Origin of the sequence: Streptomyces iranensis, from assembly GCF_017874715.1 — a bacterium.
Lineage (GTDB): Bacteria > Actinomycetota > Actinomycetes > Streptomycetales > Streptomycetaceae > Streptomyces > Streptomyces iranensis.
In genome coordinates this window covers 1-114,817 of record NZ_JAGGLR010000021.1, presented here as the reverse complement: position 1 = coordinate 114,817, position 114,817 = coordinate 1, and the positions used below count along the sequence as shown (strand labels likewise).

Genomic DNA, 114,817 nt, shown 5'->3' with positions numbered 1-114,817 from the left:
GAGCTGACGACAGGGCGGCGCGTTGTCGGTGACACCAAGTCCGAAGCGGGGAAGCGGTTCATCGTCCTGCCCGGCTTCCTACGGAAGGACCTGGAGCGCCATCTGAAGTGGTTCGCCGAGAAGGAGCCCAACGGGTTGCTGTTCGTTGGGGAGAAGGGGGCGCCGTTCCGTCGGTCTTCCTTCGGGCGGAAATGGCGACGGGCGCGGGCGAAAGTCGGACTTCCCGACGACTTCCGTTTCTACGATCTTCGTCACACCGGGCACACGCTCTCGACCCAATCCGGGGCGACGCTCAAAGACACCATGGTCCGTGCCGGCCAGTCCTCCGAGCGGGCCGCGCTGATCTACCAGCACTCCAACCTCGACCGTCAGAAGGAGGTCGCCGCCGCCCTGGACGCTCGCGTACGGGCACACCGTGAGACGGCCCAGCAAGCCGACGGGCCATCGGGCACGCAACGGGCACGGGAGGCATAAAGAGGTCTAGACAACAAACAAGGCCCAGGTCGCTGACCTGGGCCTTCGCTATGGAGCGGGTGACGGGAATCGAACCCGCGCTCTGAGCTTGGGAATCACCGACGCTTTTCGGGACTGTCGTGCGGATGACCAGGGGAAACGTGACCAGCAGGGCGTGTGGGGGTGGACTTGATCGCCCCGTTAATGACCGCTGCTGACTGCTGCGAAGGGCATGGATAGGGCACGAGGCCAGCGAATGCGCAGGAGGTTCTTCACTTCCGTCATTCAGCGGGCTGCATGCCCGCAAGGCCCACCGCTCCCAGGCTGACCTTGCATTCGCAAACCCGAGCGCCAGGGGCGAACCTGCCGGTCATACCTCTACCGTGACGAGCCGGTCGGCGGTGCCTCCGCACCACTCGACCAGGAAGAGGGTCGCGTCGTCGGTGGTGACCCCGCCCCGTTCTCGCATCAGGGCATGGGACAGGCCGCGCACCATCTCCTGCACACTTTCACCCACGCACCCCGCGCGGTCCACGAAGGCGAGCATGCGCTCCTCGCCGAACGGCTCGTCGCCGACGTGGTGCTCCTCGACGAGACCGTCGGTGAAGAAGAGGATCCGGTCGCCGCGGGACAGCTCCTGCTCGCTGACCTGCGGAATGGCCCCGCCGAAGCCGACGGGCAGGGTGCCCGGGCTCTCCAGCGCCTGGATGACGCGGTGGTCGCGGATCAGCAGCGGCGACGGGTGACCGGCGTTGACCCATTGCAGGTGGCCGGTTCCGATATCCAGGCGCATCATCTGTGACGAAGTGGTCGGGCCCGAACTGCTCGTCGATGGCCGTATCCATGAACATGTACAGCTCGGCGAGACCGACATCGGCGCGTCTGGCGTGCCGGTAGGCGCCGACGGCGACGGTGGCCAGCACGGCGGCGTCCAGCCCGTGCCCCATGGCATCGATGACGGCCATGTGCAGGATGTTGTCGTTCAGGGCGTAGCCGAAGCTGTCACCCGCGACGTCGTAGGCAGGCTCGAGGATTCCGGCCACCGCGACCTGCGGTGTGATCATGGTCAGCGGGGGCAGCAGTGACCATTGGATCTCCGCGGCCAGGGTCATCGGCTCACGGCGGCGGGCCTGGAAGAACTGATCGGTGTAGCTGTTCTTGGTGACCAGCATGTCGGCGACCAGGCCGGCGAGGCGCCGCAGCAACCGCCGGTCGTCGTCATCGACGCTGTTCAGGGTGACGGCCAGCACCCCCACCTCGTCGCTGCCGTCCAGCAGCGGCAGGAACATCCGTACGCCATCGGCCTGCGGATGTTCCACCGGCGCCGCGCTCAGAAAAGCCCTGCCGGCCTGAGAATCGTCGATCCGCTCGGGCTCCCCGACCACGAGTCTCATGCCCGGCAGGGGAGCCAATATCAGCTGGTCGTAGTCCTGGAGGAGGATCGAGACGTCCCGCCCGCCGATCCTGCCCACTTCCTCAGCGACCAGCGGCGCGATCAGCTGGGGCGGCATCTCGTGAGCCCGGTCCAGCAGTACGCCCAGCAGCCGTTCACCGAATCCCTCTGACCGGTCCACCGTGACTTTGCGGAGGCCCTCTTCACCTTCTGTCATGGCGACCTCGTTTCGTCGCACCGTCCTCACCCAGAGGTAAGCGCTTGTGCCGCTTGCCGCGCTGTGGCCGTCCCGCCCCCTCCACCCCGGCGTCGCCGCGCTTCCCTCAACGGCTCCGGCGTGGAAACACCGGAGCCGCCCTTTCGGGTCGGTTGCACGTGAGAGTGAACCGGCCCATTTGTCACCCTACGCCGGGCGCACCTTTCCGGCATAACGAACATTTCGGGTCCACTGACGGGCATCCCTTCAGACTTCGTCCGTCTGCGTGGCCTCCTGCCCGGAGGGCCGACTTGCTACCAGCCAGGACCGCGCCGGCTCTGCCGTGTGCGTGGTGTCCACGGTGAGATGGAGGCGGGTTCCGCCGTCCGCACCGGCGGGATAGCTCCGCTGTTCGGCGCCGGCGAAGCAGCGACGGAGTACCTCCGCGACCTGACGGGCGACCTCGGGGGACGCGGCGACGATACGCACCTCGGCGCGCCCTGCCGGGAGTGATTCCGGTGGCTGCATGGTGACCCCGTTCATCAGGAAGGCGCTCCGCTGGGTGTGGGGCCCCGCTGCGCGCCCACCGGACCCGGTCAGGAGAAGGCCATGCGTCGTCCGCGGCCCGTCGCGGTGTTCGGGGTGAGGAGGGGGCGACGCGTGATCAGACGGGCTTGCTGGCTGTCGGCTCTTCCGGCTCCGTCTGCCGACTCCCGGCAGGGCATCGCTGTAGTGGAATGCTGCGATTCGCTCGTTGTGCCGGCCATTGAGCAGGTGGATCAGCAGCACTCCGAGCATGATCATGCCGATGATCACGGACACCGTGATGACGGTCTCCACATCCTCACCTCCCTTGGAACTCGGGAGTCCGGTGGAGCTCAGGAGTCCGGCCGGGTTCGGCCTCCGGCCGCCATTGAGGCGGCCCACCATCGGTCTCCCACTCCTCCTCCCGGCTGAGATCCTCCCCGGCCTCACGGAAGGCGGTTTCGCTCGCCATCAGACCGCTGGCGGTGAGGAGGCCACCGACGGTGGCCGCGGCGGCCATCAGCCGGGCGGCTGCTGCCGCACTCGTCTCCGGCGGGATCACCAGGAGGTCCCAGCGGCCTGCGGCGTAGGACAGCAGGATCAACTTATGCGGGTCCTGCTCATCGGTGAACCAGCCCACGCTCACCGTTTGCCCGGTCGCCGGCACCTTGCGCGGAATCACGGGCCAGTGGGCCGGGTTCACGGAGACCCGCGTGATCCGGCCCCAGCATGCGTCCAGCACGTCCGTCAGGGTGGGCAGCTCACGGAGGAGATCGCGGGAGCGAGGCCACCACGCACCGTCCAGAAGACCCGGAACCGGGCTGGACGGCGTCAGTGACAAGCGGGCCGACGCTGACGAGGTCACACACTCATCGGTCGTCGTACGGTCGACGGTCACGGTCATGGCGCGGACCCGTCCCCGGGCATGTCTTGCGACGTCCCGGTGTTGTTGCTCGCCGAAAACAACACCCGCGTGGAAGCCGGTGTGCGAAATGCTCCCGGTGTTTTCACTGTACTCCGGGGCGTGCCCCCGGCCCGCGTGCGATCAGTCACTTCTCCAGGACCCGGGTCCGGTTTCCGCAGGGCGCGGCTGAGCCTGTGAGTGGGCTCCCGGAGTACGGTGAAACCGGCGGTCCACCGAACCCCGCAGGGGGTGAGCAGACCATGTCCGACGCCGACACCCCGCATGAAGTGAATCTTCTGCCGGACGCGATCCAGCATGCCGTGAAACCGGGAACAGCCCTGCTGCGGTTGGCGACGACACATACCCGCGAGGGCATCCTCGACGGTGCGTGGTGGCCGCGATCCCGCGACATAGGCACCGAGCTTCCCGCCCTGGTCACCGCGCTGACCGTGCACCTCGGACCCGTCGTGCGCGTCGGTCTGGACGCCGGTGCCTGGGAAGAACTGCCGACACGACTGACCATCGACGACCGCATCGTGCACATCGACTCGTTCCCGGTGGGTGACGACACCATCCTCATCACCCGAGGCGATCGAGACCTCTTCTCCCTGCTGGTGATCCCGCCGCACGCGACGCCCGACGCGGCACGCGCGGCGATGGCCCGGGCCGTCCGCGCCGACAACATCACACCGGCCAAGCAAATCCTCATCGACACCGGCACCGGCCGAGCCCGCCCGATTGCCGAGGAAGGCGCGCACACAGGCCCGGAACGCCGTAGCACGTCCTGACGACCCCCTTGCGGTGCGACCACAGCCTCAGCCTGCTGACACCCAGTAAGGCACCGACGTCACACCCCCTGATGAACGGCCGCCCGCGAACTCTGCCTGATCGCCGCCTCATGTGCCCATTGCGACTCCTTCTGGTGGCTCTGCGCCCGTCTATGCGGATCGAACGGCGTTGCCGCCCCGTTCGGCCCGCCCACTCGTGGTGGGGAAGGGCGGGCCAGGGCGAGGCGAAGCATGGTGGCACGCTCATCTGGTGAGCGCGAGTCTGGGAAGGGATCGCCAGACTCAGGGCACCTCGCCGCTGTCGATGTCGGGGCTGCTGCCGAAGAGCGGGTCACGAGGCACGGTCGACTCTGCCGAGATGCCGTTCTCGGTGCGTGCCCCGAGGATCGTGCCCTATACGCGCCCCATCAGCAGGGCACGTATAGGGCAATGTGCCGTCGACGCAGAGGGGACGGTCCGGACGACGAACCAGGCCCGGGTCTGTGACCGGTCTGTGACCTGGGTCCTTGTCGTGGAGCGGGTGAGGAGAATCGAACTCGCGCTCTGAGCTTGGGAATCCCCGGCCCACTTGGCTGGCCCTGCGGCCGTGACCTGCGGAAGTCATGGCGGACGGCCGATTTGCGCAGCCAGCCCGCCCAGTTGTCCACGGGCGGCTTTGACGGATCGGTGAGATGGAGCCATGCCTTGGAGAACGCGTGCTGCACGCCGTCCCATCCGTCATGCGCCGACCCGCCGGCGGCGAGTGTCGCGACGTGTAGCACCTTCCGTCCGTACTTGCGGTACAGCGTTTCCCATTCGTCACCGGCCGGACTCACCACGGTCCTCCCCCCTGCCAGTCCCACCGCGTGAGGGATCGGCCTCAGGTCGGGGAACGGTCAACTCCCACTCTGCCGTTGCCTTCATGCGCTGGTCCACCGATCGGTAGCGCACCGTCCCGCCCCGCGCCAGCGCGCGTGCCGACTCCGTCATCATCCGAAGACGAGCCCGCTCGCGGACCTTGTACGCCAGCGCCGCCGTCATGGTTCCCGTCGCGCCGGCCACCACGATGGCCAGCGACAGCCACATCCCGCTCAACTCCGTGCCTCTCCGCCAGTGTCCTTGCTGTCGAACTGTTAGAGCGACGAGGCGGCGAAAACGTCCAGGAGGGTGGGAACCGGGGGCAGCGGTCGGCGTCCGCTACCCAGCGGCGTCGCGCGCGTCAGCTTCGGTTGGCTGTGCGTGGGCCTGATCCAGCCGTGTTCTCATGCGGCTTCCGGCCTGTGGCTGGAGGGCCCGGGTGGTAGTTAGCTCGCGTGACTGATCTTGGGCGAGTAGGCCCAGCTCCAGCGTGCCCTAACATTTCGGGAAAGAAGTCAACGTCGATTATCCCGACAATGGGTCGGCATAATGGCATTGCCCTGGCGAGTACGATGACTTGACGGCCCATCACCTGTCGGGAGTTGATTGCCGTGGACACGTACTTCGTAGGCTCGCGTGCAAGTAACCTTGCCAAGGTTCAGGTGCGCGAATACCTTGCTCCCTTGCGTGAGCGATTCCCTGAGGTCGCCTTTACTCATCGAGTGATTCTCGAAGGGGGTGACAGGGACAGGAAGTCGCTGCTTTCGGACGTCTCGGCTGTGAGCGGTGGCAGTGCGTTCAGTAGCGAGCAGGAAGCCGCGTTGGCTCGTGGAGACGTGGATGTGGTCATCCATTCCCTGAAGGATCTTCCTACGGCGAATCCGCCGGGACTCATTCTGGTTCCCCCGCCGGGCCGGGAGGATGCGCGGGATGCCCTGTGTGGGGCCACGCTGGACGGGCTTCCCAAGGGGGCGCGGGTGGGGACGGGGGCTCCGCGGCGCATCGCCCAGCTGCTGGCGGTGCGACCTGATATTGAGGTCGTGCCGATTCGGGGTAATGTCCCGCCACGGTTGAAGAAGATCGAGACCATGGGGCTTGACGCCGTGGTTCTGGCGGTCGCGGGGCTTCGGCGTCTCGGGTTGGATGGCGCTATCGGCGAGATTCTGCCGATCGATCTGTTTCCGCCGTCGCCCGGGCAAGGGGCTCTGGGGGTTCAGGTACGCGAGGAAAACACAGCGATTCGGGAGATCCTTTCCACCTCGGGTGATCTCGCGGTGGACGCCCAAGTGCGGGCAGAGCGCGCGCTACTTGCCGAATTGCATGGCGGATGCAGCGTGCCCGTGGGTGCGTATGCCGAGGTCCGCTCGCACGGATCGCTTTCGCTTTATGCGCAGGTGACGTCGCTTGACGGGACCCATCAGATTTCCGGCTCGCTTTCCGGGCCGCTCAGCGAGCCGGAAAAGCTCGGGGAGGCCCTGGCCGGAGAGCTGATCGGCCAGGGCGCGCGTTCTATTCTTGGCGAGATACGGGCCGAGGCTGCGGTTTAGCCGCTGAGCTGCCGGGCGATGTCCAGGGCCGCGTACGTGACGCTGGCGTCGGCTCCGGCGCGCTTCAACATCGTGAAGAGTTCGATGAGCCTGCGGACGTCTCGTCGGCCGGTCTTGGCGTCGAGGGACGTGAGCGCGGTGTACTCGCCGGAGACCGAGAACGGGAAGAGCGGCGCTCGGGTGTGCTGCTTGAGGTGGGTGAGCACGTCGGCGGTGAACATGGCGGGCTCCAGCAGGAGCATGTCGGCACCGTCTTGGACGAGCTGGAGTGCGGCGTCGATGAACTGCTCGGGCTTGCCGGGGTTGATCTGGAACTCGCGGTCGACGCCTGCCTTGGGTGTGGCGCCCATGGTGCGGCGAAAGCCCTCGTAGAGGCTGCTCCAGAAGATCACGTGGGGCATGACGGAGACGCTGCCGTAGCCCTGGTCGTTCAGCGCGGTGCGGGCGCCTTGCGTGGTGCCGAGCACCATGGAGGCCGGGCCCACGATGTCGGCCCCCGCAACCGCGTGTGCGACGGCCTGCCGGGCGGTGACATCGACCGTGGCGGGGATGTCCGGGCGGCCCCGTACGTCGGTGACGTAGCAGAGCCCGGAGTCGGTGTACGAGCACAGGCACGTCTCCGTCATGACCGCGAGGTCCGGTTCAGCGTCCTTCGCGGCGCGGACGGCCCGGGCCATGAGTGCGTCGGGTACGAGCGAGATCTCGCCTGTGGCGTCCCGTCGGGCGGACTCGGCGAAGATCTTGACCGATCGGATGCCGTGTAATCGGGCCTCGCGCATCGCTGCGGGGATTTCCGGAACCGTGAGAGTCGGCATGGGCCGGTCGGCCTGCTTCTCGGTGACGAGCAGCACCATGGAAAGGTCGGCGGGGGTGAGTGCCGGACACTCCAGAAAACGACGGACGGCCGGACGACTTCGAAGTGGACTTGTGGTGCTGCTACTTCGCGCCGGTGGCGCGGTAACGCTCATCTGTCCCTCATTTCGTTGGGTGCGCGGACGCACTGGTCATCGGGTAGGTCCTCGCTGGCGCTGGCTGGGGTGACGATGGCGCGCGATCAGGTCGGACACCTCGTCGCCGTCAACCAGGGGTGCTGCCAACGCGCCTCTCCCTCGTGGTGGTTTGGTGCGGGTCCCGCCTCGTGCTGTTGACCTGCCCTTGCGAGGTCGGGGGAGCCTCCAGTTCAGACAGCGGAGACGGGACCCGAGACCCGCCCCGGCCACCAACGTGCCTTCCTCGCCGCATGGCGAGGCTTCCTGCGGCGTCGGTGGCCGGAGCGGGGGCATATGGGGTTCGTTGCCGTGGCACCGAGCGTGTTCTCGTGCGGGGGTGGGAGGTGTACGGGCCAGACGGTCAGGGAGTAGTGACCGGTGTGATCGGCAGCAGATAGCCGGAAGGGCCTACCTGCCGCGAGCTGGGCCATGGCGGTTTCTTGCTGCCCCTCGTCGTTGCACCAGGTGCGGAAGAACGCCGGCACATCAGGCAGGTCGTCGCCCACCCGTTGCATGCGGACGCTGCCGAGCCAGGACGCCTCGGGGTTGGGGTCCAGCCCCTCCGCGATGTGGAGCGCGTGTCCACGGAGGCATCGCAGGGCGAGTCGGGGGTTTCGGGCGTCATGATGACCCAGAACGACACGCACGACTTGGCCGTCCACCGGCCCTTCCCCGGCGATCTCTACCCGGTAGCGGAGCACGCCGGTTCACCTCCCTCCAGGGCAGCCATGGGGAGGAAGCGCACGGGGCGTGCGTGCCAGACGAACGCGTGAGGGCCGGCGACGAGAGGGAGCGTGAAGTCCTCGCCGCGTTCGAGTGCTGCGGCGGCGTCCCGCCACCCATCGGACAGCCAGTCCCAGAGATCCGCGAGCAGGGGTTCTCCGATGGTGGAAGCGATGACCCGCATTTGTGTGCGGGCCCAGTTGATCGCCGATGTCGGCCCGGCGGATGCGCATGCGGCCAGGCGTTCTCCGTCGGCCCCGCGCCATTCACACCAGAAGCCGGGGGTGGTCCTCATCGGTGTCGGGACGGTCATGGTGGCCCAGGTCCGGCTGCCGTCGTCGCTGGTACCCCATTCGTCGGCGAGGGTGTCGACGATGAGCATCCCGCGTCCGGTCTCCTTGTCGAAGGCGGGCCGCTTCACCCTGGGGCGGCCGGGGGTTCCGTCGTCCACGTCGACCCGTACCTCTCCCTTGAGGTGGTAAAGGGAGAAGCTGATGTCGTCCCTCTCTCCGTATCGGATGGCGTTGGTGACGAGTTCGCTGATGAGCAGCGTTGCTGTCTCGATGCAGTCGCTGACTCCCCACAGGCGCAGGTGTGCCGCGCTGATGCGCCGGAGCTGGGCGACCCGCTCAGGAGTGCGGGTGCAGGACACGACGACGCGGTCGGGCAGGTCCATGCGTCTCTCCGGAGCGTCCGTTTGCGGAGTCCTCCCCTGCTGCGGGTGAGCAGGGGGTATGCCGTCGTTGAACGCGCCCGGTAACTTCCCGCGCGACTCCCGGGGAGCGGTTGCGCTCGGCGAAGCGAGAGTGATCACACCGTCCTCCACGAGGTCCGGGGGAAGGAGAAGCTGGCATCGAGGGACGAGAAGGCGGCCCTCACCGCTCATGGTTGGAGCTTGCTCAAGCCTTGGGGGAGCGGCTTTCCCGCTCGGGCGAACGCCCCATCGGAACCGCGATCTGACGCTCGCGGTCTCGTACCGCCAGAAAGCCGCCGGCCTCCTCGACCTCGGCCGCGATCTGGTCGTACTCGTCCTGGCGCGGCGAAATCATGGAGCGGTACGCGGTGAGGATCGCGCCCGCTTCCTTGGCTTTGATGCGCTCGATGGCCTCGGCCAGACCGGTGCGCTCTTGCGGGGCGGAGAGGCCGGTGTCATCAGCGATGGTGGCCGCGACGTCCCAGCCGTACATCTCGGCGTGCTCGATGCACTCCTGATGAGGCAAAGAGGGATCCGCGTTCGCGGCGGTGCACACGTAGACGATGACCTTGAAGCGCTCGACCCCAACGGTCGCGTCGGTCAATTCACGCCTTCGCCATCGTTGTTGTGGCGTGAGGCGAGGTGACCGGGCAACAGGCGCCGTCTTGTGCGCGTTTCCAACCATGCGCCACATCGTGTCGGCGCGCTTACGCGGGGTGAACGGACGGAGCGTACGACTCTCCAAGGTCGTATGGGAGTGACTCGTACGCAGCGTACGAGTTAAACGATCAAGGGCACGCCGATGATCTCGCTGATCGACTGAACCTTCGACGCGGAAACCTTCGCCAGCCGCCGACCGATCACCCCGGGGAGCGCCTGGTGCTTGACCCACTCCGGCGCGTCGAGCCCGACCTCGATGAGGGTGTCACCAGCCTTGTCGTAGAGCTTGGCTTCGACCTGGGCGAGGGCGACGTCCAGCTTGTAGCGGTTGCGCGCCAGCTTCGGCATCGACTTGGGGAGATGGGTCTCCCTTTCGAGCTTCAACGCACGCCCGTAGTCCCCGAGCGCGACCCGGATGCCCACCGCTTCGGTGTTCGCCGCGGTCGGGCCGAAGTGGGTGCCGTAGAGCGACTTGTCGCGGCCGACGCGGTAGGCCGCCGCGTGCGCCCGTGAGAGGTATTCGTTCGCTGCCGCTTCGCCTCTGCCCTTCTCGAAGCGCGAGGCGGCGACGGCTGCGGAGATCATCAAGCGCCCGTAGGCCAGCAGCTCGGGGCCGGGCGCCTTGCTCAGCGGTGGTTCGATCCGGGAGGCGGCGCGCTCGGCAACCATCATCGCCCGCTCGACCTTCGCATCCCGGAGGTAGGCCCAAGAGAGCGTGGAGTCCAGGAGCGCCGACAGCACTGGATCGCCCGCCTCGGCACTGAGGTGATGCGCGGAGGTGAGCGCGGCGAAGGCGAGATCGCGCTGGCCGAGCAGGATCGCATTCGACGCGGCGGCCTGATAGGTGCTCGCGAGGAGGCGGCCGAGCTGTTCCCGCTCCCAGCCGGAGACCTGCTCGTAGCGGGCGCGTCCTTCCTTGAGGATCTTCGAGGTCAGGTTGCTGAACTGGCCGTTCTCGCCTTGCCAGTACGCCTCGTAGGCCAGCCCGTGGGCACGGGTCAGATCGTCCAGAGTGCTTGGTTCTCCGATGCCCTGCCAGTCGCCGAGGGCGCTCTCGTGGACGGCGTCGGCGAGCTGCCGCAGTGCCGCGCGGGCCTCCAGGCCCATGTCGTGGCGCGGTGCCTGCTGACCGAGGATGACCGCTACGTCGGTACGCAGGCCCGCCGCGAGCTTGAGCAGGTAGCCGATGGACAGCTCGCCCTTGTTCTGCTCGGCCTTCTGCACAGTGGCGACAGAGATGCCGGCCAAGTCGGCGAGCTGCGTTTGTGTAAGTTCCGCAGTCCGGCGGAGGTACTTGATGCGCTCCCCCGTCGTACGGCTGGCCCAGTCGCTCACGTTCACCCCAGCGGGTTCGGTCAGGCATGGTCGCGTATTCCGATGGTACGGCTCACGTCTGGCGGTGCGAGGGGCAAAGGGGATGGAACGATCGAGCCCGACTCGGGCGCTTGACTCGCCCCCCTGTTGGCCCGGCGTTGAGAGCCTGACGCTGTCGGGGATCCTGGAAACCGGGCCTGCGCGGCGCCACCCACCCCGCAGGCTGACTTGATCACTCTCAAGGTGATGCCCATCTTGCCCCGGACCCGGCCGGGAGCGCGACCTCAGCTCGTCAAATCTCCATGATCACTGGACAGGCCAGCTGCAGCCGCCCAGAAGAAGACTTGCCCGCACCTGGGGGACGGCATTCGCGAGCGTTCGGCGAGGACGATCAGCGCACCGCGCAGTTCCGTGCTCAGCTGGAAAAGTCGGCGGCTGTACTGCCCGCCCCTGTAGGTGTACAGCCGGAAGACCTTGACGGCGAGTTCGTCGCGGCCGTCGGCGAAGGTGTCCGGGAGCCCGGCGAGCAGCTCGAAGTCGCATTTACCGGTCGCCGCGTCAGCCACTGCACTCAGAGGCAGGAGGTCAAGCTCTGCGGCAGACGCGGAAGTGTCGACCGCGACGGCATGGGCGGCCAGGGCCGCGAAGACCTCGATCAGCCGCTCGCCTTCTGCGATGTTGATGCCCCAGGTCCCCAGGTGCTCGTGACGTCGGGCCTGGCGCCACGCCTCCTCGTCCACCACAGGCAGCAGGACGCGGCCCAGGTGCGCGCAGCGACGCCACAGCATGTCGTGATCGGAGGCCACGGCCGACCCTCCCTAGGGCGAGTGGAACACCTGGTGCCGAGGACCAGCCCGACCGCCGCAGGCCCTCCAACTTCCCACCACGCGCAGTGCACGTACAGAGCGGAAGCCAAGATCCCCGACAGCGTCAGGTACTGAGTGCGCCGGGCAACGTGCCCTGGAGGTTTCGATCAGCGGCGACGTATGCGCGTCGGCTCAGCTGGGCTGCGAAGCTGGGGCGATGCCGAGCCCTGTTCCAGCAGCTGTTGCCCTGACGGCACCTTTTGGATGCTGCTATGGGCTTGAGCCGCGAGGGCGCGAGCGCTGGGTGCCGACCGTTCGGCGAGGCGGTGGACACGCCAGACCAGAACTTGAGCCGAGGAACGGGCATCGTCGAGTGCACGCTCGTTGGCGGCTTGCTGGAGGATGCGCTCGGGGACGTGACCTGAGTGCTCGGCATCTATGAGAGCGGTGGCGAGAGCGTCCCACGCAGGATCGCTGAGGACCTGCTCCGCGTACGCGGGTACGACCCGGTGTAGCTGGCGGGCGAGCCGCTCGACCAACCGCTGAGGCGGTTTGCGCTGAGCAAGGGCGGCCAGGGGCGCTGCAGCGGCCTCTTCGTAAGCAGTGCGCAGGTGGATCAGGGCCTGGCGGGCGGCGGTGGCCTGCTGGTCGTGTTGGCGGAGCTGGTGCCAGTGGGTGGCAGCGGTGACGACCAGGAGGGCGATGTCGAGGAACATCGCAAGGCCGGTCCCGTCCCCCGTCACGGAAGTGGTGCGTAGGGCGCGGATGGCGCCGCGTAGGGCGCGGGCCTGGTCCTGTTGGGCGCGGATGCGGGAGCGGGTGGCGCGTTCGAAGGTGATGGCGGCCTGCTGGAGCTGGGGTCGGAGGTCCTTGGGGGCGAGGAGTGGCAGGGCGTCGAGGGCTTCGCCGAAGGCGGCGATGTGAGCCTGGGCGGCTGCGTCGTCGGCCTGTGCGAGGCGGGTGGGGATGCGTTCGGCGGCTGCGGTGGCTTGGTGCCAGGGGTTGGGACGGCGGTGGTTTTCCGGTGCGGTGGTTGTCGTGGGGTCGAGGTCAGTGAGGCGTTCGCGGATCTTGGGGAAGGACAGGTCGGGGGCGAGCTTGGAGCCGGAGTGCCAGATGGGCTCGCCTGCGGCGTTGGTGTCGCCGTCGAGAGCGACCTTGTAGCCGCGTATATCGCCGGACGGGAAGTACTGGATGTCCACGTGCACGCTGTCGGTGCGGGTGAGGATGTCCAGGAATTCATCGGGGCTGGTGGCGACCGAGACCGCGGTGCGGACGGTGGAGCGCAGGCGCTCGCGGGCGGTCCGCTGGTGGCCGGTGCGGTGGGCCTTCTCCTGCTCGGCACGGGTGGGGCGCTTCGCGGCGGTGCGGTCGCCACGCATGACCTGCTGGAGGCCGTAGTCCTTCTCGACGGCAGCCAGTTCTTTGTCGGCGGTGAGGTAGTCGTTCCAGTGGCGGGCGGTGCGCAGGTCGCCGCGGACCTTCGTGGCGGCGATGTGGATGTGGTCCTCCGCGTGGCGGACGGCGACCCAGCGGCAGCCGTCCGGGTCGCCTTCGGGGGCGATTCCGGTGGCGGCCACGATGCGGCGGGCGACCGCGGCCCATTCGTCGTCACTGAGGAGCCGGTCCTCTGGGGAGGCACGGACGGAGCAGTGCCATACGTGCTGCTTCGGGGCCCGGCCGAGGCGCTTGGCCTGGTGGAGGCGTAGGTCGAGGTCCTGAACGAGGCGCTTCCTGGTGGCGTTGAAGTCGTTGCTGCGGCCGGGGTCGGGGGCGAAGCCGTCCCAGGAGGCGACCAGGTGCGGGTCGGTGTGCTCGTTGGCCCGGCCGGGGCCGTAGAGGTACCTGATCAGGCCGGCGGTGTCCTTGCCGCTGCTGATCTTCGCGATCATTCAGGCCGCCTTCGCGGAGACGGCTTCGTTCATGACCGCCGCGATGTCCTGGATCGTCACGCGGACGGTGTCCAAGGTGCGCTCCGCCCGGGCCAGGACGGCGGTGTCCACAGGGTGTGGATCGCCCCCGGCGTTGAGGCGGAACGCGATCTGGTTGACGTTGTTGCCGATCGCGGCGACCTGCGCGCGCAGGGCGGAGAGCTCGTCGATCACGTCGTCGAACTGGGTGCGCTGGCCGGGGAGGTGGAAGTCGCCGTCGAGGTAGGCCATGACCAGGGCGCCGACGAGGTGGGCGGCGGCAATCTCCATCTGCTCGGCCCTGGTGGTGATCGCGTGCTTCTCGTCGACGCTGTAGCGGACATCGACACGCTCCTTGCGCTGGACGTCTTCGCGGGCACGACGGCGGGCGACACGATGCAGAGCGTCGTTGGCGCGGACGACGGGCGACTGCTCGGACACGTCAGCGGGCTGTTCCTCCTCGGGCACCCCCTGGTGCCCGAGGTCCTCCGCCACCCCCGGGGCGGAGGCATCCGCGTTGGACCGGCCCTTGGACGGTCCAACGCCATACCTTGCTGCGCTGGTGGTTGCGGTCGTGGACATCTCCTCCTGGTCGATGGTGGGTTCGTGGTGCTGGTCATGCATGCGGCGGTACTCCGTGAGGATTTCGGATGTGGGGCTGGCCGATGAGGCGAGAAGTTGGGCCGGTGTCCGTGGTGCGTGGACGATGCCCGGAGTCGATCCGCGTCCTGTCCGTCGGGCGGTCAGTGGTTCGGTCGGGTCTCAGGTTTCCGGGACGCGCTGGTGGCTTCAGGGACTGGCCCCTGAACTGTCTCGGTCTCCTGCTCCTCTGCGGTGGCGCCATTGACCTGCGAAGACTTCCGGTCAGTCGGCGCAGGCGGTACCGGTCGATCCGGTGTACTGGGGCTGCGCAGGGCGTTCATGACCTGGGTCAGCCGGTTCTGGCTGATGCGGTGACCGGCGGCGCGGATGGTCCGGCGGACGGTTTCGCGGGTGGGCTTTTCGTCCGCTGTGAACAGTGGCCGTGCGAGGTCGACCAGCTCGTTCAGGTCGGCGGTGGTCGGTCGGCCGACGCGGCGCGGGCGGCCGGTCCCGCCCTGCTCCCCGGGCTCCTCGTACTGGTGCTTGCCCTGTTCGTCGTCCTCGCTGGGAGCGGGGGAGTCGTCCGGTGTGAGCGGCGCTTGCGGTGGTCGGTTCGGCTGCCGGTGGTTGTTCGGTTGCTTCTGGGAGATGTGGCGGGCGATGAGGATGTGGAGGTGGACGGCTCCGGCGAGGGCGAGCGGGGCGAGGGTGGACAGGACGCCGACGGTGGTATCGCCGAGGTGGAGGCCGCCGGGTGGGGCTTGCTGGTTGAGGCGTATGGCGTGCAGGGCGTTGGCCCAGACGCTGGCGGTGGTCGCTGTGCCGAAGAGGGTCCATATGTAGAGGCGGGCGGAGAAGGGCGCGGCACGCAGGACGAGCAGGGCCCGGACGCCGTAGGCGATGAACCCATCGATCACGAACGGGAAGAGGTAGGTCAGGAGTCCGCGGATGTGGATGGCGGTGGCCACCTGCTGCAGGGCGTCGTAGGAGAGAGCGCATCCGGCGGCGCCGAGGGTGGTGATCGCGGCGCGGTCCCAGCGGCTCGGGCGGTCGGCGGCGGGCTGGCTGCTGCTGGCGGCGGTGGTGGTGTGGGTGGTCACCAGGCTTGTGCTCCGTGAGGTGGTTCAAGGGTGTTTCTGGAGGGGGCACGTCCGTTCACGGTGGGGGCGTACACGCGAGCCCCCTTCTAAAGGGGGGCTCGCGCGTGAACGCTCAGCGCGTGTACGGCGTGTACGGTGCCGTGATCGTCTGACCTGCGGTTTTGCCGCGAGCGTGACCGGTGTGAGCGATTTTCGCGGCTGTGCCCGCGCAAGGCTGCGTGAACGCTTCCGTGAACGGTCATCTCGCTTCGTGGCGCGGTCAGGAGACGGCGGCGATGTGGCGCGCGGAGGCGTGGTAGCGGGCCTGCTGCCCGCCGCCCGTGCCGCCTGCGATGCCCTCGGCCTTGGTGGCGAGACCGGTCCTGACCATGCTGTCCAGGGCCCGCCGTGCCTTCTCGACGGCGGCCCGGCCGGGGTTGTTCTCGCCCGTCTGGGCAGCGGCCAGGTCACGGACGCTGAGACCGCCTGGGGCGGCGCGCAGGATGGTGATCGGGTCCAGCGCGGGGTCCAGGGTGGTGGTGCCGCGTGCGTGATCGTGGATCAGGTGCAGCGGGCCGATCTCGCCGGTGGGCGTCTTGAGGTGGTGGAGGGTGACGGCGGGGTCACCGGCCTCTCCGGTGATGAACAGGACACTGCCCGCGCCGGAGGTGATCCAGGTGGAGCCGTAGACGCGGTCCAGCGCGGGGCGGGTGTCGCGTGGAGTACCGTCCTGGGCTTTGCGCTGGTGGTGCAGCTCCATGATCTCGACGCCGTTGCGGATGGCGCGCATGCGGGCGTTGTGGAAGGCGACGGCGAGGGCGTCGTCGACGAGGGTGCTGACCGCGTCCTTCAGGCTGTCGATCACGATGGTGTCGGCCTGGTGGGCGGCGGCGAGGTCGGCGAGGAGGTCGGGCTCCTTGTCGAGGGTGGCGGGCAGGGGGCCCTGCCACACGGCGAGCCGTTCGCGCAGGATCGCCGCGTCGGCCACGCTGACGCGGCGGGCCATGGCTTTGGCGATCTGCATGGGGCGGTCCATGGCCAGGTAGAGAACCCGTTTGCTGGGAGCGACCGGCATGTCCAGGACGGTGTCCTCCAGGCCCAGGCGCGCGAGGATCACCTGGTGGGCAAGAGTCGTCTTGCCGACGCCTGGTGCTCCGACGATCATCAGGCTTTCGCCGGAGGCCCAAGCGCTCTTCTCGCGCGTGCCCCACAGCGGTTCCCTGTCCGCCCCGGTTTCGCTGACGAACCGCCATCCGTCGATGAGGTAGCGCGAGAGACGTCCGCAGCCGGAGGCCAGGGCCCGTTCGCGTTCGGCTCGTATCTCCGTCTCGACGCCGGAGCGGATCTCGTCGGGGTCGGCTCCTGGTTCCAGGGAACGCTGCACGGTGCGTATGCCCTGCTCGCGCAGACGGCGCAGGCTGGCCTTGGACCGGATGATCTCCGCGTAGTAGGCGGCGCTGCCGACCGAGGGCGGGGCGCCGTAGAGCTGGTGCACGTACGCCACTCCGCCGACCCTGTTGATGTCGCCCTGGCGGCGGAGGAGATCACTCACGGCGATGGGGTCGGTCGGCTTGTCCTCGCCGCGCTGGGCGAGGATGGCTCGCCAGATCGTCTCGTGGGCGGGGCGGTAGAAGTCGCCGTCGTCCAGCATCTGCCGTATCTCGTCGACCACGGTGTCGCCGTGCATGCAGGCGCCGAGAACGGCCTGCTCAGCGTCCGTGTCGTGTGGAGGCTGCGCCGTTTCGTCGAGTGGCGGCATGGGGCCCGCCGCCTCGGGGGGTGGCGTGGCGGGATAGGCGTTTGCCATACTTGCGTGGAGCTCCTCTGCTTGCGGGCCACATGGGACGGCAATCCCGGCCTCGCAGGTCGATCGCTAGGGATGGCGGTTGAGAGGTTCGCGCTTCGGCCCCCGGCGTGGCATCGCTGGGGGCTTTCGCGTGTGCGGTGCAGGGGTCTGGCGGTCTCCTACGGTCTGGTGCGGGGCGGTGCTACCACTATGCCACACGAATTGCAGATCGCAGAAGTGTCTTGCATCTCGCAGAAGCCATGTTAAGCTTGACGTGTTCTGCAAATGGCAGGGCACTGCTACCACTGGAAGGAGGTGGGGCATCGTGGGCGACGACGCCGCGCAAGGGGTCCTGCTCAGCGGAGAGGAGAACGTCGCTGTACGGATCAGGCTCGAACGCGAAGCGCGCGGCTGGAGCACCAACGCCCTGTCCGATCGCCTCAACGAGGCCGGCTTCGAAATGAACCCGTCCGCGGTCTGGCGCATCGAGAACCGCAAGCGCCGCATCAACCTCGACGAGGCCATCGGGTTCGCGGAGGTCTTCGGTCTCGAACTGCGCAACTTCGTCGGGCCCCCGCAACTCGCCGCCAAGGCACGCGCCATGGAACTGATCGATGCCGTGGCCGACACCTTCCGCGAGAGCCAGCGCGCCAACGCCGAACACGCGCGCGCACGTGATGCCCTCGACGCCTACCTCGCCGAGCACCCCGACATCCGCGAGGAAGCGGAAGTCATGGTGTCCAACGCCATCGCCCAGGCCAGCGCCAGCCACCTGATGGAGACCTACGGTCCCCCGGCCCACGAACACGAGGCCGAGCAGGACGACTCCGCTCCTCAGTCCTAGCCTCGGCTCCCATCGCAACCGCCATCCCTCACGATCGACCGAACCGGCAGGCCGGTGTTGCCGCACCCACGCCTGCCACGAGAGGACTCACTCCCCTTGCGCCGACACGCGATACCCCATGCCTCCCAGCAGACCGCGCGCACCGGAACGGAGGTGAACACATCTGATCGCCTGCTCACCGTGGAAGAGACGGCCGAGCGGCTCGGCACGGGCGTGCGCTTCGTGCGGCGGCTCATCGCCGAGCGGCGTATCCGCTACGTCAAGATGGGCAAGCCCGTCCGCATCCCCGAGAGCGTTCTGGCCGAATACATCGAGGCTCACACCGTCGCATCCCGCCGCGACATGCGCTCGCGCTACCGGAGGGTGGCCTGATGGCGGGACGCAAGCCGCAGCGACGGCGCGAATTCGGCACGGTGCGCCAACTGCCCTCGGGCCGATGGCAGGCCCGGTACTGGGCGCCGGACGGGTCCCGGCGGAAGGCGCCGGAGACCTTCGCCTCCAAGACCGACGCGCAGACCTGGCTCACGCTGACCCAGGCCGACATCGAGCGCAATCTCTGGGTCGATCCGGATGTCGGGGCCGTGAACTTCGAGGCGTACGCGCTGACGTGGGTGGAGGAGCGCGGCCTCTCCGCGACCACGGATGAGCTGTACCGCAGGCTCCTGCGGCTGCACATCCTGCCCGCCTTCGGCGACATGGACCTGGACGAGCTCACGCCGCCCGGTGTCCGGAGCTGGCGAGCCGAGCGGCTCACGGTGACGGGTGCGACGACGGTCGCCAAGTCCTACCGGCTGCTCAAGGCCATCATGGAGACCGCGGCCGACGACGAGCTGATCCGCCGCAACCCCTGCCGGATCAAGGGCGCCGGTACCGAGAAGGCCAAGGAGCGGCCGACCGCAACCGTCGAACAGGTCGATGCGCTCGCCGATGCCGTGGGACCGCGGTGGCGGCTGATGGTCTACTTCGGCGCCTACGGTCCGATGCGCCCGGAGGAGCAGGCGGCTCTCCGGCGGCCCGACGTCACGCTCGACCCTCTCGCCGCGCGGGTACGGGAGGCGGCGCCTGAGCTGACCACCGGCCGTCGGGCCGAGGGCGACACGAAGTCGGATGCCGGTGTGCGTACCGTCTACCTGCCCGGCTTCCTCTACATCGAGGTGAAGCGCCACCTCGACTGGTTCGCCGAGAAGGAGCTCAACGGCCTGCTGTTCGTCGGCGAGAAGGGCGCCCCGTTCCGGCGTTCCTCCTTCGGCCGTAAGTGGCGCAGGGCTCGTGCCAAGGTCGGGCTGCCGGAGGACTTCCGCTTCTACGACCTCCGCCATACCGGCCACACCCTCTCCACCCAGTCCGGGGCAACGCTCAAGGACACGATGGTCCGGGCCGGGCAGTCGTCGGAGAAGGCCGCGCTGATCTACCAGCACTCCGACGAGGAGCGGCAGCAGGAGGTCGCGGAGGGCATCGACGCAAAGGTGCGTGCGGCGCGCGGTAAGGCCCTTTCCCCAGCACCCCAGGCGCGGGAAGCCTGAAGGCAGCGGGCCATCAAGGTCGCCTGCCCCAGGCGTGTCGCTGGGGCGGGCTCCTCCATGGTCGAGGCTGAAGCGCTGTTCCCAACGCAACGACCCCGGACCACGCAGGCCCGGGGTCGTCTGATCTGTCGCGCAAACCGGAGGTCGGTCCGCTCCACCCCATGACCAGAGGGTGGAGCGGAGCCGATAGGGATCGGTGACTTTCCGTAACGTTGGGGTGTCAACTTGTCGTCAATGACGTTAATGCGCCTTTTGCCCCCGGACCGGCTTGTCGCCACGCCCAGTCAGTGCGCCAAACAGGTCGAGCAGGCCAGCTCCCTGCAGCTGTGTGGCTATGGACACCCTTATGCGGGTGCTGCTCCTGAGCAGTGCGGGTGTCGGGGTGTGGGCTCAGTGCTCGCTGTCGTGCTGAGTGAAGAGCTCCAGCAGTCCCCGGACGGGGAGGTGGGCCTCTGCTGGATGACGCACGGGGCCGTCCAGGTCGAGGGTGTAGCGCGTGCGCCGTCCGTCGCGCTCGCGGCTGAGGTAGCCGGCCCGTTCGAGGTCGGTGACGATGCTCTGAACGGTGCGTTCGGTGATGGCGCAGACCGCGGCGATGTCACGGAGGCGGAGGTCAGGGTCGCGTGCGATGACCAGCAGCACGCGGGCGTGATTGGTGAGGAAGGTCCACCCCCCGGCTACCACGTGTCCTCCGCTTTCGGGGGCTGTCCTTGCGGGGAATACCTGCTGAAAATTGCCGGAAACGATTTTCTCCTGTGTGGGACTGCGGTGATGCTTCGAGGGTAGGCGGGGTGGGCAATCGGTCCGGCGGCGCTTCGGACGTGAGGTGGACGGCATGGACCTACAAGCGCCCGCAAGGACGCTCCGGGCCCGTGCCTGCTGACCTTGGAGATCCGTGACGGGGCGGTTGAGGTGACGGTGTGGGACAGCGAACCGCGTACGAATAGCCACTGAAGCGGGGGGTGTGACCCACCGGCGACAGCAGCCGTGGATTCGGGCGGATCCGCCCGAATCCACGGGGCCGGAGTGCGGCCCGCCCGTGGACGGCCGCGGTGCCGTACCCGGCCCCTGGCCGCAAGGGCCGCATGACCTTGATCCCCTCATACGAGTGATGTCGCGAATGGATCCAGCTGACCGGGGCAGGCACGTCGGGGTGGCCACCCGACAGCATTCTTCTCCCCATGGCGCCGCCGGGCGGCCCCTTACAACCGAAGGTGCTGATGCCTCGCTCCAGGCAATTTCTCACCCGCGTGGTCCTGCCGTCCTCAAGGTCCCCGGCATTCCTCGACGTGCGTGCCAAGGTCCTGGATCTCCTCCACATAACGCCCGAGCAGGACCGACGGCTGAGCGGCCAGGCATGCGCCCGATGCGGTGCCACCGACGGTCTGCACCAGGGCGGGTTCGCATACACCGCCAGCGGCCCCGACGGACAGGGCCGCCTGGGATGGCCCGTGAAGGTCTGCCAAGACTGCCCGGCAGATCCCGGGCACGCCAGCATCCACACGAGGCATGGAACCTAGGGCCGCGCATCACCGTCAGTGCCTGGGGGCCGAGAACCCTGTCACCCGCCCGGCCGCGGGAAAGCCGCCTATGGGGGTGTGACTGCGCGGGCCCGCAGAGATCGCGGAGTCGGAGTGCCGGTTCCCCGTGCGCTCTCAGCGCCTTAGCAGGTCCTTGAGGCCGTGGGCTACGAGGGCTCGCTCGACGGAATTGCTGATGGCAGTGACGACGAGGTCCCCATCGGCGGCGTGCAGGGCGCGCTGGAGACCGAGGAGCATGAAGAGACTGCCGCTGTCGCAGAAGGTGACGTCCCTCAGGTCGAGGCAGAGATGACGAACACCGGACTCGACGCAGAGGACCGCGGCGTCACACAGAGCACTCACGCTCGCGGCGATCATCTTCGTGGCCACGCCAGGGTGCACCTGGTGTCGGCTGCCAGCCCTTTGTCTTTCAGGTGCGACGGCTCACCGCCACTTCGCCGAGTGGTCGAAAACCCGGGTATCGCCGACCGTCGCGCAGCGTGACTCGCGCTGCGGCTGACGGTCTCCCGGTCGAGTGCGGCATGAGCGCCTCCCGCAGCACCCGCTCGGCCCCCCGGCTCGCGCCCGGCGGCATGCGGTGTCACGTTGTAAGGGCAGAGCAGTCCGCCGGCTCGGCGGCACGGCCCGTCGGCGGGCAGCCGTCCGGCCGCCCGGCCTCCGTCACGGCGAGAAGCTGGCGGGGAGCTGGGAGGGCTCGGCAGGCGCTTGCACGCTATCGGGTGTGGGCTGCGCGGTGTGTCTGTGTGGTGAGGCTCCCGGGTGCTACCCGGGCCGGGAAGGGCAGGTGCCTGGATGGACGTCACGCGACAGCGGGGAGGCGGAGGCCGGGGCGTGGGTTGTGGTGACCGGGCAGGGGCAGCTTCGCATTCCGCGCGGCTGGAGGAGGCGGACGGGTGACGGGTTACTCATTCCGCCTGTTTGTGGCCGGGGAGTCGGAGCGGTCCAGCGCTGCCGAGGCGAACCTGCGCGCACTTGCCGGGTCCCGTCTGTCGGGCGGCTACGAGTTGGAAGTGGTGGACGTGGTGGCGCGGCCGGGGCTGGCGGAGGAGCTGCGGGTCCTGGCCACGCCGACTGTGGTCAGGCTGCTGCCGCTGCCGCAGGTGCGGGTGATCGGGGACCTGTCCGACCCCCTGAGGGCCGCATTCGCGTTGGGTCTGCCGGATGAGCCGCAGGAAGTCCGCGAGAAGAAGGAGGAGGCGGACGGTGACCGACACCACAAGGAGGCGCACGGTGACTGACGCCGACACGATCGAACGGACGCCCACCGGGATCAACGGGTTCGACCAGGTGGCGATCGGCGGACTGCCGGCAGGCAGGCCGACCCTGGTCACCGGCACGACCGGCAGTGGCAAGACGATCTTTGCCGGGGAGTTCCTCACCCGCGGGATCAAGAGGAACGGTCAGCCGGGAGTGTTCGTCACATTCGAGGAGCCGCCGGAGGCGATCCGCCGTAATTTCGCCTCGCTGGGCTTTCCGATCGAGCAGTGGGAAGCCGAGGGGAAGTGGGCGTTCGTCGACGCCGCCGAGAGAAAGGATGAGGAAGCCGCCGTCATCGGCTCCTACGATTTCGGCGCGCTGACCTCCCGCATCGAGCACGCAGTCCGCCGGATCGGCGCCTCCCGGGTGGTGCTGGATTCGCTGGGGGCCGTGTTCGCCCGGTTCACCGACACCGGGATCGTCCGCAAGGAGACCCAAAGGCTCGCTTCCGCACTGAATTCGCTCGGGGTCACCTCGATCATCACAGCCGAGCGGAACAGTGAGTACGACGGCGTATCCCGGTACAACGTCGAGGAGTTCGTCGTCGACAACGTGATCGTCCTGCGCAATGTGCTGGTTGGTGAGCGTCGGCGCCGGACCGTCGAGATCGTCAAGTTCCGCGGTGCCCCGCACCGCACGGGCGAATGGCTGTTCACCATCGACCCGCGCGAAGGGTTCGTCGTCATCCCGCTCGCTTTCCTTGGTATGCCGTCCGCGCCCGCCTCCAGTACCCGCGTGTCCTCCGGGAACCCCGGACTGGATCGAATGTGCGGCGGCGGGTTCTACCGGGACGCTGTCGTCCTGCTGTCCGGGCCCTCCGGGTCCGGCAAGACACTGACCAGTCTGAAGTTCCTGGACGCGGGTGTCGCAGCGGGGGAGCGCTGCTTGGGGTTCACCTTCGACGAGACCCGCGAGCAGATGAGGCGCAACGCCGCCGGCTGGGGAATCGACCTGGAGGGCATGGAAGAGGCCGGCCAGCTGCAGGTGGTGTGCGACTACCCGGAAGTGGCCTCCTTGGAGGACTACTTCATCCGGATCAGACGGGCCGTGGTGGATTTCGAGCCCCAGCGCCTGGTTATCGACACCCTCTCCGCCATGGAACGCATCGCCACACCGAGGGCGCTGCTGGACCTGGTGATCGCGCTCGGTGCGGTCGTCCGCGAGCGCCGCATCACCACGCTGTTCACCTCCGCCCCCACCAGCCGCTTCACACCCATGGAGACACCTTCGATCGCGCGCGAACTGGCCAGCCTCACCGACGTCACCATCGCACTGCGGTACTTCCAGAAGGCCGGGATGATCAAGCGCACCATAGCCGTCGTGCAAAACCGCGGCTCCGCCCACGACGAGTTCGTACGCAAGGTCACCATCGACGCGGACGGCATGCACATCGGCGACCCGGCCGTCGGCCTCGACGCAATGGAAGCCGCCGACCTGGACGCGCCACCGATGCCGGGCGTCATCGGCGATATCTGAGCGCGGCCCCCCCATGACGAGTGACCATCCCGGAGCCGGGACCGGCGGACTCGGAGGCGACCTCATCAACCAGGTCATCTCCGCCACTGCTGACGGGATCATCGCCGTGGACGAGCAAGGGATCGTCCGGCTGTGCAATCCAGCCGCGGTGGAACTTTTCGGCCGCCCCGCCCGCGATTTGCTGGACGCCCCGTTCGGCTTCCCGATCGTGGCCGGCCATTCGACAGACGTGGAGCTGACGCAGCCCGGCGGCGGCGTCAGAGTCGTCGAGATGCACATCAGCGCGACCACCGCAAACAGCCATCAGCTCCATGTCGTCACACTGCGGGACGTCATGCCCCGATGGCTCGCCTTCCAGCGGCTACTGCTTCCCACGCTGCCGGACCTGACCCCGATCCAGGCAGCCGCCGTCTACCGGCCCGCCGTCGAACGGCTGGGCGGCGACTGGTACGACGCCCTCCCGCTGCCCGGCGGCGCCGTCGGCGCCATGATCGGCGACGTCGCCGGACACAGCCTGCACGCCGCCGCCGCGATGGCCCAAATCCGCAACATGCTGCACGCCCTGCTCTACGACCGGCCCGCCGAACCCGGCTCGGCACTGGCCACCCTCGACAGGACACTGAACGCGATCGAGGAGACCCCCATCACCACCGCATGCGTGGCCCGTATCGAGCCCGCCGCGGAAGGCTGGCGGCTGCGGTGGAGCAGCGCAGGCCACCTCCCACCCCTGCTGCTCACCCCCGCCGGCACAACCGAGTACCTGCACACCGAGCCCGACCTGCCGCTCGGCGTCGATCCCAGCCGACCCCGCTTCGCCAGCACCCGCACCCTCCCCAAAGGCGCAACGGTGATCTTCTTCACCGACGGCCTGGTCGAACGGCCCGACCAGTCCATCGACGTGGGCATGGCCTCCCTCGCAGCCCTCGCCGCGAGCAGCGCCCACCTGCCACTGGACGAGCTCTGCCGCACCCTCGCCGACCAGCACCCCGGCGACGGCCACGACGACATCGCCATCCTCGCCCTGCGCACCCCCACCCCGTCGAAGGGAAGCCGCTGAACGGCGTGGTGCCTCGCCGAGAAACTGGGCAACCTGAAGGGGCTCTCCCCCCGCCCTACATCGGCAGCCTGACCCCCGGCTCCGGGCCCACTGCGGGCGGCACCACGGTCACCATCACCGGCACGGGCCTGGCCACCACCCAGACCGTGCGCTTCGGCACCACCGCCGTCGTCCCGACCATCGACTCCGACAGCCAGATCACCGTCACCACCCCACCCCAGCCGCCCGGCACCGTGCCCGTCGTCGTCACTGCCACTGGTGGCGTCGCCGACGACGCGGTCTTCACCTACACCGCCACACCAGGGCTTACCGGCATCTCCCCCACTACTGGCCCGGCCACGGGAGGCACCACCGTCGTCCTCACCGGCACCAACCTGGCCCAGACCACCGGCGTGTCCTTCGGCTCCGCCCCGGCAGCCTTCACCGCCGTCTCCGACACCCAGATCAATGCCATCGCCCCCGCACACACCCCAGGCCCCGCGACCGTCACCGTCACCACCCCCGGCGGGACCGCCACCGGACCAGACTCCTACACCTACACCTACACCTGACCGCACCGCACGCACGCCTCACGCGGCCTTTGCTCCATCCCTAAGTAAGGTTGCGCGCCTCCGGCGGCCCGGTACCCGGCGTACTCTCCTCCGCCAGTGGAGTCTCAACTGGTCTACGCCGCAGGATGCTTGGAATGAAGTGGCGAACTCGCCGTTGGCCAGCGAGACATAAGGCAGTGCAACCAGCGCGGGAACCTTGGCGAAGAAGTCGACGAAGCCGCAGTGGGCCTGCCGGAAGTGGCCCCCTGTGGGCCTTGCAGTGACCCACAGGCAGGTGAGGCGCATCGCACTTGCGACTTTGCATACCTCCACCGCAGTGTGGCGCACGTCACGTAAAGTCCGTCTCGCGATATGAGAATGGCATGTCCATGAGTGTCAATCGGGGGGCGTGCTGGGCTCATTTGGGTGGCGCGACGCCGTAGATGGGGCACGCGGAGGGCACGGCGATCCTGGAGAGGTCTAGACAACAAACAAGGCCCGGGTCTGTGACCTGGGCCTTTGCTATGGAGCGGGTGACGAGAATCGAACTCGCGCTCTGAGCTTGGGAAGCTCATGTTCTACCATTAAACTACACCCGCGAGAGGCGCCTGATCTCTGGCGCCGCATCGTCGGACACTTTACCCCATGGCTGACCCCCGGCGCATTCGTCGTGGGGGCTTCGTGCTGTTCGGGGTCCGGTCGGGGGTGAGGCGGGGGTTGGGGTGGGGTGGGTTCGGGGGTGTTTTGAGGGGGATTTGGTGTGGTTTTGGGGTGGATTTTCGGGGTGCCCATGGGGTGGAAGCGGCTGTTGGGGTGCGGGAGTTGGGCGTACGGTGGGGGTGCGGAGTGCCGCGTGGAGTGGTGGGTGGTTGATCCCCTAATGTGGCTTTTGTCGTCCACGCCGTCCACGTTCTTGGGGAAGGGACTCAATGGAGCGCACCGTTGTCCGTTGTGCTGAAGGGCATGTGTTCAGCACCTCCTCGTTCCCGATGCAGCACCTCACCGACGATCGCATCGGCCCCGGCCGGTTGTTGCGGTGTCCGCGTTGCGCTCGGCTCCGGCACGCGGTGCCGGTGGGAGCCGATAAGCGGTGAGGGGTAGCTGCGGTAGCTGATGAAGTCGCAGGGTGCGGGCCCGGTCCGGTGGGACCGGGCCTGTGCCGTGGGGGCACCTGTGATGTGCGTATCCTCTTTGGGTGCTTCTCTCAGACAAGGACATCCGGGCCGAGATCGACGCCGGGCGGGTGCGGGTTGATCCGTACGATCCGGCGATGGTGCAGCCGTCGAGTATCGATGTAAGGCTGGACCGGTTCTTCCGGGTGTTCGAGAACCACCGCTATCCGCATATCGACCCGGCGGTGGAGCAGCCCGATCTGACGCGGCTGGTGGAGCCCGAGGGCGAGGACGCGTTCATCCTGCACCCGGGGGAGTTCGTGCTCGCCTCGACGTACGAGGTCGTGACGCTGCCGGATGACATCGCCTCGCGGCTCGAGGGGAAGTCGAGTCTGGGGCGGCTTGGGCTGCTGACGCACTCCACGGCGGGGTTCATCGATCCGGGGTTCTCCGGGCATGTCACGCTCGAGCTGTCGAATGTCGCGACGCTGCCGATCAAGCTCTGGCCGGGGATGAAGATCGGGCAGCTGTGCATGTTCCGGCTGACGTCGCCCGCGGAGCATCCTTACGGTTCCGCCCGTTACGGCTCCCGCTATCAGGGGCAGCGCGGGCCGACCCCCTCGCGGTCGTTCCAGAGGTTCCACCGGACGAAGGTGTGAGCGGCGTGGGTGAGCAGCGCGAGAACCTGACGTACGAGCGGTTCGGGGTCGCGGTCCGCGAGCTGGCGGAGAGGGTCGCCGCTGACGGCTACGAGCCCGACGTCGTGCTCTCCATAGCCCGCGGCGGGGTCTTCGTGGCCGGTGGGCTGGCGTACGCGCTCGACTGCAAGAACATCCACCTGGTGAACGTGGAGTTCTACACGGGCGTGGGCACGACCCTCGACATGCCCGTGATGCTCGCGCCCGTGCCCAACGCGATCGACTTCTCCGCCAAGAAGGTGCTGATCGCCGATGACGTGGCGGACACCGGCAAGACGCTGAAGCTGGTCCGGGACTTCTGCCTCGGCACGGTCGCCGAGGTGCGCAGCGCGGTGATCTACGAGAAGTCCCAGTCGCTCGTGAAGTGCGAGTACGTCTGGCAGCGCACCGATCAGTGGATCAACTTCCCGTGGAGCGTGGAACCGCCCGTGGTGCGGCGGGAGGGGCAAGTGCGGGACGCCTGACACAGGCCATGACGCGTGGATGAGGGGCCCGCCGGTGCGGGCCCCTTGGTCATGCGGGCTGTGGTGCGGGCTTCACGGTGTTCCCAGCCTCACAGCGTTCCCAGCTTCAGCAGGCTCAGCAGCGCGATCAGCTGGAGCGCCGACGCGCCCAGCGCCTTCTGCCACGGCAGGTCGTGCGACTTGCTCACCATCGCGGTGAAGAGCGCGCCCGCCGCCAGCCAGGTCACCCAGCCCAGCACCTTCACCAGCGAGCTGTCCCCGCCCAGGAAGAGCGCGAACACCAGCCGCGGCGCGTCCGTGATCGACATGATCAGCATCGACAGGCCGATGGTCGGCGCCCAGGTGCCGTCGCCGCCCAGCTGGCGGGCGAGGGTGTGGGTGACGGCGCCCAGGATCAGTCCACTGATCAGCATGGCGACGCCCGCGGTGAGCACCCACGGGATGCTGTTGGACATGGGGGCGTTGAGGACGTCCTTACGGGCGTCATCGAAGCTGAAGACCGCCAGCAGACCGTAGACGAAGGTCACGATCAGCGCCGGGCCCCACACCGCGTAGTCCCGCATCTGCCAGAAGGTGGCCGACGGGCGCAGCACGATGCCGCTCAGCAGCTGTTGCCAGCGCAGCCGGGGGCCGGCGGGCGGGGCCGTGGAGGAGCCTGTGCGGTACGTCTGCCCGCCGTAGCCGTCGTCGTACGAACCGGGGCCCTGGCCGTACGGGTCGTACGCGTCGGGCGCCTCGCCGACGCTGAACTGCTGTGTATGGCCCGAGTTGTTGTCGGCGTACGTGCCGCCGCCCTGTCCGTACGGTCTCTGCCCCTGGCCGTAGCCTCCGGGGCCGGGGCCGGGGCCCTGCCCAGGCCCGGGGCCGTAGTGCGGGTCCTGGCCGCCGAAATACTCCGGCTCTCCCTGTGAGGAGGGCTGCTGCCACTGCGGGTGCTGCTGACCGCCGTACGGGTCGTTCTGTCCGTACGGCGGCTGCGGCGGCCGCTGCCGCTGCCCTTGTTGCGCGGAGTGGGAGTCCCGTCCGCGTCCGATCCTGAATCCAGCCACCATTCGAACGTACCCGGTCGTCGCGGGCCGGGTGCGGGAGCTGTGTGAGCGGGCCGGGCATTGCGGCCGAGCTGTGACATCCCCTAGGGGGTCCCTTATGGGTTTTCCCCCGGTGGTGGGTGGGGGCAGCTGGGGGGTGGCCGGGTGCGGCCGGGGGGGCCGGTGTGCCCGCCCGGCGTTGGTCCGGCGTTCGCCCGTCCTGGTCCGTGCTTTGGGCGGCCGTGCCTTGTCCGTGCTTTGGGCCGTGCCTTGTCCGTGCTTTGGTTTGCGTCCTAGTTTGCGTCCTGGTTCGCGTCCGCCGCGAACGGCTTGCTGCTGAAGGCCGTCTTGTCCGCCGTGCCGTCCGTGATCCACCACCACTCGGGACGTTCGCCGTACCGCGAGAAGGCCAGACCGGGGCCCCACGCCAGGACGACCTCGTCCTTACCGTCGTGATCGAAGTCCGCGACGCCGTAGAGCCGGGCCGCGCGCTCGCCCTTACGGATGGTCTTGCCGTCCACGACGGCGGGTGCCGCGCGGGTCAGGAGGTGACGCCCGGCGACGCGGGTCGTGGCGGGGTGGGAGCCTCGCAGGGTGAGCAGCTCGACGCCGCCCCGTCCGAGCGAGACGGCCAGTTCATCGGTGCCGTCGCCATCGGTGTCGGCGGCGGCGAGGGTGCCCGACATCCCGGGCACCTTGAGGGGGCGCGGAACCGAACCGGACGTCTGCGCCGCCCCCTTGTGGTAGACGCTCACCGTCTTGCCGATGTCCGGCCGCTCCGTCTCCACGCCCGGCTCGTCGTTACGGGTGCCGCTGTCGCCGACCGCGACATCGCGGCGGCCGTCGCCGTCGAAGTCGCCGAAGGTGATCGAGTTGCCCTCGCGCAGCCTGCGGCCCGTGTGGCCGAGGCCGTGGGACCCGGCGGCGAGGAGGGCGGAGCCGGACTGGTCGTTGTCGTTGAGCGCGTGCACCACCAGATCGGTGGCGCGGTGGCCGTCGGCGGTGTCGGCGGTGTCGGCGATGGTGTCCGCGATGAGATCGCCGATCTCGCCGTGGCCCTCCAACGGGCTCGCGTACGGCACGGTCCGGGCGGCCCTGCCCGCCCGGTTGAACGGCCCGTACAGCACCAGCAGCGAGTGCCGGTCCGCGCGGACCAGGGCCAGGTCGTGGTGGCCGTCGCCGTTGAAGTCGCCGACGGTGGGGCGCTGGGCGTCCACGCCGTCGTCCGGGCCGGTCAGCTGGACGCGGGCGGCGGAGCGGGTGTCGTGGGGGCCGCCGGGGCCGCCCCAGGAGATGTAGGGGACGGTCCGGACGGTGGCCTGGGTGCGCTCGGTCTCCTTCTTGCCGAGCGCCTCGCCCGCGGTGGTGGTGACGTCGGCGTAGCCGTCGCCGTCGAGGTCGGCCGTGGCCACCTCGGTCGCGCCCGCGACGGTGACGTCCTGGGACGGCAGTCCGAGGTCACGGTGGCGGAGCACGGTGCGGGTGGCGGGATTCAGGCCGTGGGACGAGCCGTGGACGAAGGCGATCCGGCTGGGCAGCCCCCCTTTGCCGGACGGGACGGGGACGCGCAGATCGGGGTAGCCGTCGCCGTTGACGTCGTCCGGCAGCCGGCTGCCCTTGCCGTGGGGGACGGGCGCGGTCGCCGTGGGGGTGATGACGGACCCGGCGGCGGAGCCGTCGCGCTCGCCTCGTGCGCCGTCGTCGGGGCCGCAGGCGGTGAGCAGCAGCGCCAGACAGGCCGTACCGGCGGCGACGGCGGTGGTGACGGAAGTGGCGGCTGAGGCGGCAGCCGAGACGGCGGCTGAGACGGTGGAGACGCGGGGGACGCGGGGGACGTGGGGGACGCGGGGGAGGGGGCGGCGTCGGGGGCCCGGGACGCGGCCGGGTGGTGCTGTGGGGGGAGGTGCTGGCGTCATCGGGCCACCTCAACCCATCAAGGCGGCTGAGGCCAAGGGGCATGGCACTTCGTTACGAGGGTGATGCCTGGCGCTCCGGGCGGCCGCCGCTCGGTGATCTTTCCGGATGATGCGGGATCGATCAGTCCGCTTGACTGTAAAGATGACCTTTGGAGCACAAGGGCTGTCCAGGACATTTACGGATGCCGCGTTGGGCATGATCCTGTAGGGAATTCGCAACGTCGTTGTGAGAAGGGATACTTCACGGCCAGTATCGGTACGTCCGGCGGGGAACTTCGATGCGGAAAAGCGGGGGCAACCATGTGCTTAACGCACGGTGTGCGGATGACGGGTGAGGCGACGAGACCGGTGAAAGAGGGCGCGGGCGGGGTGTAGTCGCGATGTCGGACGGGAGTGCTCGGCCGGCGGCGGAGGATGCCGCTCGCCTGCCGCTGAGCGAGGGTGCTAAAAATAGCGACATGGCCGGACTTTTCGGTCGACCACGGGTTCCGTTGGCCCGCACGATGACCGACTGGCGCCCACGCGGTCGGCGTGAGGGGCCCCGCTCGGCATGGGAGCGACGTGGGCGGCGCGTTCAGCAGGACGACACGCAGGACCAGCAGGACCAGCAGGACCAGCGGAACCGACAGGACCCGCGAGACCAGCAAGGTCAGCGAGACGAGCGAGACTGGCGAGACCGACGAGGTCAGCGAGACCGGCGAGACCAGCGGGATCAGCGCGATCAGCGCGATCAGCGCGATCAAGCCGATCCGCAGGGCTCGCCGGGCCCCCACGGCCGCCGCTGGGGTCCGCAGGGTCGGCAGAGCGTGTACGCCCAGCTGAGCCCGCATGGGCGGCCGCCGGTGCGCACCGGCTGGAGCGGCCGCGGACCGGGCCCTGGCTCCGGCCCCGGCTCCGGCGGCGGTCCCGGCGGCGGTCCCGGCGATCCCAACGGCCGCGGCTATGGGCGGCGGCTCCGCTGGAGCCCGGTGCGCGGCGTGCGCACCGTGGCCGGCCAGGTCTTCGTCCTGCAGGTTGGCGTCGTGCTGCTGCTGGTCGTGGCCGCCGTAGTGGCACTCGTCCTGCAGTCCCGCTACGACAGCGAGCGGGAGGCCCGTAACCGCTCCATGGCGGTCGCCGAGAGCTTCGCGAACGCACCGGGCATGGTGAGCGCGCTGCGCGGCCACGATCCCAGCGCCGTGCTGCAGCCGCTCGCCGAACGGGCCCGTAAGGGCTCCCGGGTCGACTTCGTCGTGGCCATGACGCCGCAGGGGATCCGCTACACCCACCCCAATCCCGCCCGGATCGGCAAGCACTTCATGGGCAGCATCCGTGCGGCGGCCGAAGGCCGGACGGTCCAGGAGACCTTCACCGGCACGCTCGGCCTGTCCGTACGGTCCGTGGTGCCCGTCAAGGACGCCCAGGGGAAGGTCGTCGGCCTGGTCGCGGCAGGTATCACGATCAAGAAAGTGAGCGGCGCCGCCGACCATCAGCTGCCGCTGCTGTTCGGCGCGGCCGCGGCCGCCATGGCGCTCGCCACGGCGGGCACGGCCCTGGTCAGCAGGCGGCTGCGGCGCCAGACCCACGGGCTGGACCCGTCCGAGATGACGCGGATGTACGAGCACCATGACGCGGTGCTGCACTCGGTGCGCGAGGGCGTGCTGATCGTCGGCGGCGACGGACGCCTGGTGCTGGCGAACGACGAGGCGCGCCGGCTCTTCGACCTCCCGCCGGACGCCGAGGGCCGCCTGGTGTCCGAGCTCGGCTTCGACCCGCACACCGCCGCGCTGCTGGCGTCCGGGCGCCCCGCCACCGACGAGGTCCATACGGCGGGTGAGCGGCTGCTGTCCGTCAGCCACCGCCCCACCGACCGCGACGGCGGCCCGCCCGGCAGTGTCGCCACCCTGCGCGACACCACGGAGCTGCGCGCGCTGTCCGGCAAGGTCGACCTCGCGCGCAACCGGCTCAAGCTGCTGTACGACGCGGGCGTCTCCATCGGCACCACGCTGGACGTGGTGCGCACCGCCCAGGAGCTGGCGGAGTACGCGGTGGCCCGGTTCGCCGACTATGTCTCGGTGGACCTCGCGGACTCGGTGCTGCGCGGCGAGGAGCCCCCGGAGGGGGTCTCGGGCATCAGCACCCCGGACGCGGGCAGCACCCCGGACGCGGGCTCGTGGGCCGCCGTGGCGGCCGCGGACGGCGTCCGTACGGTCCTGCGCCGTACGGCCCTCAGCGGCATCCGGGACGACGGCCCGCTCTACCCCCTCGGCATGCTGATCGAGTTCGGCCCGAGCGCGCCCCAGGCCCGGGGCTTCCGCAGCGGAGCGGTCACGGTCGAGCCGGTCCTGGGCGACTTCGGCGGCTGGCAGGAGCAGGACCCCGAGCACGCCCGCCGGATCGTGGACTACGGCATCCACTCGATGATCACGGTCCCGCTGCGGGCCCGGGGCGTCGTCCTGGGCGTGGCCAGCTTCATGCGTGCGGAGAAGCCGGAGCCCTTCGAGGAGGACGATGTCTCCCTCGCGGAGGAGCTGGTCACCCGGGCCGCCGTCAGCATCGACAACGCCCGCCGCTACACCCGCGAGCACACCATGGCGGTGACCCTCCAGCGCAGCCTGCTGCCCCGGATGCTGCCGGAGCAGAACGCGCTGGACGTGGCGTACCGCTATCTGCCGGCGGAGTCGGGGGTCGGGGGCGACTGGTTCGATGTCATTCCGCTGCCGGGGGCGCGGGTGGCGTTGGTGGTGGGGGATGTGGTGGGGCACGGTCTGCATGCGGCGGCGACGATGGGGCGGTTGCGGACGGCGGTGCACAACTTCTCCACGCTCGACCTCCCGCCCGATGAGATCCTTTCCCATCTCGACGATCTGATCGCCCGGATCGACCAGGACGAGGGTCCGGGCGGGCCGAACGGCGACGGCAGCGGTGGTGGGGGTGGCGGTGAGGGGATCACGGGAGCCACGTGTCTGTACGCGATCTACGATCCGGTGACGCGGCGTTGCACGATGGCGCGGGCCGGTCATCCGCCGCCCGCGCTGGTGCGTCCGGACGGTTCGGTGGAGTTCCTGGATCTGCCCGCGGGGCCGCCGCTGGGCCTGGGCGGGCTGCCGTTCGAGACGGCGCAGCTGGAGCTGCCCGAGGGCAGCCATCTGGTGCTCTACACCGACGGGCTGATCGAGAAGCGCGACCGGGACATCGACACCGGTCTGGAGATGCTGCGCGGCGCCCTCGCCCACCCCGGCCGGACGCCTGAGGACGCCTGTACGGCGGTGCTGGACGCGCTGCTGCCCGATCGCCCGAGCGATGACATCGCGCTCATCGTGGCCCGTACGAGAGTGCTGGAGCCCGGTCTGACCGCCGACTGGGAGGTGCCGTCCGATCCGGCGCAGGTGGCCGGGGTGCGTGCCGCGGTGGCCCGGAAGCTCGCGGAGTGGGATCTGGGCGATGTCGCGTTCACGACCGAGCTCATCCTCAGCGAACTGATCACCAACGCGATCCGCTACGCGACCGGCCCGATCCGGGTGCGGCTGCTCTGCGACCGCAGCCTGATCTGCGAGGTCTTCGACACCAGCAGTACCTCCCCGCATCTGCGGTACGCGGGGACGACGGACGAGGGCGGCCGGGGGCTCTTCCTGGTCTCGCAGTTCGCCGACCGCTGGGGAACCCGCTACACCGCCGACGGCAAGGTCATCTGGACCGAGCAGGCGCTGCCGCTGTCGAAGAACGGCAAGCCGCGGGCGTAGGGCCCGCATGAGAGCCCGTAAGGCCCGCATGAAAGCCGTAAGGCCCGCATGAAAGCCGTAAGGGTGCCATGGCCTCCGTAAGGCCGTAAGGCCGCCGGCAAGGCAAGCGTGAAGCCCGCCCCCGGACTCCGTGGGCGGGCTTCAGCGCATCGTCGAGACGCCGACGGCGCTACTTGGCCGGGGCCGGCTCCGGCTCCTCGGCGTTCTTGCCGCCGTCCTCCGGCGCGGCCGGGGTCTTCACCGAGTCCAGGAGCAGCTGCGCCACATCCACGACCTGGAGCTCCTCCTTCGCCTTGCCGTCGTTCTTTTTGCCGTTGACGGAGTCGGTCAGCATCACCAGGCAGAACGGGCAGGCGGTGGAGACGATGTCCGGGTTGAGGGACAGCGCCTCGTCCACGCGCTCGTTGTTGATGCGCTTGCCGATCCGCTCCTCCATCCACATCCGGGCGCCGCCCGCGCCACAGCAGAAGCCGCGCTCCTTGTGGCGGTGCATCTCCTCGTTCCGCAGCCCCGGCACCTTGGCGATGATCTCGCGCGGCGGGGTGTAGACCTTGTTGTGGCGGCCCAGGTAGCAGGGGTCGTGGTAGGTGATAAGACCCTCGACCGGGGTGACCGGGACCAGCTTGCCCTCGTCGATGAGGTGCTGCAGCAGCTGGGTGTGGTGGATGACCTCGAACTCGCCGCCCAGCTGCGGGTATTCGTTCGCGATCGTGTTGAAGCAGTGCGGGCAGGTGGCGACGATCTTCTTCGCCGACTTCGGCTTCTTCGACGACTCGTCCTCATCGTCCTCGCCGAAGGCCATGTTCAGCATCTCGACGTTCTGCTGGCCGAGCTGCTGGAAGAGGAACTCATTGCCCAGGCGGCGGGCGGAGTCACCGGTGCACGCCTCGTCGCCGCCCATGATCGCGAACTTGACGCCCGCGGTGTGCAGCAGCTCGGCGAAGGCCTTGGTGGTCTTCTTGGCCCGGTCCTCCAGGGCGCCCGCGCAGCCGACCCAGTACAGGTACTCGACCTCGGTGAGGTCCTCGATGTCCTTGCCGACGACCGGCACCTCGAAGTCGACTTCCTTGGTCCACGCCAGCCGCTGCTTCTTGGCCAGGCCCCAGGGGTTGCCCTTCTTCTCCAGGTTCTTGAGCATCGTGCCCGCCTCGGACGGGAACGCGGACTCGATCATCACCTGGTAGCGGCGCATGTCCACGATGTGGTCAACGTGCTCGATGTCCACCGGGCACTGCTCGACGCATGCGCCGCAGGTGGTGCAGGACCACAGCACATCGGGGTCGATGACGCCGCCCGCGGCGAGGCCGCTTTCAGACGCAGCTTCCAGCGTCCCGATCAGCGGGCGCTCGGCCTCCGCCAGCGCTGCCGCGGGCACACCGGCGAGCTGCTCCTCGCTCGCCTTCTCCTCGCCCTCCGCCGTCTTGCCGCCACCGGCGAGCAGATACGGGGCCTTGGCGTGCGAGTGGTCGCGCAGCGCCATGATCAGCAGCTTGGGCGAGAGCGGCTTGCCGGTGTTCCACGCGGGGCACTGCGACTGGCAGCGGCCGCATTCGGTGCAGGTGGAGAAGTCGAGGATGCCCTTCCAGGAGAAGTGCTCGATCTGGGAGACGCCGAACTGGGCGTCCTCGTCCGGGTCCTCGAAGTCGATCGGCTTGCCCTCGCTCACCATCGGCTGCAGCGCGCCGAGCGCCACCTCGCCGCTGGACTCCCGCTTGAACCAGATGTTGGGGAAGGCGAGGAAGCGGTGCCAGGCGATGCTCATGTCGAGGTTGGTGCTGACCGTGATCATCCAGATCATGGTCGTACCCAGCTTGATCATCGCGAAGAAGTAGGTCAGGTTCTGCACCGTGTCCACGCTGAGCCCGTCGAAGAGCTGGACCAGCGGATACGAGGCGAAGTACGCGGGCTCGTAATGGTCGACGTGGTGCAGTGCGCCCTCGGTGCCGCGCAGCGCCATGATCGCGAGGCCGATGATGAGGATGACGTACTCGACGAAGTACGCCTGCCAGGCGGTGGAGCCCGCGAACCGGGACTTGCGGCCGGCCCGGCTGGGCAGGTTCAGCAGCCGGATCGCCATCAGCGTCAGGATGCCCAGCGTGGTCATCGTGCCGATGAACTCGATGTACAGCTCGTAGGGGAGGAAGCCGCCGAGGATCGGCAGCGTCCAGTCCGCCTGGAAGAGCTGGCCATAGGCGTTGATGATGGTCGGTGGCAGGGTCAGGAAGCCGATCGCCACGAACCAGTGGGCGACGCCGATGACGCCCCACTTGTTCATGCGCGTGTGCGCGAGAAACTCCCGGACCAGGGTCACACTGCGCTGCCAGGGATTGTCGGTCCTGGCCCCTGCCGGGACCGGCGCGCCGAGCTTGAAGAAGCGCACGAACTGTGCGACGGCCCGGCCGAGCAGGGCAACGCCGACCGCGGTGAGGACCAGCGACACGATGATCGCGGCGAGTTGCATAAGGGGCTCCTCGAACCTGCGAGAGCTGAATTACTAAGCAGTAACTTAATGTGGCTTGACCGAGATTACCCGCCCGGACGGGCCCCCATGTAGTCGCCGAGCCGGTGATCTGTGTCGCTCATTTGGCCCCTCTCCTCCCTCACTTGGATTCTCCTCTCCCTCTTTCGCGCCCGGTTGGGCGTAAGCCTCATATAAAACTTGAGCCCTGGCGACTCAGGTCTGTTGACAGCGGCAGATCGGGTGATGCACGCTTGAGCCTGTTCCACTCAATGCTGTAGCTGGAGGATCCCGAAATGGCACGTGCGGTCGGCATCGACCTGGGTACGACGAACTCCGTCGTCAGTGTTCTCGAAGGCGGTGAGCCCACCGTCATCACCAACGCCGAGGGCGCCAGGACCACGCCGTCCGTTGTGGCGTTCGCGAAGAACGGCGAGGTGCTGGTCGGCGAGGTCGCCAAGCGCCAGGCGGTGACCAACGTGGACCGCACCGTCCGCTCGGTCAAGCGCCACATGGGCACCGACTGGAAGATCAACCTCGACGGCAAGGACTTCAACCCGCAGCAGATGAGCGCCTTCATCCTGCAGAAGCTCAAGCGGGATGCGGAGTCGTACCTCGGCGAGAAGGTCACGGACGCGGTCATCACCGTCCCGGCGTACTTCAACGACGCGGAGCGCCAGGCGACCAAGGAAGCCGGTGAGATCGCGGGCCTCAACGTCCTGCGTATCGTCAACGAGCCTACCGCCGCCGCGCTCGCCTACGGGCTGGAGAAGGACGACCAGACCATTCTGGTCTTCGACCTCGGTGGCGGCACCTTCGACGTCTCGCTGCTGGAGATCGGCGACGGCGTGGTGGAGGTCAAGGCCACCAACGGTGACAACCACCTCGGTGGTGACGACTGGGACCAGCGCGTCGTCGACTACCTGGTCAAGCAGTTCAACAATGGCCACGGCGTCGACCTGTCCAAGGACAAGATGGCCCTGCAGCGCCTCCGCGAGGCCGCTGAGAAGGCGAAGATCGAGCTCTCCAGCTCGTCCGAGACCACCATCAACCTGCCCTACATCACGGCGTCCGCCGAGGGCCCGCTGCACCTGGACGAGAAGCTCACCCGCGCCCAGTTCCAGCAGCTCACCTCCGACCTGCTGGAGCGCTGCAAGACCCCGTTCCACAACGTCATCAAGGACGCGGGCATCTCGCTGTCCGAGATCGACCACGTGGTCCTGGTCGGTGGCTCGACCCGTATGCCCGCCGTCGCCGAGCTCGTCAAGGAGCTGACCGGCGGCAAGGAGGCCAACAAGGGCGTCAACCCGGACGAGGTCGTCGCCATCGGCGCCTCCCTCCAGGCCGGTGTCCTCAAGGGCGAGGTCAAGGACGTCCTGCTGCTGGACGTCACCCCGCTGTCCCTCGGTATCGAGACCAAGGGCGGCATCATGACCAAGCTGATCGAGCGCAACACGACCATTCCGACCAAGCGGTCGGAGATCTTCACCACGGCCGAGGACAACCAGCCGTCCGTGCAGATCCAGGTCTACCAGGGCGAGCGCGAGATCGCTGCGTACAACAAGAAGCTCGGGATGTTCGAGCTGACCGGCCTGCCCCCGGCCCCGCGCGGCGTGCCGCAGATCGAGGTCACCTTCGACATCGACGCCAACGGCATCATGCACGTCGGCGCGAAGGACCTCGGCACCGGCAAGGAGCAGAAGATGACCGTCACCGGCGGCTCCGCGCTGCCGAAGGACGACATCGACCGCATGATGCGCGAGGCCGAGCAGTACGCGGAGGAGGACCACAAGCGCCGCGAGGCCGCCGAGACCCGCAACCAGGCCGAGCAGCTGGTCTACCAGACGGACAAGTTCCTCAAGGACAACGAGGACAAGGTCCCGGGCGAGGTCAAGACCGAGGTCGAGGAGGCCCTCACCGAGCTGAAGGAGAAGCTCAAGGGTGAGGACACCGCCGAGATCCGCACCGCGACCGAGAAGGTCGCCGCGGTCAGCCAGAAGCTGGGCCAGGCCATGTACGCCAATCCCCAGGCGGACGGCGCGGACGCGGCCGGTGCCGCCGCCGGTGACGCCGGCGCCGCGGGCCAGGCCAAGGCCGATGACGATGTGGTGGACGCCGAGATCGTCGACGACGACAAGGCCGACAAGGGTCAGGGTGGTGCCGCGTGACGGAGGAGACCCCGGGCTTCGAGGAGCAGCCCGACGTCCCCTCCGAGGCCGCGCAGACCCCCGACGACGCGGCGAAGGGCGCCGGGTCCGCCGACAAGGCGGGCCCGGCGGCCCCGGCCGGGGACCTCGAGCAGGTAGCCCTTCAGGCACAGCTGGACCAGGTCCGTACCGCGCTCAACGAGCGGACGACCGACCTCCAGCGGCTCCAGGCGGAGTACCAGAACTATCGGCGCCGGGTCGAGCGGGACCGGGTGACGGTCAAGGAGATCGCGGTGGCGAGCCTCCTGTCCGAGCTGCTGCCCGTGCTCGACGACATCGGCCGCGCCCGTGACCACGGCGAGCTCGTCGGCGGCTTCAAGTCGGTGGGCGAGTCCGTGGAGACGGTGTCGGCGAAGCTGGGCCTCCAGCAGTTCGGCAAGGAGGGCGAGCCCTTCGACCCGCTGATCCACGAGGCCCTGATGCACTCGTACGCGCCGGATGTCACCGAGACCACGTGCGTGCAGATTCTGCAGCCGGGGTATCGGATCGGCGAGCGCACGATCCGCCCGGCGCGGGTCGCCGTCGCCGAGCCCCAGCCGGGAGCCGCCGCCGGCAAGGAAGGCGAGAGCGCGGCGTCGGACGAGGAGAGCGGTGGCCCGGAAGAGGGCTGACGTGACGGTGACCGCGAGAGCAGCAGGAGAGGAGGGACGTCGGGGATGAGCACCAAGGACTTCGTGGAGAAGGACTACTACAAAGTCCTCGGCGTCCCCAAGGACGCCACCGAGGCGGAGATCAAGAAGGCGTACCGGAAGCTCGCCCGCGAGTACCACCCGGACGCCAACAAGGGCGACGCCAAGGCGGAGGACCGGTTCAAGGAGATCTCCGAGGCCAATGACATCCTCGGGGACCCCAAGCGGCGCAAGGAGTACGACGAGGCCCGTGCCCTGTTCGGCAACGGGGGCTTCCGCCCCGGGCCGGGCGGGCCGGGCTCCACCGGCAGCTTCAACTTCGACCTGGGCGACCTCTTCGGCGGCGGCGCGCAGGGCGGCGGCGGTGGTGGCGGCGCCGGCGGCTTCGGCGGCGGGCTCGGAGATGTCTTCGGCGGGCTGTTCGGCCGCGGCGGCGCCACCCGCGCCCAGCCGCGCCGGGGCCAGGACATCGAGTCCGAGGTGACGCTCAGCTTCACCGAGGCCGTTGAGGGGGCCACGGTCCCGCTGCGGATGTCCAGCCAGGCCCCGTGCAAGGCGTGCTCGGGCACCGGCGACCGGGACGGCACCCCGCGGGTCTGCCCGACCTGTGTCGGCACCGGCCAGGTCAGCCGCGGCGGCGGGGGCGGCTTCTCGCTCACCGACCCGTGCGTGGAGTGCCGTGGCCGCGGGCTGATCGCGCAGAACCCGTGCGAGACCTGCAAGGGCAGCGGACGGGCCCGTTCCGCCCGCACCATGCAGGTCCGGATCCCCGCGGGGGTCAGCGACGGCCAGCGGATCCGGCTGCGCGGCAAGGGTGCTCCGGGCGAGACCGGCGGCCCGGCCGGCGATCTGTACGTGGTCGTGCATGTGGACCCGCATCCGGTCTTCGGCCGCAAGGACGACAACCTGACCGTGACCGTGCCCGTCACCCTTCCCGAGGCGGCGCTCGGCGGCGAGATCAAGGTCCCGACCCTGGGTGGCCCGCCGGTCACCCTGAAGCTGCCGCCCGGCACGCCCAACGGGCGGACCATGCGCGCCCGGGGCAAGGGCGCGGTGCGCAAGGACGGCAGCCGCGGAGACCTGCTGGTCACCGTCGAGGTCACGGTGCCGAAGGACCTGAGCGACTCGGCGCGTGACGCGCTGGAGTCGTATCGCGAGGCGACCGTGGGAGAGGACCCACGGGCGGAGCTGTTCAAGGCCGCGAAGGGAGCATGAGATGGACGGCCGAGGAGGAATCGGAGGCAGGGCCGCTGGCCGACCCCGCAACCCCTATGAGCTGACCGAGGATTCGCCGGTCTACGTCATCTCGGTGGCCGCCCAGCTCTCCGGGCTGCACCCGCAGACCCTGCGTCAGTACGACCGCCTCGGCCTGGTCTCCCCGGACCGTACCGCCGGCCGCGGCCGGCGGTACTCCGCGCGGGACATCCAGCTGCTCCGCCAGGTCCAGCAGCTGTCCCAGGACGAGGGCATCAACCTCGCCGGGATCAAGCGCATCATCGAACTGGAACACCAGGTCGCGGCCCTCCAGGCCCGGGTCGCCGAGCTGCAGGCCGCGGTCGAGGGCGCCGCGACGGCCATGCAGCAGCGCGAGGCCCAGGTCCACGCCTCCTACCGCCGTGACCTGGTCCGCTACCAGGATGTCCAGCAGAGCAGCGCCCTGGTGGTCTGGCGCCCCAAACGCCCGGAGTAGCGCCCGGCGCGTGGCTTGTGCGTGGCATGACCGCGGCTTGACCGCGGCATGATCACGGCTTGATCGCGGGCCCGGTGACCGTCCCTACGGCCACCGGGCCTTTCGCATGCCCGGGACAGGCCCGATGACCGCCCCGGGGGCCTCCTGGCCGGGCGCGCCGATGGTGCGCCCCGGGCGCACCATGGAGATATGGGAGGAGGCATCCCAATGGTGGAAGTCAAGACGATCGAGAAGCCGGACGAACGGCGTGACTTTCCCGGAGGCCATATCGAGGCCCTCCATCTGACCGGGCTGGATTTCGCCGTGGGCACCTTCGAGCCCGGATGGCGCTGGCGGGAGTCGGTGCGGCCGATCGTGGGGACCGATCTGTGCGAGGTCCACCACAGCGGGATCGTGGTCCAGGGCCGGATGCGGCTGCGCTGGGCCGATGGCGCGGAGGCCGAGGTGGGGCCCGGGGACGTGTATGTGGTGCCGCCCGGCCATGACGCCTGGGTGATCGGCGATGAGCAGGTCGTGGTGTACGACGTCGGCGGGCAGATGGCGGAGACCTACGCGAAGTCCAGCGATGCCGGGGCCTGAGCCCGGGGGCGGGAGCGGCGTCGGGTAGCGGTTCAGCCGGCGGCAGGGGACGAGATGACTACCGGTCGGAGACCACCGCGCGGCCCCCGCCGCGGAGGATGGCCGCACGGCAGCGCCCGTACCGACCAGCTGATCCGCACACTGCTGCGCCGCCGCAAGGAGCCGCTGGCGATCGAGGACGTCACCGTCGTCGACAAGCCGGGGATGCGCCGCGCCGTCGCGGCGACGGCCATCGGCAACACCATGGAGTGGTTCGACTTCGGCGTCTACGCGTATGTCGCCGTCACCCTCGGCCGTGTCTTCTTCCCCGCCGACGACCCCGCCACCCAGGTGGTCTCCACGTTCGCCACCTTCGCCGTGGCGTTCCTGGTGCGGCCGCTGGGCGGGCTGGTGTTCGGGCCGCTGGGCGACCGGATCGGGCGGCGGCGGGTGCTGTCCACCACCATGATCATGATGGCGACCGGCACCTTCGCGGTGGGCCTGCTGCCCGGCTACGACGCGATCGGCTTCGCCGCCCCGCTGCTGCTGCTGGCCTGCCGGGTGGTGCAGGGCTTCTCGACCGGCGGTGAGTACGCGGGGGCGACCACGTACATCGCCGAGTACGCGCCCGATCAGCGCCGTGGCTTCCTCGGCAGCTGGCTCGACTTCGGCACCTTCATCGGCTATTCGCTGGGCTCCGGTCTGGTCACCGTGCTCACCGCCGCCATCGGTGAGACCGGGATGGTGGACTGGGGCTGGCGGGTGCCGTTCCTGGTGGCGGGGCCGCTGGGGCTGATCGGTCTGTACATGCGGCTGCGTCTTGAGGAGACCCCGGCGTTCCAGCAGGTGGCCGAGCGGGCGGCCGAGGAGGCCGAGGCGGCGGAGGCGCGCGGTGACACCCTGCCGATCGAGGCGGCACGTCAGTCCGGGCGGGGGCGGCTGAAGGAGATCTTCACCCGGCACTGGCAGGCGGTGCTGATCTGCATGGGGCTGGTGCTGATGTACAACGTCACCAACTACATGGTGACGTCGTACCTGCCGACGTTCATGACCTCCACGCTCGGCGATGACGCCACCAAGGCCCAGGTGCTGGTGCTGGGCACCATGCTGTTCGTGGTGCTGGCGATCACGGTGGTCGGGCGCACATCCGACCGCTGGGGGCGGCGGCCGCTGTTCCTGTTCGGCAGCGTGGGCATGATCCTGCTGGCCGTTCCGGCGGTGCTGCTGATCCGGCAGGGCGGCGTCCTGATGCCCGCGATCGGCTGTCTGATCCTGGGCGCGATGCTGGTCACCTTTGCGGGGACGAGCGCCGCGACGCTTCCGGCGCTGTTCCCGACCCGGCTGCGCTACGGCGCGCTGTCGATCTCGTACAACCTCTCGGTGTCGCTGTTCGGCGGGACCACGCCGCTGCTGGCCTCGTGGCTGGTGGCCACCACGCACAACACGCTGGTGCCCGCCTTCTACCTGATGGTGGCGGGCGTCATCGGGCTGATCTCCACGGTGTTCCTGCACGAGACGGCGGGCAAGCCGCTGCGCGGTTCGGGGCCGATGGTGGAGACCGAGGAGGAGGCGCGTACGGCGGTGGCCGAGAGCCGCACGGAGGCCGGGCGGCGCGCCCGCGACGTCTGGATCCGGCTGCGCCACCCCTGGGCGGGGGCGGGCCAGCGGGAGGAGGGTGAGGAGTGAAAGCCCTGAGGCCAGGAGGGGCGACGGGGCTCAGGCCAGGAGGAGTCGAAGAGTGGGGCCAGGCCAGGAGGGGTGACGGGCCTCAGCCCCGGCCCATGGCCCGGGTGAGGGCGATCTCGATGACGACGCGGTCCGGGTTGGGGCGGGGGGTGCGCTGGTAGCGCTCGGCGTAGCGGCGCTCGGCGTCCGCGATCAGCTCGGGCTCCTCCCGTACCACCGCGAGCCCCTCCAGCGTGGCCCACCGCCTGCCCGCCAGCTGGCAGACCGCGACCCGCGCACCGCCCTCGCCCGCCGCCCGGACATGGGCGACCTTACGGCTGTGACGGTTCGCGATGACGCGGGCGAGCCCGGCTTCGGGGTCGTAGGTGACGCCGACCGGGACCACATGCGGGGTGCCGTCCGGGCGTGGGGTGGTCAGGGTGCACACATGGCGTTCACGCCAGAAATCGAGGTACTCGGGATCGGGGTTGCGTGGATCGACGGACATGGTCCAGAACCTAAGGCCAGAGGAGTGGCGTTCGCGAGGTTGAGTGGAATAGACTCAACTTTACGGAGGTTGGGTAGGGCAGGGATGGGAAGATCGGAGCGAGGAGGAGCACAGGGACGTGGATGCCGAGCTGACCAACAAGAGCCGGGCGGCACTGAGCGCCGCCAATGACCGGGCGGTGTCCTCCGGGCATGCGGACATGACGTCCGCGCATCTTCTGCTCGCCCTGTTGCAGGGCCAGGACAACGAGAACGTGATGGATCTGCTGGCCGCCGTCGAGGCCGACGCGGCCCTGGTGCGCGACGGCGCCGAGCGGCTGCTCGCCGCCCTGCCCAGCGTCCAGGGCTCCACCGTGGCCCCGCCGCAGGCCAGCCGCGACCTGCTGGCCGTCATCGCGGACGCCACCCAGCGGGCCAGGGAACTCGGGGACGACTACGTCTCCACCGAGCACCTCCTCATCGGCATCGCCGCCAAGGGCGGCCAGGCCGGGGAGCTGCTCGACCAGCAGGGGGCGGGCGCCAAGAAGCTGCTCGCCGCGTTCGAGAAGGTCAGGGGTGGACAGCGGGTGACGACGCCCGATCCGGAGGGCACGTACAAGGCCCTGGAGAAGTTCGGTACGGACTTCACCGCCGCCGCGCGCGAGGGCAAGCTGGACCCGGTCATCGGCCGGGACCAGGAGATCCGGCGGGTGGTGCAGGTGCTCTCCCGGCGCACCAAGAACAACCCGGTGCTGATCGGCGACCCGGGCGTCGGCAAGACGGCCGTCGTCGAAGGGCTCGCCCAGCGGATCGTCAAGGGCGATGTGCCCGAGAGCCTGCGCGACAAGCGTCTGGTCGCCCTCGACCTCGGCGCGATGGTCGCGGGCGCGAAGTACCGCGGTGAGTTCGAGGAGCGGCTGAAGACCGTCCTGGCCGAGATCAAGTCCAGCGACGGCCAGATCATCACCTTCATCGACGAGCTCCACACCGTGGTCGGCGCGGGCGCCGGCGGCGATTCCGCGATGGACGCGGGCAACATGCTCAAGCCCATGCTGGCCCGCGGTGAGCTGCGCATGGTCGGCGCCACCACGCTCGACGAGTACCGCGAGCGGATCGAGAAGGACGCCGCGCTCGAGCGCCGCTTCCAGCAGGTGCTGGTGGCCGAGCCCACCGTCGAGGACACCGTCGCCATCCTGCGCGGGCTCAAGGGCCGCTACGAGGCCCACCACAAGGTGCAGATCGCCGATGGCGCGCTGGTGGCCGCCGCCGCCCTCTCCGACCGGTACATCACCTCCCGCTTCCTGCCCGACAAGGCCATCGACCTGGTGGACGAGGCGGCCTCCCGGCTCCGGATGGAGATCGACTCCTCGCCCGTGGAGATCGACGAGCTCCAGCGGTCGGTGGACCGGATGCGGATGGAGGAGATGGCCCTCGCCCGGGAGACCGACGAGGCCAGCAAGCAGCGGCTGGACAAGCTGCGCCGCGACCTCGCCGACAAGGAGGAGGAGCTGCGCGGCCTCACCGCCCGCTGGGAGAAGGAGAAGCAGGGCCTCAACCGCGTCGGTGAGCTCAAGGAGAAGCTGGACGAGCTGCGCGGCCAGGCCGAGCGCGCCCAGCGCGACGGCGACTTCGACACCGCCTCCAAGCTGCTGTACGGGGAGATCCCGGCCGTCGAGCGGGAGCTGGCCGAGGCGTCGGAGGCCGAGGCCGAGGTCCAGGGGGACCGCCCGACGATGGTCAAGGAGGAGGTCGGCCCGGACGATGTGGCCGATGTGGTCGCCTCCTGGACCGGCATCCCCGCGGGGCGGCTGCTGGAGGGCGAGTCCCAGAAGCTGCTGCGCATGGAGGACGAGCTGGGCAAGCGGCTGATCGGCCAGACCGAGGCCGTACGGGCCGTATCGGACGCCGTGCGCAGGACCCGGGCGGGCATCGCCGACCCGGACCGGCCGACCGGTTCGTTCCTCTTCCTCGGCCCCACCGGCGTCGGCAAGACCGAGCTGGCCAAGGCGCTCGCCGACTTCCTCTTCGACGACGAGCGGGCCATGGTCCGCATCGACATGAGCGAGTACGGCGAGAAGCACAGCGTGGCCCGGCTGGTCGGCGCCCCGCCCGGTTACGTCGGCTACGAGGAGGGCGGCCAGCTCACCGAGGCGGTGCGCCGCCGCCCGTACAGCGTGGTGCTGCTGGACGAGGTGGAGAAGGCCCACCCCGAGGTCTTCGACATCCTGCTGCAGGTCCTGGACGACGGACGGCTCACCGACGGCCAGGGTCGGACGGTCGACTTCCGCAACACCATCCTCATCCTCACCTCCAACCTGGGCAGCCAGTACCTGATGGACCCGCTGCTCGGCGAGGAGGAGAAAAAGCAGAGCGTGCTGGAGACCGTGCGGACCTCCTTCAAGCCCGAGTTCCTCAACCGCCTGGACGACCTCGTGGTCTTCTCCGCGCTCAGCGGCCCGGAGCTGGCCCGGATCGCCGAGCTCCAGATCGCCCGGCTGGCCCGTCGCCTCGCCGACCGCAGGCTCACCCTCGACGTCACCCCGGCCGCGCTGGAGTGGCTCGCCGAGGAGGGCAACGACCCGGCGTACGGGGCGCGCCCGCTGCGCCGGCTGATCCAGACCGCGATCGGCGACCGGCTGGCCAAGGAGATCCTCGCCGGAGAGGTCCGGGACGGCGACAAGGTCCGGGTGGACCGGGTCGGCGACGACCTGCTGGTGGGCCCCGAGCAATAGGGGCCCGGGGCCGCTCGGCGCCCCCGGCCCCACCGGCCCTCCCGGCCGTCGTTTCGGCCGTCGTTTCGGCCGGATCGGGCAATGTACGGCCGGGGTTGCACGGCGGGGGCGGGTGTGAGGGAGGATGGCGGTATTCCATACGAAGGGAAATCCACGGTGAGCATCGACCCGTCCTCGATTCCGAATTTCGGGGGTCAGCCCGAGCCCGAACCGACGGGTCCGAGCGGCCCCGTGCTGCCAGACCAGGACCTGGTCAAGCAGCTGCTGGAGCAGATGGAGCTGAAGTACGTCGTCGACGAGGAGGGGGACCTCGCCGCGCCGTGGGAGCAGTTCCGCACCTACTTCATGTTCCGCGGGGAGGAGGAGCAGCAGGTCTTCTCCGTCCGCACGTTCTATGACCGGCCGCATGGCATCGATGAGAAGCCGCGGCTGCTCGAGGCGATCGACGACTGGAACCGCCGCACCCTGTGGCCGAAGGTCTACAGCCACACCAATGACGACGGCACGGTCCGGTTGATCGGTGAGGCGCAGATGCTGATCGGCACCGGCGTCAGCCTGGAGCACTTCGTGTCCAGCACGGTCAGCTGGGTGCGGGCTTCGATCGAGTTCGACCGCTGGCTGGTCGAACAGCTCGGTCTGGAGGCCGACATCGAGTCCGACGGCGACGACAAGCCGGGCGACGACGAGGCCTGAGCGGCCCGGCCGTAGCCACGGCCGTACCTCGGTCGGAGGAGCCGTACAGCGCGCGGAGGCGCCGTATCCCGGTCGGCGAGGCCGTCGACGGCCGTGTCGGTCAGACCGCGCTGGCGGCCATGGTCAGCAGATACGTCCCGTACAGACAGGAGAGCCCGGCCGGCGCGCCGCCCACCAGGACGGCGGTGCGCGGCCGGGCTCTTGCCATCGCCGCACACCCGCCAGCGGTGGGTCAGCCCTGGGCGAGGGTCTTGAGGCGGGCCACGGCGTCCGTAAGGACCTCTTCGCGCTTGCAGAAGGCGAACCGGACGAAGGGGGAGCCCTGGTCCTGGTGGTCGTAGAAGACCGCGTTCGGGACCGCGACCACACCGCAGCGCTCGGGGAGGGAGCGGCAGAAGGCGAAGCCGTCGGTCTCGCCGAGGGGGCGGATGTCGGTGGTGACGAAGTAGGTGCCCGAGGGGCGGAAGACATGGAAGCCCGCGTCGGTCAGCCCATCGGCCAGCAGATCGCGCTTGGCGCGCAGATCAGCCCGGATGCCGTGGAAATAGGCGTCGGGGAGGGCCAGCGCCTCGGCCACCGCGTACTGGAAGGGACCCGCCGAGACATAGGTGAGGTACTGCTTGGCCGAGCGCACCGCCGTCACCAGCTCGGGAACGCCGGTCACCCAGCCGACCTTCCAGCCCGTGAACGAAAACGTCTTTCCACTGCTGCTGATGGTGACGGTCCGCTCGCGCATCCCGGGGAAGGAGACGAGCGGGGTGTGCTCGGTGCCGAAGACGAGGTGCTCGTAGACCTCGTCGGTGACCACCAGCAGATCGCGCTCGACGGCGAGCTCGGCGACCGCGGCCAGCTCATCGCGGGTGAGCACGGTGCCGGTGGGGTTGTGCGGGGTGTTGAGCAGGATGAGCCGGGTGCGGTCGGTGACGGCGGCGCGCAGCTCGTCCAGGTCCAGCCGGAAGGCGTCCCCGTCGGGGCGCAGGGTGACGGGCACGCGGACGCCGCCCGCCATGGCGACACAGGCGGCGTACGAGTCGTAGTACGGCTCCAGCGCGATCACCTCGTCGCCCGGCTCCACCAGCGCCAGCAGCGACGCGGCGATGGCCTCGGTGGCGCCCGCGGTGATCAGCACCTCGGTGTCGGGGTCGAAGCCCAGGCCGTACCAGCGCCGCTGGTGCTCGGTGACGGCGGTGCGCAGCTCGGGCACGCCGGGGCCGGGCGGATACTGATTCCCCCGACCGTCCCGCAGCGCGCGGACGGCGGCCTCGCGCACCTCCTCGGGGCCGTCGGTGTCCGGGAAGCCCTGCCCGAGGTTGATGGCGCCGGTGTGCACGGCGAGGGCGGACATCTCGGCGAAGATCGTGGTGCCGAAGGCGGCCAGTCGGCGGTTGAGCGGCGGTCGTCCCATGGCGCCCATACTCCGCCGAACCATCGGCCTCCATCAACTCTCCCCCTGCCCGGCGTGGGGCGCGGGCACCGGTTTCGGTGCTGCGGGGTCGGTGGTGACGGCCCGGCTCGCGGCCGGGGTGCAGATCGTCGGGCCGGTGGTCTCCGTTTTCTGGCATCAGAGGTCGACAACCTCAGTGTCAAAGACACCGCTCGTGGCGGCCTGTTCGGCCGGGTGCTCGCGATCAGGATTTGAATGAGGGGACGGTCGGCCAACGGCTCGGTCATGACAGGTCCGGAAGCTTCCCGCTCGCCGCGATCTCCTCGGTGAGCAGCGGGTTGACGTGCTCGGCGTCGAGCCCGCCACTGCCGTAGGGACGCGTGATGATCTCCAGCTCATGACCGCTGGGGTCATTGAAGTAGACGCCGCGGCCGTCATCAAGGCGGTTGATGTTGCCCGCGTCCTGATGCTGGGGGTCCGCCCAGTATTCCAAGCCGCGCTCCAGCACCCGAGCCATGATCACGTCAAACTCTGCCTCGCTGACCAGGAAGGCGTAGTGCTGAGCCATGATGTCGCGGTCGGTGCTCATGAAGTCGAAGGTCACGTCAGGACTTACCTGCACCATCACAAAATGGCCCAGCTTCACCGGGGGCTCGAAGCCCAGCACGTCGGCCAGAAAATGGGCGGAGGTCTCAGCATCGCGGGACCAGACGATCTGGTGGTTCAAAACGCTCATGTGCCGAGTGTTCGCCACGCGGCCCTGAAAGCCCCGGGAACCCGACCAATATCTGACAACAACTTCCATGTGATCCACTTGAGTGAACTAAACTGCGCTCATGGACATTGTGGATCAACAAATCCTCCAATGCCTGATGCTCGACGGGCGGGCCCCGATGCGACGGATCGCCGAGGTGGTGGGGGTATCGGAGCAGACCGCGACCCGCCGCTACCGCGTCATGCGCGAGGCGGGTGTGCTCCGGGTCCTGGTCACTGAGGCAGCTGCCTCCGCCATACATTCGCTCTGGCTACTGCGGCTGCAGTGCCGCCCTGCTGCCGCCGCACACCTGGGCAATGTGCTCGCTGCGCGCGACGACGTTTCCTGGGTCGCGCTGCACTCCGGCGGTGCGGAGCTGATGTGCACCACGACTCTGCCTGCCGAGGCAGAGTGCGGCACGGGAGTGCTGCCCCGGATCTCGCACACATCAGAAGTGCTCTCGTTCACTACTCACCTGGTGCTGCACTCGTACTCCGGCGGCCCTGCCGAGTGGTCGGGTTTTGAGGAGCCGCTGAGCGAGGACGCGAAACGAGATCTCCTTGAGGGGCGCGATCCTCACCGACGGAAGGAAACGTACAGTCCGGTGCGCCTCGAAGACCGCGCACTGTTGGAGGAACTGCGCCGGGACGGAAGAGCCACCGCGTCAGCGCTGTCCCGCACCCTCAACTGGCCGCTCTCCCGCGTCAGAGGTCGTCTCCAGGCACTGCTGGACAGTGGCGCGGTCACCGTGGACGTGGACGTGATGTTGGAAGCGTTCGGCTACCGAGTCTCGGCCACGTTGCTCGTTCAAGTCTCACCAGACCGCATTGTCACGGTCTGCGAGGCGCTCTCCACACATCAGCAGACCAGTTGGGTCGCTGCGGTGACGGGCTCCGCGAACATCGTGGCCGCAGTAACCTGCCGTGACAGCATTGAACTCTTCAGCTACGTCACTGAGCAGCTAGGTAGTCTGCCTGGGGTGATCCACGTCGAGGTTGTGCCGCTGCTCAGCAGGCTGAAGCAGGCCGCCACCCGAGTGGCCGGCGGCCGCCTTGTTCCGTCAAGTCATCCGCTGCGCAAGGCCGGAGACAGACGGGGCGGCGACGAGGTTGATGTTGTAGCCGCCGCGGACATCTACTGACGGGTGATCTTCCCGTTGTACATGCCTGGTGTCCTTGTTGACGTGACCGAGCCCGTCCAGTTCGACTCGGCTGCACCCGCTGCTGGACGCGATCCGCTACCTGGTCGCGGCCGGGATCTCGTGGCGGGCGATGCCGGCGGACTTTCCCGATCGGGGCCGGGTTAACGGCCTCATGTGCCTCTTCGGTCTTCTGGCACCCCCATGCAGCCGCCGCAGCCGGCCGTATGTCAGCCCTACAGCTTGGTCATCTTGGCGTACGGGCTCAAGATCCGCATTTGCGTCGAGCCGAAGTCCACGAGCGCCGCGATTCCGCCCTCGATGCCGATCACTCGGCCGAGGCCGTACACGTCGTGCGTGACCTGGTCGCCCATGGCGAAGTGCTTGGGAGCCGGTGTGACCGGGGCCTTGAAGGGGCTGGTAGGCAAATGACGCTTCGGTGCCGCAGGCTTTGTCATGCCTCAGTATGAGCCTATGCGTATCCCGCTGGCTGTCGCCGTCGGCACAGATCCGGACGGTAACAACCGCGTCACGCCACTGACCTGGTGTTTCGAGACCCGATGAGACCCCTGCAACGGGCGGCGATCAGTTCGTGCATGGTGCGGCTGACGTGTGTGTTCACGTTGTCCCACACCACAACGATGGGGCCGCCGCCGAGCTGCTGGTGCGCGGCATCGGCAGGCGGGCGTAGTCGGTCTCGGCGAAGCCCTTGCGGACGGTTGGTCGGCTGACCTTTTCACGCTCGATGAGCTGGGCTTTTGAGGGAAACCTGCCACCCGGCGCGGGGCACACTCCCTGGTTTTCTGCCCTGGTTTTGGGTGGCGGGATGGGCGGGTACTCGGCCGGGCCGGAATCTATCGGCTGCGATCGACCACACGTTGTCGGAGCGGTGTGGCCTTGCGGGAGGCGAGATGGCCAAGCAGAGGACACGGCAGGCCGGCGCCTGGCCACGGCTTCGGCTGGAGGACTGGGGCGAGACCCGGGACACGCTGCACATGTGGACCCAGATCGTCGGCAAGATCCGGCTGGACCACGCGCCACCGGCCAATCAGTGGTGGCAGGTGACCTTGTATGTCACCCCGCGCGGGCTGAGCACGTCCACGGTCCCGTACGGGGCCGGAGCGTTCGATATCGAGTTCGATTTCATCGATGATCGGCTGGGGGTCCGGGTCAGCGACGGGAGCCGGCGCGAGCTGGCGCTGGAGTCCAAACCGGTGTCCCAGTTCTACTCGGAGATCATGGGCCTGCTGGGAGACCTGGGCATCCAGACCCGGATGTACCCCCGGCCGAACGAGGTGCCCGTGGCGATCCCGTTCCCGGAGGACCACCGGCATGCGGCGTACGACCCGTACGCCGCCCGGCTCTTCTGGGGGCAATTGCTGAACGCACACCGGGTGTTCGGGGAATTCCGGTCCCATTTCGTCGGCAAGGCCAGCCCCGTGCACTTCTTCTGGGGAGCGATGGATCTGGCCGTCACCCGCTTCTCCGGCCGTACCGCGCCGCCGCATCCCCCCGGCGGGGTGCCGAACCTGCCGGACCGGGTGACGCAGGAGGCGTACTCCGTCGAGCTGTCCAGCTGTGGCTTCTGGCCCGGCGGCGGTGAGGAGGGCGGCTTCTACTCCTACGCCTACCCCGAGCCCGCCGGTTTCGCCGACCAGCCGGTCCGGCCCGCGACGGCCTCGTACCGGCGGGACGTCGGTGAATTCGTGCTGCCCTACGAGGCGGTCGCCACCGCACCCGATCCGGACCGGACGCTGAGCGAATTCCTGCACAGCACTTATCAGGCGACCGCCGAACTGGCCGACTGGGACCGCGCGGTCCTGGAAGCCGACCCCGTCCACTGGGAGCACCGCTAAGGCGTGTCCGTGAAATGGGAGCCCAGACCAGCACTGCGGCGAGGACCGCGGCCGAGCGGTAGACGATCGCGAGCTTGTCGAAGCTCGTGGCCGGGCCACGACGCTGCTTGAGCAGGGCGAAGGACCGCTCGACCACGTTGCGGCTCTTGTAGGCCACCGGATCGAACTTCGACGGACGCCCGCCTGCTGAACCTAGGCGGCGACGGTGCTCCTGCTGGTCACGCCGTTCAGGGATGACCGCGGTGATCCCGCGGGCTTTGAGCGCCGCTCGGATCGCGCGGGAGGAGTAGGCCTTGTCCCCGAGCAGCATGGTCGGGGTCGTGCGCGGGCGGCCTGCTCCGGTCCTGGGGACTCGCACGCGGTCCCAGGTCCCGTCGGCGGCCCAGCGGCGGTGGCGGGCCCACACCGTCTTCCAGGATCCGAACCTGGCTGGGAGGTCTCGCCAAGGAATACCGGTGCGGTACCGGTAGACGATCACCTCCACAATGCGGCGGTGATCGGCCCACGGCCTGCCACGACGACCGGTACTCAGAGGGCAGCAGAGGTCGGATGCGGCCATACTGCCGGTCGGTCAGCCGGGCGTGACGAGGCATCAGGATCAGACCGCAGAGGTGCTGCGCATCCGGGCCGACAGCCCAGGGGCTCAGTCGATCGTCTTGATCACCCGGGCGGGCACTCCCGCGACCACGGTGCCGGCAGGAACATCACGAGTGACCACCGCACCGGCAGCGACCACCGCACCGGCACCGATGGTCACTCCCTGCGTGATCACGGCAGCCGTCCCGATCCAGACGTGGTCCTCGATGACGATCGGGGCGAAGGAGAGGTACTCGCGGCGCTCGGCCAGGGGCAGTGGATGGCCTCCGGTGATGAGGCTGACCTTCGGGGCGATCATGACGCTGTTGCCGATACGGATGCCTCCCTTGTCCATGAAGGTGCATCCCTGGTTGACGAAGACGTTCTCCCCGAACGTCGTGTTGAGCCCGTACTCGGTAAAGAACGGCGGGTAGATCATCACCGACTCCGGCAGCGGGCCGCCGAACACAACAGAAAGTAGTTCCGCGCGACCTTCGCTGTCGCTGAACGGAAGCACGTTCAGTCGAGACGTCGCATCGGTCACTTCCGCGATCCGCTCCGCATGACGCGCGAACTCAGGCGTCCGGACATACATAACCTGCTCTGTGCGGGTAGACATGCGCTTATCCCACCACCGCGCAGAACGCTCGATCAAACAACCCTGCACCACACCAGACACAACCAACGGTTGTGGAAATAGAGTGGAAGCGTGGATGTTGAAGCGCTGCGGACGTTCGTGGCCGTCGCCGGGACCGGCCAGTTCCAGGCTGCTGCCGACAAGCTGGGGATCAGCCAGCAGGCGGTCTCCAAGCGGATCGCGGCCCTGGAGAGGCACATCGAGGTCACGCTCCTGGTGCGGACCTCCCGAGGCTCCCGGCTGAGCCTGGACGGGCAGGTCTTCCTGCCGCACGCCAAGAAGGTCCTGGCGGCCCTCGAGCAGGCCGAGCAGGCCGTGCGCCCCGGCAGCCGTCCCTTGCGCGTCGATGTCCTCAATCGGCGCATCTCCCCGGCCCAGGCCGTCTACCGGTTCTACCGCTCCCACCCCGGGACGGACCTGGACGCGGTCACGCTGAGCAAGGAGAACGCCGCCCAGGCCGCCCAGGCGGTGCTCGAAGGGACCGTCGACGCGTCTTTCCGTGCCCTGCCGGCAGGCCAGGTCCCGGCCGGGATCAGCGCCGAACGACTCCTGGACGCACCCCTGGAGTTCCTGGTCGGCCCCGACCACCCGCTGGCTGACGCGCCCTGGGTCAGTCCTGCGGACCTGGCTGGCCACCGCATCTGGATCCCCGGGATCACGCCGGGCACGGAGTGGGCGGCGTTCTACCAGGTGCTGTCCGAGGCCTTCGACCTGAGCATCGACGCGCTCGGCCCCAACTTCGGTGACGAGGCCCTGATGGACGCGCTGGCCGACTCGGCCTCGCTGGCCACCCTCGTCGGCAGCGGGGACCGGTACCTGTGGCCCCAGACCCACGACCTACGGCGCATCCCGTTGCACGACCCGACCCCGGTCTACCCGCACGTGCTGCTGTTCCGCAGCGGAGACCAGCACCCCGTGCTGGCCGCGCTACGCGATCATCTGCGCACCGCAGGCCCGCGAACCCCGCACGACGTGTGGGCGCCGGACTGGGTAGACCGCTGACCAGACGACCGAATTGACAGACAGGCCCAAGGTCTTGTCCGGCGCTCAGCGGCTGTCCCCCGTGCGAGCTACGTGCGGGTGCGCTCCGGGTGGTGACGATTCCGGGGCTCCGGGTCCATAGCGTCTCTGAGACGCCCGCGGGGAGCGGGTGACCCAGACTCTCTCAGGGGGAAGAACGATGATCCGCAGTGCCAGGGTGCCCGCTGTAATCGCGCTGTCCTGCGCCGTGGCCGGTGTGGGGCTGGTCGGCTGTGAGGACTCCAAGAAGGCGGATTCCGAGACATCCGCCACCACGTCCGCCGCCGCTTCCAAGAAGGCAGGCGATCAGGGCCTGCTCACCGGCACCAAGAAGATCGAGGTCGGCGGCCGCTTGGTGAATGTGTCCTGTTCGGGGACTTCGGCGGACGGCAGGCCCGTCATCATGCTGGTGGCCGGGGGCGGCGACGGGCTGGACAAGGTGGCCGGGATCCAGAAGACCCTGAGCAAGAAGAACCGGGTCTGCTCCTACGACCGGCTCGGCGAAGGCGCCAGCGACAAGCCCGACGGGCCGCAGACCCTCAAGAGCACGGGGAAGGTGCTGACCGCGGTGCTCGACCGGGTCGCCGGTGACAACCCGGTCGTCCTGGCCGGACATTCGCTGGGTGGGCTGATCGCCGCCCGGTATGCCCCCGACCACCAGGACAGGATCAAGGGACTGGTCCTGATGGACGCCACCTCGCCGACCCAGACCGCCGATCTCAAAAAGGGCATCCCCGAGTCCGCCACCGGCCCGGCGGCCGAATTGCGTGATCAGACCCTCTCGATCCTTCACGGAGGGGAGCCGGAGAAGCTCACGGTGCCGGACGGGAAGGTCCGTTCCGCCGGGGACATCCCGGTGGAGGTGATCCACCACGGGAAGCAATACCTCGCGGAGGTGCCCGAATACGGGCCGGGCCTGGAGCGGGCGTGGACCAACGGCCAGCGCAAGTGGCTCGCGGTCTCCAGCCGCTCCAAGCTGAGCACCGCCAAGACCAGCGCGCACTACATCTACGTCGACCAGCCGGATCTCGCCGTGCGGGCGATCGAGCGCGTCACCTCGCAGGCCGCGGACCGCGCATAGGACGCGCGCTGAACCTCTGGACTTCCTCAACTCCGCTTTGACCCCGCATGAGGTCGGGCATGGGACCCGGCAGGTACGAAGCGGTACCTCGCTACGGGGGATTGGAAGGAGAGTGAGGACCATGGGTCCTGTTGTCATCTTTGTCGTGCTGGCGTTCACGTTCGCGGCGCTCGCCGCGCTGGGCGCCGGTCGGTCGAAGGGGTACAGCGGGCGGCGCAAGCGGTCCTGGGGGGCCGGTTCCAGCGGGGCCGCCGGTGGCGGCTGGTGGGCCGGTGGTGGCGGCGGCGGCGGTGGTGGCCATCACGGGGGTGGTCACCACGGCGGCGGTGGCTGCGGCGGCGGAAGCGGCTGCGGTGGCGGTGGTGGCTGCGGTGGTGGCGGCGGCGGTGGTGGCGGTGGCTGCGGCGGGGGTGGCTGACCCGCGGATCCCGCGGCCTTTACGGTCGCCGCGCGGCCTTACGGTCGCCATGCCGTCCTTATGGTCGCCATGCCGTTCTGACGGTTGCCATGCCGTCCTTGCGGTTGCCATGTCGTTCTGATGGTTGCCATGTCCTTCATACGGTTGCCAGGCCGTCCTTACGGCCGTGAAGCGATGAGCCAGCGCCCGGCGCGCCAACGTGCGCCGGGCGCTGGCTTGTTGAACACTTGACCTAGGGAGCGCCCTAGGGGGTGGAAACCCGGCGAAGGTGGGTAAAAACGATGTGGCGCCCAGCATTTCATGATTCCGTATACCACCAATCGACCTTACGGCCCCACGTGGGCGCGAGCCGCCGTATGCGCATGCCCCTGGTCCCCCGCGGGGCGAGCTGGCCCAACTCTTTCCACTGCGTGCTTGCGGAGCCGATCCATGCTCACGACACTCAAGACTGCCTACACCGATACCCGCGCCGCTGACCTCGCCTGGGGCCTGGGACGGGAACCGCTTCCCGCCCTCGCTGTGCTCGATCTTCAACTCCACGACTTCGCCGTCCAGTTGAGGCTTCTGGGAGCCTCTCACCAGGTCCTCCTCGAGGGGGAGGGCAGCCGTTGCTCGGAGACCGTGGCCTGTATGTCCGGCAACAGCACCCCGCTTCCGCTGGGGGTTTCCACCCTCGTCGACGGCCGCGAATACGAATTCGCGGCGCGCGTCGAGGAGTTGTCGCAAGGGGCCTTCGCCGGACGCGCGCAGGAACTGCTCGCGCTGGTGGCCGACCATCCGCACGGTCTGGCCGGTACGTTCCCCGGCAGCCCGAACGCGTTCACGGCGCTGCTCGCGCAGTGGAACGAGGGCACGGTGGGCTGGCGGACCTGGCATGCCTACCCCCAGGAGGGGCGGTTGGTCACCACCCGCACCTGTGTCGGGGCCCGGGTGCCGGCTGCGCTCCGGCCGCCGGGCGCGGGTGGACTCGATATGGGCGGCTTGGCGGATGGTTTGCCGGGTGGGGTGTCGCCCCAAGTCCCCTGCGCCTGAAGGGGGTCGCGCGTGGCCGAGAGGCCATCGATGCCGGATGTGCGAACGGCAATGCACTCGTGTGGGGGACGAGACGTAAGTGATATGTGACGTAGCGTTCCCTTTGTGATCGATTCGCCCATGTCCGCCGTCTCGGATGCGCCGTCGTCGCCGGAATCCGGCCCTCCGGCGCGGCTGCCCGTGCGGGCGGGGCTCGGCCGCTTCCTCGTGCTCGGCACGGTCTTCGTCTGCGCCGCCTGCGGGCTCGTCTACGAGCTCGAACTCGTCGCCCTCGCCTCGTACTTGGCGGGTGACTCGGTCACCCAGGCATCCGTGGTGCTGTCCGTGATGGTCTTCGCCATGGGCGTCGGTTCGCTGCTGGCCAAGCGGCTGCGCTGCCGGGCCGCCGTGGGCTTCGGCGCCGTCGAGGCCGTGCTCGCGCTCGTCGGCGGCTGCTCGGCGATGGCGCTGTACGCGTGCTTCGCGTGGGGCGGTCACTCACGCTCCGCGCTCGTCGGCTTCTCGTTCGCCATCGGTGTGCTCATCGGGGCCGAGGTGCCGCTGCTGATGACCCTCATCCAGCGGGTGCGCCGACAGGACGCGGGCGGCGCGGTGGCCGATCTGTTCGCGGCGGACTATGTGGGCGCGCTGGTCGGCGGGCTCGCCTTTCCCTTTCTGCTGCTGCCCGCGTTCGGCCAGCTGACCGGCGCGCTGGTCACCGGCGCGGTCAACGCGGTCGCGGGCGGCGCGCTGGTGCTCTGGCTGTTCCGCCGCGATCTGAGCGTACGGGCGCGGTGGACGCTGATCGTCGCCAATGGGCTGGTGCTCGCCGCGCTGGCCGCCGGTGCCGTGCTGACCCCTTCCTTCGAGCGGGCCGCCCGACAGGCCGTCTACGGACCGGGGGTGCGGGTCGCGCTGCGCACCGGCGAGCAGGAGATCGTGCTGGTGGGCGGCGGGACGAGCGGGCGGCCGCTGTCGCTCTTCCTCAACGGGCGGCTGCGGGTCAGCGGGCGCGACGAGGTCCGCTACCACGAGGCGCTGATCCACCCGGCGATGGCCGCCGGACCGCATGCCCGGGTGCTGGTGCTGGGCGGGGGCGACGGGCTCGCGGCGCGCGAGATCCTGCGGTACGCGGGGGTCCGGTCGGTGACCGTCGTGGAGCGCGACGCGGAGGTGGTGCGGCTGGCCCGGCGCGATCCCGGTCTGTCCGAGCTCAACGGCGGCGCCTACCGCGATCCGCGGGTGCGGGCGGTGACGGCCGACGCCTTCGACTGGCTGCGCGGGTCCATGGCGTACGACGTGGTGGTGTGCGATCTGCCCGCCCCCGAGCTCACCCCGAGCACCAAGTACTACTCCCAGGAGTTCTACGGGCTGGCCGAGCGGGTGCTGGCGCCCGGTGGTCGGCTGGTGGTCCACGCCGGTCCGCTGCGGCCCGATCCGCGGGCGTTCTGGACGGTGGACGCGACGATGCGCTCGGTCGGGCTGCGGACCACTCCGTATGTGATCGGCGCCCCGCGCCCCGGGCGCGGCAGCCCGCATGACTGGGGCTTCGTCCTGGCGGCGCGCTCCCCGGTCGGGCTGCGGCTGGCCGCGCACCGGCCGCGGCCGCGCTCGCTGACGGAGGAGGGGCTGCGGGCGGCCCGCCGCACGGCCGAGCGCGCTCGAGAGGCGGGTCTGCCCCCGTCGACGCTCATGCGTCCGCGCTATGGGGAGTGACGCCCCGGCGGGCCCGGTGGCGGGCGCCCATCCGCGTGCGGGGGGTGTCCGCGCGCCGGGGGCTCGCGTCGGCGGCGTACTTCAGCGGCGCGCGGAAAGTTGTGCGGGAACGGGTCTCAGGGAACGTGCGATGGGTACTGTTTTGACCTATGGAGCATGAGGTGTTCGTTCCGTTTCCCGTCGACACCGTCCGGCTGGCGCTCGCGGAGCCCGCCCGCGTCGCTCGTTGCGTTCCCGGGCTCCAGCAGGACGCCGATGAGGCCGCCGGTCCGCTCGCCGGCCGGCTGCGGCTGCGCATCGGCGGGTCCACCATCACCTATCGCGGCGCGCTGCGCGTCGTCCGGCGTGCCGATGCCTTCGAGGTCGAGGGCGAGGGCGGCGAGGCGCGCGGCAGCGGCTCGGTGAAGCTCGCGCTGACCATCACGCCGAAGCCCGTCGAGGGCGGCACGGAGCTGAACTGCTCCGGGACGGTCCACAGCGACGGGCGGCTGGCCGAGTTCGACGACGAGGCGGCCATCACCGTGGCCCGCCGCATGCTGGACCGGTTCGCCGCGGCGCTCACGGCCGGGCTGGAGACGTCCCCGATCGGCGCGCCCACGGAGGACGAGGCCCCCGGCCAGGCCGCTGGCGAGGCCACCGAGGAGACCACCGGCGAGACCACCGATGCGGCCGCTGACGCGGGTGCGGCCGCCGCCGCGGACGAGACCGGCCTGCCGACCGAGGCCGAGCTTCCGCTGTCGGCCGACGACATGGACATCGACGACGTCGGCGACCTCGAGGACCTCGACGAGGTGGACGCCGTCGAGGAGCCGGTCGGCTTCGGCGAGCTCGGCGATCTCGACGACCTGGACGAGGAGCCCCCGGCCGAGGCCGCCCACGCCCGCCGCACGATGATCGGCCGCTCCACCGAGGAGGTCGACCACGCCCCGCCGCGCGGCCGCTACGCCCCGGTGCCCGCGCCCGAGACCGTCTCGACCAGCGCCACACTGCGCTGGGCCGCGCCCGCCGCGGCCGTCGTGCTCGCCTCCGTCGTCGTCGTGGGCCGTCGCGTACTTCGCCGCCGCCGATGAGCCTGGGCGCATAGGCTCGGTGTTTGTGACCACCGAAGACACAACGGAGACCAAGGGCGTACGGCTGACCGCCGGGGACGCCGAGCTGACCGTCTCACCCGAGAACGGCTGCCGTATCGGTTCACTGCGCATCGGCGGTACGGAGCTGCTGCGGCAGGGCCCGCGGTTCGGGTCGTTCCCGATGGTTCCGTGGTGCGGCCGGACCGGGTTGGGCCGGTTCCGCAACGGCGGCCGGACCCACCAACTGCCCATCAACTCCCCCCCGCACGCGATGCACGGGACCGGCCGGAACGTCGAATGGGCCCCCGTCAGCACGGGCCAGTCCAGCGCGGCCTTCACCTACGACCTCGCCGACCCCTGGCCGTACGAGGGCCGGGTCACCCAGACCTTCGAGCTCTCCCCGGACAGCCTGACCGTCACCATGAGCGTGGAGACCGAGGGCGATTCCTTCCCGGCGCAGGCGGGCTGGCATCCGTGGTTCCTGCGGAACCTGGGCGACGGCGGCGCCGATGTCGAGATCGGCCCCGATGCCGAGATCGGCCCCGATGTCGAGATCGCCTTCGACGCCGCATGGCAGGAGGAGCGCGGCGAGGACCACCTCCCCACCGGCCGCCGGATCGCGCCGAAGCCCGGCCCCTGGGACGACTGCTTCGGGATGCCGCAGGGGGTGGACGTGACGCTCACCTGGCCCGGCCGGCTCGAGCTGAAGGTCACCAGCCGGACGGAGTGGGTGGTCGTCTACGACGAGCAGGCGGAGGCGGTGTGCGTCGAACCGCAGTCCGGCCCGCCCAACGGTCTCAACCTCTTGCCGCGCCTGGTCACTCCCATCGAGCCGCTGGAGATCGCCATGACCTGGAGCTGGCGCACACTGGCCTGAGGCGGTCGGTCTGAGGCAGTCGGTCTCACGGTACGGAGCGGCTTGGGGGGTTCCGAGGGCCACCGCATAAGCTCATGCGCATGAGCGATGCGCATGACGCCCTGCTGCAGCAGATCAAGGACAAGGCCGTGGTCCACGGCAAGGTGACCCTCTCCTCCGGGCGTGAGGCCGACTACTACATCGACCTGCGCCGGATCACCCTGGACGCCGAGGCCGCGCCGCTGGTCGGGCAGGTCATGCTCGAGACCACGGCCGATCTGGAGTACGACGCGGTGGGTGGGCTGACGCTGGGCGCCGACCCGGTGGCCACGTCCATGCTGCACGCCGCCGCCGCGCGCGGGCGCCGGCTCGACGCCTTCGTGGTCCGCAAGGCCCAGAAGACGCACGGTATGCAGCGGCGGATCGAGGGCCCGGACATCGCGGGCCGCCGGGTGCTGGTGGTCGAGGACACCTCCACCACCGGCGGTTCGCCGCTGACCGCGGTGGAGGCGGCGCGGGAGGCGGGCGCGGAGGTCGTCGCGGTCGCGACGATCGTCGAGCGCGGCGCCGCGCCCGCGATCGCGGACGCCGGACTGCCGTATCTCCCGGCGTACTCGCTCACCGACCTCGGGCTGAGCTGAATCAGGGGCTGAATCATGCAGGCTGGGGAGGTGGGAGGTTTCACGTGAAACCACCCGCCCCCGTCCGTGTGGTCTCGGCGTGCGCCGTGTGGAGCAATCGGCGGAGTCTGGGATTATGGCCCCCGACGATGACGTCGCCCCTAGGTCAGGGCCAAGTACGACTAACCCGCACATACAAGGAGCGGTCAGATGCCCATCGCATCCCCTGAGATCTACAACGAGATGCTCGACCGGGCGAAGGCGGGCAAGTTCGCCTACCCGGCGATCAACGTGACCTCGACGCAGACTCTGCACGCCGCCCTGCGCGGCTTCGCCGAGGCGGAGAGCGACGGCATCGTCCAGATCTCCACCGGTGGTGCCGAGTTCCTGGGTGGCCAGTACAAGAAGGACATGGTGACCGGTGCGGTCGGCCTCGCCGAGCTCGCGCATGTCGTGGCCGAGAAGTACCCGGTCAACATCGCCCTCCACACCGACCACTGCCCGAAGGACAAGCTGGACGGCTATGTCCGTCCGCTGCTCAAGATCTCGCAGGAGCGCGTCGCCAAGGGCCAGAACCCGCTGTTCCAGTCCCACATGTGGGACGGTTCCGCCGAGACCCTCGCCGACAACCTCGACATCGCGCGGGAGCTGCTGGCCGAGGCGGTCAAGGCGAAGATCATCCTCGAGGTCGAGATCACCCCGACCGGTGGCGAGGAGGACGGCGTCACGCACGAGATCAACGACAAGCTGTACACGACGGTGGACGACGCCCTGCGCACCGCGGAGGCCCTGGGCCTCGGCGACAAGGGCCGCTACCTGCTGGCCGCCTCCTTCGGCAACGTCCACGGCGTCTACAAGCCGGGCAATGTCGTCCTCCGTCCGGAGCTGCTGCGTGACCTCCAGGACGGTGTCGGCGCGAAGTACGGCAAGCAGGACCCGTTCTTCTTCGTCTTCCACGGCGGGTCCGGCTCCACGGAGCAGGAGATCCGCACCGCGCTGGAGAACGGCGTGGTGAAGATGAACCTCGACACGGACACCCAGTACGCCTTCACCCGTCCGATCGCGGACCACATGTTCCGCAACTACGACGGGGTGCTGAAGGTCGACGGCGAGGTCGGCAACAAGAAGACGTACGACCCGCGGAGCTGGGGCAAGCTGGCCGAGACGGGGATGGCTGAGCGCGTCACCAAGGCTTGTGCGGATCTTCGGTCCACCGGGACGAAGCTGAAGTAGTTTCTCGGCTCGCCCCTTCGGGCCCGGCGCTCGCCTTCCCGGCGAGCCCCGGGCCCGTTTGCGTTCTGGGCTGGCCCCGGGGGCGCCGCCCGGGGCATGATCCAGGTATGGCAGGTGTGCGACTGTCCGTGCCGGCCGGGCGGTGGCTGGTGTTCACCACCGTGCTGGGCTCCGCCATGGCCCTGCTCGACAGCACCGTCGTCAATGTCGCCCTGCCGCGCATCGGCCTCGACCTGGGCGCGGATCTCCCCGTACTGCAGTGGACCGTCAACGCCTACATGCTCACCCTCGCCGGGCTCATCCTGCTCGGCGGGGCGCTCGGGGACCGGTTCGGGCGGCGGCGGGTGTTCGTCGTCGGGGTGGTGTGGTTCGCGCTGGCCTCGCTGGCGTGCGGGCTGGCGCCGAATGCCGGGGTGCTCATCGCCGCGCGTGCGTTCCAGGGCATCGGCGGGGCGCTGCTCACCCCCGGGTCGCTGGCGCTGATCCAGTCGGTGATCCACGCCGATGACCGGGCGCGGGCGATCGGGCTGTGGTCCGGCTTCGGCGGGATCGGGGCGGCGATCGGGCCGTTCCTCGGCGGCTGGCTGGTGGACGGGCCCGGCTGGCGCTGGGTGTTCTTCATCAATGTGCCGCTGGCGGCGGTGTGTGTGCCGGTGGCTTTGCGCCACGTACCGGAGACCCGCGATCCGCAGCCGCGCGGCCGGTTCGACGTCCTCGGCGCCGTGCTGGGGGCGGCGGCCCTCGCCCTGGTCACCTATGCGCTGATCGCCGCGCCGCAGAAGGGCGCGTCGCCCGTCGTGGTGGTTCCGGGCGTCGCCGGACTGGCGCTGGGGGCGGTCTTCATCGTCGTGGAGCGGAGGCTGCGCGAGCCGATGCTGCCGCTCTCCATCTTCGCCTCCCGGCAGTTCAGCGCCGTCAATGTGGTGACCCTGTGCGTCTACGCGGCCTTCGGCGGTTTCTTCTTCCTCTCGGTGCTCGACCTCCAGGTGGTGGTGGGCTACTCCGCGCTCGCCGCCGGTACCGCGCTGCTGCCCACGACCACACTGATGCTGCTGCTGTCGGCCCGTTCGGGGGAGCTGGGCAAGCGCATCGGCCCGCGGATCCCGCTGACCGTCGGCCCGCTGCTGTGCGCGGCGGGGATGTTGCTGATGACCCGGGCCGGGGTGGGGGCGGTGTACTGGCGGGACATTCTGCCCGCGCTGTTGGTGCTGGGCCTGGGCATGGTCGTGGTGGTCGCCCCGCTCACCGCGACCGTCCTGGCCTCGGTGGACGTCGCCCGAGCGGGCCTGGCCAGCGGTGTGAACAACGCGGCGGCGCGGGCGGCCGGACTGGTCGCGGTGGCGGCGCTGCCGCTGCTCGCGGGGATGGGCCCGGAGGCGTACCGATCGGCGGACGCCTTCTCGAGCACCTTCCGGCGGGCGATGCCGATCTGTGCCGGGGTGCTGGTGCTGGGGGCGATCCTCGCCTGGTGCACGGTGCGCTCGGACGCGCTGGAGCAGGCGGGCGCGGAGGTGGGGGCGGAGCCGGAGAGGGCCGGGGCCGCGGTACCGGCGGAGGTCGCCGAGGGCGTCGCGCGGGCTGCGGGGCCGCCCTGCCGCCCCGAGTGCGCCTACCACTGCGGGGTGTCCGCGCCGCCCTTGGACCCGGGCGAGCGAAGCCCCCGTACCTGAGCCGCGGCCTCCTCATGGCTTGAGCGTGTCGGGTGGGGCCCCGGACCAGGCAGACTGGAACCCATGGCCATTCACGAGAATCTGCTCGGGGGACCGCCCCCGACCCATCTGCCTGACGACCCGGAGCCGCGCGAGCTGCTCGCCTCCGGCGCGGCCCCGGCCGAGGTCGCCGCGAAGTACCCGGCCTCCTCGCTCGCCTGGGCGCAACTCGCCGACGAGGCGTTCGAGGCCGGCCGGGTGGTCGAGTCCTACGCGTACGCCCGCACCGGCTACCACCGCGGGCTCGACGCCCTGCGCCGCAGCGGCTGGAAGGGCCACGGCCCGGTGCCCTTCGAGCACGAGCCCAACCGGGGCTTCCTGCGCGCCCTGCACGCGCTCGCGCGCGCCGCGCAGTCCATCGGTGAGCAGGAGGAGTACGAGCGCTGCTCCACCTTCCTGCGCGAGAGCTCCCCGACCGCGGCGGACACGCTCTCCTGATCCACGTCTCCTGATCCACGTCTCCTGAGCCACGTCTCTTGATCCACGTCTCTTGATTCACATCTCCTGATCTCGCCTCTCCTGATCCGCTGGGACAGCGCGAGGCGCACCGGGCCTGTGGGGTGTCGTATGCCCCACGGGCCCCTTCCGTACTTGCCGATCCTCCGCGCTGCGCGGATGATGCGGTGCGGGGCCCCTTCGGCTGTGGGCCCCGAGGGGACCGGGGCTCCGAGACCGAAGGGATGGGGCGGACCGCTACCCGGTAGCGAGCAGTACTCAGGAGATGCGATGTCGCAGCAACCTGTCCCTGACCACGCCGAGTCCGACGCCCCGAATCTGGACTTCGACGGCACCACGCCGTACGAGGACTACGTCCAGGCGTCCGTGCTCACCCACCTCCAGCACCCCCTCTCCGACGACCCCGGCGAGATGGTGTTCCTGGTCACCACCCAGGTCATGGAGCTGTGGTTCACCGTGATCGTCCATGAGTGGCAGACCGCCGCGCAGGCGCTGCGCGAGGACGATCTGCCCACCGCGATGGCCGCGCTCCAGCGCTCGGCCTACGAGCTGGAGTCGCTCAACGCCTCGTGGACACCGCTGGCCCATCTCACCCCCGGCCAGTTCAACGCGTACCGCTCCGCGCTCGGTGAGGGCTCCGGCTTCCAGTCGGCGATGTACCGGCGGCTGGAGTTCCTGCTCGGCGAGAAGTCCGCGTCCATGCTCGTCCCGCACCGGGGCGCGCCGCGAGTCCACGCCGAGCTGGAGAAGGCGCTGACCGAGCCCAGCCTCTACGACGAGGTGCTGCGCCATCTCGCGCGCCGCGGCCTCGCCGTCCCGGCCGAGGTGCTGGACCGCGATCCCGCCCTGCGCCATGAACCGGATCCCGGGGTGGAGCGGGTCTGGGAGGAGATCTACTCCGGCCCGCGCGACAGCGAGCTGATCCGGCTCGGCGAGGCGCTCACCGAGGTCGCCGAGCTGGTGTGGCGCTGGCGCAACGACCACCTGGTGGCGACGCGGCGGGCGATGGGCTCCAAGACCGGCACGGGTGGCTCGGCCGGGGTCGCCTGGCTGGAGAAGCGCGCGGCCAAGAACGTCTTCCCCGAGCTGTGGATGGCGCGTAGCCATGTCTGACGCGACGATTCCGGCTGAGCCGACCGGTACCGAGCCGACCGGTGCTGAGCCGACCGGTGCCGAGCCGACCGCCACTCAGCCGGGTGCGGCCGAGCCCGGCCCGCCCGGGACCGCTCCCGCCGACGAGGCCGCCAGGCTCGACGCGGCCGACCCGCTGCGCGCCAAGCGCGACGCCTTCACCCTCGACGACACGGTCTACCTCGACGGCAACTCGCTGGGCGCGCTGCCCCGCGCCGTCCCGCCCCGGCTGGCCGATGTGGTCGCCCGCGAATGGGGGCAGCTGCGCATCCGCTCCTGGGAGGAGAGCGGCTGGTGGACCGCGCCGGAGCGGATCGGCGACCGCGTCGCCCGACTTGTCGGCGCGGGCCCCGGCCAGGTCGTGGTGGGCGACTCGACGAGCGTGAACGTCTTCAAGGCGGTCGTCGCGGCCGTACGGATCGCCCAGGAGCGCGGCGCCCACCGGGATCAGATCCTGGTCGACGAGGCCACCTTCCCCACCGACGGCTATATCGCCGAGTCCGCCGCCCGGATGACCGGCTGTACGGTGCGGCCGGTGGCCGCGGGCGACGTCCCGACCGCCGTCGGCGCGCGCACCGCCGTCGCGCTCGTGAACCACGTGGACTACCGCACCGGCCGCCTCCACGACCTGCCCGGGACCACGGCCGCCGTGCACGCCGCGGGCGCGCTCGTGGTGTGGGACCTGTGCCACAGCGCGGGCGCCCTGCCGGTCGGGCTGGACGCTCATGGCGTGGACCTCGCGGTGGGCTGCACGTACAAGTACCTCAACGGGGGGCCCGGCGCGCCCGCGTATCTGTATGTCGCCCAGGCCCATCAGCCCCGCTTCGACTCGCCGCTGCCCGGCTGGAACTCGCATGCCGACCCCTTCGGCATGGCCTCCGCCTACACCCCGGCCGACGGCGCGGTCCGCGGCCGCGTCGGCACCCCGGACATCCTCTCGACGCTGGCGCTGGAGGCCGCGCTCGAGGTGTGGGACGGCGTGCCGATCGAGGACGTCAGGGCCAAGAGCCTGGCCCTGACGGACTTCTTCCTCCGCTGCGTCGAGACTTACGTCCCGGCGGGCCGCGTCCGGTCGATCACCCCCGTCGCGCACGCCGAGCGCGGCAGCCAGGTGGCGCTGCGGTGCGCGGCGGCGGGGGAGGCCGGGGAGGTGATGGCGGAGCTGGTGCGGCGCGGTGTCGTGGGCGACTTCCGCCGCCCCGATGTGCTGCGCTTCGGCTTCACCCCGCTCTATACGGGCTTTGCCGAGGTGGAGCGGGCGGCGCGGGTGCTGGCCGATGTGCTGAAGGAGGGCTGACCGGTGGGCGGGGCGACGGCGGGGGCGGCGGCCGAGGAGACGTCGGTCTTCGGGCTCGCGCCCGTGGCACCGGCCCGGACCGCCGCGTACGGCGAACACCCGGACCAGGTGGTGGACTTCTACCTTCCGCCACCCGGGACGGACGGGGCCGCCCGCCCCGCCCCGCTGGTCCTCCTCTTCCACGGCGGCGCCTGGCGCGTCCCCTACGACCGCCGCCATGTCTCGCCCTTCGCCGCCTTCCTGGCGGGGCGGGGCCTGGCGGTGGCGTCCGTCGAGTACCGGCGCGGTGGGACGGACCCCGCGCGGGCCGGGCGGTGGCCGGAGACGTTCGACGACATCGCGGCCGCCGTGGACACCGTGCCGGGCCTCGTCCGGGAGCTCGGGCTCACCGGGGCCGACCCGGAGCGCGTGGTGCTCACCGGGCACTCCGCGGGCGGGCACGCCGTGCTGTGGGCGGCGGCCCGGCATCGGCTGCCGTCCGGCACTCCCTGGCATCTGGCCTCCCCCTCCCCGCTCCGCGGCGTCGTCGCCTTAGCCCCCATCGCGGACCTCGCCACCGCCCGAGCGCTGGACGTCTGCTCCGGCGCCGTCGACGAACTCCTCGGCGAAGGCGAAGGCGAAGGCGAAGGCAATGGCGGTGGCGGTGGCAATGGCGGTGGCGGTGAGCTGACGGTTCGGCTGGGCCTCGCCGACCCCGCCGCGCTGCTGCCCACCGCGATCCCCACCACCATCGTGCAGGGCGGCACCGACATCGATGTGCCCCCGGCGGTCGCGGACGCCTTCGTGGAGGCGGCGGCCCGCGCCGGGCAGGACGTGCGGCTGATCAGGAGCGACGGCGGCCACTTCCCGCCCATCGACCCCACGACGCCCGCGGCGCACACCGTCGCCGACGAGATCGCCCGGCTGGCGGGGACAGACGCGGCCACGTAACACCGAGCCGGGCCCCGCCACGTAGTACTTCAGACGGACACCGCACAATCCGCATTCCCGGGGACGACGCCGCGGCGCCCGCTCTCTACCGTGGACGGCGTGACTGAGACGATTCCGCGGACCGAACTCCGCACCATCCGCCGGGCGTTCTCCGATCTGCGGAAGGACTTGATCACCGGCTCCTTCGCCCTCCGCCCGGTGGCGCCGCTGGCCGCCACCCATCCGCTGGTGCGCCAGATGCCCCGGGCGGTGCGGCCGCACGCGCCGTGGTTGCCGCATGCCGCGATCGTGGTCGGGACCTTCTATCTCATGGCGGTGGCGAGTGAAACCGAGGGCATGGGACTGGCCCTGCTCAGTGCCGTACCCCTGCTGGTGGCCCTCTACCGGCCGGTCGGCGCCTGGTGGCTGTCCTTCGCGGCGAGCGTCTTCTGGAGCCTGGGCGCCCCCGAACCGGTCTGGAGCAGCATGTGGCCCTGGCCGGCGACGCTCTTCGCCTCGCACATCGCGGTGATGGTGATTGTCGCGAGCCAGAACCGCCCGCGGGTGGCCGGGCAGATGCTGCTGCTCACGGCGGTGCTCGGGGTCGTCTGCGATTTCAGCGCCGATGGGCAGCATACGAACGCCTTCCCCATGGTGATCACCTCCTGCGTCATCGTGGGCGCCGTCGTCGCCCGGCGCAGTCTGCGCGAGACCAAGCAGCAGGTCGCCGTGCAGCAGTCGGCCACCCACGAGGAGCGCTCCCGCCGCACCCTGCTGGAGGAGCGCGCGACCATCGCCCGTGAGCTGCACGATGTCGTCGCGCACCACATGTCGGTGATCGCCATCCAGGCGGAGGCGGCGCCCTACCGGGTGGCGAACCCGCCCGAGGAGCTGGCCACCAGCTTCGCGACCATCCGTGAGAACGCGGTCGCCGCGCTCACCGAACTCCGCCGCGTCCTCGGCGTCGTCCGCGCCGACGATCCCGATGCCTACGCCGACGCCGACCCCGAGGCGCCCCAGCCGACCCTCGCCACCCTCGACACGCTCTTCGCGGGGGTGCGGGCGGCGGGGCTGACCGTCGAGCACATCACCACCGGCGCCGTACGGCCGCTGCCCTCCGGGGTGGAGCTGTCCGCGTACCGGATCGTCCAGGAGGCGCTGTCCAACGCGCTGCGGCACGCGCCCGGCAGCACCGCCCGCGTCGAAGTCGCGTACGTTCTCGGCGGTCTGGGCCTGCGGATCGTCAACGGCCCGCCCACCCAGGCCGTACGGCCCTCGCCGGGCATGGGCCATGGCCTGCTCGGCATGCGGGAGCGCGTGGCCATGCTGAACGGGGAGATGACGGCGGGCGGAGTGGAGGAGGACGGCGGCTACGAGGTCGCGGTCTTCATCCCGGCCGCCGCGGTCCCCGAAGCGGAGGCGTCCGGACCGGAGGCGTCGGCACCGAAGCAGGGGCACGCGCCGGATCCATCGGGCCAGGCGCCGGGGCTGAAGAAGGGGCCCGCGCCGGAGGGGGAGACGATGAAGCCATGACCACCGACGCCCCCTCACTCCCCTCTCCCATCCGCGTGCTGATCGCCGACGACCAGGTGATGGTGCGCGAGGGCTTCTCCGTGCTGCTGAACGCCCAGCCCGATATCGAGGTCGTCGGCGAGGCGGTCGACGGGCGCCAGGCCATCGCCCAGGTGGCCGCGCTGCGCCCCGATGTCGTCCTGATGGACATCCGGATGCCGGAGATCAACGGCCTCGAGGCCACCCGCGAGATCGTCGCGGCGGACGCGGACGCCAAGGTGCTCGTCCTGACCACCTTCGACCTGGACGAGTACGTCTACCAGGCGCTGCGCGCCGGAGCGAGCGGCTTTCTGCTCAAGGACGCCTCCGCCCGGCAGCTCGGCGATGCGGTACGCGTCGTCGCGGCGGGCGAGGCGCTGCTCGCCCCGACCGTCACCAAGCGCCTGATCAGCACGTTCTCTCGGATCGGCGAGGCCGCCGGGTTCGGTGGTCCGCCCCCTTCGCCACAGGGGCGGCTGGCCGAGCTGACCGAGCGGGAGAACGAGGTGCTGGTGCTGGTCGCCCAGGGCTGCTCCAACGCCGAGATCGCCGAGCGGCTGATCGTCGCCGAGTCGACGGTGAAGACGCATGTCAGCCGGATCCTGGTGAAGCTGGGACTGCGCGACCGCACCCAGGCGGCGGTGTTCGCCTACGAGGTCCGCCTGGTGACGCCTGGGGGCTGATGAGCGCTGACCCGCCCCCTGGAGGCAGCCGGCGACCTCTGGAGGGCGAGCCGGACCCGGCGGTACCGTCCGGGGATGAGCAGCAGCGCGGAAGCCCCCGCCTTCGATCCCTGGCGGCCGTCATTCGTCGTGGACCCGTATCCGGCCTACGCCGAGCTGCGCGAGCGCGGCCGGGTGCACTGGTTCGAGCCCTCCCGCCAGTGGCTGATCCCGCGTCACGCGGACGTCGGCGCCCTGTTGCGGGACCGCAGGCTCGGCCGCACCTATCTCCACCGGTTCGGCCATGAGGAGTTCGGCCGCACCGCGCCGCCGCCCGAGCACGAGCCGTTCCATACCCTCAACGACCACGGCATGCTCGATCTGGAACCGCCGGACCACACCCGGCTGCGGCGGCTCGTCTCCAAGGCGTTCACCCCGCGGACGGTCGAGGCGCTGGTGCCGACGATCCAGCGGCTCGCGGAGGAACTCGTCGACTCCCTCGTCGCCTCGGGCGGCGGCGATCTCATCGAGACGGTCGCCGAACCGCTGCCGGTCGCCGTGATCGCCGAGATGCTGGGCATTCCGCCCGCCGACCGCCCCGCCCTGCGTCCCTGGTCGGCGGATATCTGCGGGATGTACGAGCTGAGCCCGGACGAGGAGACGGCACACCGGGCCGTGCGCGCGTCCGTCGAGTTCTCCACGTATCTGCGGGAGTTGATCGAGGCGCGCCGCAAGGCCCCGGGAGACGATCTGATCAGCGGGCTCATCGCCGCGTACGACGAGGGCGACCGGCTCACCGAGCAGGAGATGATCTCCACCTGTGTGCTGCTGCTCAACGCGGGCCACGAGGCCACCGTCAACACCACCGGGAACGGCTGGTGGGCGCTCTTCCGCCATCCCGGGCAGCTCGCCCTGCTCCGCGCCGACCCCGACGCGCTGCTGCCCACCGCCGTGGACGAGCTGCTGCGCTACGACACCCCGCTCCAGCTCTTCGAGCGGTGGGTGCTGGAGGACATCGAGGTCGGCGGCACGGTCATCCCGCGCGGCAGCGAGGTCGCGCTGCTCTTCGGCTCGGCCAACCGCGACCCGGCCCGCTTCGACCGCCCCGACACCCTCGATCTCTCCCGTACGGACAACCCCCACATCAGCTTCGGCGCCGGTATCCACTACTGCCTGGGCGCCCCGCTGGCCCGTCTGGAGCTGATCGCCTCCTTCGGCGCCCTGCTCCGCAAGGCGCCCGGACTGCGGCTGGTCAAGGAGCCGGAGCGGCGGGCGAACTTCGTCATCCGCGGTCTGCGGGAGCTCCAGGTCGAGCTCTGAGCGGAGCCGGTGAAGGCGGCCGGGACAAACGAGCCCCCTGTTGTCCACAGCCTGTGGACAACAGGGGGCGGTTGCCGGGACGTGGTGGGCCGACGGGGGTCAGCCGCCGATGTCACGGCGGCGCATACCCACCAGTCCTCCGGCGGCGAGAACGACCGAGAGGAGCAGCAGCCACAGGAACGGTGCGGCCGTCACCTCGTCGCCCGGCAGCTTCGGCAGATGGCTGAAGGGCGAGGTGTCCATGACGGAGTCGGACAGCTCCAGCGCCGGGCCCATCCAGCCCAGGGCGACCACCCAGCCGACGAAGGCCCAGGCCGCGGCCGAGTACTTCGGCACCACGCCCACGAGGAAGAGCGTCACGCTGGTGAGCACCCACAGCGCCGGGAGCTGGGCGAGGGAGGCACCGAGGCAGCGGGGGAGCTGGTCGGCCAGATCGCCCGCCGCGACGCCGTAGCCCAGCCCCAGCGCCAGACCGCCGATGGCGAGGATGACGACCGGCCCGAGGTACGCGATGACCAGGTGGCTCCCGGCCCAGCGCAGCCGGCCGACGGCGTTGGCCAGCAGGGGCTCGGCGCGCTGGTCGGTCTCCTCGCCGCGCAGCCGCAGCACTGAGGTGGTGGTGTAGACGGTGAGGATGGTGCCGAGGACGCCGACCATGGCGGCCAGGAACGCGTCGTTGAGCCCCTGGGCGCCACCCATCCGCTGGATGATGTCGCGGGTCTGGTCGCTGTCGCCGAGGAAGTCGTCCGCACCGTCGGAGATGGATCCGAAGATGGCGCCCGCGAAGACGAAGCCCGCGGCCCAGCCGAACAGGGCACCGCGCTGCAGCCGCCAGCCCAGGCCGTAGACGCCGCTCAGCAGCGGGCCGGCGGCCGGCGGACCGGGACGGGTGGCGTAGAAGCTGGCGCCCACGTCGCGACGCCCGGCGAGGGAGTAGGCGAGGGCGATTGAGGCCGCGGCGAGCACGGCGATCAGCAGCAGCGGCCACCAGCGCTCGTCCGCGTACGGCCGGGCGTACTCGGCCCAGCCCAGTGGCGAGAGCCAGACCAGGACATGACCGGAGCCCCTGCTGCCGTCCTCGGCGGCGTCACCCGCCATGCGCAGCACGAAGGCGACGCCGACCGCGGCGGAGCTCAGGCCCCGGGCCAGCCGTGCGTTCTCCGTGAGCTGGGCGGCGACGGCGGCCAGACCGCCGAAGGCCATACCGGACAGACCGACGGCGAGGCCGAGGGCCAGCGCGCCGGTGCCGCCCTGGCCCGCGAGGCCGCCCGCGATGAGCAGGGTCACCGCGCCGTTGGCGATGGCCACGGCGAGCAGGGCCGAGGTGAGCCCCGCGCGGCGGCCGACCATGCCCGCGGAGAGCGCCTCCTGGCGGCCGGTCTCCTCCTCCTCACGGGTGTGCCGGATCACGATGAGCAGGCTCATGATCGCGGCGAACACCGTGAGGAAGGCACCCACGCGCCAGACGGTCAGCGCGCCGAGCGTGTCGTCGAAGGCGGCGCCGAACAGGGCCCGGGTCGAGCCGTTCCCGTTCATGTCCTCGACGAGGCTTGTGCGGCGGGCGGGGGTGTCGTACGCGCTCTTCAGACGGCCGACGGTGCTGCTGGCCGTGAGCCCCAGGCACAGCACCCACACCGGCATCATGATCCGGTCGCGGCGCAGGGCGAGCCGCAGCAGCGTGCCCGTGCCCGCCAGATCGTGGGCCGATCCGCGGGCGCGGGGGGAGACCCGGGCGTCGGCTACGGCGGTCATCGGGCGATCGCCTCGGCTTCCGTGCGCGTGATGTCGTCCTGGTAGTGGCGCAGGAAGAGCTCTTCCAGGGTGGGCGGGGTGGAGATGAGGCTGCGCACCCCGACCTGGGTGAGCTGCCGCAGCACGGCGTCCATCTTGTCGGAGTCGACCTGGAGCTTGACCTGGCTGCCCTGGATGTCCACGTTGTGCACACCGGGGAGGCCGGACAGGCCGTTGGGCTCGCCGGCGAGCTCGGCGGTCACCGACGTACGGGTCAGATGGCGCAGCTCGGTGAGGGTGCCGGACTCCACCCGCCGGCCCTTGCGGATGATGCTCACCCTCCGGCAGAGCGCCTCGACCTCGCTGAGGATGTGGCTGGAGAGCAGCACCGTACGACCGCGGTCGCGCTCCTCGGCGACGCACTCGCGGAAGACCTCCTCCATGAGCGGGTCGAGCCCGGAGGTCGGCTCGTCGAGGATCAGCAGCTCCACTTCGGATGCGAACGCGGCGACCAGGGCGACTTTCTGGCGATTGCCCTTGGAGTACGTACGGCCCTTCTTGGTGGGGTCGAGCTCGAACCGCTCCAGGAGCTCGGCGCGGCGTGCGGTGTCCAGACCACCGCGCAGCCGCCCGTACAGGTCGATGACCTCTCCGCCGCTCAGGTTGCGCCACAGGGTGACGTCTCCGGGGACGTACGCGATGTGGCGGTGGAGGTCGACCGCGTCGTGCCAGGGGTCCTTGCCGAGCATCTGCACCGCGCCGGAGTCGGCGCGGAGCAGCCCGAGGAGGACCCGGATGGTCGTGGACTTCCCGGCGCCGTTGGGCCCGAGGAAGCCATGGACCTCACCTGCCTCGACTTCGAGGTCGAGGCCGTCCAACGCGTGGGTCCGGCCGAAGGACTTGTGGAGGCCGGACACGGAGATTGCCGTTTTCATGATTTCGAAGCTACGCTAGTTTCACAAATTTGTGAAGTTAAGGAACCATATAAACTTATGATGATGTGACGAAGAGAGGAGATGATGAAGCGGTGAGGGAGACGATCGAACCGGGGGGCGCGCCCGATGACGCGCGCGGTGAAGCGGCGCGTGACGAGGCGGCGGTGTCCAGGTTCGTCGAGCGGTTCGCGGCCGATCTGGCCGAGGCCGGGATGCAGCGCATGGCGGCGCGGGTCTTCGCGGCGCTTCTCGTCTCCGACTCCGGGGCCCTCAGCTCGGCGGAGCTCGCCGAGCGGCTGCGGATCAGCCCGGCCGCCGTCTCGGGCGCGATCCGCTATCTGTCCCAGGTGGACATGGTGGTGCGGGAGCGCGAGCCGGGCTCCCGCCGCGATCGCTACCGGCTCTACAACGAGGTCTGGTACGAGACGCTGACCCGCCGCGACCAGATGGTCGCCCGCTGGGAGAGCACCATGCGCGACGGCGCGAAGGTGCTCGGCCCCGGCACCCCGGCGGGGCTGCGGATCACCGAGACCGCCGACTTCTTCGAGTTCGTCCAGCGGGAGCTGCCCAAGATGCTGGAGCGCTGGCGCGCCCAGCAGGCCGAGCGCCGCGCCGCCGAGGCCCGCGAGGCCGAAGCGGGCTGACGGCCGGCCCGGCCCACCCGCGCCGCCCGGCCCCACCGGGCCCCGGGGCGGCGCGAGTGTGGCTCAAGGGCGGTGGGGGAGCATCAGGCTCCAGGCCTCGGCCAGGACCGTCCAGGTGCGGCTGCGGACCGGGCCGCGGATCAGCTCGTCCGCGTGGTAGCGGAAGTCCGGGCCGGAGACGGTGACGGCGCGTGCCCGGGTGTGCAGGGGGCCGCCCGCCGCATGGGGATGGACCACGATCTCGGCCAGCCCGCCGCCCGGCGCGGCCGTCGAGACCGAGACCCGCTCGACCGGCCGGTCCAGGTCGGTCAGCAGCACCCCGTCCGCCTCGATGCGCAGCCGCTGCGGCGGCGGATGCGCCGGCCGCCGGGCGCCGCCCGCCAGGCCGATCACCGGCAGCGAGAGCAGCGTCAGTGCCGTGCGGGCGGTGCGGGCCGCCGGGCTCCACCACGGCCGGTGGCCCTCGCCTTCCCCGTCGGGGCCCTCCCGGCCGTTGCCGGGCGGGCCCGCGCCGTCCCGGCCGTCCTCGCCGTTCTCCGCCCAGCGACGGTCGTGGGCGCAGGGGGCGCAGCCGCAGTCCCGGCCCCTCGCCCCATCGCCGTGCGGCCCCGGGCCGTGTCCGTCCGTCCCGTCCGTCCTGTCCGTCCCGTCCGTCCTGTCCGTCCCGTCCGTCCGGTCCAGTCCGTCCGGCCCGGCCGCCGCGCCGCAGCCGCCGTCCGGCATCCCGTCGTGCGCACCGTAAGGAGCGAGCCCGGAGGGGATCCGCAGCTCGCCGAGGACCACTCCGCCGCTCTCGTCCACCAGCAGATCACGCGGGCGCGCGGTCCCGTCGAGGACCGTACGGGCCGCGGCGACCGCGTCCGTCGGCACCCCGAGCGAATGGGCCAGGGCGACCGTGGCGGAGCCGCCCACCGGGACCAGCGACAGCGCGGCGTCCGCCAGCTCCCGCCGCCGGTGCAGCAGCTCCACCATCCGCAGCAGAGCGCGGTCGTCGCCGACCAGCACCGGCCGGCGGGCGCCCCGGCGGGCCAGCGCCCGCTCGACCTCCTCCGGGCCGTCCGGCAGGCAGATTTTCGTCTGCGCGCCCGCACACAGCACATCCTTCGCGATTCGCACCGACTCCCCGTCCGTGCGGCGGGCGTTGGGGTCGATGACCATGAGCAGCGGGCGCCCCCGGGCGGTGTCCGGCGCAGGGGGCCGGGGATCTGGAGCCGACACCTCGGTCCTTCCTCAGGTAATCTCTCGGTGCAAGAGCCCCTGTCGCTGTTGCGCCAGGGGCTTCGTCTATCCGGGGCACCGGTTCGACGGCTCTTGTGGTGGCGCACGTCACCATGCACGTTGGACATGCCCCGCCCGGAAGGGGTGTACGCCTGTGCCCGCACTTGTGCTGCTCGGTGCTCAGTGGGGTGACGAGGGCAAGGGAAAGGCCACCGATCTGCTCGGTGGCTCCGTGGACTATGTAGTGCGCTACCAGGGCGGTAACAACGCGGGCCACACGGTGGTGGTCGGCGACCAGAAGTACGCGCTGCACCTCCTCCCGTCCGGAATCCTCTCGCCCGGGTGTACTCCGGTCATCGGCAACGGCGTCGTCGTGGATCCCGCGGTCCTGCTCTCCGAGCTGAGCGGTCTCGCCGATCGCGGCGTCGATACGTCCAAGCTGCTGATCAGCGGTAACGCCCATCTGATCACGCCGTATCACACGACCCTCGACAAGGTGTCGGAACGATTCCTCGGCAAGCGGAAGATCGGCACCACCGGCCGCGGCATCGGCCCGGCCTACGCGGACAAGATCAACCGGGTGGGCATCCGGGTCCAGGACCTCTTCGACGAGTCGATCCTGCGGCAGAAGGTCGAGGCGGCCCTGGACAACAAGAACCAGGTGCTGGCCAAGCTCTACAACCGCCGCGCCATCGCGGTCGACCAGGTCGTCGAGGAGCTGCTGGGCTACGCGGACCCGCTCAGCGGCTATGTCGCCGACACCACCCTGCTGCTCAACAACGCCATCGACCAGGGCCAGGTCGTGCTCTTCGAGGGCGGGCAGGGCACCCTGCTCGACGTCGACCACGGCACGTACCCCTTCGTCACCTCCTCCAACCCGACCGCGGGCGGCGCCTGCACCGGCACCGGAGTGGGCCCGACGAAGATCAGCCGCGTGATCGGCATCCTGAAGGCGTACACCACCCGCGTCGGCGCGGGCCCGTTCCCCACCGAGCTCCTCGACGAGGACGGCGAGAAGCTGCGCACGATCGGCGGCGAGCGCGGTGTGACCACCGGGCGCGACCGGCGCTGCGGCTGGTTCGACGCGGTCATCGCGCGCTACGCGACCCGGGTCAACGGCCTGACCGACTTCTTCCTCACCAAGCTGGACGTGCTCACCGGCTGGGAGCGGATCCCGGTGTGCGTGGCGTACGAGATCGACGGCAAGCGCGTCGAGGAGCTGCCGTACAGCCAGACCGACTTCCACCACGCCAAGCCGATCTACGAGACGCTGCCGGGCTGGTCGGAGGACATCACCAAGGCCAAGACCTTCGACGAGCTGCCGAAGAACGCGCAGAAGTACGTCCAGGCGCTCGAGGAGATGTCGGGCGCCCCGATCTCGGCGATCGGCGTCGGGCCGGGCCGTGACGAGACCATCCAGATCAACTCGTTCCTCTGACCACTCGGCGGGCGGGCGGCTCCCGGGAGCCCGGCTCCCGGGAGCCCGGCCCGCGCGCCGGCGTCACTACGCCGCGGGCGGGCCGAACACCCCGGCGGGCTGCTGCGGCTGACCGACGGGCCGCGCGGCCCGCTGCTCCTGCATCTTGGTGATCCGCCGCACGACGGCGATGGCCAGCAGCGCGGTCAGGATGCCGATGGAGTCGTCGATGATATTGACGATGGCGCTGGGGCGTGGATCCCGGTCGCTCCCGGTGGCGATCTCGACGATACCGTCCGCCGGGACCATGAGAAACATGACGATGAAGAACATCCACCACCAGTGCAGCACCGCACGGCCGCGGCGTCCGGGCCCGGGTGGAGTGCTGGAGTCCCAGACGTCGTTGGCGATCTGCTTGGGCAGCCACAGCTGGGCGATCGGGATGAACCAGGCGCCCACCGCGTAGCCGCTGCCGAACCGCTGCCGCCCGGGGTGGAGCACCGTGGAGTTGATATAGGCGGTCCGGAACCAGACCAGCCACACCACGACGAGTACGAGCGCGGCGACACCGGTGCCGCTGTCCATCGCCTCGGCGTCGCTCCGCTTGCTGTAGAGCAGGTCGTTGGAGGCGGCGCCGGAGTCGAGGGCGGAGTAGGTGTCGAGCAGCGAGATGTTGAGCGCCATATCGAGCAGCGTCAGCACCAGCCAGATGCCGAACATGCTGATCAACGCGGTGGCCAGACCCCGGATCGGCCTCAGCCGCGTGCCCGGGGCGGGGAAGCCCATCGGCGTCTGATAGCCACCCGGCCAGGGCTGGGTGGTGGGCTGGGACATCTGGTACGGGGAACCCCCGGCCGCGTGGGCGTGGGGGGTCGCGTACGCGGACGGCGTCGGCGTGCCGTACGCGGAGGGGCCGGGCGGGGTGTGCGCGGCGGCCTGGGGGTGGCCGTACGCCGACGGGCCCTGCCGCGGCGCCACGGCTTCCGGCTGCGCGTTCTCGGCCTCCACCTCCAGCAGCTGGAGCGCGTCCCGCCCCAGCCGGGCGAGCAGTCCGCCCGGCAGCCAGGGCTCGCCGTCGTCGGTCACCGGCTGGGTGGCGGCCACCAGCTCGTCCACCGAGGGCCGCTTGGCCGGGTCCTTGTCCAGGCACGCGGTGACCAGCCCGCGCGCGCCGTCGGGGAGCCCCACCAGATCGGGCTCCTCCTGGGCTATTCGGTACATCAGGGCGTGGATGCCGCTGTCCAGGTTGCCGAAGGGCTGACGTCCGGTGGCGGCGAAGGCGAGTACCGAGCCGAGGCAGAAGACATCGCTCGCGGCCGTGACCGGCTCGCCCCGCACCTGCTCGGGCGACATGAACCCGGGCGAGCCGACGACCGCGCCGGTCGTCGTCAGATTGCCGCCCGTGGTGGTGCCCACGGGGTCCAGGGCGCGCGCGATGCCGAAGTCGATGACGCGCGGACCGTCGATGGTGACCAGGATGTTGGACGGCTTGAGGTCGCGGTGGATCAGCCCGGCGCCGTGGATGTCGCGCAGCGCGAGGGCCAGCCCGTTCGTCAGGATCCGCAACGAGCTCTCGGGCAGCGCCCCGAAGTCCTCGGCGACGACGCTGTGCAGGGACGGACCGCCGATGTAGCCGGTGGCCACCCACGGCACCTCGGCGTCGGTGTCGGCGTCGAGCACGGGCGCGGTCCACTGGCCGCCGACCCGTCTCGCCGCCTCCACCTCCCGCTTGAAGCGGCTGCGGAAGTCCGGTTGGCGTGCGAGTTCGGCCTGTACGAGCTTCACCGCTACGGTGCGGCCGCGGGCGGAGCGGGCCAGATAGACCCGGCCCATTCCGCCCTCGCCCAGCTTGCCGAGCAGCCGGTACTCGCCGATCCACCGCGGGTCCTGGGCCCCGAGGTTCTCCATCGCGGTGTGGCTCCTGTCCCTGTGCCGATAGTCCCTCTGCCGATCGGCCGATCAGTCGAGGCGGGTGAACGTCTGTGTCATCGTCTCATCGTTGTAATCGTCCGGGTCGTCATATTCGACACGCAGCTTGTCATGTCCGGAAGATGTGAACGTGAGTGACGTGCCGGGTCCGCAGAGATTCTTGGGAGTGCCCCCGGTGAACTTCGAAGGGCTGAGGACCAGTCCCTTCTCCACCGAGGCCAGGATCCGGTCACCCTCGCAGTGGTACTTCTTGCTGTCCGCGACCTCCTGGGCCACCACGGAGCCGATCGCGCCCTGCTTGACGGTGATCTTCAACGTGGCGTCGGGCTTCCCGAACGCGTCCTTGGCCAGCCAAGTGCCCACGTAGCCGGAGGGGATGGGCTTGCCGCCGCTCTTGGAGGGGCGCAGCGTCGCCTCGGAGGAGCCGTCCGTGGTGCTCCAGGCGAGGGTGCCGTCGTTGCCTATCCGCAGCGTCTGCTCGCCGACCGCGCTGCAACTGTCCTCGGGGATGCTGGTGGACACCTCCTCGTCCTCGATGAGGAGCAGGCTGTCCACCGACTTGAGCTTGGCGGAGTCCTGGCAGAACGAGTCCGAGTCGGAGGTCAGGGTCTCGGCGACGACCCCGCCGACCGGCCCCTGCGAGAGCACGACCCGGCGGATCTTGCCGGTCGAATCGCCGCTCTCCTTGATCTCGCCCTCCCAGGCGCCCAGATACTCGGTGGGCACGTCGCCCGACGTCTCCAGCTTGGTCGCGGACGGATCGGGGCCGTCCGAACCCCCGGAGGAGCCCTTGGAGTTGCCGCCGCCTGATCCGCCCGGGTTGGGCGGGGTGTGGGTCATCTTGTCGTAGTCGGTCTTTGCCTGGTCGCCCTTGTCGTCGTTCCCCTCGACGATGGCGAGTGCGACGACCCCGGCTATGAGGGCGGTGGCGACTGCGGCGGACACGACGATGAGCGTCTTACGGCGCCGCCGGTTCGGCTTCGGGGGCGTCTGCGGCGAGCCGCCTCCGGGCCCGCTCGGTGCCCCTGGCCCACCAGGTCCGCCCGGTCCGCTCGGTGCCCCTGGCCCACCCGGTCCGCTCGGTCCGCCGAACCCGGCGGAAGGCGACCCGGCGGCCGCCCCGAACGAGGTGACCGCGGGCGGCCCGAAGCCATGCGAGGGCGTCGGCGGCTCCCCCTCCGCGCCCGTCTGCGGCGGCTGCGGGGGCGTTGCGTGCGACGGGTAGCCGTACGCCCCGGGGGCGTACGGCCCGCCGGAACCGGGCGAGTTGGGAGCGGCGGCACCCGAGCCTGCCCGCGGCGGGGTGGCGCTTCCGGGCGCGCCGGGGCCGGGCGTGGCCGCGTGCGGCGTGCTCGCGTGCGGCCCGGCGGAGGGTGCTCCGGGCGCGGCGGCGTGCGGAGTGCCGTGGCTTGGCGCGGCGCCACCGGGTGCGTCGGGTGAGGCGGCGGGTCCTCCGGCTGCCCCTGCCTGTGGCGGGGTGGCGCTTCCGGGCACACCGTAACCCGGCGCGCCCTGCCCCGCGCCTGCCCGAGGTGCGGCGGGCGATCCGCCGGGTGCCGCGGGTGGGGCCGCGTGCGGGGTGCCGTGGCTTGGCGCGGCGCCACCAGGCGCCTGCGGCGCATCTGCCCGCGGTGCGGCGCCGGGTCCGCCGGGTGTGGCGGGTGGGGCGCCATGGTCGGGCGCGGCGCCACCGGGTGCGTTGGGAGCGGCGGCACCCGAGCCTGCCCGCGGCGGGGTGGCGCTTCCGGGTGCGCCGTGGCCCGCTCCGGCCCGCGGCATACCCGCCGATGGCGTGGCGTCCTGCGGGGCTGCGGCCGCTCCGCCGGGGTCTGGCGTGGCGTCCTGCGGGGCGCCGGACGGGTCGGCGGACGGGGCGGCGGACCGGCGCGGGTCGGCCGACGGCGTGCCGCCTGCCTGTGGCCCGGCGGCCGGCTCGGGGTCGCCCTGGTCCTCGGCGCGCCGCGGCGCGGCCGGGTGCTCGCCGGGCCGGGCCGGGCCGCCCTGCGCCGTGCCCGTCGAGGGCGGAGTGGACGGAGCCGGGGGGAGCGGGGCCGCCGAGGGGCGGGGTGGGGTGGTCGGTGGCGGGGGTGTGGGGGGTTCCGCCGGGGCCAGGGGGTACGACGTGGCCGACGGCGGCGCGACGGGCGGCGGCGGTACGGCGGGGCCCGCCGCCCCGGCCACGGGCGGTACGGCCGGGCGCGCGGGCACCCCCGGCCCGGCGGGCGTCTCCACCTCCAGCAACTGCACCGCGTGCCGCCCGAGCTGGGCGACGAGCGTGCCCGGCAGCCACGGCTCGCCGTCGTCGTCCGCACCGGCCGTACGCTCCAGCAGCGCCTCCAGCGAGGGCCGGTCGTCCGGGGCCTTCTTCAGGCAGTCGGTGACGAGGTCCCGCAGTCCCTCCGGCAGCCCCTCCAGGTCCGGCTCCTCCTGGGCGATGCGGTACATCACCGCGTGCACCCCGCTGTCCGCCGTGCCGAAGGGCTGACGTCCGGTCGCCGCGTAGGCGAGCACCGAGCCGAGGCAGAAGACGTCGCTGGCGGGGGTGACCCGCTCGCCGCGCACCTGCTCGGGCGACATGAAGCCGGGCGATCCGACGACGGCGCCGCTGCGCGTGAGGATGCCGTCGGTGACGGTCTCCAGCGCCCGTGCGATACCGAAGTCGATGACGCGCGGACCGTCGATGGTGACCAGGACGTTGGACGGTTTGAGGTCACGGTGGACCAGACCGGCGTCGTGGATGTCGCGGAGCGCCTGCGTCAGACCGTGGGCCATGATGCGGACGGTCCGCTCGGGCAGCCGGCCCGACTCGGCGACGATCGCGTGCAGGGAGGGACCGGCGATGTAGCCGGTGGCGACCCATGGGGTTGCGGCCTCGGTGTCGGCGTCCAGCACCGGCGCGGTCCACGCGCCCCCGACCCGCTGCGCGGCCCGCACCTCCTGTTTGAACCGCCGCCGGAATTCGGCCTGTTGGGCGAGCTCGGTCTGGACGAGCTTCACCGCCACCGTGCGCCCGCGTGCTGAATGAGCCAGGAACACCCGGCCCATGCCACCCGCGCCAAGGCGCCGGAGCAGCCGGTACTCACCGATCCAGCGAGGGTCCTCGGCCCCCAGGTCTTCCATGCGTCGATCGTCCCTTCCCCGTGAATCCCCCTGATCAGCCCCCCGGAGAGAATAAGGGCGGCTGAGAGCGAAGTGGACGACGCGGACGATCCGTTATCGGTTCCGTATCCGTCCTGTGTCACTCTCGAGCCGGAGAACGGAATCCCGGAGCTCCGGAGGGGCCGCCGGGAGCGAAATCCGGACAGCCGCGCCCCGACCACCGGCGACGGTCACAGGCCCACCGCCGCCCGGCAGAATGTCGGCGTTCGACCCGAAACCCGGACAGGCTGTCGGTGCCGGGCGCGGGGCGGGGTCCGTAGGCTGGTGCCGCCCCGACCCGCGAGCGATCCGAGGTACGAACGTGTCCGTGCAGCCCAGCCCCGACCACGCGGCCGGCGCCGCCGTCAAGGCCGCCGACCGTGCGCATGTCTTCCACTCCTGGTCCGCGCAGGGCCTGATCGACCCCCTCGCCATCGCGGGCGCCGAAGGCTCGTACTTCTGGGACTACGACGGCAACCGCTACCTCGACTTCTCCTGCCAGCTGGTGAACACCAACATCGGCCATCAGCACCCCAAGGTCGTCGCCGCGATCCAGGAGCAGGCCGCGAAGCTGTGCACCATCGCACCGGGGTTCGCCGTGGACGTGCGGTCCGAGGCGGCGCGGCTGGTGGCCGAGCGCACCCCCGGCGACCTCGACAAGATCTTCTTCACCAACGGCGGCGCCGAGGCGGTGGAGAACGCGGTCCGCATGGCCCGGCTGCACACCGGACGCGCCAAGGTGCTCTCCGCCTACCGCTCGTACCACGGCGCCACCGCCGCCGCGATCAACCTCACCGGCGACCCCCGCCGCTGGCCCTCCGACACCGCCTCGGCGGGTGTGGTGCACTTCTGGGCGCCGTTCCACTACCGCTCGCCCTTCCACTCCGACAGCGAGCAGCAGGAGTGCGAGCGCGCGCTGCGCCACCTCGAGGACACCATCGTCTTCGAGGGCCCGCAGACCATCGCCGCGATCATCCTGGAGACGATCCCCGGCACCGCCGGGATCATGGTTCCGCCGCCCGGCTATCTGGCCGGGGTCCGGGAGATCTGCGACCGCTACGGCATCGTGTTCATCCTGGACGAGGTCATGGCGGGCTTCGGCCGCACCGGCCACTGGTTCGCGGCCGACCACTTCGGCGTCACCCCGGACCTGCTGACCTTCGCCAAGGGCGTCAACTCCGGCTATGTGCCACTCGGCGGCGTCGCGATCTCCGCCGAGATCGCCGCGACCTTCGACCAGCGCCCCTACCCGGGCGGGCTCACCTACTCCGGCCACCCGCTGGCCTGCGCCTCGGCCGTCGCGACGATCAACGCGATGGCGGAGGAGGGGATCGTGGAGAACGCCGCCGCGATCGGCGAGAACGTGATCGGTCCCGCGCTGCGGGAGATCGCCGAGCGCCACCCCTCGGTGGGCGAGGTGCGCGGCCTCGGCGTCTTCTGGGCGCTGGACCTGGTCAAGGACAAGGAGACCCGCGAACCGCTCGTGCCGTACAACGCGGGCGGAGCGGACAACCAGCCGATGGCCGACTTCGCGGCGGCCTGCAAGCGCGGCGGTCTGTGGCCCTTCGTGAACATGAACCGCACCCATGTGGTGCCGCCGTGCACGGTCACCGAGGCCGAGGCCAAGGAGGGTCTGGCGATCCTGGACGAGGCGCTGAACGCGGCCGACGCGCACACCTCGTAACGGCCTTTCGGTACCGGCTTCCCGGCGCTGCCCGTTTGCCTTTGGAGGCGGCCCGACCGCCGCCCGACGGCTGCCCGGTGTAGACCACCGCCGCACTCTGCGTGTTCCGCGCAACGGCCCTCGCATATCGTGATGCGAGGGCCGTCCGCTTTCTTACACCGACGGCCGTGGAAGGAGACGGTCCTCGATGCCCGTGCCCGGCACCAGCCCGGTCAAGCGGAACACCCTGCGGCAGCAGATCGCCGACGCGCTCTGTGACGAGGTGCTCGCGGGCAGGCTCCCTGCGGGGCGCCAGTTCACCGTCAAGGAGATCGCCCAGCAGTACGGCGTCTCCGCGACCCCCGTCCGGGAGGCGCTGCTGGATCTGTGCTCCCAGGGGCTGCTCGATGTCGAGGAGCACCGGGGCTTCAAGGTCCACGAGTTCACCATCAACGACTTCCGGCACATGGTGGACGCCCGCACGATGGTGGTGGAGGGCGTCTTCCGGCACTACGTCGAGCAGACGCTGAACAGCATGACCCCGCAGGCGATGGCCTCGGTGCGGCGGCGGGCCGAGGAGGCCGAGCGGGCCGCCCGCTCCGGTGACCTGGACATCCTGATCGGCTACGACCTGCGCTTCTGGCGGGAGATCTGCGGGCTGGTCGGCAATCCGTATGTGTTGGACTTCCTGCAGCGGCTGCGGGTGCAGACCTGGGTGTTCACGGTGCCCTACCTGCGCCGGGTACCCGATCTGCGGGGTCTGCTGTGGACGGGGCACTGCGAGCTCACGGCGGCGGTCACCCGTGGGGATCCCCATGACTCGGAGCGGCTCATAGCGGCGTACAACACGCATTTCCGTGCGCTGATCGAGCGGTTGGCGACGGGGGAGGAGACGCGCTCGCGGAACCGGACGGCGACCGAGCCGGGAGTCAACTCCCCCTGATCTCCCTCTGACCTCCCTCTGAACTCTTCGCGAACTCCACCTGATCCATGGGCCCCGGCCCTCCAGGGACGGCGTCCTGCACTCTTCGCGCCGCGTACGTGGGGCATTACGCTGGGCCGACCATCGACCGTACGGATACGAGAGTGAGATCGCGTGGCATGTGACCTCTGGCTGGTCCCCCTCGTCGATGTGCTGTGCCACAGCCCCGACAATCCCTTCGCCGAAGAGATCGCCGCGTACGACAAGGCGCTCAGTGATGCCGGTCTGCCGCCCGTGCCCGTCTTCAGCTATATGCCGGGTCTTTCCGGGGATGTCGCCCCGGTGGCCGGTTTCGACTACGACGCGCTGCACTTCCTCCGCCGTGCCTATCTGCTCCAGCTGTGCGGACTCGCGGTGACGCCGGTGGACGAACTCGGTGGGGACTACGAGCAGTTGCTGGAGATGTTCGAGCCCACGGCCCAGCAGTCGCATCTGGTGTGGCACTACGACCACGCGGGCGCGTATGTCCCCGTCGACTTCCAGGGTCCGCTGTCCAACGACGAACTCCTCGAGGGCGGGGGCCCGTTGGGCTCCAGCCATGGACTGCTGCGCGAGCTGGAGGCGGTGGCCCCGGCGCTCGGCATCGACCCGTCCAACCCCCCGGCCGCCCCCGCGCCCCCGGCCCGCCCCACGAGCCTGGAGGAGCCGGCGGCGTCGGTCCCGTACGAGGACAGCCCCTTCGCGCGGGAGCGCCATGTGTGGCTGGGCCTGCACGCGGCGGCGACGCGCAGTCTGGGCCAGGGCTCGATGATCGTCTTCAGCTGACCGCCGGGCTGACCGACGGGCTGACCGCCGTCTCCGGGAGGCCCCGCGGCCGTCATCAGCGAGGTCTCCGACGGCCTCGCGGCCGTCATCAGCGGGGCGGCTCGGGAGGACGCTGCCGCGGCATATTGGGCCGGGCGGGGCCCGGCGGCAGCGGGAAGCGGCTCGCGGGGCTCCCGCTGTCCGGACGGGAGCCCTGGGCCATCAGCGACTGCGTGACCAGCGGCGCAGAACCGGATCCGAAGTCCACCATCCAGCCCGCGGTCTCGGCCCGCATCAGCTCCGACACGTCCTCGCAGAACCGCCGCAGCACCGACAGACACCGCTCCACGGCCTCGCTCGCGGTGCCCTCGGTCGGGCCCAGCACCTCCCGCACGCTCTCCGACGCCCAGTCGAACTGCAGCGCCTCCAGCCGCCGCTGCACCGCCTGCGCCGTGGCCATGTCCCGCATCCAGCCGGACGTCAGCCCGAAGAACCGGTCGCCGCCGACGCACGCGACCGCCAGCAGCAGCGCCAGCGCGCCCCATCCGGCGCCGCCGTCCAGCGTTCCGTTCAGATCCAGCAGCGGCAGTACGGCCCCCACGACCCCCGCCACCGCGGCCCCCGCCCGCAGCACCCGGGCGGCCCGCCGCTTCCACACCCGGTCGGCGAGGTACCACCCGGCGACCTCCAGCGCGCCCTCCTCCACCCACTGGTACAACTCGTCGAGCCGCTCCGCGGGCTCCCCCCAGTCGCCGTGCGGGAAGGGACGGCCGAGCAGGTCACCCTGTTTCCTCGCACCCTCCTGCCGAGGGAGCCCCTCGGGCTGCATCTCCGGCTGACTCACCGTGCGACTCCCTCTGCGGCGGCGTTTCTCCTGCGCGCGGCTGACGCGCGACCACCATTCCTACCGCCGAACGGCTGGCCACGAGGACCCGATCACCGGATTTCAGCCCGTAAGGGCTGCCCCATCGGGTATAGGACCGCCCACTCCTCACCCAAAAGAGTGGCCCCGCTCACGGCGCAGGGGCTCGCACGGGGCTCCCGGCCGAACCGCGCCGCGGCCCCCGCCGCACAGCGCCCGTCGCCCCAGGCAATAGGGTGCCTACCGTGAAGGTCCTCGTCATCGGCGGCGGCGCCCGCGAACATGCCCTGTGCCGCGCTCTCTCCCTCGACCCCGACGTCACCGCACTGCACTGCGCCCCCGGCAACGCCGGCATCGCCGAGGTGGCCGAGCTGCACGCGGTCGACGCGCTCGACGGTGCCGCCGTCGCCGACCTCGCCGCCTCCCTGGGGGCGGGCCTGGTGGTCGTGGGGCCGGAGGCCCCCCTCGTGGCGGGGGTGGCCGACGCTGTGCGCGAGCGCGGGATCCCGGCCTTCGGACCGTCCGCGGAGGCCGCGCGGCTCGAGGGCTCCAAGGCGTTCGCCAAGGACGTGATGGCGGCGGCGGGCGTGCCCACCGCCCGCGCCTATGTGTGCACCGGCCCCGCCGAGGTCGACGAGGCGCTGGACGCCTTCGGCCCCCCGTACGTCGTCAAGGACGACGGCCTCGCCGCGGGCAAGGGCGTCGTGGTGACCGAGGACGTCGAGACCGCTCGCGCACACGCGCTGGCCTGCGGCCGGGTGGTGATCGAGGAGTTCCTGGACGGCCCGGAGGTCTCCCTCTTCGCGATCACCGACGGCGAGACCGTGGTCCCGCTCCAGCCCGCCCAGGACTTCAAGCGCGCCCACGACGGCGACGAGGGCCCGAACACCGGCGGCATGGGCGCGTACTCCCCGCTGCCCTGGGCGGACCCCGCCCTGGTGGACGAGGTCGTGGCCACGGTCTGCCGGCCCACCGTCGACGAGCTGCGCCGCCGCGGCACGCCCTTCTCCGGGCTGCTGTACGCGGGCCTGGCGATCACCTCGCGGGGTGTGCGCGTGATCGAGTTCAACGCGCGCTTCGGCGACCCGGAGACCCAGGTGGTGCTGGCCCGGCTGAAGACCCCGCTGGCCGCGGTGCTGCTCGCCGCCGCCACCGGACGGCTGGAGGCCGAGCCGCCGCTGCGCTGGAGCGACGGCGCCGCCGTGACCGTGGTCCTCGCCTCGCACAACTACCCGGGCACCCCCCGCACCGGCGACCCGATCACCGGGCTGGACGAGGTGGCCGAGAAGGACGGCCCCAAGGCGTACGTCCTGCACGCGGGCACCAAGCGGGACGGCGCGTCCGGTGAGGTGGTGAGCGCGGGCGGCCGGGTGCTCTCCGTCACCGCGACCGGCTCCGACCTGGCGAAGGCGCGTGAGCGGGCGTACCGCGCGGTGGGCCGGATCGGCCTGGAGGGCTCCCACCACCGCTCCGACATCGCGGCGAAGGCGGCCGCCGAAGCGGATTCGTGAAGCCGGTTCGTCAAGCAGAACCGGGGACGGCTGTAAGAAGTGTCTCAACCAGGGGCTCGAGCGGGCCGGTGAACGGTCCGGATGGCCGCTTCCGCCTGTTCACACGGGGCCAGGCGTCGCCATCGCGAAGTTCCCGGTTTTACCCAAGGCCATTCCATTGGGTGAGCGGTTCCGCATCCTGCTGACGCACGCCCGCCCCCCAACTAGTGTGCCGCTCAGGCGAGGTGCGGCAACTGGCCCACCGGCATTGCGGAGTCGGCGGCCGGTGCGACAGTGGGTGGGGAGAAAACAACGCCGCCGTCGTCCGCTGTTCAAACACCGGCCGGACAGTAGGGGGTGATGAGAACCGTGGCAGGTCCCGAAGCAGGTGCCCTGGCGGCGCGTGCCCGCGCCCTCGCGGTGCTGCGCATCCGGAGTACCGCGCTCGCGGTCGCACTCCTCCCGGCCGCCGCCGCCGTCGTGCTGCTGGCCGGAAGCGCCACCGGCAGCATCGGCGGCTCCCAGGACGAGGGCTGGACGGCCCTGCGCTGGGTGGTGACCGGGGGCGCCCTGGTGGTCCTGCTGCTGGCGGCGGCCGTGGCCGCCGTGGTCGTCCGGGCCAGGCCCGCGCTCACCCCGACGGTGCCCATCGACGAGGAGACCGCGCCCGACCTCTACCAGTTGATCCGTGATCTGGCCGAGCGCCTGGAGGTCCCCGCGCCCTCGGCCATAGCGCTCACCCCCGACTGCGACAGCTGGCTGGAGGACCGTACGCATCCGGCGCACACCCACCGCCGGGAGCGCCGGGACCGCGGCGCCCTCGCGGTCGAGGAGCCCCGCCCGGTACGCGGCACCAGAGGGCCCGGCCCGGCGGCCGGCGCGGACCGGGTCGTGGACCGCCCCGAGCGGGGCGCCCCGCAGGCGCCGGTGCTGGTGATCGGCTCGCCGTTCCTGTGGTGGATGCGGGTCGCCGAACTGCGCGCGCTGCTCGCCCCGGTGGTGGCGGGCACCGGCCCGTCCGTCCACCCCGACATAGCCTCCGCCCGCCGCTTCGTGCGCGGTCTTGACGCCGCCGTGGCCGTCGCGGCCCGCGGCGGCGAGCCGTCGTCCGGGCCCGCGCCCGCCCTGGTGGCGGTGGTGCGCCGGCCCGCCTTCGGCTTCGTCGGCTGGGTGGCCCGGCTGCTGCTGCGCGGCTGCCGCGACCACGCGGCCGAGATGGAGCGCGCGGTCGCCGCGGCCGCCTCCGAGCGGGCCCAGACGGTCGACTACGGGCTGCGGATCGTCGCCCAGGAGCAGGTGGGCCTCGCCTACGCGGGCTGGGACCGGCTGCTGACCCGGGTCGCGCTGCCCGCCTGGCGGATGGGCCGCTGGCCCTCCCGGCTGGACGCGGGCGTCGTCTCGGCGCTCACCGAGCTCTCCCGCCGCGACCGGCTCGCCGAGGGGTTCACCTCCCGGCTGAGCGAGCGTCCGGCCTGCGATCTGCTGGAGGAGCCCGGGGCGATGGACGAGGCCACCTCGCTGCTCGCCGCCCGCCTCTTCCACGGCGGCCCGCCGGAGCCGGGCCCCGACTGGTCCCCGGTCGACTGGGGCGCGTATCCGGAGGAGGTCGTGGACCGCAAGTGGCGGCAGGAGGCCGCCCGGCTGAACCGGCTCCTGGACGAGTGTGACGACGTCCAGGAGCCCGTCGGCGCCGCCCCGGCACCGGCCCGCGCGAGCGGGCCCGCCCCGGCCACCCTGGCCCGGGTCATCGACCGGCTCACCGCCGCCCCGGCCGGCCCCGCCGACTCCACCGAGGGCGGCGCCCCCCGCCTCGCCGCCCGGCTCAGCGTCGAGGTGGCCCGGGAGGAGGCCGCCGCCACCCGGGCACACGGCCAGGGCCCCGCGGCGGGGGCCGAAGGGCCCGCGGGCGGCTCCGGCGGCGACCCGTGGATCGACGGCTTCGCCCCGGCGTTCCCGCTCCAGCCGCCCCGCACCGGCCGGGAGCTGCTCGCCGACCATGTCACCGCCATGGTCTGCTGCGCCGCCGTGGACACCGCGGGCGCGGCCCCCGGCCTCGACTGGCTGGACGGGCCCGCGCTGCTCGTCGGCGGGCGGCGGCGGGCCGACCTGGCCCATCCGGTGCTGAGCCTGGTGGAGGACGGTGACGACGGGCCGCTGCGCGCCTGGCTCGGCGAGGTGGGGGTCCGCCCGGAGAAGCCCGTCCGGCTGGTGTAGCGGCGCGGAGTCCGCCCAATACCGCTCCTATGTCCACCCTTGTCGCGCGTTCGGTGTCTGTTCCAGCAAATTAGCGACTATCGGTGATGGAGTAGGTGCGTAATGTGATGTGCTTGGACCGGTCGCTGTCACCCGGCCCAGGAGTTCCGGCCCAACCGGCCCGAACCGCGAGCCCGGCCCCGCAGCCCGGCCCACAAGGCCGGACCCGCGGCGGTGCGGTGTGCGAGGACAGCGAGGCGTGGCGCCGCCGGGTACGCAGGGAGGGGAGCAGTTGTGGGGACGGACCAGATCCGGCGCTGGGAGTCGGGAGCGCTCGCTCACGCGGTGACGGATCCTTTCGGCCAGGGCCCGCTGCCCTGGCTGCGCGACAGTGAGAACTACTTCGACGACACCGGGCGGGTGGTCCCGTGGTACGTCGACGACGTCCATCTCTCCGGGGCCGACCCCCGGGCGGCCGAGCGGACCGGCGCGCGGGGCCCCGCAAGGATCCCCGGGCCCCGCACGGCCGACGATGTCCACCGGCAGATCAAGGGCTTCCCCTCCACCTCCGCGGCGGCCCCCGGCGAGGCCATCGACTTCCGGATCACGGTGGACCCGCCCCAGCAGTTCAGCGTGGACATCTACCGCATCGGCTACTACGACGCCACCGGCGCGCTGAAGATCACCACCAGCCCCCGGCTGTCCGGGATCGTCCAGCCGCCCCCGCTCACCGCCGACCGCACCGTCTCCTGCCACCACTGGTGGCTGTCCTGGCGGATGCAGATCCCCTCGTACTGGAAGCCCGGCGCGTATGTCGCGGTGCTGACCACCCTGGACGGCTACCGCAGCCACATCCCGTTCACCGTCCGCGACAGCCGCCCCGCCGACCTCCTCCTCGTCCTGCCCGACCTCACCTGGCAGGCGTACAACCTCTACCCGGAGGACGGCCGGACCGGCGCCAGCCTCTACCACGCCTGGGACGAGCGGGGAAAGCTGCTGGGCGAGTCGGAGGCGGCCACCACGGTCTCCTTCGACCGGCCGTACGCGGGCGCGGGGCTGCCCCTCCATGTGGGGCACGCCTACGACTTCATCCGCTGGGCCGAGCGCTACGGCTACGACCTGGCCTACGCCGAGATGCGCGACCTGCACGCGGGAAGCGTCGACCCCACCCGCTACCGGGGGCTGGTCTTCCCCGGCCATGACGAGTACTGGTCGGCGCCGATGCGCCACACCGTGGAGGCGGCCCGCGACAGCGGCACCTCGCTGGTCTTCCTCTCCGCGAACACCATGTACTGGCAGGTCGAGCTCGCCCCCTCGCCCTCCGGCCCGGCCCGGCTGCTGACCTGCCGCAAGCGCCGCGGCCCCGGCCGCTCGGCACTCTGGCGGGAGACCGCGCCCGAGCAGCAGCTGATCGGCATCCAGTACGCGGGCCGGGTGCCCGAGCCGAGCCCGCTGATCGTGCGCAACGCGGGCCACTGGCTGTGGGAGGCCACGGACGCGGAGGAGGGCGACGAACTGCCCGGCCTGGTCGCGGGCGAGGCCGACCGCTACTTCCCCCGCACCGCCCTCCCCGACCACCTCCGCCGCATCCTCCTGGCCCACTCCCCGTACGAGGACACGGAGCGGGTGACCCGCCACCAGGAAACGTCGCTGTACCGGGCGCCGAGCGGCGCGTTGGTATTCGCGTCGGGGACGTTCGCGTGGTCGCCCGCGCTGGATCGTCCGGGGCATACGGATGAGCGGATCCAGAAGGCCACGGCGAATCTGCTGGATCGCATCTGCAAGCGGGGCTGAGGCGGTGCCCGCCGAACCACGGATGCTTTCCCCTCCCCGCCCCTTCCCGCTACCAGGGGCCCCGCCCCTGGACCCCGAGATCTGGTGCGGCCCCGCTATGCGGTGGGGCCGCGCCATGCGGTGGGGCCGCGCCATGCGGTGGGGTCGCGCCATGCGGTGGGGCTGCGCCATGCGGTGGGGCTGCGCCATGCGGTGGGGCTGCGCCATGCGGTGGGGCTGCGCCATGCGGTGGGGTCGCGCCATGCGGTGGGGTCGCGCTATGCGGTGGGGTCGCGCCATGCGTCGGGGCCCCATCACGCGTCGGAGCTCCACCATGCGGTGGGGCCGCGCTATGCGGTGGGGCCGCACCACGCGGCGGAGCGCCATCACGCGGCGGAGCGCCATCACGCGGCGGGGCCGCATCTCGATGCTCTGCCCGCCGCGGGCGTCACGACCCGTCGGGCGCCGCCTGGCCCGCGGCCGGTGGAGGGGCTTCCCCCTCCCCGCCCCGCTACCAGAGGCTCTCCGCCCCTGGGCCTCGGGGTCTGGGGCGGGGCCCCAGTTTCGGGAAGGGGCGGGTTGGGGAGTGTTTCGCCGCTGGTGTCACGATCCGTCGGGTGCCGTTTGGCCGGTGGCCGGTGTGGGGCGGCTTTCTCCTCCCTGCCCTGCTGGGCAGCGGGCCTCCGCCCCTGGGCCTCGGGGTCTGGGGCGGGGCTCCAGTTTCTGCTCCCCGGGGTCTGGGGCGGGGCCCCAGTTGAGGGAAGGGGCGGGGAGGGGAAAGACCCGCTGGGCGCCCCCTACGCCATCGGAGCCAGGCGCGGCGGCTTCCGGATCCCGAAACGATGCCGTAGCGCCGACCGGGCCGCCAGGTAGCCGCACATCCCATGGACCCCCGGCCCCGGCGGGGTCGCGGATGAGCAGAGGAAGAGGCCGGGCAGCGGGGTGCGGTACGGGTCGAGGCGGGGCACCGGCCGGGCGAGGCTCTGCCGGATCGTCATCGCGCCCGAGCCGATGTCCCCGCCCACGTCGTTGGGGTCGTACGCCTCCAGGTCCCGCCCCGACATCCCGCGCGCCGCGAGCACCGTGTCGCCGAAGCCGGGGGCGTACGCCTCGATCCGGGAGCGGATGAGCTCCACCGGATCGGTGTCGTCGCCGTTCGGCATATGGGCGTAGGCCCACACCGGGCGCCTGCCGGGCCGGGCGCGCCCGGGGTCGGTGACGGCCGGGTCGACGAGCAGGACGAAGGGCGCCCGGCTGCGGGCCCCGCGTGCGGTCCGGTTCTCCTCCCGGACCAGCTCGGCATGGGCGCCGCCCAGGTGTACGGTCCCGGCGCGGCCCACGGCGGGGTCGGCCCACGGGATCGGCTCGCTGACCAGGAAGTCGGCCTTGGCGGCGGCCGGTCCGTAGCGGAACCGCCGCAGCGCCCGGACGTAGCGGTCGGGCAGCGCGCGCCCGGCGATGTCCAGCAGCCCCGGAACACCGGTGTCGAGCAGCACCGCGCGATAACCGTCCAGCTCACGGAGGTCGTCGATCGCGCGCCCGGTGTGGAAGGTGCCGCCGTGCGCGGTGATGTCGTCCACCATGGCTTCGGCGATCCGCGCGCTGCCGCCGCGCGGCAGCGGCCAGCCGGGGCCGTGGGCCAGATGCCCGAGCAGGGCCGCCACCGCGCCGCCGGCCAGGCTGGGCAGCTCGCCCACGGCATGGGCGGCGACCCCGGTGAGCAGGGCGGACGCCGCCTCACCGGTGAAGCGGGCGGCACCGAGCCGGGTGCCGTGGACGAGGATCCGGGGGGCCAGCAGCAGCGGTGCCACCGGATCGCGGGGGAGGGCGCGCTGCCCGGAGAGGATGAAGTCGACCACGCCCTCGCTGTGCCGCACCAGCGGAGCCATCAGCCGCCGCCAGCGCTCCCCGTCCGGGCCGAGCCCGGCGCAGGTGGTCTCCAGATCGTGGTGGGCGAGCGCGGCGCGGCCGCCGTCCAGCGGATGGGCGTAGGAGACCTCGGGCGTCAGCAGCTCAACCCCGCGCACGGCCAGGCCGAACTCGCGGAAGAAGCGGGAGGCGGGCGCCATGGGGTGGACCGCCGAGCAGATGTCGTGGGCGATCTCCGGGTCGAAGAGCGGCTGGGTGCGCAGCCCGCCGCCGATGTCGGCGGCGGCCTCGTACACCGCCACCCGCAGCCCGGCGCGGGCCAGGGTGACGGCGGCCGCGAGCCCGTTGGGCCCGCTGCCCACGATCGCCGCGTCGGCCATCCCGCACCTCCCCACCCGCTCCATGTGTGTCCTTCCGCACGAGTTCCTCGTACGACGTGTTCGAACCGGCCGGAAGCGGAACCCGGAACGCCGCACCCCTGCGGCCCCGCGCCCCGCCGCAGGTCGCCGCCGTTCCGTGCGGCAGAATCGAGGGGGCTTGGACAAAAACACCAGGAGGAAGCGTGTCCGGATTCGTTGAGAAGCCCGAGCCGGTCGAGGTTCCGGGCCTTCGGCACCTGCACACCGGCAAGGTGCGCGACCTCTACCAGAACGGGCGCGGTGAGCTCGTCATGGTCGCCAGCGACCGGATTTCCGCCTACGACTGGGTCCTGCCGACCGAGATCCCCGAGAAGGGCAAGATCCTCACCCAGCTCTCCCTCTGGTGGTTCGATCTGCTCGCCGACCTCGTCCCCAACCACGTCCTGTCCACCGAGCTGCCCGCCGGCGCCCCCGCCGACTGGGAGGGCCGGACCCTGGTGTGCCGGTCGCTGCGGATGGTCCCGGTCGAATGCGTCGCGCGCGGCTATCTGACCGGCTCCGGCCTGGCCGAGTACCGCGAGACCCGCACGGTGTGCGGAATCGCCCTCCCCGAGGGGCTGACCGACGGCTCCGAGCTGCCCTCCCCGATCTTCACCCCGGCCACCAAGGCCGCGGTCGGCGAGCACGACGAGAACGTGGCGTACGAAGAAGTGGCCCACCGCATCGGCGCCGAGCCCGCCGCCCAGCTGCGCCAGGCCACCCTCGCCGTCTACAACCGGGCCCGGGAGATCTCCCGCGCCCGGGGGATCATCCTCGCCGACACCAAGTTCGAGTTCGGCTACGCGGAGGCGACCCTGGGCGTGGAGAGCGCCGAGCCGGTGCTCGCCGACGAGGTACTGACCCCGGACTCCTCCCGCTTCTGGCCTGCCGACCAGTGGGAGCCCGGCCATGCGCAGCCGTCCTTCGACAAGCAGTACGTCCGCGACTGGCTGACCTCCCCGGCCTCCGGCTGGGACCGCGCCGGCGAGCAGCCGCCGCCCCCGCTCCCGGCGGAGGTCGTCGAGCGGACGCACCGGAAGTACGCGGAGGCCTACGAACTGCTGACCGGCAGCAGCTGGAAGTAGCCCGGACAACCGGGAACAGGGCGGAGAACGACCAAGGGCCCCGGCCGATCGGCCGGGGCCCTTGCGTTCCCTGAGCGGACGACGAGGCTCGAACTCGCGACCTCAACCTTGGCAAGGTTGCGCTCTACCAACTGAGCTACGTCCGCCTGCGCCGGACTTTTCCGGTTCGGCGCGCCTCTACTATAACCAAACCCTCGACCGGTGAACTACCACCCCGAGCGTCGAGCCCGCTCCGGGCGCCGCTCCGGGCGGCGGTGAAGCCGCTCGGAGCCTCTCCGCGACGGAGGCGCCGTCCGCCGCCGTCGGCTCCGGCAGCATGGGCCCGTTGCGGCGGCACGCGTCCGAAAACGCCTGCGGCGCCGGTCGATTCGACCGGCGCCGCAGATCTGGAGCGGACGACGAGATTCGAACTCGCGACCCTCACCTTGGCAAGGTGATGCTCTACCAACTGAGCCACGTCCGCATGCCTCCGACCGGCCTTCACCGATCGGCGCGCGCATCACTCTACCGGATCCTCATCAACAGGAGGCCGATAGGCGATGAGAGCGGGTGACAGGGATCGCACACTGCGCCTCCCCCTTGGAAAGGGGGCGCTCTACTACTGAGCTACACCCGCATGGTGTCTTCCTCGGGGTCTCGGCCTTTCGGCCTCGCCCCTCGGCGTGCTCCAGACTTTAGCGGATCACCCGGGGTGGTGTGCAACTCGGCTGAACGGGGGTGCCCCAGGCCGAACGGGTGCCTCAGGCCGACTCGTCGAAGGCTTCGTAGACCTTCTTGGGGATCCGGCCGCGCGGAGGCACCTCCATGCCGTTCGACCGGGCCCAGGCGCGCACCGCGGCCGGGTCCGGGGCGACGGCGGTGCGGCGGTATGTCTTGCCCGAGCGGGCCCGCTTGCGGCCGGCCTCCACGTACGGTGCGAGAGCGTCGCGCAGTTTCGACGCATTGGCAGAGCTGAGGTCGATCTCGTACAACCTGCCGTCGAGTCCGAACGTGACCGTCTCTTCCGCTTCGCCTCCTTCGAGGTCGTCGGAGAGCGTGACTACTACGCGCTGCGCCACGGATATCGGTCCTTTCGGGCTGCATCGTTGCGTTGACGTGCAAAGATGTCAGCTGTCCAGTTGTGTCCAACAATGCTTTTTCATTTGTACAGTGACTGGCATTGCATTGTGAACCCCAGTAATTCCATCCGCGTGTCACGCCGCGATCGGGACCATGCGTTTTTCCCCGACCTTTCCCCGTCAGTCGCCACCGACGATGCTTAAACGTGACCGAACCCTTGCATATCTACTCGCGTAGATTTTTGCCCGGGGTACGCTTGGGCACCGCCTTACGCACCAGCACCACACCACCGGGAGTGCCAGTGGCACGCGTCGTAGTCGACGTCATGCTCAAGCCGGAGATCCTCGACCCCCAGGGCCAGGCGGTGCAGCGAGCACTGCCCCGCCTCGGTTTCGAGGGGATCGCCGACGTCCGTCAGGGCAAGCGCTTTGAACTCGAGGTGGAGGGCCCGGTCGATGACGCCGCCCTCGCCCGTATCCACCAGATCGCCGAGACTTTTCTGGCGAACACCGTGATCGAGGACTTTTCCGTGAAGGTCGAGGTCGGCGAGGGTGCCGACGCCACTGCCGTGAAGGCGGAGTCGTGACCGCACGCGTCGGAGTCATCACCTTCCCCGGCACGCTCGACGACCGCGACACCCAGCGCGCGGTCCGCGCCGCCGGGCTGGAAGCCGTACCGCTGTGGCACCGCGACAAGGACCTCAAGCAGGTCGACGCGGTGATCCTGCCGGGCGGCTTCTCCTATGGCGACTATCTGCGGGCCGGAGCGATCTCCCGCTTCTCCCCGGTAATGGACTCGGTGATCGACCAGGCGAAGGCCGGTATGCCGGTGCTTGGCATCTGCAATGGCTTCCAGGTACTCACCGAGACCCATCTCCTGCCCGGTGCGATGCTGCGGAACAACCATCTGCACTTCATCTGCCGTGATCAGAAGTTGCGAGTGGAAAACGCTGAGACGGCCTGGACGCGCTCCTATGAGCGGGGTCAGGAGATCAACATCCCGCTGAAGAACATCGACGGCCGCTATGTCGCCGATGAGCGCGTCCTCGATGAACTCGAGGCCGAGGGACGCGTCGTCTTCCGCTATCAGGAGCTCAACCCCAACGGCTCGCTCCGCGACATCGCCGGTATCTGCAATGCGGCGGGCAATGTCGTCGGCCTCATGCCCCACCCCGAGCACGCCGTCGAACCGCTGATCGGCACCGGTCGCACCGACGGTCTCGGATTCTTCACCTCGATCCTCAAGAGGCTGGTCAGCGCATGACCCTGGACACCACCAAGCACGCGGCGCAGACCCCGGAGGCCGAGCAGCCCTGGGCCGAGCTCGGTCTCAAGCAGGACGAGTACGAGCGCGTCCGCGCCATCCTGGGCCGCCGCCCCACCGGTGCCGAGCTCGCGATGTACTCCGTCATGTGGTCCGAGCACTGCTCGTACAAGTCGAGCAAGGTCCATCTGCGGCAGTTCGGTGAGAAGGCCCCCGAGAACGACGCCCTGCTCGTCGGCATCGGCGAGAACGCGGGTGTGGTCGACGTCGGCCAGGGCTACGCGGTCACCTTCAAGGTCGAGTCGCACAACCACCCCTCGTACATCGAGCCCTACCAGGGCGCGGCCACCGGCGTCGGCGGCATCGTCCGCGACATCCTCGCCATGGGCGCCCGCCCGGTGGCCGTGATGGACCCGCTGCGCTTCGGCGCCGCCGACCACCCCGACACCAAGCGGGTGCTGCCCGGTGTGGTCGCGGGCATCGGCGGCTACGGCAACTGCCTGGGCCTGCCCAACATCGGCGGCGAGGTCGTCTTCGACCCCTGCTACCAGGGCAACCCGCTGGTCAACGCGTTGTGCGTGGGCGTGATGAAGCATGCGGACATCCACCTCGCCAAGGCGTCCGGCACCGGCAACAAGGTGATCCTCTACGGCGCCCGCACCGGTGGCGACGGCATCGGCGGCGTCTCCGTGCTGGCCTCGGAGACCTTCGACGCCGCGGGCGATAGTGCCTCCGGCACGGGAAAGCCCACCAAGCGCCCCGCTGTCCAGGTCGGCGACCCCTTCCAGGAGAAGCTGCTCATCGAGTGCACCCTGGAGGTCTTCAAGGAGGACCTGGTCGAGGGCATCCAGGACCTCGGCGGCGCGGGCCTGTCCTGCGCCACCAGCGAGCTGGCCAGCGCCGGCTCCGGCGGGATGCGGGTCGAGCTCGACACCGTGCCGCTGCGCGACTCCTCGCTCTCCCCCGAGGAGATCCTGATGAGCGAGTCGCAGGAGCGCATGTGCGCGATCGTGAAGCCCGAGAAGGTCGACCGCTTCCTGGAGATCTGCGAGAAGTGGGACGTCATCGCCACCGTGATCGGTGAGGTCACCGACGGCGAGCGGCTGGAGATCTACTGGCACGGCGAGCAGATCGTGGACGTTCCGCCGCGCACCGTCGCCCACGAGGGCCCGGTCTACGAGCGCCCCTACGCCCGCCCCGAGTGGCAGGACGCGCTCCAGGCCGACGACGCGGGCAAGCTGCCGCGCCCGGCCACGGCGGAGGAGCTGCGCGAGCAGATCCTCAAGGTGATCGGGTCCCCGAACCAGTCGTCCAAGTCCTGGATCACGGATCAGTACGACCGCTTCGTGCAGGGCAATACGGTGCTCGCCCAGCCCGAGGACTCCGGGATGGTCCGGGTGGACGAGGAGACCGGCCTGGGCGTGGCCGTCGCCACGGACGGCAACGGCCGCTACGCCAAGCTGGACCCGTACGCGGGGGCGCAGCTCGCGCTCGCCGAGTCGTACCGCAATGTGGCCGCGTCCGGCGCCAAGCCGCTGGCCATCTCCAACTGCCTCAACTTCGGCTCGCCGGAGGACCCCGCGGTCATGTGGCAGTTCGCGGAGGCCACCCGCGGTCTCGCGGACGGCTGTCTGACCCTGGGCACCCCGGTCACCGGCGGCAATGTGTCGCTGTACAACCAGACCGGTGAGGTGGCCATCCACCCCACGCCGGTCGTGGCCGTCCTCGGCGTGATCGACGATGTGGCCCGCCGCACCCCGATCGCCTTCGCGGAGGAGGGCCAGCTGCTCTATCTGCTGGGCGACACCGCCGCGGAGCTCGGCGGCTCGGCCTGGTCCCAGGTGATCCACGACCACCTGGGCGGACTGCCGCCGAAGGTGGACCTGGAGCGGGAGCGGCTGCTCGCCGAGATCCTGATCTCGGCCTCGCGCGACGGCATGGTGGACGCGGCCCACGACCTGTCCGACGGCGGTCTGATCCAGGCGCTCGCCGAGTCGTGTCTGCGCGGGGGCAAGGGCGCCCGGATCGTCGTCCCCGACGGTCTGGACCCCTTTGTCCTGCTGTTCTCCGAGTCCGCGGGCCGGGCGGTCGTCGCCGTACCGCGCAGCGAGGAGGTCCGCTTCAACGACATGTGCGGGGCCCGGGGGCTTCCGGCGGCCCGTATCGGCGTGGTCGACGGCGACGCGATCGACGTCCAGGGGCAGTTCTCCATCCCGCTGGCCGAGCTGCGGGAGTCGTACGAGGCGACGATCCCGGGTCTGCTGGCCTGAGGACTGGCCTGAGAACGCATGCCGTACGGCCCGCCCCCTGGCGTCAGGGAGCGGGCCGTACGGTCTGTTCCGGCTCGGGCCTCGTGGGGCTCACTTCCCCCAGAAGGCGTTGGCGGCGTCGATGTCCTCGACGCACTGGTCGATGTCGCTGACCTTCCCGCCGACGATGGTGAAGAACAGCCCGGTCTTCATGTCCAGCGTGCGGTTGCCGCGCTCGGCGCGGACGTGGTGGCCGGAGATCACATGACCGCGCCCGTCGGGCATCACCGATTCCAGATCGACCCGCATCGTGCCACCGGTCTCCTCGAACTCGGTGCGGTACAGCCGCATACACGCGTCCCGGCCCTTGTGGTGTCCGGAGATCATGTTGTCACCGGGCACATGCTGCATGACGTCCGCCGTCAGCAGCGTGGAGAGGGTGTCCAGGTCGCCCTGCTGGAACGCGGTGCATGCGCGGCGCACCACGGCGGCATCGGGGTGCTCGCCCATGGTCATTCACACCTTTCGTCCTGATTGATACCTCTCTATCCCCTTCCATCCATCCTCCGCCCACCCCACGGGGCTGTCGATAGGCTCGGCGCCATGCCGCCCCGTGCCCGTGCCCGCAGCTATGACCCCGCCAAGACCCGGGCCGCCGTGATCGCGCAGCTCCGGCAGGTGCGGAAGGCGGCCGAGGGGCTGGACGGGACCGCCCTGGACGCCCCCACCCGGCTCGGCGACTGGACGGTCCGGGAGCTGATCGCGCATCTGGCGATGGCCGTGACCTCTGTCGTACGCCTCCTGGAGCGGCCCGCGCCGCCCGCGCGCGAGGTCACCGTCACCGGCTGGGCCTCGGCGGTGGCCAGGCACTCGGGGGCGATCGACGACGACACCCGCGCTCTCGCGGCGGACGCGAAACCGGGCGAGCCGCTGGAGCGCGCCGAGGCACGGTTCGCCGAGGTGGCCGCCGTCGCGCCCGCCGACCGGCTGCTGGCCGCCCGCGTCGGGGCGATGCGGCTGGACGACTACCTGGTCACCCGCTGTGTGGAGCTCGTGGTCCACGCCGACGATCTGGCGGCCGCCACCGGCGTCCCCGTGGAGCACGACCGCCAGGCGCTGGCCACCGCCACCCGCGTGCTCGCCGACGCCCTCGCGGCGAAGGCGCCCGGCGGCTCGGTCGAGGTCCGCATCCCGCCGTTCGCCGTGATCCAGTGCGTCGAGGGCCCCCGGCACACCCGCGGCACTCCGCCGAACGTCGTCGAGACCGATCCGCCGACCTGGATCCGCCTCGCCACGGGCCGTCTGACCTGGGCCGAGGCCCTGGAGTCCGGGCCGCTGACCGCGAGCGGCGACCGCGCCGACCTCTCCGCCCACCTCCCCGTGCTCGGCTGACCGGCCCGAGATGTGATCCTCGCCTCGGACGGGCACCTTCACCCCCGGCCGTGCGCAGGTCGGGCGCGGGTCCCGGGGGTCCGGAGCGGGTGCGGAGAATGTGACTTACGCCCTCCTGACGGGTCCCTCGTTCGGAGGCACCGCCGAACTGGCCTAGACTCGATGACGTGCCACGTGGTGACGGACGACTCAGCCACGACCTGCTCCCCGGTGAGAAGGGCCCCCAGGACGCTTGTGGCGTCTTCGGAGTCTGGGCACCGGGAGAAGAGGTCGCCAAACTCACCTATTTCGGGCTGTACGCGCTGCAGCACCGTGGACAGGAGTCCGCGGGCATCGCAGTGAGCAACGGCTCCCAGATTCTCGTCTTCAAGGACATGGGCCTGGTCTCACAGGTCTTCGACGAGACCTCCCTCGGCTCCCTGACGGGCCATATCGCGGTCGGTCACGCCCGCTACTCCACCACCGGAGCCTCGGTGTGGGAGAACGCGCAGCCGACGTTCCGGGCCACCGCCCACGGCTCGATCGCGCTGGGTCACAACGGGAACCTGGTCAACACCGCCGAGCTGGCGGAGCTGGTCGCGGCCCTGCCCCGCGACGGCGGCCGGGCCACCCAGGTGGCGGCCACCAACGACACCGACCTGGTCACCGCCCTGCTCGCGGGCCAGGTGGACGACGACGGCAAGCCGCTCACCGTCGAGCAGGCGGCCCCCATCGTGCTGCCCAAGGTCATGGGCGCCTTCAGCCTCGTCTACATGGACGAGCACACGCTGTACGCGGCGCGCGACCCCCAGGGCATCCGCCCGCTGGTCCTCGGCCGCCTCGAGCGCGGCTGGGTGGTGGCCTCCGAGACCGCCGCCCTGGACATCGTGGGCGCGTCCTTCATCCGTGAGATCGAGCCCGGCGAGATGGTCGCCATCGACGAGAACGGGCTGCGCTCCACCATCTTCGCCGAGGCCCGGCCCAAGGGCTGTGTCTTCGAGTACGTGTACCTGGCCCGCCCCGACACCGACATCGCCGGGCGGAACGTGTACCTCTCCCGGGTCGAGATGGGCCGCCGGCTGGCCAAGGAGGCCCCGGCCGAGGCCGACCTGGTCATAGCGACGCCCGAGTCCGGCACCCCGGCCGCCGTCGGCTACGCCGAGGCCAGCGGGATTCCGTACGGCTCCGGGCTGGTCAAGAACAGCTATGTGGGCCGGACCTTCATCCAGCCCTCGCAGACCATCCGGCAGCTCGGCATCCGGCTCAAGCTGAACCCCCTCAAGGAGGTCATCCGGGGCAAGCGCCTGGTGGTCGTCGACGACTCGATCGTCCGCGGCAACACCCAGCGCGCCCTGGTGCGAATGCTCCGCGAGGCCGGGGCCGCCGAGGTCCACATCCGGATCTCGTCCCCGCCGATCAAGTGGCCGTGCTTCTTCGGCATAGATTTCGCCACCCGCGCCGAGCTGATCGCCAACGGTCTCTCGGTCGAGGAGATCGGCAAGTCGCTGGGCGCCGACTCGCTGTCGTACATCTCCACCGACGGCATGATCGAGGCGACCACGATCGCCAAGCCGAATCTGTGCCGTGCCTGCTTCGACGGTGAGTACCCGATGGACTTGCCGGATCCGGAGCTGCTGGGCAAGCACCTCCTGGAGTCCGAGACCCAGGTCCCGAGCAGCGGTGACGCCGACGGTGTGACGACGCTGACCGCCGGTGTCGGCGGCGCCGACGCCCTGCGCCGTCCCTGAGCCGAGCGCCGCCTGCCCGTCATCCCCGATACGAAAGATCTCAACGTCATGTCCGAGTCCGGGTCCACCTACGCCGCCGCGGGCGTCGACATCGAGGCGGGCGACCGCGCCGTCGAGCTCATGAAGGAGTGGGTCAAGAAGGCGAGCCGGCCCGAGGTCGTGGGCGGCCTCGGCGGTTTCGCCGGGCTCTTCGACGCCTCCGCCCTGGCCCGCTACCAGCGTCCGCTGCTCGCGTCCGCCACTGACGGGGTCGGCACCAAGGTGGACATCGCCCGGCGGATGGGCGTGTACGACACCATCGGCCGCGACCTGGTCGGCATGGTCGTGGACGACCTGGTGGTCTGCGGTGCCGAGCCGCTGTTCATGACCGACTACATCTGCGTCGGCAAGGTCTACCCGGAGCGCGTCGCCGCCATCGTCAAGGGCATCGCCGAGGGCTGCACCCTGGCCGGCTGCGCCCTGGTGGGCGGCGAGACCGCCGAGCACCCGGGGCTGCTGGGCGCCGATGACTTCGATGTCGCCGGGGCCGGTACGGGCGTGGTCGAGGCCGATCGGGTGCTGGGCGCGGATCGTATCCGAACGGGTGATGCGGTGATCGCCATGGCATCGTCCGGACTTCACTCGAACGGGTACTCACTCGTCCGCCATGTGCTCTTCGACCGGGCCGGCTGGGCGCTGGACCGCGAGGTGCCGGAGCTCGGCCGGACACTGGGGGAGGAGCTGCTGGAGCCCACCCGGATCTACTCGCTGGACTGCCTGGCCCTCACCCGCACCACCGAGGTGCACGCCTTCTCGCACATCACCGGCGGCGGGCTCGCCAACAACCTCGCGCGGGTCATCCCCGAGGGGCTGCGCGCGGTCGTGGACCGCTCGACCTGGACCCCCGGAGCGATCTTCCAGCTGGTCGGCGAGGCCGGCTCGGTCGAGCGCCTGGAGCTGGAGAAGACCCTCAACATGGGCGTCGGCATGATGGCGGTGGTCCCGGCCGACTCCGTGGATGTGGCGCTCACCACGCTCGCCGACCGCGGTGTCGAGGCCTGGGTCAGCGGTGAGATCACCGAGCGCACGGCCGGGGAAGCGGAAGCGGTGACGCTGACCGGTGACCATGCGGGCTGAGACGGCCGCGCCGTGTGTGCGGACAGCACAGAAGCCGGTCCGAGGCGGGTACCCCGGACCGGTGGAGGTGTGCGGCGATAAGCCGAGCGCCTGGAACGGGTGGTTCAGGCGCGGCGACGCTGCGGGGACGGATCGGACTGTTCGTCGTCCTCGTCCTCATCGTCGTTGTACAGATCCGCGTACTGTGCGTACGGGTCGTCGTCCAGCTCATCGTCCTCGAACGGCTCGCCATTCGGCGGCTGACTCGTTGGCGATGCGCCCAGCTCCTCGGCCAGGCGTGAGAGATCCGTCCCACCGCTGTTGTACTTCAGCTGGCGGGCGACCTTCGTCTGCTTGGCCTTGGCCCGGCCGCGCCCCATGGCTCGACCCCCTCAACGACGGGGCTCGACGGCCCCAGAGTCTTGACACGCGTTCACGTTCATAAATCGGAGCGGACTCTCAAAAGAGAGACCGGTCCGTAGGGCTTCAACGGTACCTGCTTCTGTGGCCATACGGTACGTCGCCCACACGACGTGCCACGAGGCAGAACCCGCGAGGAGCCCGTTCCTCGCTGGTCAGCTGCGATTTTAACGCGTCTTGTGCGCCGACCCGCCGACGGGCCGTGAGGGATCTCTCCCCGATGGCTCCCCGGGGGCTCTCACGTCCCCCGTACGGCGGCCTCCGGCAAAGGGTCCCGCACGGCCCGTCCGCACGGCCTCACACCGCTCCTCAGACGCTCTCAGGCGCTTCCGCGGCCCTCGGGCGCCCCGTGGCCCATGCCCGTGGCATCTGCCACGCCACGGCTCAGGCGTGGCGGCCCTCCGCCATCCGGTGCTCGGCCAGCCGGTCGGCGGCCGCGGCGGGCGGGATGCCGTCGGTCTGTGCCCGATCGAATATGGCCAACGTCGTGTCGAAGATCTTCGCCGCCTTGGCCTTGGCCCGGTCGAAGTCGAAACCGTGCAGCTCGTCGGCGACCTGGATGACACCACCGGCGTTCACCACGTAGTCCGGCGCGTAGAGGATGCCGCGGCCGTCCAGGTCCTTCTCCACGCCCGGATGGGCCAGCTGGTTGTTGGCCGCGCCGCACACCACCTTCGCGGTCAGGACGGGCACCGTGGCGTCGTCCAGGGCGCCACCGAGCGCACACGGGGCGTAGACGTCCAGGTCGGCGCGGATCAGCGCCTCGGTGTCCCGGACCGCCTGGACGCGGGGATGGCGGGCCAGCACGCGGTCCACCGACTCGGTGCGCACATCCGTGACCACGACCTCGGCGCCGTCCTCCAGCAGGTGTTCCACCAGGTGGTGGCCGACCTTGCCGACCCCCGCGATGCCGACCCGGCGGCCGCGCAGCGTGGGCGCGCCCCAGGACGCCTGGGCGCTCGCCCGCATCCCCTGGAAGACACCGAAGGCGGTCAGCACCGAGGAGTCGCCGGCGCCGCCGTTCTCGGGGGAGCGGCCGGTGGTCCAGGGGCACTCGCGGGCGACGACGTCCATGTCGGCCACATAGGTGCCCACGTCACAGGCGGTGACGTAGCGACCGCCCAGGGAGGCCACGAAGCGGCCGTAGGCGAGCAGCAGCTTCTCGGTCTTGATCTCCTCGGGATCGCCGAGGATCACGGCCTTGCCGCCGCCGTGGTCGAGCCCGGCGAGCGCGTTCTTGTAGGACATGCCGCGGGCGAGGTTGAGCGCGTCGAGGAGCGCCGCTTCTTCGGGGTGCTCCTCGGAGGCGTAGGCGTGGAAGCGGGTGCCGCCGAGGGCCGGGCCCAGGGCGGTGGAGTGGATGGCGATGACGGCTTTGAGGCCGCTCTCCCGGTCCTGGCAGAGCAGTACCTGCTCATGCCCGCCGAGATCGGAGCGGAACAATGTCGAAAGAGGTGAGAGAGGGTTCGGCACGCGACTCTCCGTCGGACCGTCGGCGCTGACGGTGTGACGTACGTCGGTCACGGTGGTGACTCCCATAGGTCGGGGTAGACGCCCTCCTGGCTGGTGGGGAGGGCCGTGGGCAAGAGGGTAAGCCCTGGGGGCCCGGGTGATCGGCCATGTCCCCGACGAGTCCGTATGCCGGGCATGGGACGATGCCGTCAGGCGGGGGTAAGGGAGCCCCTGGCGGTGGTCTCAGCCTTGAGGGAGCGCGTGTGACCTTGGCGTCTTCGGTGATTGTCCCGTACGCGGCGTATCTCCGGGTCTATGAGCCACTGGCAGCGTTTCCGGAGCCGGAGAGATCGCACTGGGCGCGGTATGCCAAGCGCGACGACCTGCCGGGCGCGCAGGACGAGCTGCGCCGCTCGCTCGCGGACCTGCTGCCGGTCCCCCCGGTGGCGGTTCCGGTGCACGAGAGCGCGGACGCCTTCGTGGCGCTCGTGGACGGCGTCACCTGTGTCTGTCCGTGGCGTACCCGGCTGAGGGGCTGGCTGGCCCTGGAGGAGCTGCCGGAGCGCCTTCCCGGGCCCCTGCTGGACGCGGCCCTGCCCCCGGTGGTGCGCCGGCAGGCGGTGGCGGACTTCGAGCGGTGGCTGGAGCGCAACCCGGACGCCCGGCCGTGGATCCGCTCGGCCACCTGGCATGTGCCGGTGCGCTGGTTCGTGCTCTTCGGGGACGAGGAGCGCGAGTTCACCAAGGGTGACGAAGGACTCATCCTCCGCTACCGCACCCCAATGGTCCAGGCCAGGCGCCGGGTGGCGCGTGGGCTTAAAGTGCTCAAGGAGGCTCTCGGCGAAGGGCCGCTGATCGACGGGCTGGTGGACGTCGGCCGGTGGCTCGAGGAGTTTCACCCCCGGTCGTTGGTCGAGCTGGACTACGGCGGCCTGGTGCACACGCTGCCGGCCGGGCAGCTGGAGGACGACCGCTCGGCCGCGGATGTGGCGGAGGGCCTGGCGGCGCTGCGCGACGGGGACGGGGAGCGTGCGGGCGTCGCGTACGAGCGGCTGACCGACCGCTGGAGCGTGGTCCGCAGGCGGCAGAACGCGAGCTGAACGCCCGGCCGAACGGGTGTCGGGCGACCGGTTGAGCGGTTCGCCGGAACAGAGGGGACGTAGGTCCCGATCCGGGCCATTGCCTCAATCGTGACCTAAAGCACTGACTTCGGGCCTTGCGGTAATCGCCCATCCTCGTGTCAAAATAGGACAAGGAGTCCGGGAGGGATTCCTTCCGCCCAACTATGGGCGGATTCATCGGTATTGCACTTCTTGACGGATCTGGTGACCCCTGATCCTGTTGTGACTGATCGTCACGGCCGCGTGACAGTCCGTTATGGCATGGTCCATCGGCTTCCGTCGAGGTTGGTCACCTGAGAGGGCAATTCCATCGGTTTGGCCGACGGGGCTGGACAGATGGTGTAGTTGTAGTGCCGAGGACAAGCCGTTCGTCCTATAACCGACTCGGCCCGCGTCCGCCATTTCGGGCAACGTGGGTCAAGGTGCAGAATTTAGAGGAAAGAACCGTGATGGTTCGGTTCTCCCGAGGAGGCCGCTCATGACCGCTCGCACCCCTGATGCCGAGCCGCTGCTGACCCCGGCTGAGGTTGCCACGATGTTCCGCGTGGACCCGAAGACGGTCACTCGCTGGGCGAAGGCAGGCAAGCTCACGTCGATCCGTACGCTCGGAGGGCATCGGCGCTACCGCGAAGCGGAGGTCCGTGCTCTTCTTGCGGGCATCCCGCAGCAGCGCAGCGAGGGCTGAACAACCGCATAACCGGGCATTTCCGGGCCCCCCAGCCCGGCTTTTGCCTGTATAGCTCCACCACGACGGGTGCCTGCCCCAACAGGCCCTCCACCGCTCGACATGGGTGCGTCGTTGATCGCGCTGGACTCCGCCGGGTCCGGCGCGATCTTTTTTATGCCCCGGGGACGGTCTTCCGGAGGGTGCCTCCAGGGGGCTTCAAGTGCCTTTGGAAGCGCAATCGTTCGGGTTGTGCGGGGTGGTCCGCAAGGGGCTCGAGGAAGCCCGCGGAGCGCTTTCGGGGGGCTCGCGAGGGTCACGGACAGAGGGTGCAATTGCACATATTAAATTGACCTGTGGTGAGCGGGGTGTAAGTTCCCTCACTCCGGAAACTCATTCGGTGACTCCCGTCACACCGCCCAACCCTTGCCCTGTGCCCAGCGGTTGCGCTAAAAGACAACCCCGGTAAGGGCTTACCGAGTTGACGGTGGCGAGGCCGCCGTCGTCTCCTCGCGCTTCTCGTGTTCGGCCCTGTCAGCCGCCTCGTCGGCCGCCGAGTGCTCCATCGCAAGCCGCAGCAGGCGATGGCAGATCGGACAGTGCCGGGTGAAGTGGCGGTTGCCCGCGGCGGCCGCCAGATGGGCGCGCAGCAGCGCCTTGGTCTCATGCTTCGCGGACGTCGTCATACGCAGCACCTCCCGCGTACCCCCGCGCACACCTTTTAGTTTGGGTACCTCTGTATGTGGTGTGCCGTCAAGACGCGGAAGGCCCGGATCCATATCTGGATCCGGGCCTTCCGGGTAAGCGGTCCTGACGGGATTTGAACCCGCGGCCTCCACCTTGACAGGGTGGCGAGCACTCCAAACTGCTCCACAGGACCAACAGTGACGCCTGCGGCTCCGCCGCCGTGCGCCGCGCTGTGTGCGCTGCGATGCAGACTCTACAGCAGGTCAGGGGGTGCGGTCGAACTCGCGCCCGGCAGGGCTCCGGCGGCCCGCCGGAGCCCCGCCGGGCTCTTACGGAGCCGCCGCGTCGATGGCCTTGACGATGCGCTTGTCGGACACCGGATAGGCCGTGCCGAGGGCGTGCGCGAAGTAGCTGACCCGCAGTTCCTCGATCATCCAGCGGATCTCCAGCGTCTCCTGGGGCACCGGGCGCCCCGGCGGGAACTGCTCCAGCAGCCAGGCGTACTCGTCCCGCATCTCCCGCACCTTCGCCATCCGGGAGCGGTCCCGCTCGGCGTTGCCCGGAAGCTGCTGGAGCCGCCGGTCCACGGCCACCAGGTAGCGCATGAGGTCCGGAAGCCGCCGTACGCCGTGGGCGGTCACGAAACCCGGTGTGATGAGCTCCGAGAGCTGCTCCCTGATGTCCGTGCGGGACGACAGCAGCACCGGGCTGCTGGTGGCCTTCAGCCGCCGCTCGCACGACTGCCAGGCCGCCAGCACCTCCTGGACCTTGCGCACGGTGTCCAGCGTGGCGTCCATGATGTCGCTGCGGACGGCGTCGAAGAGCTTCCGGAACGATTCCTCGTCCCAGACCGGGCCGCCACGAGCCGCGATCAGCCGGTCGGCCGCCGCGGCCACGCAGTCGTCGAACAGCGCCTGCACACTGCCGTGCGGGCTGCTGGAGAGCGCCAGCTTGGCCTGGTTGGAGAGCTTGCCCTGGACGAACTTGGCCGGGTTGGACGGCAGCTGGAGCAGGATCAGCCGACGCGTCCCCCGCCACATCGCCTCCCGCTGCTCGGCCTCGGTGTCGAAGAGCCGTACGGCCACCGAGGAGCCCTCGTCGACGAGCGCCGGATACGCCTTGACCGGCTGGCCGCCGCGGCGCGTCTCGAAGGTGCGCGGCAGCGTGCCGACCGTCCACCGGGTCAGCCCACCGCGCTGCTCGATCCCCACGGCCTCCTTGGAGGACTCGAACGCCTTGGAGATCGCGGCCCGCGTCTTGGGCCGCAGCCGCTGCCGCAGCGCCTCCAGGTCCCTGTCCTCGGCCAGCTTGCGGCGCCGCTCGTCCACCACCCGAAAGGTGATCTTCAGGTGGTCGGGGACCTTCGTCAGGTCCCAGTCCTCCGGCTCGATCCGTACGCCCACCATCCGCTGGAGCTCCCGCCCCAGCGCCGCCGTCAGCGGCTCCTGGAGGGGGACAGCGCTTTCCAGGAAGCGCTTGGCGTAGTTGGGCGCCGGGACGTAGTGCCGGCGGACCGGTTTGGGCAGCGAGCGGATCAGCTCGGTGGCCAGATCCTCGCGCAGCCCCGGGATCTGCCAGTCGAAGCCGTCCGGGGTGACCTGGTTGAGCACCTGAAGCGGGATGTGGACGGTCACACCGTCCGCGTCCGCCCCCGGCTCGAACTGATAGGTCACCTTGAACTTGAGCTTCCCCTGGCGCCAGGAGTCCGGATAGGCGTCCTTGGTGACGCCCTGCGCCCGCTCGTTGATGAGCATCGACTTCTCGAAGTTGAGAAGCTCCGGCGCACTCCCCCCTTCGCGCTGCTTGTGCTTCCACCAGGAGTCGAAGTGCGCGCCGGAGACCACATGCTCGGGGATCCGCTGGTCGTAGAAGTCGAAGAGCGTCTCGTCGTCCACGAGGATGTCGCGCCGCCGGGCGCGGTGCTCCAGCTCCTCGACCTCGCCCAGCAGCTTGCGGTTGTCGTGGAAGAACTGGTGGTGGGTGCGCCAGTCGCCCTCCACCAGGGCGTTGCGGATGAACAGATCGCGGCTGGTCTCGGGGTCGATCCGGCCGTAGTTGACCTTCCGCTGGGCGACGATCGGCACCCCGTAGAGGGTGACCCGCTCATACGCCATCACCGCTGCCTGCTTCTGCTCCCAGTGCGGTTCGCTGTAGGTGCGCTTGACCAGGTGCTGGGCGAGCGGCTCGATCCACTCCGGCTCGATTTTCGCGTTGACCCGCGCCCACAGCCGGGACGTCTCCACCAGCTCCGCCGACATCACCCAGCGCGGCGGCTTCTTGAACAGTGCCGAGCCGGGGAAGACCGCGAACTTGGCGCTGCGCGCGCCCACGTACTCGTTCTTCTCGGTGTCCTTGAGCCCGACGTGCGACAGCAGCCCGGACAGCAGCGACGTGTGAATGTGGTCCGGCGCCGCGTCCTGCTCGGACATGTGGACGTCCATGGTCTTGGCGACCGTGCGCAGCTGGCTGTAGATGTCCTGCCATTCGCGTATGCGCAGGTAGTTGAGGTACTCATTCCGGCACATCCGGCGGAATGCGGAGGAGGACAGCTCCTTCTGCCGCTCCCGGACGTACTTCCACAGATTGAGGAAGGCCAGGAAGTCGCTGGACTCGTCCTTGAAGCGGGCGTGCTGCTGATCCGCCTGCTGCTGCTTGTCCGAGGGGCGCTCCCGCGGGTCCTGGATGGACAGCGCCGCCGCGATCACCATGACCTCGCGGACACAGCCGTTGCGATCCGCCTCCAGCACCATCCGGGCCAACCGCGGGTCCACCGGCAGCTGGGCCAGCTTCCGGCCGACCTCGGTGAGCCGCTTGCGCGGGTCCTTCTGCTTGCCGTCCAGGGCGTGCAGCTCCTCCAGGAGCTGGACGCCGTCCTTGATGTTGCGGCGGTCCGGCGGGTCGATGAAGGGGAACTTCTCGATGTCGCCGAGGCCGGCGGCGGTCATCTGGAGGATGACGGAGGCCAGGTTGGTCCGCAGGATCTCGGCGTCGGTGAACTCCGGGCGGGTGACGAAGTCGTCCTCGGAGTACAGCCGGATACAGATGCCGTCGCTGGTCCGGCCGCAGCGGCCCTTGCGCTGATTGGCGCTGGCCTGGGAGATCGGCTCGATGGGCAGCCGCTGGACCTTGGTGCGATGGCTGTAGCGGGAGATCCGGGCGGTGCCCGGGTCGATCACATAGCGGATACCGGGAACGGTCAGCGAGGTCTCGGCCACGTTCGTCGCCAGCACGATCCGACGGCCGGTGTGTCTCTGGAAGACCCGGTGCTGCTCGGCGTGCGACAGCCGTGCGTACAGCGGGAGCACCTCGGTGACCGGGAGCTTCTTCTTGTTCAGCGCGTCGGCGGTGTCGCGGATCTCCCGCTCGCCGGAGAGGAAGACCAGGATGTCGCCGGGGCCCTCGGCCTGGAGCTCGTCGACCGCGTCGCAGATCGCGGTGATCTGGTCGCGGTCGCTGTCCTCGCCGCCCTCTTCGAGCAGCGGGCGGTAGCGCACCTCGACCGGATATGTACGCCCGCTGACCTCGACGATCGGCGCGTCGCCGAAATGGCGGGAGAAGCGCTCCGGGTCGATGGTGGCGGAGGTGATCACGACCTTGAGGTCGGGGCGGCGGGGCAGCAGCTGGGCCAGATAGCCGAGCAGGAAGTCGATGTTGAGGCTGCGCTCATGGGCCTCGTCAATGATGATCGTGTCGTACTGGCGCAGCTCGCGGTCGGTCTGGATCTCGGCGAGCAGAATGCCGTCGGTCATCAGCTTGACGTGGGTGTCCTTGCCCACCTGGTCGGTGAAGCGGACCTTCCAGCCGACGGACTCGCCGAGCGGTGACCGCATCTCCTCGGCGATGCGCTCGGCCACGGTGCGGGCCGCGATCCGGCGTGGCTGCGTATGGCCGATGAGGCCCTTGACGCCGCGCCCCAGCTGCAGACAGATCTTCGGAATCTGGGTGGTCTTCCCGGAGCCGGTCTCACCCGCGACGATCACCACCTGGTGATCCCGGACGGCCTCGAGGATCGCGTCCTTCTTCTGGCTGACCGGCAGCTCTTCCGGATAGGTGATGGCCGGCACCGCGGCGCGGCGGTCCGCGACCCGCAGCTCGGCACGCGTCATCTCGTCGGCGATCTCGCCGAGCACGGCCGCACGGGCCTCGGGTTTACGGATCCGGCGCGCGCCGTCGAGCCGGCGTCCCAGCCGCTGCTGGTCGCGCAGCATCAGCTCGGGCAGCCGCTCCAGCAGGGCGGGCAGGGCGGGGGCAGGCGTGGTGGACATACGGACCCCAGGATCTCACCTCCGGAAAACGGCTGGCGAACCATTTCATCCGCGCCGCGTTGCGCGATATGTGCGATATATATGGGTTCATCGCTTTAGCGTGATCTCATGGCCGATGACCTGGCGCAGCGCCCCGACCCCGACCCCGACCCCGAGCCGGAACGCCGATCACCGCGATGGGGGTGGGGGGCCTTCAAGCGGTCCCCGTTCTTCCCCGCGACCGTCATCGTGCTGATCATCTCCGCGGGCGCGGGGCTCTTCGCGGGCTCGTACACCTACGCCTTCGCGAACCCCACCCCCCGGAACGTCCCCACCGCCGTCGTGGCCCCCGACCACGGCGCCGCCCCGCTGAACCGGTTCCTCGCCGGGATGGAGCAGGCCCTGAACGCCTCCCTCCGGCTGCATCCCTACCCCAGCTACGCCAAGGCCCGCTGGTCCCTGGAGGAGCAGCGGGTCTTCGCGGTCCTCCAGGTGCGCGGCCGCGGCGTGCGGATGGACGTCGCGAGCGCGGCCGGGGCGACCGTCGCCCAGGTGCTCGGCCAGGCCGCGGGCAAGGTCGGCCGGGTCTCCGGGGTGCCGGTCACGGTCAAGGACGTGAAACCGCTGCAGCCCGGCGATCCGCGCGGCCTCGCGGTCTTCTACATCTCCCTGGCCGCCACGATCATCGGCTTCCTCGGCGCCATCCAGCTCAGCGTGAACGCCTCCGAGCTCAACCCGGCCGAGCGGATCGTCTTCATGATCGCTTACGCCCTGCTCGGCGGGTTCACGATCGCGGTCATCGTCGACCAGGGGCTGGGCGCGCTCCAGCTCCCCTTCCCGGAGTCCTGGGCGATCCTGGCGCTGACGATGTTCACCTCGGGGCTGGTGTTCTCCATGTTCAACGTCCTCTTCGGGCGCTGGGCGCTCATCCCCACCTGGGGTCTGATGGTGCTCCTCGGCAACCCCTCCTCCGGCGGCGCCGTCTCCTGGCCCCTGCTCCCCTCCGTCCTCGGCACCGTCGGCCGCTGGCTCCCACCGGGCGCCTCGGTCAACGCCCAGCACACCGCGATCTACTTCCGCGCCAACCAGCATGCCTTTCCGTTCCTGGTGCTGGTGGTCTGGTGTCTGCTGTCCGCCGTGGTCTTCTGGACCTGGCGCCACCGCCACCCGGGCGGACGGCCGCCGAGGGCGACGCCGACGCGGTGCTGAGGGGTTCGGGGGGCGCCCGGGGGGTCTCGACGCCTGCGGCGGGCTGTTCCCCTCCCCACCCCTTCCCGAAACCGGGGCTTGGCCGCAGGGCCCGAAGCGGGGCTTGGCCTCAGGCCTCGCAACCCGGGCTTCGCCCCTTCCCGCAGCGTCGGTATGCGGCTACGCCGCGTGGTGGGGCCTCGCTGCAGATCTGGTTGCGTCTTTGGAAGTGGTGTACCGGGTTCCGCCTGATCCGGGGGTTTTCCTCGGCGTCGGGGTGAGGGCCCAGATAGACAGACGGCCATCGG

94 protein-coding genes, 5 tRNA genes and 4 pseudogenes (1 of these 103 cut by a window edge) are annotated in these 114,817 nt (G+C 70.4%); 60 read left to right on the top strand and 43 right to left on the bottom strand.

Translation table 11 applies throughout. The features are described from left to right. A protein-coding gene (locus J2Z30_RS33875; protein WP_078956767.1) for a tyrosine-type recombinase/integrase crosses the window boundary here: on the top strand, positions 1-474 show its 3' end. Its footprint begins 693 nt before the window's first position; the window shows 474 of its 1,167 coding nt (coding positions 694-1,167); the start codon falls outside the window, past its left edge; it ends in the stop codon at positions 472-474. 349 nt (positions 475-823) lie between these two features. On the opposite strand, the pseudogene J2Z30_RS33870 reads toward J2Z30_RS33875, so the two are convergent. The 3 genes and pseudogenes from J2Z30_RS33870 to J2Z30_RS33855 all read right to left on the bottom strand — a co-directional run bounded on the left by J2Z30_RS33870 (position 824) and on the right by J2Z30_RS33855 (position 3,471). Then, positions 824-2,063 (bottom strand): annotated as a pseudogene (locus J2Z30_RS33870) (PP2C family protein-serine/threonine phosphatase). A gap of 246 nt (positions 2,064-2,309) precedes the next feature. Next, positions 2,310-2,570, bottom strand: coding sequence for a hypothetical protein (locus tag J2Z30_RS33865; RefSeq protein ID WP_044581650.1), 261 nt, complete (start codon positions 2,568-2,570; stop codon positions 2,310-2,312). A gap of 316 nt (positions 2,571-2,886) precedes the next feature. Then, positions 2,887-3,471, bottom strand: coding sequence for a DUF5994 family protein (locus J2Z30_RS33855; RefSeq protein ID WP_052701450.1), 585 nt, complete (start codon positions 3,469-3,471; stop codon positions 2,887-2,889). 260 nt (positions 3,472-3,731) lie between these two features. On the opposite strand from J2Z30_RS33855, the gene J2Z30_RS33850 reads away from it, so the two are divergent. Further along, positions 3,732-4,259: a DUF5994 family protein gene (locus tag J2Z30_RS33850; RefSeq protein WP_044572275.1), complete on the top strand. Its 528-nt coding sequence runs from the start codon at positions 3,732-3,734 to the stop codon at positions 4,257-4,259. Between the two features lie 798 nt (positions 4,260-5,057). On the opposite strand, the gene J2Z30_RS33845 is transcribed toward J2Z30_RS33850, so the two are convergent. Continuing rightward, positions 5,058-5,324, bottom strand: coding sequence for a hypothetical protein (locus tag J2Z30_RS33845; protein WP_037954134.1), 267 nt, complete (start codon positions 5,322-5,324; stop codon positions 5,058-5,060). A gap of 383 nt (positions 5,325-5,707) precedes the next feature. On the opposite strand from J2Z30_RS33845, the gene hemC reads away from it, so the two are divergent. After that, positions 5,708-6,643: a hydroxymethylbilane synthase gene (gene hemC / locus J2Z30_RS33840; protein WP_037954136.1), complete on the top strand. Its 936-nt coding sequence runs from the start codon at positions 5,708-5,710 to the stop codon at positions 6,641-6,643. Here the strand turns inward: hemC and J2Z30_RS33835 are convergent. The 9 genes from J2Z30_RS33835 to J2Z30_RS33795 all read right to left on the bottom strand — a co-directional run bounded on the left by J2Z30_RS33835 (position 6,640) and on the right by J2Z30_RS33795 (position 17,207). Next, complete coding sequence (locus tag J2Z30_RS33835) at positions 6,640-7,611, bottom strand: porphobilinogen synthase (protein ID WP_078956766.1); 972 nt, start codon at positions 7,609-7,611, stop codon at positions 6,640-6,642. The two genes, hemC and J2Z30_RS33835, sit on opposite strands and share 4 nt — an antisense overlap. Before the next feature lie 703 nt (positions 7,612-8,314). Continuing rightward, positions 8,315-9,031 carry an ATP-binding protein gene (locus J2Z30_RS33830; RefSeq protein WP_044572273.1) on the bottom strand — a complete coding sequence of 239 codons (717 nt, stop codon included), beginning with the start codon at positions 9,029-9,031 and terminating at the stop codon, positions 8,315-8,317. A gap of 223 nt (positions 9,032-9,254) precedes the next feature. Next, positions 9,255-9,653 (bottom strand): hypothetical protein, encoded by a 399-nt coding sequence (locus J2Z30_RS33825; protein WP_052701449.1) that lies wholly within the window; start codon positions 9,651-9,653, stop codon positions 9,255-9,257. A 176-nt stretch (positions 9,654-9,829) separates the two neighbouring features. Further along, positions 9,830-11,044 carry a helix-turn-helix domain-containing protein gene (locus tag J2Z30_RS33820; protein WP_044581647.1) on the bottom strand — a complete coding sequence of 405 codons (1,215 nt, stop codon included), beginning with the start codon at positions 11,042-11,044 and terminating at the stop codon, positions 9,830-9,832. Positions 11,045-11,307: 263 nt separating this feature from the next. Continuing rightward, on the bottom strand, positions 11,308-11,829 hold the full coding sequence (locus J2Z30_RS33815) for a hypothetical protein (RefSeq protein WP_044572270.1): 522 nt from the start codon (positions 11,827-11,829) through the stop codon (positions 11,308-11,310). A gap of 167 nt (positions 11,830-11,996) precedes the next feature. Then, on the bottom strand, positions 11,997-13,721 hold the full coding sequence (locus tag J2Z30_RS33810) for a relaxase/mobilization nuclease domain-containing protein (protein WP_044572269.1): 1,725 nt from the start codon (positions 13,719-13,721) through the stop codon (positions 11,997-11,999). Continuing rightward, complete coding sequence (mobC, locus tag J2Z30_RS33805) at positions 13,722-14,363, bottom strand: plasmid mobilization relaxosome protein MobC (protein WP_044572267.1); 642 nt, start codon at positions 14,361-14,363, stop codon at positions 13,722-13,724. A gap of 119 nt (positions 14,364-14,482) precedes the next feature. Beyond that, complete coding sequence (locus tag J2Z30_RS33800) at positions 14,483-15,421, bottom strand: DUF2637 domain-containing protein (protein WP_078956765.1); 939 nt, start codon at positions 15,419-15,421, stop codon at positions 14,483-14,485. Positions 15,422-15,680: 259 nt separating this feature from the next. Continuing rightward, positions 15,681-17,207, bottom strand: coding sequence for a DnaB-like helicase N-terminal domain-containing protein (locus J2Z30_RS33795; RefSeq protein WP_078956764.1), 1,527 nt, complete (start codon positions 17,205-17,207; stop codon positions 15,681-15,683). A gap of 304 nt (positions 17,208-17,511) precedes the next feature. On the opposite strand from J2Z30_RS33795, the gene J2Z30_RS33790 reads away from it, so the two are divergent. From J2Z30_RS33790 to J2Z30_RS33780, 3 genes are all read left to right on the top strand, one after another. Next, positions 17,512-18,030 (top strand): helix-turn-helix domain-containing protein, encoded by a 519-nt coding sequence (locus tag J2Z30_RS33790; protein ID WP_044572264.1) that lies wholly within the window; start codon positions 17,512-17,514, stop codon positions 18,028-18,030. Between the two features lie 96 nt (positions 18,031-18,126). Next, positions 18,127-18,402, top strand: coding sequence for a helix-turn-helix domain-containing protein (locus J2Z30_RS33785; protein ID WP_372453351.1), 276 nt, complete (start codon positions 18,127-18,129; stop codon positions 18,400-18,402). Beyond that, positions 18,402-19,553, top strand: a complete 1,152-nt coding sequence (locus tag J2Z30_RS33780; protein ID WP_044572262.1) for a tyrosine-type recombinase/integrase — start codon at positions 18,402-18,404, stop codon at positions 19,551-19,553. Before J2Z30_RS33785 ends, J2Z30_RS33780 begins: the two co-directional genes overlap by 1 nt. Positions 19,554-19,943: 390 nt before the next feature. On the opposite strand, the gene J2Z30_RS50025 is transcribed toward J2Z30_RS33780, so the two are convergent. Further along, a complete protein-coding gene (locus J2Z30_RS50025; RefSeq protein WP_037954155.1) occupies positions 19,944-20,237 on the bottom strand; it encodes a helix-turn-helix transcriptional regulator in 294 nt (97 codons plus the stop codon). 971 nt (positions 20,238-21,208) lie between these two features. Next, the gene (locus J2Z30_RS33770; protein WP_078956762.1) at positions 21,209-21,451 is read right to left on the bottom strand and encodes an STAS domain-containing protein; all 243 of its coding nucleotides are present in this window, start codon (positions 21,449-21,451) and stop codon (positions 21,209-21,211) included. Here J2Z30_RS33770 and J2Z30_RS33765 point away from each other — a divergent pair. From J2Z30_RS33765 to J2Z30_RS33745, 5 genes and pseudogenes are all read left to right on the top strand, one after another. Next, a pseudogene (locus tag J2Z30_RS33765) lies at positions 21,438-21,554 on the top strand (IS5/IS1182 family transposase); the annotation flags it as partial. The gene J2Z30_RS33770 and the pseudogene J2Z30_RS33765 overlap by 14 nt on opposite strands. 433 nt (positions 21,555-21,987) lie before the next feature. Continuing rightward, positions 21,988-22,332 (top strand): circadian clock KaiB family protein, encoded by a 345-nt coding sequence (locus tag J2Z30_RS33760; RefSeq protein WP_063790928.1) that lies wholly within the window; start codon positions 21,988-21,990, stop codon positions 22,330-22,332. Further along, positions 22,325-23,827, top strand: a complete 1,503-nt coding sequence (kaiC, locus tag J2Z30_RS33755; protein WP_044572257.1) for a circadian clock protein KaiC — start codon at positions 22,325-22,327, stop codon at positions 23,825-23,827. Before J2Z30_RS33760 ends, kaiC begins: the two co-directional genes overlap by 8 nt. Before the next feature lie 13 nt (positions 23,828-23,840). After that, entirely contained in the window at positions 23,841-24,884 is a 1,044-nt protein-coding gene (locus J2Z30_RS33750) for a SpoIIE family protein phosphatase (protein WP_052701448.1), read from the top strand. A 5-nt stretch (positions 24,885-24,889) separates the two neighbouring features. Beyond that, positions 24,890-25,435: an IPT/TIG domain-containing protein gene (locus J2Z30_RS33745; protein ID WP_052701447.1), complete on the top strand. Its 546-nt coding sequence runs from the start codon at positions 24,890-24,892 to the stop codon at positions 25,433-25,435. Between the two features lie 504 nt (positions 25,436-25,939). Here J2Z30_RS33745 and J2Z30_RS33740 read toward each other — a convergent pair. Further along, positions 25,940-26,013 (bottom strand) — tRNA-Gly (locus tag J2Z30_RS33740). Positions 26,014-26,609: 596 nt separating this feature from the next. On the opposite strand from J2Z30_RS33740, the gene dcd reads away from it, so the two are divergent. Continuing rightward, positions 26,610-27,185: a dCTP deaminase gene (gene dcd / locus J2Z30_RS33735; protein ID WP_044572255.1), complete on the top strand. Its 576-nt coding sequence runs from the start codon at positions 26,610-26,612 to the stop codon at positions 27,183-27,185. Between the two features lie 5 nt (positions 27,186-27,190). Next, positions 27,191-27,688 (top strand): phosphoribosyltransferase, encoded by a 498-nt coding sequence (locus J2Z30_RS33730; RefSeq protein WP_044581642.1) that lies wholly within the window; start codon positions 27,191-27,193, stop codon positions 27,686-27,688. An 89-nt stretch (positions 27,689-27,777) separates the two neighbouring features. Here J2Z30_RS33730 and J2Z30_RS33725 read toward each other — a convergent pair whose 3' ends face one another. Together J2Z30_RS33725 and J2Z30_RS33720 are read right to left on the bottom strand one after the other, a co-directional pair. Next, a complete protein-coding gene (locus tag J2Z30_RS33725; protein ID WP_078956760.1) occupies positions 27,778-28,740 on the bottom strand; it encodes a Yip1 family protein in 963 nt (320 codons plus the stop codon). Positions 28,741-29,009: 269 nt separating this feature from the next. Further along, positions 29,010-30,632 (bottom strand): FG-GAP repeat domain-containing protein, encoded by a 1,623-nt coding sequence (locus tag J2Z30_RS33720; RefSeq protein WP_052701446.1) that lies wholly within the window; start codon positions 30,630-30,632, stop codon positions 29,010-29,012. Positions 30,633-31,193: 561 nt separating this feature from the next. Here J2Z30_RS33720 and J2Z30_RS51445 point away from each other — a divergent pair. Together J2Z30_RS51445 and J2Z30_RS33710 are read left to right on the top strand one after the other, a co-directional pair. Then, positions 31,194-31,454, top strand: a complete 261-nt coding sequence (locus tag J2Z30_RS51445; RefSeq protein ID WP_044572254.1) for a hypothetical protein — start codon at positions 31,194-31,196, stop codon at positions 31,452-31,454. Between the two features lie 146 nt (positions 31,455-31,600). Beyond that, a complete protein-coding gene (locus J2Z30_RS33710) occupies positions 31,601-34,354 on the top strand; it encodes a SpoIIE family protein phosphatase (protein ID WP_044581639.1) in 2,754 nt (917 codons plus the stop codon). A 169-nt stretch (positions 34,355-34,523) separates the two neighbouring features. Here the strand turns inward: J2Z30_RS33710 and J2Z30_RS33705 are convergent, their stop codons facing one another. Continuing rightward, positions 34,524-36,815, bottom strand: coding sequence for a (Fe-S)-binding protein (locus J2Z30_RS33705; protein ID WP_044572252.1), 2,292 nt, complete (start codon positions 36,813-36,815; stop codon positions 34,524-34,526). 293 nt (positions 36,816-37,108) lie between these two features. On the opposite strand from J2Z30_RS33705, the gene dnaK reads away from it, so the two are divergent. From dnaK to proP, 6 genes are all read left to right on the top strand, one after another. Next, complete coding sequence (dnaK, locus tag J2Z30_RS33700; RefSeq protein ID WP_044572250.1) at positions 37,109-38,980, top strand: molecular chaperone DnaK; 1,872 nt, start codon at positions 37,109-37,111, stop codon at positions 38,978-38,980. Then, positions 38,977-39,630, top strand: coding sequence for a nucleotide exchange factor GrpE (grpE, locus tag J2Z30_RS33695; RefSeq protein WP_044572249.1), 654 nt, complete (start codon positions 38,977-38,979; stop codon positions 39,628-39,630). The genes dnaK and grpE overlap by 4 nt, the downstream gene beginning before the upstream one ends. 45 nt (positions 39,631-39,675) lie before the next feature. Further along, positions 39,676-40,863, top strand: a complete 1,188-nt coding sequence (gene dnaJ, locus J2Z30_RS33690; protein WP_044572247.1) for a molecular chaperone DnaJ — start codon at positions 39,676-39,678, stop codon at positions 40,861-40,863. 1 nt (position 40,864) lies between these two features. Continuing rightward, the gene (locus tag J2Z30_RS33685) at positions 40,865-41,338 is read left to right on the top strand and encodes a heat shock protein transcriptional repressor HspR (protein ID WP_044572246.1); all 474 of its coding nucleotides are present in this window, start codon (positions 40,865-40,867) and stop codon (positions 41,336-41,338) included. A gap of 207 nt (positions 41,339-41,545) precedes the next feature. Further along, positions 41,546-41,917 carry a cupin domain-containing protein gene (locus J2Z30_RS33680; RefSeq protein WP_044572244.1) on the top strand — a complete coding sequence of 124 codons (372 nt, stop codon included), beginning with the start codon at positions 41,546-41,548 and terminating at the stop codon, positions 41,915-41,917. Between the two features lie 129 nt (positions 41,918-42,046). Beyond that, entirely contained in the window at positions 42,047-43,582 is a 1,536-nt protein-coding gene (proP, locus tag J2Z30_RS33675; RefSeq protein WP_209468949.1) for a glycine betaine/L-proline transporter ProP, read from the top strand. A gap of 82 nt (positions 43,583-43,664) precedes the next feature. On the opposite strand, the gene J2Z30_RS33670 is transcribed toward proP, so the two are convergent. Next, on the bottom strand, positions 43,665-44,069 hold the full coding sequence (locus tag J2Z30_RS33670) for a pyridoxamine 5'-phosphate oxidase family protein (protein ID WP_044572241.1): 405 nt from the start codon (positions 44,067-44,069) through the stop codon (positions 43,665-43,667). A 118-nt stretch (positions 44,070-44,187) separates the two neighbouring features. Here J2Z30_RS33670 and clpB point away from each other — a divergent pair, with 118 nt between their 5' ends. Both clpB and J2Z30_RS33660 read left to right on the top strand, forming a co-directional pair. Beyond that, positions 44,188-46,779, top strand: a complete 2,592-nt coding sequence (gene clpB / locus J2Z30_RS33665; protein WP_044572239.1) for an ATP-dependent chaperone ClpB — start codon at positions 44,188-44,190, stop codon at positions 46,777-46,779. 156 nt (positions 46,780-46,935) lie between these two features. Further along, positions 46,936-47,472: a YbjN domain-containing protein gene (locus tag J2Z30_RS33660; protein ID WP_020869726.1), complete on the top strand. Its 537-nt coding sequence runs from the start codon at positions 46,936-46,938 to the stop codon at positions 47,470-47,472. Positions 47,473-47,704: 232 nt separating this feature from the next. Here the strand turns inward: J2Z30_RS33660 and J2Z30_RS33655 are convergent, their stop codons facing one another. Together J2Z30_RS33655 and J2Z30_RS33650 are read right to left on the bottom strand one after the other, a co-directional pair. Beyond that, on the bottom strand, positions 47,705-48,886 hold the full coding sequence (locus J2Z30_RS33655; RefSeq protein ID WP_107073321.1) for a pyridoxal phosphate-dependent aminotransferase: 1,182 nt from the start codon (positions 48,884-48,886) through the stop codon (positions 47,705-47,707). A 253-nt stretch (positions 48,887-49,139) separates the two neighbouring features. Continuing rightward, complete coding sequence (locus J2Z30_RS33650) at positions 49,140-49,592, bottom strand: VOC family protein (protein ID WP_044572235.1); 453 nt, start codon at positions 49,590-49,592, stop codon at positions 49,140-49,142. Positions 49,593-49,692: 100 nt separating this feature from the next. Between J2Z30_RS33650 and J2Z30_RS33645 the strand changes: the two genes are divergently transcribed. Further along, a complete protein-coding gene (locus tag J2Z30_RS33645) occupies positions 49,693-50,751 on the top strand; it encodes an Lrp/AsnC family transcriptional regulator (RefSeq protein WP_052701445.1) in 1,059 nt (352 codons plus the stop codon). A gap of 233 nt (positions 50,752-50,984) precedes the next feature. Here J2Z30_RS33645 and J2Z30_RS33640 read toward each other — a convergent pair whose 3' ends face one another. Together J2Z30_RS33640 and J2Z30_RS52155 are read right to left on the bottom strand one after the other, a co-directional pair. After that, entirely contained in the window at positions 50,985-51,206 is a 222-nt protein-coding gene (locus J2Z30_RS33640; RefSeq protein ID WP_044572233.1) for a hypothetical protein, read from the bottom strand. Between the two features lie 116 nt (positions 51,207-51,322). Then, a pseudogene (locus tag J2Z30_RS52155) lies at positions 51,323-51,465 on the bottom strand (IS630 family transposase); the annotation flags it as partial. Between the two features lie 194 nt (positions 51,466-51,659). Between J2Z30_RS52155 and J2Z30_RS33635 the strand changes: the two are divergent. Further along, a complete protein-coding gene (locus tag J2Z30_RS33635) occupies positions 51,660-52,604 on the top strand; it encodes a DUF5996 family protein (protein ID WP_044572231.1) in 945 nt (314 codons plus the stop codon). A gap of 22 nt (positions 52,605-52,626) precedes the next feature. Here the strand turns inward: J2Z30_RS33635 and J2Z30_RS33630 are convergent. Beyond that, positions 52,627-53,197 (bottom strand): annotated as a pseudogene (locus J2Z30_RS33630) (transposase); the annotation flags it as partial. A 50-nt stretch (positions 53,198-53,247) separates the two neighbouring features. Beyond that, positions 53,248-53,775 (bottom strand): sugar O-acetyltransferase, encoded by a 528-nt coding sequence (locus J2Z30_RS33625; RefSeq protein ID WP_078956759.1) that lies wholly within the window; start codon positions 53,773-53,775, stop codon positions 53,248-53,250. Between the two features lie 114 nt (positions 53,776-53,889). Between J2Z30_RS33625 and J2Z30_RS33620 the strand changes: the two genes are divergently transcribed. The 17 genes from J2Z30_RS33620 to J2Z30_RS33540 all read left to right on the top strand — a co-directional run bounded on the left by J2Z30_RS33620 (position 53,890) and on the right by J2Z30_RS33540 (position 71,877). After that, positions 53,890-54,819 (top strand): LysR family transcriptional regulator, encoded by a 930-nt coding sequence (locus J2Z30_RS33620; RefSeq protein WP_044572226.1) that lies wholly within the window; start codon positions 53,890-53,892, stop codon positions 54,817-54,819. 178 nt (positions 54,820-54,997) lie between these two features. Next, positions 54,998-55,918 (top strand): alpha/beta fold hydrolase, encoded by a 921-nt coding sequence (locus J2Z30_RS33615; protein ID WP_044572224.1) that lies wholly within the window; start codon positions 54,998-55,000, stop codon positions 55,916-55,918. Positions 55,919-56,039: 121 nt separating this feature from the next. Further along, entirely contained in the window at positions 56,040-56,336 is a 297-nt protein-coding gene (locus J2Z30_RS33610) for a hypothetical protein (protein ID WP_209468940.1), read from the top strand. Between the two features lie 429 nt (positions 56,337-56,765). After that, positions 56,766-57,368, top strand: coding sequence for a DUF2617 family protein (locus J2Z30_RS33605; RefSeq protein WP_044572220.1), 603 nt, complete (start codon positions 56,766-56,768; stop codon positions 57,366-57,368). 120 nt (positions 57,369-57,488) lie between these two features. Continuing rightward, a complete protein-coding gene (locus J2Z30_RS33600; protein WP_044581637.1) occupies positions 57,489-59,063 on the top strand; it encodes a polyamine aminopropyltransferase in 1,575 nt (524 codons plus the stop codon). A gap of 149 nt (positions 59,064-59,212) precedes the next feature. Further along, positions 59,213-60,133 (top strand): SRPBCC domain-containing protein, encoded by a 921-nt coding sequence (locus tag J2Z30_RS33595; RefSeq protein WP_044572219.1) that lies wholly within the window; start codon positions 59,213-59,215, stop codon positions 60,131-60,133. Positions 60,134-60,158: 25 nt separating this feature from the next. Further along, positions 60,159-61,010 (top strand): aldose epimerase family protein, encoded by an 852-nt coding sequence (locus tag J2Z30_RS33590; protein ID WP_044572217.1) that lies wholly within the window; start codon positions 60,159-60,161, stop codon positions 61,008-61,010. Positions 61,011-61,084: 74 nt separating this feature from the next. Beyond that, on the top strand, positions 61,085-61,630 hold the full coding sequence (gene pyrE / locus J2Z30_RS33585; protein ID WP_078956758.1) for an orotate phosphoribosyltransferase: 546 nt from the start codon (positions 61,085-61,087) through the stop codon (positions 61,628-61,630). A 189-nt stretch (positions 61,631-61,819) separates the two neighbouring features. Next, positions 61,820-62,842: a class II fructose-bisphosphate aldolase gene (gene fbaA, locus J2Z30_RS33580; RefSeq protein ID WP_044572215.1), complete on the top strand. Its 1,023-nt coding sequence runs from the start codon at positions 61,820-61,822 to the stop codon at positions 62,840-62,842. A gap of 107 nt (positions 62,843-62,949) precedes the next feature. After that, entirely contained in the window at positions 62,950-64,512 is a 1,563-nt protein-coding gene (locus tag J2Z30_RS33575; protein ID WP_044572214.1) for an MFS transporter, read from the top strand. Between the two features lie 63 nt (positions 64,513-64,575). Beyond that, positions 64,576-64,989, top strand: a complete 414-nt coding sequence (locus J2Z30_RS33570; RefSeq protein ID WP_014178261.1) for a DUF3151 domain-containing protein — start codon at positions 64,576-64,578, stop codon at positions 64,987-64,989. A 288-nt stretch (positions 64,990-65,277) separates the two neighbouring features. Next, complete coding sequence (locus tag J2Z30_RS33565; RefSeq protein WP_044572211.1) at positions 65,278-66,120, top strand: tryptophan 2,3-dioxygenase family protein; 843 nt, start codon at positions 65,278-65,280, stop codon at positions 66,118-66,120. After that, positions 66,113-67,435, top strand: a complete 1,323-nt coding sequence (kynU, locus tag J2Z30_RS33560) for a kynureninase (protein WP_245388736.1) — start codon at positions 66,113-66,115, stop codon at positions 67,433-67,435. The genes J2Z30_RS33565 and kynU overlap by 8 nt, the downstream gene beginning before the upstream one ends. A gap of 3 nt (positions 67,436-67,438) precedes the next feature. Next, positions 67,439-68,365, top strand: coding sequence for an alpha/beta hydrolase (locus J2Z30_RS33555; RefSeq protein ID WP_044572209.1), 927 nt, complete (start codon positions 67,439-67,441; stop codon positions 68,363-68,365). 90 nt (positions 68,366-68,455) lie between these two features. Continuing rightward, positions 68,456-69,877, top strand: a complete 1,422-nt coding sequence (locus J2Z30_RS33550; RefSeq protein WP_044572207.1) for a sensor histidine kinase — start codon at positions 68,456-68,458, stop codon at positions 69,875-69,877. Beyond that, positions 69,874-70,578, top strand: a complete 705-nt coding sequence (locus tag J2Z30_RS33545; protein WP_044572205.1) for a response regulator — start codon at positions 69,874-69,876, stop codon at positions 70,576-70,578. Before J2Z30_RS33550 ends, J2Z30_RS33545 begins: the two co-directional genes overlap by 4 nt. 75 nt (positions 70,579-70,653) lie before the next feature. Continuing rightward, the gene (locus J2Z30_RS33540) at positions 70,654-71,877 is read left to right on the top strand and encodes a cytochrome P450 (protein WP_044572203.1); all 1,224 of its coding nucleotides are present in this window, start codon (positions 70,654-70,656) and stop codon (positions 71,875-71,877) included. Positions 71,878-71,976: 99 nt separating this feature from the next. On the opposite strand, the gene J2Z30_RS33535 is transcribed toward J2Z30_RS33540, so the two are convergent. Both J2Z30_RS33535 and J2Z30_RS33530 read right to left on the bottom strand, forming a co-directional pair. After that, positions 71,977-73,629, bottom strand: coding sequence for an ABC transporter permease (locus J2Z30_RS33535; protein WP_044572202.1), 1,653 nt, complete (start codon positions 73,627-73,629; stop codon positions 71,977-71,979). Beyond that, a complete protein-coding gene (locus tag J2Z30_RS33530) occupies positions 73,626-74,543 on the bottom strand; it encodes an ABC transporter ATP-binding protein (RefSeq protein ID WP_044572200.1) in 918 nt (305 codons plus the stop codon). The genes J2Z30_RS33535 and J2Z30_RS33530 overlap by 4 nt, the downstream gene beginning before the upstream one ends. 92 nt (positions 74,544-74,635) lie before the next feature. Between J2Z30_RS33530 and J2Z30_RS33525 the strand changes: the two genes are divergently transcribed. Further along, positions 74,636-75,187: a GbsR/MarR family transcriptional regulator gene (locus J2Z30_RS33525; protein WP_078956757.1), complete on the top strand. Its 552-nt coding sequence runs from the start codon at positions 74,636-74,638 to the stop codon at positions 75,185-75,187. 63 nt (positions 75,188-75,250) lie between these two features. On the opposite strand, the gene J2Z30_RS33520 is transcribed toward J2Z30_RS33525, so the two are convergent. Next, entirely contained in the window at positions 75,251-76,345 is a 1,095-nt protein-coding gene (locus J2Z30_RS33520; protein WP_044572198.1) for a hypothetical protein, read from the bottom strand. 214 nt (positions 76,346-76,559) lie between these two features. Here J2Z30_RS33520 and J2Z30_RS33515 point away from each other — a divergent pair, with 214 nt between their 5' ends. Continuing rightward, entirely contained in the window at positions 76,560-77,843 is a 1,284-nt protein-coding gene (locus J2Z30_RS33515) for an adenylosuccinate synthase (RefSeq protein WP_044572196.1), read from the top strand. A gap of 66 nt (positions 77,844-77,909) precedes the next feature. On the opposite strand, the gene J2Z30_RS33510 is transcribed toward J2Z30_RS33515, so the two are convergent. Together J2Z30_RS33510 and J2Z30_RS51830 are read right to left on the bottom strand one after the other, a co-directional pair. Continuing rightward, positions 77,910-79,730, bottom strand: coding sequence for a protein kinase domain-containing protein (locus J2Z30_RS33510; protein WP_044572194.1), 1,821 nt, complete (start codon positions 79,728-79,730; stop codon positions 77,910-77,912). A 51-nt stretch (positions 79,731-79,781) separates the two neighbouring features. Then, on the bottom strand, positions 79,782-82,871 hold the full coding sequence (locus J2Z30_RS51830) for a serine/threonine-protein kinase (protein WP_052701444.1): 3,090 nt from the start codon (positions 82,869-82,871) through the stop codon (positions 79,782-79,784). Between the two features lie 340 nt (positions 82,872-83,211). Between J2Z30_RS51830 and J2Z30_RS33500 the strand changes: the two genes are divergently transcribed. The 3 genes from J2Z30_RS33500 (at position 83,212) to J2Z30_RS33490 (ending at position 86,299) form a co-directional block, all read left to right on the top strand. After that, positions 83,212-84,573, top strand: a complete 1,362-nt coding sequence (locus J2Z30_RS33500; protein ID WP_044572191.1) for an aspartate aminotransferase family protein — start codon at positions 83,212-83,214, stop codon at positions 84,571-84,573. 187 nt (positions 84,574-84,760) lie between these two features. Then, positions 84,761-85,495: a GntR family transcriptional regulator gene (locus J2Z30_RS33495; RefSeq protein ID WP_063790926.1), complete on the top strand. Its 735-nt coding sequence runs from the start codon at positions 84,761-84,763 to the stop codon at positions 85,493-85,495. A 153-nt stretch (positions 85,496-85,648) separates the two neighbouring features. Next, entirely contained in the window at positions 85,649-86,299 is a 651-nt protein-coding gene (locus tag J2Z30_RS33490; RefSeq protein WP_044572189.1) for a putative DNA-mimic protein, read from the top strand. A gap of 88 nt (positions 86,300-86,387) precedes the next feature. Here the strand turns inward: J2Z30_RS33490 and J2Z30_RS33485 are convergent, their stop codons facing one another. After that, positions 86,388-87,122, bottom strand: a complete 735-nt coding sequence (locus J2Z30_RS33485; protein WP_044572187.1) for an SLATT domain-containing protein — start codon at positions 87,120-87,122, stop codon at positions 86,388-86,390. 263 nt (positions 87,123-87,385) lie between these two features. On the opposite strand from J2Z30_RS33485, the gene purD reads away from it, so the two are divergent. From purD to J2Z30_RS33470, 3 genes are all read left to right on the top strand, one after another. Then, the gene (gene purD, locus J2Z30_RS33480) at positions 87,386-88,651 is read left to right on the top strand and encodes a phosphoribosylamine--glycine ligase (protein WP_044572183.1); all 1,266 of its coding nucleotides are present in this window, start codon (positions 87,386-87,388) and stop codon (positions 88,649-88,651) included. A 339-nt stretch (positions 88,652-88,990) separates the two neighbouring features. Further along, complete coding sequence (locus tag J2Z30_RS33475) at positions 88,991-90,844, top strand: hypothetical protein (RefSeq protein WP_044572181.1); 1,854 nt, start codon at positions 88,991-88,993, stop codon at positions 90,842-90,844. Between the two features lie 273 nt (positions 90,845-91,117). Next, positions 91,118-92,617 (top strand): N,N-dimethylformamidase beta subunit family domain-containing protein, encoded by a 1,500-nt coding sequence (locus J2Z30_RS33470; RefSeq protein ID WP_044572179.1) that lies wholly within the window; start codon positions 91,118-91,120, stop codon positions 92,615-92,617. A gap of 776 nt (positions 92,618-93,393) precedes the next feature. Here J2Z30_RS33470 and J2Z30_RS33465 read toward each other — a convergent pair. Then, positions 93,394-94,869: a phytoene desaturase family protein gene (locus J2Z30_RS33465; protein ID WP_107073320.1), complete on the bottom strand. Its 1,476-nt coding sequence runs from the start codon at positions 94,867-94,869 to the stop codon at positions 93,394-93,396. Between the two features lie 158 nt (positions 94,870-95,027). Between J2Z30_RS33465 and J2Z30_RS33460 the strand changes: the two genes are divergently transcribed. Continuing rightward, complete coding sequence (locus J2Z30_RS33460; protein WP_044572175.1) at positions 95,028-95,948, top strand: phosphoribosylaminoimidazolesuccinocarboxamide synthase; 921 nt, start codon at positions 95,028-95,030, stop codon at positions 95,946-95,948. A gap of 73 nt (positions 95,949-96,021) precedes the next feature. Here J2Z30_RS33460 and J2Z30_RS33455 read toward each other — a convergent pair. The 4 genes from J2Z30_RS33455 to J2Z30_RS33440 all read right to left on the bottom strand — a co-directional run bounded on the left by J2Z30_RS33455 (position 96,022) and on the right by J2Z30_RS33440 (position 97,006). Then, a tRNA-Gly gene (locus J2Z30_RS33455) sits at positions 96,022-96,094 on the bottom strand. Positions 96,095-96,335: 241 nt separating this feature from the next. Then, positions 96,336-96,411, bottom strand: a tRNA-Gly gene (locus J2Z30_RS33450). 81 nt (positions 96,412-96,492) lie between these two features. Beyond that, positions 96,493-96,564 (bottom strand) — tRNA-Gly (locus J2Z30_RS33445). Positions 96,565-96,688: 124 nt separating this feature from the next. Next, complete coding sequence (locus J2Z30_RS33440) at positions 96,689-97,006, bottom strand: histone-like nucleoid-structuring protein Lsr2 (protein ID WP_044572173.1); 318 nt, start codon at positions 97,004-97,006, stop codon at positions 96,689-96,691. A 296-nt stretch (positions 97,007-97,302) separates the two neighbouring features. Between J2Z30_RS33440 and purS the strand changes: the two genes are divergently transcribed. Genes purS through purL form a run of 3 tightly spaced genes read left to right on the top strand, consistent with a single transcriptional unit; the run spans position 97,303 to position 100,540 of the window. Then, positions 97,303-97,593 carry a phosphoribosylformylglycinamidine synthase subunit PurS gene (purS, locus tag J2Z30_RS33435; RefSeq protein ID WP_370467175.1) on the top strand — a complete coding sequence of 97 codons (291 nt, stop codon included), beginning with the start codon at positions 97,303-97,305 and terminating at the stop codon, positions 97,591-97,593. Next, positions 97,590-98,270, top strand: a complete 681-nt coding sequence (gene purQ, locus J2Z30_RS33430; protein ID WP_020869681.1) for a phosphoribosylformylglycinamidine synthase subunit PurQ — start codon at positions 97,590-97,592, stop codon at positions 98,268-98,270. Before purS ends, purQ begins: the two co-directional genes overlap by 4 nt. Beyond that, positions 98,267-100,540, top strand: a complete 2,274-nt coding sequence (gene purL, locus J2Z30_RS33425) for a phosphoribosylformylglycinamidine synthase subunit PurL (RefSeq protein WP_044572171.1) — start codon at positions 98,267-98,269, stop codon at positions 100,538-100,540. The genes purQ and purL overlap by 4 nt, the downstream gene beginning before the upstream one ends. Before the next feature lie 90 nt (positions 100,541-100,630). Here purL and J2Z30_RS33420 read toward each other — a convergent pair whose 3' ends face one another. Beyond that, entirely contained in the window at positions 100,631-101,029 is a 399-nt protein-coding gene (locus J2Z30_RS33420; RefSeq protein ID WP_044581631.1) for a nuclear transport factor 2 family protein, read from the bottom strand. A gap of 93 nt (positions 101,030-101,122) precedes the next feature. Here J2Z30_RS33420 and J2Z30_RS33415 point away from each other — a divergent pair, with 93 nt between their 5' ends. The 3 genes from J2Z30_RS33415 to purM all read left to right on the top strand — a co-directional run bounded on the left by J2Z30_RS33415 (position 101,123) and on the right by purM (position 104,754). Then, positions 101,123-101,911, top strand: coding sequence for a sterol carrier family protein (locus J2Z30_RS33415; protein WP_044572169.1), 789 nt, complete (start codon positions 101,123-101,125; stop codon positions 101,909-101,911). Between the two features lie 167 nt (positions 101,912-102,078). Next, on the top strand, positions 102,079-103,638 hold the full coding sequence (gene purF, locus J2Z30_RS33410; RefSeq protein ID WP_044572167.1) for an amidophosphoribosyltransferase: 1,560 nt from the start codon (positions 102,079-102,081) through the stop codon (positions 103,636-103,638). 48 nt (positions 103,639-103,686) lie between these two features. Continuing rightward, positions 103,687-104,754 carry a phosphoribosylformylglycinamidine cyclo-ligase gene (gene purM, locus J2Z30_RS33405; RefSeq protein WP_044572164.1) on the top strand — a complete coding sequence of 356 codons (1,068 nt, stop codon included), beginning with the start codon at positions 103,687-103,689 and terminating at the stop codon, positions 104,752-104,754. 104 nt (positions 104,755-104,858) lie between these two features. Here the strand turns inward: purM and J2Z30_RS33400 are convergent, their stop codons facing one another. Beyond that, positions 104,859-105,113 (bottom strand): DUF3073 domain-containing protein, encoded by a 255-nt coding sequence (locus J2Z30_RS33400; RefSeq protein WP_044572162.1) that lies wholly within the window; start codon positions 105,111-105,113, stop codon positions 104,859-104,861. Between the two features lie 424 nt (positions 105,114-105,537). Then, complete coding sequence (locus J2Z30_RS33395; protein WP_044572159.1) at positions 105,538-106,692, bottom strand: Leu/Phe/Val dehydrogenase; 1,155 nt, start codon at positions 106,690-106,692, stop codon at positions 105,538-105,540. Between the two features lie 176 nt (positions 106,693-106,868). On the opposite strand from J2Z30_RS33395, the gene J2Z30_RS33390 reads away from it, so the two are divergent. Together J2Z30_RS33390 and bldC are read left to right on the top strand one after the other, a co-directional pair. Continuing rightward, positions 106,869-107,705, top strand: coding sequence for a DUF8083 family protein (locus J2Z30_RS33390; protein WP_044572157.1), 837 nt, complete (start codon positions 106,869-106,871; stop codon positions 107,703-107,705). A 499-nt stretch (positions 107,706-108,204) separates the two neighbouring features. After that, the gene (bldC, locus tag J2Z30_RS33385; protein ID WP_020869672.1) at positions 108,205-108,411 is read left to right on the top strand and encodes a developmental transcriptional regulator BldC; all 207 of its coding nucleotides are present in this window, start codon (positions 108,205-108,207) and stop codon (positions 108,409-108,411) included. A 452-nt stretch (positions 108,412-108,863) separates the two neighbouring features. Here bldC and J2Z30_RS33380 read toward each other — a convergent pair whose 3' ends face one another. From J2Z30_RS33380 to hrpA, 3 genes are all read right to left on the bottom strand, one after another. Beyond that, positions 108,864-109,076, bottom strand: a complete 213-nt coding sequence (locus tag J2Z30_RS33380; protein ID WP_044572155.1) for a DUF6274 family protein — start codon at positions 109,074-109,076, stop codon at positions 108,864-108,866. Between the two features lie 119 nt (positions 109,077-109,195). Beyond that, a tRNA-Asp gene (locus J2Z30_RS33375) sits at positions 109,196-109,270 on the bottom strand. Between the two features lie 136 nt (positions 109,271-109,406). Next, positions 109,407-113,342 (bottom strand): ATP-dependent RNA helicase HrpA, encoded by a 3,936-nt coding sequence (gene hrpA, locus J2Z30_RS33370; RefSeq protein ID WP_044572153.1) that lies wholly within the window; start codon positions 113,340-113,342, stop codon positions 109,407-109,409. 108 nt (positions 113,343-113,450) lie between these two features. On the opposite strand from hrpA, the gene J2Z30_RS33365 reads away from it, so the two are divergent. Continuing rightward, positions 113,451-114,530: an ABC-2 transporter permease gene (locus J2Z30_RS33365; RefSeq protein ID WP_044572151.1), complete on the top strand. Its 1,080-nt coding sequence runs from the start codon at positions 113,451-113,453 to the stop codon at positions 114,528-114,530. Positions 114,531-114,817: the final 287 nt, after the last annotated feature.

Bases quoted from the DNA above. Each gene is read 5' to 3' on its own strand.
- J2Z30_RS33865 (WP_044581650.1), bottom strand. From the start codon at position 2,570: ATGCAGCCACCGGAATCACTCCCGGCAGGGCGCGCCGAGGTGCGTATC.
- J2Z30_RS33855 (WP_052701450.1), bottom strand. From the start codon at position 3,471: ATGACCGTGACCGTCGACCGTACGACGACCGATGAGTGTGTGACCTCG.
- J2Z30_RS33850 (WP_044572275.1), top strand. From the start codon at position 3,732: ATGTCCGACGCCGACACCCCGCATGAAGTGAATCTTCTGCCGGACGCG.
- J2Z30_RS33845 (WP_037954134.1), bottom strand. From the start codon at position 5,324: ATGTGGCTGTCGCTGGCCATCGTGGTGGCCGGCGCGACGGGAACCATG.
- J2Z30_RS33835 (WP_078956766.1), bottom strand. From the start codon at position 7,611: ATGAGCGTTACCGCGCCACCGGCGCGAAGTAGCAGCACCACAAGTCCA.
- J2Z30_RS33830 (WP_044572273.1), bottom strand. From the start codon at position 9,031: ATGGACCTGCCCGACCGCGTCGTCGTGTCCTGCACCCGCACTCCTGAG.
- J2Z30_RS33810 (WP_044572269.1), bottom strand. From the start codon at position 13,721: ATGATCGCGAAGATCAGCAGCGGCAAGGACACCGCCGGCCTGATCAGG.
- mobC (WP_044572267.1), bottom strand. From the start codon at position 14,363: ATGCATGACCAGCACCACGAACCCACCATCGACCAGGAGGAGATGTCC.
- J2Z30_RS33795 (WP_078956764.1), bottom strand. From the start codon at position 17,207: ATGGCAAACGCCTATCCCGCCACGCCACCCCCCGAGGCGGCGGGCCCC.
- J2Z30_RS33780 (WP_044572262.1), top strand. From the start codon at position 18,402: ATGGCGGGACGCAAGCCGCAGCGACGGCGCGAATTCGGCACGGTGCGC.
- J2Z30_RS33770 (WP_078956762.1), bottom strand. From the start codon at position 21,451: ATGATCGCCGCGAGCGTGAGTGCTCTGTGTGACGCCGCGGTCCTCTGC.
- J2Z30_RS33750 (WP_052701448.1), top strand. From the start codon at position 23,841: ATGACGAGTGACCATCCCGGAGCCGGGACCGGCGGACTCGGAGGCGAC.
- J2Z30_RS33725 (WP_078956760.1), bottom strand. From the start codon at position 28,740: ATGGTGGCTGGATTCAGGATCGGACGCGGACGGGACTCCCACTCCGCG.
- J2Z30_RS33720 (WP_052701446.1), bottom strand. From the start codon at position 30,632: ATGACGCCAGCACCTCCCCCCACAGCACCACCCGGCCGCGTCCCGGGC.
- J2Z30_RS33705 (WP_044572252.1), bottom strand. From the start codon at position 36,815: ATGCAACTCGCCGCGATCATCGTGTCGCTGGTCCTCACCGCGGTCGGC.
- dnaK (WP_044572250.1), top strand. From the start codon at position 37,109: ATGGCACGTGCGGTCGGCATCGACCTGGGTACGACGAACTCCGTCGTC.
- dnaJ (WP_044572247.1), top strand. From the start codon at position 39,676: ATGAGCACCAAGGACTTCGTGGAGAAGGACTACTACAAAGTCCTCGGC.
- J2Z30_RS33685 (WP_044572246.1), top strand. From the start codon at position 40,865: ATGGACGGCCGAGGAGGAATCGGAGGCAGGGCCGCTGGCCGACCCCGC.
- J2Z30_RS33680 (WP_044572244.1), top strand. From the start codon at position 41,546: ATGGTGGAAGTCAAGACGATCGAGAAGCCGGACGAACGGCGTGACTTT.
- J2Z30_RS33670 (WP_044572241.1), bottom strand. From the start codon at position 44,069: ATGTCCGTCGATCCACGCAACCCCGATCCCGAGTACCTCGATTTCTGG.
- J2Z30_RS33655 (WP_107073321.1), bottom strand. From the start codon at position 48,886: ATGGGCGCCATGGGACGACCGCCGCTCAACCGCCGACTGGCCGCCTTC.
- J2Z30_RS33650 (WP_044572235.1), bottom strand. From the start codon at position 49,592: ATGAGCGTTTTGAACCACCAGATCGTCTGGTCCCGCGATGCTGAGACC.
- J2Z30_RS33645 (WP_052701445.1), top strand. From the start codon at position 49,693: ATGGACATTGTGGATCAACAAATCCTCCAATGCCTGATGCTCGACGGG.
- J2Z30_RS33640 (WP_044572233.1), bottom strand. From the start codon at position 51,206: ATGACAAAGCCTGCGGCACCGAAGCGTCATTTGCCTACCAGCCCCTTC.
- J2Z30_RS33635 (WP_044572231.1), top strand. From the start codon at position 51,660: ATGGCCAAGCAGAGGACACGGCAGGCCGGCGCCTGGCCACGGCTTCGG.
- J2Z30_RS33625 (WP_078956759.1), bottom strand. From the start codon at position 53,775: ATGTATGTCCGGACGCCTGAGTTCGCGCGTCATGCGGAGCGGATCGCG.
- J2Z30_RS33615 (WP_044572224.1), top strand. From the start codon at position 54,998: ATGATCCGCAGTGCCAGGGTGCCCGCTGTAATCGCGCTGTCCTGCGCC.
- J2Z30_RS33610 (WP_209468940.1), top strand. From the start codon at position 56,040: ATGGGTCCTGTTGTCATCTTTGTCGTGCTGGCGTTCACGTTCGCGGCG.
- J2Z30_RS33605 (WP_044572220.1), top strand. From the start codon at position 56,766: ATGCTCACGACACTCAAGACTGCCTACACCGATACCCGCGCCGCTGAC.
- J2Z30_RS33600 (WP_044581637.1), top strand. From the start codon at position 57,489: ATGTCCGCCGTCTCGGATGCGCCGTCGTCGCCGGAATCCGGCCCTCCG.
- J2Z30_RS33595 (WP_044572219.1), top strand. From the start codon at position 59,213: ATGGAGCATGAGGTGTTCGTTCCGTTTCCCGTCGACACCGTCCGGCTG.
- pyrE (WP_078956758.1), top strand. From the start codon at position 61,085: ATGCGCATGAGCGATGCGCATGACGCCCTGCTGCAGCAGATCAAGGAC.
- fbaA (WP_044572215.1), top strand. From the start codon at position 61,820: ATGCCCATCGCATCCCCTGAGATCTACAACGAGATGCTCGACCGGGCG.
- J2Z30_RS33575 (WP_044572214.1), top strand. From the start codon at position 62,950: ATGGCAGGTGTGCGACTGTCCGTGCCGGCCGGGCGGTGGCTGGTGTTC.
- J2Z30_RS33570 (WP_014178261.1), top strand. From the start codon at position 64,576: ATGGCCATTCACGAGAATCTGCTCGGGGGACCGCCCCCGACCCATCTG.
- J2Z30_RS33565 (WP_044572211.1), top strand. From the start codon at position 65,278: ATGTCGCAGCAACCTGTCCCTGACCACGCCGAGTCCGACGCCCCGAAT.
- kynU (WP_245388736.1), top strand. From the start codon at position 66,113: ATGTCTGACGCGACGATTCCGGCTGAGCCGACCGGTACCGAGCCGACC.
- J2Z30_RS33545 (WP_044572205.1), top strand. From the start codon at position 69,874: ATGACCACCGACGCCCCCTCACTCCCCTCTCCCATCCGCGTGCTGATC.
- J2Z30_RS33540 (WP_044572203.1), top strand. From the start codon at position 70,654: ATGAGCAGCAGCGCGGAAGCCCCCGCCTTCGATCCCTGGCGGCCGTCA.
- J2Z30_RS33535 (WP_044572202.1), bottom strand. From the start codon at position 73,629: ATGACCGCCGTAGCCGACGCCCGGGTCTCCCCCCGCGCCCGCGGATCG.
- J2Z30_RS33530 (WP_044572200.1), bottom strand. From the start codon at position 74,543: ATGAAAACGGCAATCTCCGTGTCCGGCCTCCACAAGTCCTTCGGCCGG.
- J2Z30_RS33520 (WP_044572198.1), bottom strand. From the start codon at position 76,345: ATGGTCATCGACCCCAACGCCCGCCGCACGGACGGGGAGTCGGTGCGA.
- J2Z30_RS33510 (WP_044572194.1), bottom strand. From the start codon at position 79,730: ATGGAGAACCTCGGGGCCCAGGACCCGCGGTGGATCGGCGAGTACCGG.
- J2Z30_RS51830 (WP_052701444.1), bottom strand. From the start codon at position 82,871: ATGGAAGACCTGGGGGCCGAGGACCCTCGCTGGATCGGTGAGTACCGG.
- J2Z30_RS33495 (WP_063790926.1), top strand. From the start codon at position 84,761: ATGCCCGTGCCCGGCACCAGCCCGGTCAAGCGGAACACCCTGCGGCAG.
- J2Z30_RS33475 (WP_044572181.1), top strand. From the start codon at position 88,991: ATGAGAACCGTGGCAGGTCCCGAAGCAGGTGCCCTGGCGGCGCGTGCC.
- J2Z30_RS33465 (WP_107073320.1), bottom strand. From the start codon at position 94,869: ATGGAGCGGGTGGGGAGGTGCGGGATGGCCGACGCGGCGATCGTGGGC.
- purL (WP_044572171.1), top strand. From the start codon at position 98,267: ATGACCCTGGACACCACCAAGCACGCGGCGCAGACCCCGGAGGCCGAG.
- J2Z30_RS33420 (WP_044581631.1), bottom strand. From the start codon at position 101,029: ATGGGCGAGCACCCCGATGCCGCCGTGGTGCGCCGCGCATGCACCGCG.
- J2Z30_RS33415 (WP_044572169.1), top strand. From the start codon at position 101,123: ATGCCGCCCCGTGCCCGTGCCCGCAGCTATGACCCCGCCAAGACCCGG.
- purM (WP_044572164.1), top strand. From the start codon at position 103,687: ATGTCCGAGTCCGGGTCCACCTACGCCGCCGCGGGCGTCGACATCGAG.
- J2Z30_RS33400 (WP_044572162.1), bottom strand. From the start codon at position 105,113: ATGGGGCGCGGCCGGGCCAAGGCCAAGCAGACGAAGGTCGCCCGCCAG.
- J2Z30_RS33395 (WP_044572159.1), bottom strand. From the start codon at position 106,692: ATGGGAGTCACCACCGTGACCGACGTACGTCACACCGTCAGCGCCGAC.
- bldC (WP_020869672.1), top strand. From the start codon at position 108,205: ATGACCGCTCGCACCCCTGATGCCGAGCCGCTGCTGACCCCGGCTGAG.
- J2Z30_RS33380 (WP_044572155.1), bottom strand. From the start codon at position 109,076: ATGACGACGTCCGCGAAGCATGAGACCAAGGCGCTGCTGCGCGCCCAT.
- hrpA (WP_044572153.1), bottom strand. From the start codon at position 113,342: ATGTCCACCACGCCTGCCCCCGCCCTGCCCGCCCTGCTGGAGCGGCTG.
- J2Z30_RS33365 (WP_044572151.1), top strand. From the start codon at position 113,451: ATGGCCGATGACCTGGCGCAGCGCCCCGACCCCGACCCCGACCCCGAG.